General features: G+C 31.5%; 80 protein-coding genes and 1 pseudogene (2 of these 81 running past the window's edge). 32 read left to right on the forward strand and 49 right to left on the reverse strand.

Going from position 1 to position 115,343, the window contains the following annotated elements; translation table 11 throughout:
* The 3 genes from ACH5TX_RS09885 to pelA form a co-directional block, all read left to right on the forward strand.
* Positions 1-1,345 carry the 3' portion of a tagaturonate reductase gene (locus ACH5TX_RS09885; RefSeq protein WP_439339337.1) on the forward strand. The gene continues 101 nt to the left of window position 1, outside the view, so the window shows 1,345 of its 1,446 coding nt (coding positions 102-1,446); its start codon lies off the left edge, out of view; the stop codon is at positions 1,343-1,345.
* Between the two features lie 26 nt (positions 1,346-1,371).
* A complete protein-coding gene (locus ACH5TX_RS09890; protein ID WP_439339338.1) occupies positions 1,372-2,982 on the forward strand; it encodes a UxaA family hydrolase in 1,611 nt (536 codons plus the stop codon).
* 232 nt (positions 2,983-3,214) lie between these two features.
* The gene (gene pelA, locus ACH5TX_RS09895) at positions 3,215-4,828 is read left to right on the forward strand and encodes a pectate lyase (protein ID WP_439339339.1); all 1,614 of its coding nucleotides are present in this window, start codon (positions 3,215-3,217) and stop codon (positions 4,826-4,828) included.
* 84 nt (positions 4,829-4,912) lie between these two features.
* On the opposite strand, the gene ACH5TX_RS09900 is transcribed toward pelA, so the two are convergent.
* From ACH5TX_RS09900 to ACH5TX_RS09950, 11 genes are all read right to left on the reverse strand, one after another.
* The gene (locus ACH5TX_RS09900) at positions 4,913-5,878 is read right to left on the reverse strand and encodes an alpha/beta hydrolase fold domain-containing protein (RefSeq protein ID WP_439339340.1); all 966 of its coding nucleotides are present in this window, start codon (positions 5,876-5,878) and stop codon (positions 4,913-4,915) included.
* A gap of 2 nt (positions 5,879-5,880) precedes the next feature.
* Positions 5,881-7,572 (reverse strand): glycoside hydrolase family 28 protein, encoded by a 1,692-nt coding sequence (locus ACH5TX_RS09905; RefSeq protein ID WP_439339341.1) that lies wholly within the window; start codon positions 7,570-7,572, stop codon positions 5,881-5,883.
* Positions 7,573-7,578: 6 nt separating this feature from the next.
* Complete coding sequence (locus ACH5TX_RS09910) at positions 7,579-9,204, reverse strand: glycoside hydrolase family 43 protein (protein WP_439339342.1); 1,626 nt, start codon at positions 9,202-9,204, stop codon at positions 7,579-7,581.
* Between the two features lie 187 nt (positions 9,205-9,391).
* Entirely contained in the window at positions 9,392-10,618 is a 1,227-nt protein-coding gene (locus ACH5TX_RS09915) for a glycoside hydrolase family 88/105 protein (protein ID WP_439339343.1), read from the reverse strand.
* Positions 10,619-10,623: 5 nt separating this feature from the next.
* Positions 10,624-11,634, reverse strand: coding sequence for a DUF4861 family protein (locus ACH5TX_RS09920; RefSeq protein ID WP_439339344.1), 1,011 nt, complete (start codon positions 11,632-11,634; stop codon positions 10,624-10,626).
* Positions 11,635-11,654: 20 nt separating this feature from the next.
* Entirely contained in the window at positions 11,655-13,088 is a 1,434-nt protein-coding gene (locus tag ACH5TX_RS09925; RefSeq protein WP_439339345.1) for a glycoside hydrolase family 28 protein, read from the reverse strand.
* A gap of 116 nt (positions 13,089-13,204) precedes the next feature.
* On the reverse strand, positions 13,205-15,451 hold the full coding sequence (locus tag ACH5TX_RS09930) for a pectinesterase family protein (protein ID WP_439339346.1): 2,247 nt from the start codon (positions 15,449-15,451) through the stop codon (positions 13,205-13,207).
* A 131-nt stretch (positions 15,452-15,582) separates the two neighbouring features.
* Positions 15,583-17,271: a DUF4957 domain-containing protein gene (locus ACH5TX_RS09935; RefSeq protein WP_439339347.1), complete on the reverse strand. Its 1,689-nt coding sequence runs from the start codon at positions 17,269-17,271 to the stop codon at positions 15,583-15,585.
* 13 nt (positions 17,272-17,284) lie between these two features.
* Positions 17,285-19,078 (reverse strand): RagB/SusD family nutrient uptake outer membrane protein, encoded by a 1,794-nt coding sequence (locus tag ACH5TX_RS09940; RefSeq protein ID WP_439339348.1) that lies wholly within the window; start codon positions 19,076-19,078, stop codon positions 17,285-17,287.
* Positions 19,079-19,101: 23 nt separating this feature from the next.
* Entirely contained in the window at positions 19,102-22,629 is a 3,528-nt protein-coding gene (locus ACH5TX_RS09945; protein WP_439339349.1) for a SusC/RagA family TonB-linked outer membrane protein, read from the reverse strand.
* 163 nt (positions 22,630-22,792) lie between these two features.
* A complete protein-coding gene (locus ACH5TX_RS09950; RefSeq protein ID WP_439339350.1) occupies positions 22,793-23,968 on the reverse strand; it encodes a FecR family protein in 1,176 nt (391 codons plus the stop codon).
* A 123-nt stretch (positions 23,969-24,091) separates the two neighbouring features.
* Here ACH5TX_RS09950 and ACH5TX_RS09955 point away from each other — a divergent pair, with 123 nt between their 5' ends.
* The 5 genes from ACH5TX_RS09955 (at position 24,092) to ACH5TX_RS09975 (ending at position 32,834) form a co-directional block, all read left to right on the forward strand.
* Entirely contained in the window at positions 24,092-24,691 is a 600-nt protein-coding gene (locus ACH5TX_RS09955; RefSeq protein WP_439339351.1) for an RNA polymerase sigma factor, read from the forward strand.
* A 285-nt stretch (positions 24,692-24,976) separates the two neighbouring features.
* Positions 24,977-27,736, forward strand: a complete 2,760-nt coding sequence (locus ACH5TX_RS09960) for a T9SS type A sorting domain-containing protein (protein WP_439339352.1) — start codon at positions 24,977-24,979, stop codon at positions 27,734-27,736.
* A gap of 72 nt (positions 27,737-27,808) precedes the next feature.
* Entirely contained in the window at positions 27,809-30,292 is a 2,484-nt protein-coding gene (locus ACH5TX_RS09965) for a hypothetical protein (RefSeq protein ID WP_439339353.1), read from the forward strand.
* Positions 30,293-30,556: 264 nt separating this feature from the next.
* A complete protein-coding gene (locus ACH5TX_RS09970; RefSeq protein ID WP_439339354.1) occupies positions 30,557-31,585 on the forward strand; it encodes a pectinesterase family protein in 1,029 nt (342 codons plus the stop codon).
* On the forward strand, positions 31,575-32,834 hold the full coding sequence (locus tag ACH5TX_RS09975; protein ID WP_439339355.1) for a hypothetical protein: 1,260 nt from the start codon (positions 31,575-31,577) through the stop codon (positions 32,832-32,834). The genes ACH5TX_RS09970 and ACH5TX_RS09975 overlap by 11 nt, the downstream gene beginning before the upstream one ends.
* A gap of 69 nt (positions 32,835-32,903) precedes the next feature.
* Here the strand turns inward: ACH5TX_RS09975 and ACH5TX_RS09980 are convergent, their stop codons facing one another.
* From ACH5TX_RS09980 to ACH5TX_RS10085, 22 genes are all read right to left on the reverse strand, one after another.
* The gene (locus ACH5TX_RS09980) at positions 32,904-34,235 is read right to left on the reverse strand and encodes a sugar MFS transporter (RefSeq protein WP_439339356.1); all 1,332 of its coding nucleotides are present in this window, start codon (positions 34,233-34,235) and stop codon (positions 32,904-32,906) included.
* Between the two features lie 37 nt (positions 34,236-34,272).
* On the reverse strand, positions 34,273-34,995 hold the full coding sequence (locus tag ACH5TX_RS09985; RefSeq protein WP_439339357.1) for a copper homeostasis protein CutC: 723 nt from the start codon (positions 34,993-34,995) through the stop codon (positions 34,273-34,275).
* 49 nt (positions 34,996-35,044) lie between these two features.
* Positions 35,045-35,371 (reverse strand): hypothetical protein, encoded by a 327-nt coding sequence (locus tag ACH5TX_RS09990; RefSeq protein ID WP_439339358.1) that lies wholly within the window; start codon positions 35,369-35,371, stop codon positions 35,045-35,047.
* A 159-nt stretch (positions 35,372-35,530) separates the two neighbouring features.
* Positions 35,531-38,836 (reverse strand): VCBS repeat-containing protein, encoded by a 3,306-nt coding sequence (locus ACH5TX_RS09995; protein ID WP_439339359.1) that lies wholly within the window; start codon positions 38,834-38,836, stop codon positions 35,531-35,533.
* A gap of 171 nt (positions 38,837-39,007) precedes the next feature.
* Entirely contained in the window at positions 39,008-40,495 is a 1,488-nt protein-coding gene (locus ACH5TX_RS10000; protein ID WP_439339360.1) for a SusD/RagB family nutrient-binding outer membrane lipoprotein, read from the reverse strand.
* Between the two features lie 10 nt (positions 40,496-40,505).
* Entirely contained in the window at positions 40,506-43,613 is a 3,108-nt protein-coding gene (locus ACH5TX_RS10005; protein WP_439339361.1) for a SusC/RagA family TonB-linked outer membrane protein, read from the reverse strand.
* A gap of 259 nt (positions 43,614-43,872) precedes the next feature.
* Positions 43,873-45,429: an alpha-L-arabinofuranosidase family protein gene (locus ACH5TX_RS10010; RefSeq protein WP_439339362.1), complete on the reverse strand. Its 1,557-nt coding sequence runs from the start codon at positions 45,427-45,429 to the stop codon at positions 43,873-43,875.
* 32 nt (positions 45,430-45,461) lie between these two features.
* Positions 45,462-47,489 (reverse strand): glycoside hydrolase family 97 protein, encoded by a 2,028-nt coding sequence (locus ACH5TX_RS10015; protein ID WP_439339363.1) that lies wholly within the window; start codon positions 47,487-47,489, stop codon positions 45,462-45,464.
* Positions 47,486-50,128, reverse strand: a complete 2,643-nt coding sequence (locus ACH5TX_RS10020; protein WP_439339364.1) for a glycoside hydrolase family 3 N-terminal domain-containing protein — start codon at positions 50,126-50,128, stop codon at positions 47,486-47,488. Before ACH5TX_RS10020 ends, ACH5TX_RS10015 begins: the two co-directional genes overlap by 4 nt.
* Positions 50,129-50,137: 9 nt before the next feature.
* Complete coding sequence (locus ACH5TX_RS10025; RefSeq protein WP_439339365.1) at positions 50,138-52,387, reverse strand: GH92 family glycosyl hydrolase; 2,250 nt, start codon at positions 52,385-52,387, stop codon at positions 50,138-50,140.
* Between the two features lie 9 nt (positions 52,388-52,396).
* A complete protein-coding gene (locus tag ACH5TX_RS10030; RefSeq protein ID WP_439339366.1) occupies positions 52,397-53,881 on the reverse strand; it encodes an alpha-L-fucosidase in 1,485 nt (494 codons plus the stop codon).
* A 26-nt stretch (positions 53,882-53,907) separates the two neighbouring features.
* Positions 53,908-56,244 carry a GH92 family glycosyl hydrolase gene (locus ACH5TX_RS10035; RefSeq protein ID WP_439339367.1) on the reverse strand — a complete coding sequence of 779 codons (2,337 nt, stop codon included), beginning with the start codon at positions 56,242-56,244 and terminating at the stop codon, positions 53,908-53,910.
* The gene (locus ACH5TX_RS10040; protein WP_439339368.1) at positions 56,245-57,528 is read right to left on the reverse strand and encodes an alpha-L-fucosidase; all 1,284 of its coding nucleotides are present in this window, start codon (positions 57,526-57,528) and stop codon (positions 56,245-56,247) included.
* A 45-nt stretch (positions 57,529-57,573) separates the two neighbouring features.
* Positions 57,574-59,895: a glycoside hydrolase family 20 protein gene (locus ACH5TX_RS10045; protein WP_439339369.1), complete on the reverse strand. Its 2,322-nt coding sequence runs from the start codon at positions 59,893-59,895 to the stop codon at positions 57,574-57,576.
* Positions 59,896-59,900: 5 nt separating this feature from the next.
* Positions 59,901-63,032 carry a beta-galactosidase, LacZ type gene (gene lacZ / locus ACH5TX_RS10050; protein ID WP_439339370.1) on the reverse strand — a complete coding sequence of 1,044 codons (3,132 nt, stop codon included), beginning with the start codon at positions 63,030-63,032 and terminating at the stop codon, positions 59,901-59,903.
* A 3-nt stretch (positions 63,033-63,035) separates the two neighbouring features.
* Positions 63,036-64,052 carry a glycosylasparaginase gene (locus ACH5TX_RS10055; RefSeq protein ID WP_439339371.1) on the reverse strand — a complete coding sequence of 339 codons (1,017 nt, stop codon included), beginning with the start codon at positions 64,050-64,052 and terminating at the stop codon, positions 63,036-63,038.
* An 11-nt stretch (positions 64,053-64,063) separates the two neighbouring features.
* Positions 64,064-66,307, reverse strand: coding sequence for a GH92 family glycosyl hydrolase (locus ACH5TX_RS10060; protein WP_439339372.1), 2,244 nt, complete (start codon positions 66,305-66,307; stop codon positions 64,064-64,066).
* Positions 66,308-66,317: 10 nt separating this feature from the next.
* Complete coding sequence (locus ACH5TX_RS10065) at positions 66,318-67,436, reverse strand: putative glycoside hydrolase (RefSeq protein WP_439339373.1); 1,119 nt, start codon at positions 67,434-67,436, stop codon at positions 66,318-66,320.
* Between the two features lie 7 nt (positions 67,437-67,443).
* The gene (locus tag ACH5TX_RS10070) at positions 67,444-68,520 is read right to left on the reverse strand and encodes a carbohydrate-binding family 9-like protein (RefSeq protein WP_439339374.1); all 1,077 of its coding nucleotides are present in this window, start codon (positions 68,518-68,520) and stop codon (positions 67,444-67,446) included.
* Between the two features lie 3 nt (positions 68,521-68,523).
* Entirely contained in the window at positions 68,524-69,489 is a 966-nt protein-coding gene (locus tag ACH5TX_RS10075; protein ID WP_439339375.1) for a glycoside hydrolase family 130 protein, read from the reverse strand.
* A 63-nt stretch (positions 69,490-69,552) separates the two neighbouring features.
* On the reverse strand, positions 69,553-71,430 hold the full coding sequence (locus ACH5TX_RS10080) for a sodium:solute symporter family protein (RefSeq protein ID WP_439339376.1): 1,878 nt from the start codon (positions 71,428-71,430) through the stop codon (positions 69,553-69,555).
* Between the two features lies 1 nt (position 71,431).
* Positions 71,432-73,687 (reverse strand): GH92 family glycosyl hydrolase, encoded by a 2,256-nt coding sequence (locus ACH5TX_RS10085; RefSeq protein ID WP_439339377.1) that lies wholly within the window; start codon positions 73,685-73,687, stop codon positions 71,432-71,434.
* Between the two features lie 122 nt (positions 73,688-73,809).
* Here ACH5TX_RS10085 and ACH5TX_RS10090 point away from each other — a divergent pair, with 122 nt between their 5' ends.
* Positions 73,810-74,868 (forward strand): sensor histidine kinase, encoded by a 1,059-nt coding sequence (locus ACH5TX_RS10090; protein ID WP_439339378.1) that lies wholly within the window; start codon positions 73,810-73,812, stop codon positions 74,866-74,868.
* A gap of 512 nt (positions 74,869-75,380) precedes the next feature.
* Positions 75,381-76,094 (forward strand): LytR/AlgR family response regulator transcription factor, encoded by a 714-nt coding sequence (locus tag ACH5TX_RS10095; RefSeq protein ID WP_439339379.1) that lies wholly within the window; start codon positions 75,381-75,383, stop codon positions 76,092-76,094.
* A 114-nt stretch (positions 76,095-76,208) separates the two neighbouring features.
* On the opposite strand, the gene nagB is transcribed toward ACH5TX_RS10095, so the two are convergent.
* Complete coding sequence (gene nagB, locus ACH5TX_RS10100) at positions 76,209-78,122, reverse strand: glucosamine-6-phosphate deaminase (protein ID WP_439339380.1); 1,914 nt, start codon at positions 78,120-78,122, stop codon at positions 76,209-76,211.
* 122 nt (positions 78,123-78,244) lie between these two features.
* Positions 78,245-80,359, reverse strand: coding sequence for an alpha-L-fucosidase (locus ACH5TX_RS10105; protein ID WP_439339381.1), 2,115 nt, complete (start codon positions 80,357-80,359; stop codon positions 78,245-78,247).
* Between the two features lie 241 nt (positions 80,360-80,600).
* Here ACH5TX_RS10105 and ACH5TX_RS10110 point away from each other — a divergent pair, with 241 nt between their 5' ends.
* From ACH5TX_RS10110 to era, 5 genes are all read left to right on the forward strand, one after another.
* Entirely contained in the window at positions 80,601-81,344 is a 744-nt protein-coding gene (locus ACH5TX_RS10110; RefSeq protein ID WP_439339382.1) for a rhamnogalacturonan acetylesterase, read from the forward strand.
* A 167-nt stretch (positions 81,345-81,511) separates the two neighbouring features.
* Entirely contained in the window at positions 81,512-82,243 is a 732-nt protein-coding gene (bamJ, locus tag ACH5TX_RS10115) for a BamJ family beta-barrel-assembly machinery protein (RefSeq protein ID WP_439339383.1), read from the forward strand.
* A gap of 150 nt (positions 82,244-82,393) precedes the next feature.
* Positions 82,394-82,792: a hypothetical protein gene (locus tag ACH5TX_RS10120; protein ID WP_439339384.1), complete on the forward strand. Its 399-nt coding sequence runs from the start codon at positions 82,394-82,396 to the stop codon at positions 82,790-82,792.
* Positions 82,793-82,851: 59 nt separating this feature from the next.
* Positions 82,852-84,954, forward strand: coding sequence for a TonB-dependent receptor domain-containing protein (locus ACH5TX_RS10125; RefSeq protein WP_439339385.1), 2,103 nt, complete (start codon positions 82,852-82,854; stop codon positions 84,952-84,954).
* Positions 84,955-85,331: 377 nt separating this feature from the next.
* Positions 85,332-86,213 carry a GTPase Era gene (era, locus tag ACH5TX_RS10130; RefSeq protein WP_439335822.1) on the forward strand — a complete coding sequence of 294 codons (882 nt, stop codon included), beginning with the start codon at positions 85,332-85,334 and terminating at the stop codon, positions 86,211-86,213.
* A 123-nt stretch (positions 86,214-86,336) separates the two neighbouring features.
* Here era and ACH5TX_RS10135 read toward each other — a convergent pair whose 3' ends face one another.
* A complete protein-coding gene (locus tag ACH5TX_RS10135) occupies positions 86,337-86,843 on the reverse strand; it encodes a GTP-binding protein (protein WP_439339386.1) in 507 nt (168 codons plus the stop codon).
* Positions 86,844-87,008: 165 nt separating this feature from the next.
* On the opposite strand from ACH5TX_RS10135, the gene der reads away from it, so the two are divergent.
* Positions 87,009-88,322: a ribosome biogenesis GTPase Der gene (der, locus tag ACH5TX_RS10140; protein ID WP_439339387.1), complete on the forward strand. Its 1,314-nt coding sequence runs from the start codon at positions 87,009-87,011 to the stop codon at positions 88,320-88,322.
* 69 nt (positions 88,323-88,391) lie between these two features.
* Here der and ACH5TX_RS10145 read toward each other — a convergent pair whose 3' ends face one another.
* From ACH5TX_RS10145 to ACH5TX_RS10165, 5 genes are all read right to left on the reverse strand, one after another.
* Positions 88,392-89,204 carry a TPM domain-containing protein gene (locus tag ACH5TX_RS10145; RefSeq protein ID WP_439339388.1) on the reverse strand — a complete coding sequence of 271 codons (813 nt, stop codon included), beginning with the start codon at positions 89,202-89,204 and terminating at the stop codon, positions 88,392-88,394.
* Positions 89,204-89,641, reverse strand: coding sequence for a TPM domain-containing protein (locus ACH5TX_RS10150; RefSeq protein ID WP_439339389.1), 438 nt, complete (start codon positions 89,639-89,641; stop codon positions 89,204-89,206). Before ACH5TX_RS10150 ends, ACH5TX_RS10145 begins: the two co-directional genes overlap by 1 nt.
* 6 nt (positions 89,642-89,647) lie before the next feature.
* Entirely contained in the window at positions 89,648-90,241 is a 594-nt protein-coding gene (locus ACH5TX_RS10155; RefSeq protein ID WP_439339390.1) for a LemA family protein, read from the reverse strand.
* A gap of 97 nt (positions 90,242-90,338) precedes the next feature.
* Complete coding sequence (locus ACH5TX_RS10160; protein WP_439339391.1) at positions 90,339-90,668, reverse strand: MerR family transcriptional regulator; 330 nt, start codon at positions 90,666-90,668, stop codon at positions 90,339-90,341.
* Position 90,669: 1 nt separating this feature from the next.
* Entirely contained in the window at positions 90,670-91,641 is a 972-nt protein-coding gene (locus tag ACH5TX_RS10165) for a M23 family metallopeptidase (protein WP_439339392.1), read from the reverse strand.
* 206 nt (positions 91,642-91,847) lie between these two features.
* Between ACH5TX_RS10165 and alaS the strand changes: the two genes are divergently transcribed.
* The 8 genes from alaS (at position 91,848) to ACH5TX_RS10205 (ending at position 102,424) form a co-directional block, all read left to right on the forward strand.
* Positions 91,848-94,457 (forward strand): alanine--tRNA ligase, encoded by a 2,610-nt coding sequence (gene alaS, locus ACH5TX_RS10170; RefSeq protein WP_439339393.1) that lies wholly within the window; start codon positions 91,848-91,850, stop codon positions 94,455-94,457.
* Between the two features lie 16 nt (positions 94,458-94,473).
* Positions 94,474-94,953, forward strand: coding sequence for a hypothetical protein (locus ACH5TX_RS10175; protein ID WP_439339394.1), 480 nt, complete (start codon positions 94,474-94,476; stop codon positions 94,951-94,953).
* Between the two features lie 57 nt (positions 94,954-95,010).
* Positions 95,011-95,952: a GSCFA domain-containing protein gene (locus ACH5TX_RS10180; protein ID WP_439339395.1), complete on the forward strand. Its 942-nt coding sequence runs from the start codon at positions 95,011-95,013 to the stop codon at positions 95,950-95,952.
* Positions 95,953-96,032: 80 nt separating this feature from the next.
* Positions 96,033-96,575: a DUF6252 domain-containing protein gene (locus ACH5TX_RS10185; protein ID WP_439339396.1), complete on the forward strand. Its 543-nt coding sequence runs from the start codon at positions 96,033-96,035 to the stop codon at positions 96,573-96,575.
* A gap of 21 nt (positions 96,576-96,596) precedes the next feature.
* Positions 96,597-98,447 (forward strand): outer membrane protein assembly factor BamB family protein, encoded by a 1,851-nt coding sequence (locus ACH5TX_RS10190; protein ID WP_439339397.1) that lies wholly within the window; start codon positions 96,597-96,599, stop codon positions 98,445-98,447.
* 539 nt (positions 98,448-98,986) lie between these two features.
* Positions 98,987-100,936, forward strand: a complete 1,950-nt coding sequence (locus ACH5TX_RS10195; RefSeq protein WP_439339398.1) for a tetratricopeptide repeat-containing sensor histidine kinase — start codon at positions 98,987-98,989, stop codon at positions 100,934-100,936.
* An 11-nt stretch (positions 100,937-100,947) separates the two neighbouring features.
* The gene (locus ACH5TX_RS10200) at positions 100,948-101,598 is read left to right on the forward strand and encodes a response regulator (RefSeq protein WP_439339399.1); all 651 of its coding nucleotides are present in this window, start codon (positions 100,948-100,950) and stop codon (positions 101,596-101,598) included.
* A gap of 211 nt (positions 101,599-101,809) precedes the next feature.
* Positions 101,810-102,424 carry a DUF4230 domain-containing protein gene (locus ACH5TX_RS10205; RefSeq protein ID WP_439339400.1) on the forward strand — a complete coding sequence of 205 codons (615 nt, stop codon included), beginning with the start codon at positions 101,810-101,812 and terminating at the stop codon, positions 102,422-102,424.
* Here ACH5TX_RS10205 and ACH5TX_RS10210 read toward each other — a convergent pair.
* Positions 102,419-102,724, reverse strand: coding sequence for a rhodanese-like domain-containing protein (locus ACH5TX_RS10210; RefSeq protein WP_439339401.1), 306 nt, complete (start codon positions 102,722-102,724; stop codon positions 102,419-102,421). The genes ACH5TX_RS10205 and ACH5TX_RS10210 overlap by 6 nt on opposite strands.
* A gap of 71 nt (positions 102,725-102,795) precedes the next feature.
* Between ACH5TX_RS10210 and ACH5TX_RS10215 the strand changes: the two genes are divergently transcribed.
* On the forward strand, positions 102,796-103,578 hold the full coding sequence (locus ACH5TX_RS10215) for an enoyl-CoA hydratase/isomerase family protein (protein ID WP_439339402.1): 783 nt from the start codon (positions 102,796-102,798) through the stop codon (positions 103,576-103,578).
* 94 nt (positions 103,579-103,672) lie between these two features.
* Here ACH5TX_RS10215 and ACH5TX_RS10220 read toward each other — a convergent pair whose 3' ends face one another.
* The 4 genes from ACH5TX_RS10220 to ACH5TX_RS10235 form a co-directional block, all read right to left on the reverse strand.
* Entirely contained in the window at positions 103,673-104,452 is a 780-nt protein-coding gene (locus ACH5TX_RS10220; protein WP_439339403.1) for a hypothetical protein, read from the reverse strand.
* A gap of 13 nt (positions 104,453-104,465) precedes the next feature.
* The gene (locus ACH5TX_RS10225) at positions 104,466-104,666 is read right to left on the reverse strand and encodes a hypothetical protein (RefSeq protein WP_439339404.1); all 201 of its coding nucleotides are present in this window, start codon (positions 104,664-104,666) and stop codon (positions 104,466-104,468) included.
* Positions 104,667-104,790: 124 nt separating this feature from the next.
* The gene (locus tag ACH5TX_RS10230) at positions 104,791-105,348 is read right to left on the reverse strand and encodes a DUF4136 domain-containing protein (protein ID WP_439339405.1); all 558 of its coding nucleotides are present in this window, start codon (positions 105,346-105,348) and stop codon (positions 104,791-104,793) included.
* Positions 105,349-105,494: 146 nt separating this feature from the next.
* A complete protein-coding gene (locus ACH5TX_RS10235; protein ID WP_439335800.1) occupies positions 105,495-105,659 on the reverse strand; it encodes a C1orf53 family protein in 165 nt (54 codons plus the stop codon).
* Between the two features lie 50 nt (positions 105,660-105,709).
* Between ACH5TX_RS10235 and ACH5TX_RS10240 the strand changes: the two genes are divergently transcribed.
* From ACH5TX_RS10240 to hemL, 4 genes and pseudogenes are all read left to right on the forward strand, one after another.
* Complete coding sequence (locus ACH5TX_RS10240) at positions 105,710-106,048, forward strand: hypothetical protein (protein ID WP_439339406.1); 339 nt, start codon at positions 105,710-105,712, stop codon at positions 106,046-106,048.
* Positions 106,038-106,949: a 1-aminocyclopropane-1-carboxylate deaminase/D-cysteine desulfhydrase gene (locus ACH5TX_RS10245; protein ID WP_439339407.1), complete on the forward strand. Its 912-nt coding sequence runs from the start codon at positions 106,038-106,040 to the stop codon at positions 106,947-106,949. Before ACH5TX_RS10240 ends, ACH5TX_RS10245 begins: the two co-directional genes overlap by 11 nt.
* A gap of 4 nt (positions 106,950-106,953) precedes the next feature.
* Positions 106,954-107,763: pseudogene (locus ACH5TX_RS10250) on the forward strand (glucosaminidase domain-containing protein); the annotation flags it as partial.
* A gap of 189 nt (positions 107,764-107,952) precedes the next feature.
* Positions 107,953-109,239, forward strand: coding sequence for a glutamate-1-semialdehyde 2,1-aminomutase (gene hemL, locus ACH5TX_RS10255; RefSeq protein ID WP_439339408.1), 1,287 nt, complete (start codon positions 107,953-107,955; stop codon positions 109,237-109,239).
* A 76-nt stretch (positions 109,240-109,315) separates the two neighbouring features.
* Here the strand turns inward: hemL and ACH5TX_RS10260 are convergent, their stop codons facing one another.
* From ACH5TX_RS10260 to ACH5TX_RS10270, 3 genes are all read right to left on the reverse strand, one after another.
* On the reverse strand, positions 109,316-109,774 hold the full coding sequence (locus ACH5TX_RS10260; RefSeq protein WP_439339409.1) for a DUF4890 domain-containing protein: 459 nt from the start codon (positions 109,772-109,774) through the stop codon (positions 109,316-109,318).
* A 224-nt stretch (positions 109,775-109,998) separates the two neighbouring features.
* Complete coding sequence (locus tag ACH5TX_RS10265; RefSeq protein ID WP_439339410.1) at positions 109,999-111,213, reverse strand: hypothetical protein; 1,215 nt, start codon at positions 111,211-111,213, stop codon at positions 109,999-110,001.
* Between the two features lie 312 nt (positions 111,214-111,525).
* The gene (locus tag ACH5TX_RS10270; RefSeq protein WP_439339411.1) at positions 111,526-113,034 is read right to left on the reverse strand and encodes a hypothetical protein; all 1,509 of its coding nucleotides are present in this window, start codon (positions 113,032-113,034) and stop codon (positions 111,526-111,528) included.
* Positions 113,035-113,184: 150 nt separating this feature from the next.
* Here ACH5TX_RS10270 and yiaA point away from each other — a divergent pair, with 150 nt between their 5' ends.
* The 3 genes from yiaA to ACH5TX_RS10285 form a co-directional block, all read left to right on the forward strand.
* Positions 113,185-113,667: an inner membrane protein YiaA gene (yiaA, locus tag ACH5TX_RS10275; protein ID WP_439335793.1), complete on the forward strand. Its 483-nt coding sequence runs from the start codon at positions 113,185-113,187 to the stop codon at positions 113,665-113,667.
* Between the two features lie 129 nt (positions 113,668-113,796).
* Positions 113,797-114,525, forward strand: coding sequence for a ceramidase domain-containing protein (locus tag ACH5TX_RS10280; RefSeq protein ID WP_439339412.1), 729 nt, complete (start codon positions 113,797-113,799; stop codon positions 114,523-114,525).
* A protein-coding gene (locus ACH5TX_RS10285) for a DUF2157 domain-containing protein (protein WP_439339413.1) crosses the window boundary here: on the forward strand, positions 114,522-115,343 show its 5' portion. Its footprint extends 459 nt past the window's final position; only the first 822 of its 1,281 coding nucleotides appear in the window; it begins with the start codon at positions 114,522-114,524; the stop codon falls past the right edge of the window. The genes ACH5TX_RS10280 and ACH5TX_RS10285 overlap by 4 nt, the downstream gene beginning before the upstream one ends.

Consider the following 115,343-nt stretch of genomic DNA (forward strand, 5'->3'; position numbering starts at 1 on the left):
TGCGTTTCAAGAATTAAATAAAGCAGCAGATTTTAATGCGGGAATAGCTGTTGTACAACCAATTGATAGAGGTTTAGTGAAAATGCTAAACGATCAAGATGGATTGTATACACTTTTTATGAAAGGTGTTAAAAAAGGGGAAGAAATTCAAAATATTGAATTAATTTCTAATATAGTTAAGGGCGTAGATCCTTATGCTAATTTTAATGATTATTTAAGTTTAGCAAAAGAAGAATCTTTAGAGTTTATAATCTCTAATACTACTGAAGCAGGAATTGCTTATGTAAGTTCAGATACTCCAGAAATGCAACCACCAAGTTCATTTCCAGCTAAATTAACAGTGCTTTTAAATGAAAGATTTAAGCATTTTAATGGTGATGCTTCTAAAGGTTTAACTATCATTCCTTGTGAGTTAATTAATCATAATTCTGAAACTTTAAAAGAAATTATTTTAAAGTATGCTGCAGATTGGAATTTAGGCGAAGACTTTAAAACTTGGTTGTTAGAGAGCAATGCTTTCCATAGTACATTGGTAGATAGAATTGTTCCAGGATATCCAAAAGATGAAATTGAAGCTTATAATGCACAATTAGATTATTCAGATAATTTAATAGTAGCTGCCGAAGCTTTCTTATTATGGGTTATTGAAGGAGGCGATGAATTAAAAGCAAAATTACCATTTAATAAAACAAGTTTAGATGTTAAGATTGTAGATGATATGCAACCTTATAGAACTAGAAAAGTGCGTATCTTAAATGGTGCACATACAGCAATGGTACCTTTTTCTATTCTTTATGGAAATAAAACTGTAAAACAATCTGTAGATAATGAATTTACAGGAGAGTTTATTAATAAAGCAGTTTTCAGCGAAATCATTGATACCCTAGATATGGATAGAGATGAATTAAACAGTTTTGCTGATGAGATTTTTGATCGTTTTAGAAATCCATTTATTATTCATAACTTATCGAGTATCGCTTTAAATACAGTTTCTAAATTTAAAGTTAGAGTATTACCAAGTTTATTAGGTTATGTAGATGTTAATGGTAAAATACCAACAAACTTAACATTCGCTTTAGCTTCTTTAATTCGTTTTTATAAAGGAACTTGGAATGGTGAAACTTTACCTGTTCAAGATAGCGAAGAAATTGTAGCTAACTTTGCTAAAATATGGGAGTCTAACGATTATGCTGAAATTGCGAGTAAGGTATTAAGTACTGAAGCGTATTGGGGTGAAGATTTAACCAAAGTTGAGAATTTAACAAATGCTATTGCCTTAGCTCTAGAAGAGATTGATGCTAATGGTATTGAAGAAGGTTTTGCTAATTATAGCAAAAAATACTAAGTTTTAGAAAATAACAAATTATTACAATGCAGAAAAAGATCATTAAAGTAAATTCTCCAGACAACGTTGCCGTTGCTTTGGTAAATTTAAATGCAGGCGATATTGTTTCTTTTGAAGGAGAAGATATTAAGATACTTTCTTATACAAAATCAAAACATAAAATAGCTTTACAAAAGTTTGAATCTGGAGATAGAATTATCATGTACAGTGTGCTTGTAGGTACAGCTAATGGAGTTATTGAAAAAGGAGATGTATTAACTACTGAAAACGTGAAACATCAAAGTGAAAAGGTTTTTGGTAAAACAGAATCATTTACTTGGGAAGCTCCTAATGTTGAGAAGTGGAAAGGAAGAACCTTTAATGGTTATCACAGAGAAGATGGACAAGTAGGAACAGAAAATGTATGGTTGTTTTTTCCTTTGGTTTTTTGTGAAAACAGAAATATTGAAATTTTAAAAGATATTTTTGAAAAAGAGCTTTTAAAAGAAAAAGAAACATCACAACAATTATTACTTCGTTCATTAATAAGTGGAGATTCAAAAGAAGCTATTGTTGAGAAAGAATCAGACAAAGTATTTAATAATATTGATGTAAAGTTTATTACACATCCAGGTGGTTGTGGAGCTATCAGGCAAGATGCTGAAAGTTTAGCAAAATTATTGGCTGGATATGTGCATAATCCAAATGTTGCTGGAGTAACAGTATTGAGTTTAGGTTGTCAAAACCTTCAGATAAGCGTTTTTCAAGATGCTCTTAATGCTATTAATCCAAACTTGAAAAAGCCAGTTCTTATTTATGAACAACAACAAATGGGAACAGTTGATGAAATGTTAACTGTGGTTGTAAAAGAATCTTTTGAAGCTATTAAAGAAGCTAATAAAGCAGAGCGTAAACCTGCACCATTATCTAAACTTAAAGTAGGTTTAGAATGTGGTGGATCTGATGGCTTTTCTGGTATTTCTGCCAACCCAACTTTAGGAGCGGTTTCAGATTTATTAGTAGGCTTAGGAGGTACAGCTGTTTTAGCTGAGTTCCCTGAATTATGTGGTGTTGAGCAAGAATTAGTAAATAGATGTGTAGATGATGCTGATGGTGAAAAGTTTTTAGAGTTAATGAAAGCTTATGAGAAATCTGTTGTAGATGCTGGTTCTGGGTTTGATATGAACCCTTCTCCAGGTAACATTAAAGACGGTTTAATTACTGATGCTATGAAATCTGCCGGTGCAGCTAAAAAAGGAGGTACTTCTCCAGTTGAAGCTGTTTTAGATTATGGTGAGTATATTACTAAACCAGGTTTAAATTTACTATGTACACCAGGTAATGATGTAGAGAGTACAACTGGTTTGGTTGGTTCTGGAGCAAACGTTGTTTTATTTACAACAGGTTTAGGAACACCAACAGGAAATCCAATTGCACCAATTATTAAAGTATCTTCAAACACAGAAATGGCGATTAAAATGTCAGATATAATTGATATTGAAACAGGAGCTGTTATCCGAGGAGAGAAAACCATTGATGAAATGGCTGAAGATATGTTAGAATTTATAATTAAAGTTGCTAGTGGTGATATTCAAACCAAAGCAAAACTATTAAATCAAAATGATTTTATTCCTTGGAGACGAGGCGTATCATTATAATGATATTTATTTAAAATGATTTGAAAAACCAAGCCTTAGTGCTTGGTTTTTTTATGAAGTATTTTTAATATATTTTTTGTTTGAAAGAGATTTATATTTGTATAGTGAAGATGTGTACGTTGTAATAACAAGGGTTTTTGAAATTAGTTTTGTATTATATTTAGTCGATGATGAATCACCACATTAGTAAAGAGAGAATCGATTATATTTTAAACTAAATGATATAAAAGTTATGATGAATACACTTAAATGTTTAATAATATTTGTTAGTCTAGTTTTTTTAGCTGGTTGTAGTAGTGATAACCCTAGTGAAGAAACTTCTAATAAAATTCTAATTAAATCCATTATAATTAATGGAAGTGATATTGATGATGGTAAGGCAAAACAATTATCACTTGTAATATTACCAAACAATGCATCAAATAAAGCTGTTACTTGGAGTGTTTCAGATGAAACTATAGCTACAATTTCATCAACAGGTATTTTATCACCCATTGATAATGGAAATATAACAGTTACAGTAATAGCCAGTGACGACTCTTCAACTACGGTTGAAAGAGCTTTTAAAATTTCAGGTGTAACTGGGCCACCTGTTTTAGTAAACAATATAACGATTACTGGAAGTGATATTACTGATGGTAGTGAACAACAATTAATGGTTGAAGTCTTACCTACTGAAGCAACAAACAAAGCTGTTACTTGGATCGTATCCGATCCTCTTGTTGCTGAAATATCAAGTACAGGATTACTAACTCCAAAAGATAATGGGTTGGTTACAGTTACTGCAACCGCTGTCGATGGAAGTGGAATAAGTGGTCAAAAATTAATAAATATTTCAGGTATAACACCTGTATATGCTACCATTTTAAAAGCTGAAAATATGTTGCTATGGCAACGTAGTAATGGAGGCTGGCCAAAAGAACCTTATAATGATTTTTCAGGTTATGAGAGAGAACAAACTTCTATTGAAATTTCAACTGCTAATAATACTAAAGACTATACAGATACAACAATTGATAATAATCATACTGTTGGTGAACTGAAGTTTTTATTAAGCGCTTATAATTCTACAAATAATCCTAACTATTTGGATGCTGCAATTAGAGCTATTGATTACCTTTTTGAAGCACAATATGATAATGGCGGTTGGCCTCAATATTATCCTTTAAAAACAAACTATAGTCGTCATATAACTTATAATGACAATGCTATGGGTAATGTTATGAATTTAATGAAGGACATTATTAATGGAGATAGTAATACAGATGTACTTGATGCATCTTATGTTGCTAAAGCTCAAACAGCGTTTGATAAAGGAATTCAAGTTATTTTAGACACTCAAGTTAAAATTAATGGTGTAAAAACAGCTTGGTGTGCACAACACGATGCTGTTACTTTAGCTCCAGTAAAAGCAAGGTCTTATGAATTGGCTTCTAATAGCGGATCTGAATCTGTAGGTGTGACTAGATTATTAATGGCTATAGAAAGCCCTTCTGCAGAAGTTATTGATGCTGTTAATAGTGCTATAGCTTGGTTTGAGTCTGTTAAGATCGTTGGTTATGCGTTACAAGATACTGGTAGTGATAAGGTTTTAGTAGAATCGACAGGTAATGTAATGTGGGGAAGGTTTTATACTTTAGATGATTATACGGGTAATGAATATGAATCATTGTTTAATACCTTTGAGCCAAATGAACCATTTTTTTGTAGTAGGGAGGGTGGCCCAAGAAAAACGATTGCCGAAATATCACATGAAAGAAGAAATGGGTATTCTTGGTATGGTAATTGGCCTAAAAATTTAATTAGTTCAGAGTATACTTCTTGGAAAACCAAACACGGTATTTAATAATAACTCTAAGAAAATTTCTTAAAAATTTTACTTGATTAAAAAAGGCTCCAAGAATTTAATTCTTGGAGCCTTTTTTAAGTTTTATTTAAACACTGTATTCAAAAAACTAACAGTGTGATTTAGTGTTGTTTCAAACCAAGGATGCATGAGCCAGAAAGAATGTGGACTTTCTGCAATGGTATGAGTTTCATTATAAATATTGTGTTTATTTAGAATAGTCAGCATATCATCACGTCCCGCATGAAAACGTGCTTGTGCGCTATTAATAAAAAGCGTAGGAGGGGTGTTTTTATTTACATATTCTAATGGAGATGCTTCCTTCCAATTTTTAAAATTTTCTTCTTTTTCACCATTAAGCCAAATTCCAGCCATAGATTGTTTACCAGGTTTTGATTCTGCAGCAGCTTCAGGATGAATAAAAGATACAATGCCATCTATATTCACTATAGCTTGAACTTCATCAGTAATTGATGCATCATAGCCATAAACAGATGAATTTGGTGTAACTCCAATCAATGTTGCTAATTGTGCGCCTGCTGAAGCTCCTAATATGGCTATTTTATCGGGGTTTATCTTATATTTTCTAGCATGTTTTCGCATCCATCTCATGGCATCTTTTAAATCGATAACGCCTGCTGGATACACAGCTTCAAAACCAAGTCTATATGAGACTGAGATAGCTACAAAACCATTATCAGCTAAATATTGAGCCATGATACGCTCATTTTCTTTACTGCCAACGAGCCAACCACCTCCATGAATTAATAAAACTGCTGGATATCTTTTTGAGTTTTTGTTTTTAGGTATATAAACATCTAGCCTTAACTTAGTACCATCTACTTTTTTATAAACAACATCTTCTTTGTAACAAATAGCTTTTGAAACCAAAGGTTCAATAGGGGAAATAAAAGGGTAATTTTTTTTTAATTTCTCATAGGTGTTTTCAATAGTATATGGTTTGTAATCTTCTTTTTTTACTTGTGAAAAAGTATTGCTAGTAATAGCAAACAATACGGTTAAGTATACTATGTTTTTTAAGACTTTCATTATTAATTTAGTATGACTGTTTTCTCAGATAGCCCTTTTGCTATTATAATTTGTTCTTTTTCGTTTGAAAAATTACTTTTATCTAACTGAATATTTTCACTTTTTTCTCCTAATATTTTAATTGGTAATTTACTTTCTTCAAAAGTTAAATTTGAAACTTTTACATTTTTACCATTATAAATAGTAAGTGCATGATCATTAGAAGCAATGACTTCAATGTTAGAGAGTGTTAATCCATCTACATCTATAGCTGTTATACCTTTTTTAGTTTCGAATACAGCATTTTCAAGCGATACATTTTTTAAACTCATTTCTGGTAACCCCATAAAAAATGCCGCCTTTTCAGAATTTGAAACTCTGATGTTTTTCATGAAAATATTTCTAAAAGAAGGTGTTTCTTCATTGACTTCAACTAAAATTTGATCTCGTTTTTCTTCTATAGATTTATCTCCCTCATCTAGCATTGGTGATTCGCCACCGTAAAATAAATTAAAACGAATAGCTTCTGCAGGAATCTTTGTCATGTTAATGTTTGAGATGTAAATGTTTTCTACTAAACCACCTCTTCCTCTAGTGCTTTTAAAACGTAAACCAACGTCGGTTCCTATAAATGTACAATTTGAAACATGTACATTATTAACACCTCCAGACATTTCACTACCTATAATAAAACCTCCATGGGCATGGTATACTGTGTTATTTTTTACAATAACATTTTGTGTAGGCATACTTAGTTTTCTGCCATCTTCATCTTTTCCAGATTTAAAACAAATGGCGTCGTCACCAACATCAAAAGTGTTATTATAAATTAATACATTTTTACAAGAATCTAGATCTAAACCATCACCATTTTGTGAATACCAAGGGTTTCTAATATCAAGATTTCTAATAATAATATCTTCACTTTTTAAAGGATGAATATTCCAAGCAGGGGAGTTTTGAAAAGTTGGGCCATCTAAGAGTATTCTTTTACTAGTAGAAATACTTATCATTACCGGTCTTAGAAAATCTTTTACTGATTCTAACTCAGCATCATTAATTAAATCTGGTACATTAAAACTGGAGCTGCTTTCATAGCCTTTTTTTGAGCTTTCAGTAGGGAACCATCTGTTTCCATCGGCTGATAAAGTGCCACCAGAATTAAGAAGTTTTTGCCATTGTTTAGTTGTCATTTTTCCTTTTTTAACAGGTCGCCATGCATCACCATTACCATCTATGATGCCGCTTCCTGTAATAGCAATATTTTCAACTTTAAAAGCATTGATTGGAGATATGCATCTAACAGTATGTAAGCCTTCAAAGCTTGTTTTTATAAGTTTATAATCATCAAAGTCTTTGCTAAATAGGATTAACGAACCATCTTCTAAATGAAGATTTACATTGCTTTTTAAAGTAATAGGTCCAGTAAGCCAAATACCTCTAGGAATTATAACTTTACCGCCACCTTTAATGTTTACATCATTTATAGCTTTAGAAAAAGCATCTGTGTTTTTAAAAAGACCACCACTTTTTGCTCCAAAATCTCTAATACTAACGGTGTAATCTGGAAAGCTTGTCGTTTTTACCTTTGGCATTTCAAATTCAACACCTTCATAAATATCAAGGTTATTAATCTCAACAACTTTCTGAGTTTCTTGTTGTTTACATGAAATGATTATTAATGATAAACAAAAAATTACTGCTAATTTATTCATAATGTATTATTTAGTGATTCTGAAATAATCTACATCAGCATATCCATACCGTTTAGCTTCTTTTGTACTAATACTGAATAAGCCAACTTTAGCACCTATCCATTTTCCGTTTGTAGCTTTAAACGGTTTACCTATATTTTTATATTTTTTTCCGTTTTCAGAATAGCTAAATTGGCACATAGCATCTGGCCCAACAACATTAACTTTAAAATATGCAGAATTGGTTTTTATACGCTCTTCGGCATTAGTTACTTCTTTTGCACCTTTAATGGCACCTATAGCTTCTGTTTGTTTAATAAAATAACCATTTTCATCAAGACTAATACTTAAGGTGGCATAATTCATACCCATAACGAGAAGTCCTGTCGTTTTTCCGTTGGTAGCATCTTCAGGGTGTAATGTTATTTTTGTAGCTGCTGTAAAGTTTGGAGCCGGAAATTTTTGAAGTAATAAATTTGGAACCATCCATAAGTTAACGGCATCTTCTGGAGGAATGATAGAGAACAGTCTTAAATAATCCTTATTAGGAAATTTAACATGCCATAAAATATTTGAATTTGCATGCCATTGCCATTGAAGTCCAATATCTTGTCCGTCAAAATTATCAGTTTCAACAGGAGTTTCTATAGGGTAGGTTTTGCCAACGTTTGGTTTTTTATGCGAAGTAACAGGTTCGCCAATTCCATTGCCATCAAAATCTTTACCCATAACTGGCCAATCATTTTTCCAAGACATAGGTTGTAAATAAACTATACGTCCGTAAGCACCAACATCTTGAAAATGATAAAACCAAGATTCTCCATTTGGCGTATCGACCCAAGCACCTTGATGTGGACCGTTAATTGCTGTGCTTCCTTGTTCTAAAACTACTTTTTCTTCATAAGGACCGTAAACATTTTTTGAACGTAAAATGAGTTGCCACCCTGTTGAAACACCTCCTGCCGGAGCAAAAATGTAGTAGTATCCATTACGTTTGTAAAACTTAGTGCCTTCAACAGTGGTATGATTATCATGACCATCAAACACATGTACACCTTCATCTAAAACTTTAGTGCCTTCAGCATTCATTTTATTTACTGTTAGAATGCTTTTTACACCAGCTCTACTACCTGCATAAGCATGCGAAAGATAAACGTCTCCATTATCATCCCATAAAGGGCTAGGATCTATAAGTCCTTTACCTTCCATAACTAGCACTGGTTCGTCCCATCTTCCATAAGGGTCTTTAGTTTTTACCATGTAAATACCAAAATCTGGATCGCCCCAATAAATATAAAGTTCGTTATTATGGTATCGAATACTTGGTGCCCAAATACCGTTTCCGTGTTGTGGAACTTTGAAGGTGTCGTATGGTACTTGTTGTTTTACGGCATAGTTTATTAATTTCCAGTTTACCATATCTTTAGAATGTAAAACTGGTAATCCTGGAGCCGAATTAAAGCTAGAAGATGTCATGTAATAATCATCGCCAACTCTTACAACATCTGGGTCTGAATAATCAGAATATATTATAGGGTTTTTGTAAGTTCCGTCTCCATTATCGGCTACCCAAACTTCAGATACATAAGGTTTGTTTTGTGCAAATAATAGAGTCGTACTAATTAGGGTTAATAAAAATGAATATAGTTTCATCTGCTATGTTTTTATTTAGAGATTATTTATTTTATACCTACAGTAATAATGTAACCGAGAATATTTTGCATTTTTAACAACATACTAAATACTTTTGATAACAAACTATTACAATCTTCCTATATAAAACTTCACCTCTCTCGATAGCTATCGGGAGAGGTGAAGTCTAAATTAATATTGGTTAAATTTATCTATTTAACTCTAAAGCAGCCAAAATAAATGGACCTGTACCATGTAAATTGTTTACTCTTTTTGCTTCACCAATATAATACTCAAAAGAACCATCTCTATAAGGATTTCCACCTAAACCTGCTCCTTTACAAGTTTGAGTAAGATGAATTTCTCCATCTTCGTCTACTTTAACCAATTCTTTTATAAGTCCATCAAATGCTTTGTTAGCAGCTCCTTTAAAGCTTTCTGGTAGGTAACCCTTGTTAACACCTTTTGCAAATGCATAAGCGAACATTGCAGTTCCTGATGATTCTAAATAATTACCTTCTCTATCAGCTAGATCTGGAATTTGATACCAAATACCTGTTGAGTCTTGTACTTTTACTAAAGCTGTTGACAAATCGTTTAAATAACCTATTAAATTATCTCTTTTAGGGTGATCTTCAGGAAGGTAATCTAATACATCAACTAATGCCATAACATACCAACCTAATGAACGTGACCAAAAGTTTGGAGATTTACCAGTTACTTTATCTGCCCAACCCATTTTCTTGCTTTCATCCCAAGCATGATATAATAAGCCTGTTTTTTCGTCTAATGTTTGTTTGTAGCTTAGGTCAAATTGGTGCACTACATCATCAAAGTTTTTACCATCTTCATATTCTGAAATGTATCTCGCATAAAATGGTTGTCCCATATATAATCCATCTAACCACATTTGATTTGGATATATTTTCTTATGCCACAAACCTTTAGATTTAGTTCTTGGATGACTGTCTAATTGTTTTCTTAATGTTTTAATAGCTGTTAAATATCTTTCGTCTTTTGTTTTTTCATATAAGAAGAAAAGAATTTTACCTGCATTAATATTATCAATGTTATACTTTTCCATTTTATAACCATGAATAGTACCAGTGCTATCAATTAAATCGTCAGCATATCCTTTTTCATATTCAAAATATTTTTCATTCCCAGTTTTTTGATACAGTTTTTCAAAAGATAAGCCTAATAAGCCATGCTTGTAATTCCAGTTTATTCTAGCATGATTATCTACAGCACTTGCTTTAGGAAAGCGTTTCATAATAGATAATGCCATACGTTCCGACCACTTTAAGTTTTCTGGAACCGCTTTTTCTACTGTTGTAGTTTTTTCTGCGACTTCTTTTTTTGTTTCCTTGCAAGAGGTTAAAGATAAACCTACAGCGATTGTAAAAAGTGCGATGTATTTAGTTGTAGTTTTCATTTTTACTAATTTATTGTATTCGTTTTTTCTAGGGATTCTAATTTTTTGTTTAAGTCAGCAATAAAAGCTTCTTCGGTTTTTATTCCATTAGGTTCTTGTTCCCAAGCTCCTAAAAAGTAATATGTTAAAGCCTTAGTAGAAGGTTTAAAAACAACTAAGTTGTCATCAATACCTTCTTTTTGTTCTGCTACTTCATCAAGTTTATAAAACAATGCCATTCCTAAATTATCTGGAGGGCTTGTTACTGTCTGTATACCATAAGTTGCAATATATGCCCATTTTTCACCTTCCTTTTTTTGAAGCGCTAAACCGTGTTTTACAATACCGGTACATAATCCTGTAATTTCTTTAGAAGGTGTTAATTCTGCTTTGGTAAACCTGTCTTGCGGATAAATAGTAAGTTTTGATTTTAAATCGATGCTTTCATTACCAGATTCCCATCCTGTGTATTCTATATTTACAGAAGCACTACTTTCTGAGTTTTCAACACTAGCAAACGTGTTTTTTACTTTTTGAAAATGTACAACAGTATCGGCAACAATGCGTCCGTAACCACCAATTCCCATTGATTTTCCTGCTTTTAATATATCTTGTCCCCAAGGCGCATCTTCATGATACGAATCAAATCCATCTTGACCAACAAATGGTAGCACTAACGAATCTACTTTCTTTCCATATATATCAATAGCATTTCTCCAATCTAAATATAAACGATATCCTATTTTGCTATTTTCCCAACCTGGACCTTCGTAACGGATGTACCAAGAATGATCGGTGTGTTCAGCAGGTACTTGAAGTTCGTTTACATTTTTGAAGGTACCGTCAATATATTCTTTATGCCCTCTTGAACCATCAACCCATTTGCCTCCTTCTGCAATAGAAATTTCAGCATAACTTTTAGAAGTTATTTGTGTTTCTGCTACATTATTGGTTGTTTCTGAAGTAGCATCAGATTTTTTTTCTTTACAAGAAAAAAGACTTAAAAATACAATTGATATAATTGCTAAGTTTTTCATGATATAATTTTACTTATGGTTTAGTATTGTTTTCCGTTTATAGTGGTGTTTTTAAATACAATAGGTTCTGAGTTTTCAACAGATAAAGGTGTTTTAGCGCCTTTAATAGTAACGTTTGTTAATGTTACGTTTTTAACAAGGCTTTGTTCTCTTCCTTTTATTAAAATACCATATTTACCACTGTTCTCCACTTGAATATCTTCTAAATGAATATTTTTAATGGAAGGAATAAATTCACCTTCTTGATTGGCATAAATACCGTAATGTGTATTAATTCTTAAAAGCGCTTCTTTTACTTGTCCTACTTGAATATTTTTAACATAAACATTTTCAACAAAACCACCTCTTAGTGTATTTGTTTTTATACGAATGGCTCTATCTAGTTCTGGACTGTCCATTTTACAATTTCTTGCATATACATTTCTAACACCTGCCGAAATCTCACTTCCTAAAACAACACCTCCATGGCCATCTTTCATATCGCAATTCTCAATTACAATATTTTCACTAGGAATATTTACGCGTCTACCATCTTCATTTCTTCCTGCTTTAATTGCTATACAATCATCACCAGTATTAAAAACACAATTGGTTATGTGTACATTTTTACAATACTCAGGATCACAACCATCATTATTTGGTCCGTGACTATTTACGGTAACACCATCAATTCTAACATAATTACTTTTTAATGGATGTATTACCCAAAAAGGAGCGTTTGTAATAGTAACTCCTTGTAATAATACATTCTCACATTCAAAAGGCTCAAAAAATGTTGGACGTAGTTGATATCCATCTCCAAAAAGACGCTCAGAAATAGGAGTTCCTTGTTCGTTCATAACACGTAATCTAGGTAAATTAATAGAATCATGTTGTTTAACAGCACCTTCTACCCATCCGTAAGAATCTTTTCCACACCATGGCCACCAGTTTGTATTGCTAGCTTGTCCGTTTAAAGTTCCTTTTCCTGTTACGGCTATGTTATTTTGTTTATAAGCACGAATAAGCGGGGAGTAGTTCATTAACTCAACACCTTCATAAGATGTATGAACAATTGGTAAGTAATCTTTATGATTTGTTGAAAAAAGGACATTTGCTCCTTCTTCAAGATGAAGATTTACATTGCTTTTTAAAACGATAGGACCTGTTACAAAATTACCAGAAGGAATAATTACTTTTCCTCCACCAGCTTCATTACATGCTGTAATAGCTTTTGATATAGCTTCTGTATTACTTGTTTTTCCATCAGAAACAGCTCCAAAATCGGTGATGTTAAAAGTTTTGTCTGGAAATTCTAATTTTTTTATTTCGCTAATAATTTTATCAGCAGCAGCAAAGGCATCAATTTCTGTAACTTTTTCTTCTTTTACTTTTTGTTTACAAGAGTTTAAAGAGACTGCAAAAATTGCAAGACAGAATAATAAATTTAGTGTTTTTTTTGTGTTTAGTTTCATTGATTTTAGTTTGATTACAATCGATTGTACTAAGGTAAGAAAGTTGAAATACTTGGCATAACTTTCTTTTAAAATATTTGTAATTTCAATAAAAATTGACTGTTTTTTTAGCAAAACTATAATTTGGGCACCCAATTATCGTCTCCTTTTAAGACTTTGCCTAACGTATATTTTTTGCTTTTTCTTTCAGATAATTTTTTAGACCATTTTACACGTTTGTTTGAAGCACCAGGACCTGAAGAATTATATTCTGCATAAAAAGCACTTCTTTCTGCTTTAGGTTTGTTCCAATTATGCCAACCTTCTGGCTTTATTTGTTTGTCCATAAAACAGTTTATAAAAACAGTTTGTGCATAATCGCGCCATGGTCTGCCTAAATAAAATGTGTTTTCTAAAGCACTTCCTGTTAATTTACAGTTGTTAAAAACCATACCATAAGGCGTGTTTTTATTTGTTGAAGCTGCGGTAATATAGCCTTTGTTTTTACAGAAAATTTCACAGTTTTCAAAATAGCCTGTGGACCATCCGAAAATAAAATCGACAGTGCCTTCTATATAACAGTCTTTATAATATTGTCTGCTTTGGTTTCCGTGAAGGTAAAGTGTATCTTGATTTCCTAAGAATTTGCAGTTTTGAAATATAACTCTATCTCCATCAACACGTACTGCAACTGCTTGACCAATTGGCCCTGCACTGTTTTCAAAAGTGATGTTTTTAGCTTTGAAATCATTTCCAAATACATAGAAAGAAGTAGAACCCGTTGTACCTACTTCTTCTCCAAAGGTATTATGTTTCTGTGCGAAATCGTCATAGGTTAAAATAGTTTTATCTTTATCTTCTCCTACAAAAGTGACATTGGTTTTTGAAGTTGGTAAAATTAATTTTTCTTTATAAATACCATTTTTAATATAGATTTTAGTTTCATTTTTTCTAAAATCTGGAACACTATTTATAGCTTCCTGAACCTTTGTAAAGTCACCTGTTCCATTTGAAGCTACAACAAAGTCATAGTTAATGCCTTCAATTATTCTTTTTTTTTTAGCCGAACTATTAACTAAAGAATGGCTATAAATTTCAATATTTGTATAGTTTTTGTCTAAGGTGTTTAAATGAGAATCTTTAGCATTAGGGTTTAAGTTGTTGTCTAGCTCCCATTCATTAGGTATGCCATCTTTATCTGAATCTAATGAACTTTGTTCTGATTTTAAAATTGGCCATCCTCCAACATTTTCTTGAGAATCTATAATACCATTTTTATAATTTACACTTCCTTCTTTTGTGTTATGAACTATTCTAGCATCAACAGCATCTCTTTGTTTGCTAGCACCAGCTTCTTTTAAAACACTATCGTATGCTTCAATAGAACTTTGCGTTGTAATATTATCAGCAATATTAATTTCAGTATCTAATTTAGCTTCTAGCGGATTATCACATTGAACACCACCATTCCAATTATTTTTTGAAATATCTTCATAGCCATTAACAAAATTTCCATCTACATAAAACTGTCCGTAAGGTTCTGAAGGACTTACTATTCTATCTAGTTTCGATGATGTTGTTGCTGGTCCTGATTTAAAATAATTATTCACTAAATTGTATGTGCCTTTTTCGCCACCATAAATATTATTTGCTCCCCAGTTATAAATGACATTATTTCTGAAATCTACAAATTCGTTTTCAGAATTTTCAGTAGTAGATGATCCGCTAAATCTAGGGTTTCTACTATTATTACTAACAATTAAGTTATGATGAAAGGATGCTTGTATGCCTCCCCAAATGCCACCATAACCATGTGATCCTTTTTTATGAACGGAGTTGTTTAAAGCTTCTGAAATAATGCAATATTGTAGTGTGAAATCTTTGTTGTTGTAAAAAGAAGCATTTTCATCTGTTCCCCAACTTATGGAACAATGATCTATAATTACATTTTTTGTGTTATTACAACCTAAAGCATCACCTTCATATTTATTTAAATCTCCCATTCTAAACCTTAAATAGCGAACAATAACGTTATCTGCTTTTATAGTAAAAGAATAGCCTTTTAGTGTAATACCATCACCAGGAGCTGTTTGCCCTAGAATTGTTAAATTTCCCTTTCCTTTATTAACGTCTAATTTAGATTTTAAATCTATGGTTCCTGAAACAGCAAAAACAATGGTTCTAGCTCCTTTTTTTTGGATGCCCTTTCTAAAACTTCCTTCGCCTTCATCATTTAAATTGGTTACTGTATAAATAATGCCTCCGCGTCCACCAGTTGCATGTTGTCCAAAACCTTCAGCCCCTGGAAATGCTAGTTGTTGTGAGTAACTAGAACTAAATAGTAATATGTTTATTGTAATTATTATATGAAGTTTTTTGAACATAATGACAAGATGTTTATCGTTCGATTTGTATATTAATGAAAAGTGTGATTTATATATAATTAAAATGGATATCTAACAAAGTAATCACTTTTTAGATATCCATTTTAGTATATTCTAATTTATTAGTTTTTTTATTCTTCTACTCTCCATCTAGGATCTCCGTAATAAAATCTTCCAGAGAAGCTAGCGTCTTTAAAGTTGAAATCGTTGTTTTCTGCATCAACCCATAAGTCTGCTTGCGAAACATTTGCATTTCCAACTATAACACCAGGGATAGGATCTTTAGGTTCTCCTGTAACGGCGTCTGCATACCAATTAAAATCTGAAACAGTAAAAGTATTTGATACACTGATAAGTGTATTTTCAAGACCATCAAGACCTCTAATAGATGTTGTTCCATCTTCGGCTTTATCCCAGCCAAGACCTATAATTGTGTTCGTTATTGTTACACCATTTGTAATGTTATCTTGGTCTGTTTGTCTCCATCGTAACATTTGACGCCCTTTACTAGCCTCATTTATATTTGCAAGTGTACAATCTTCAATTATAAGTGATTCTGAATCATTTCTAGAAGCTAAGAAGTATATCGTATGATTAAATGTGCTTTTAGTTAATTTAATGTTGTTTAAAAAGCTACCACTTTTATCTTGTGTAAATACTCCATAAGAACCAATACTGTCTACAATTGAATTGTTAATAATGTAGTTGTTTAAAGTAACCCCATCTGTTTTAATTCTACCTACACCTCTAAAATTAGTGATATAACAATTATCAAAGCTTAACTCATTAAGAGTTCCTGGGTTACTAGCATTTATTACATATTTCCCATTCCAATCGGTTCCTCTACATTCTAAATCAATAAATCGTAAATGGTCTATGTTCGCATTAGGAGTTAAATCAAAGTTTCCAGCAAATAAAAGTCTAGCTTTTTGAGCTCCAAAACCATAGGCACTTCTAATAGTAATAGATTTGTCAATATCTCCACTAGGACCATCATAGAAAACACCTCTTTTTACAAGAATAATATCTCCGTCTGCAGCTGTTGCAACAGCATTAATTACTGCAGCAGGATCTTCATTATCAGTTAAGTCAATAACACCTGGAGTTGTTGGGTCAAGATCTGGAGTTTTTGTTGTATAGTCAACCCATCCTCTAATTTCAGAACCACTATATATGGCTATTTGATATTTTGTTTCAGGTTCTAAACCATAAACAAAAGATTCTCCTAATTCACGTTGTTCATCAGTAACTATTACTTCTTCAAGTAAAGGTGTTTCTAGTCTTAAGTCATTAGGAGCAAAAACTTTTACACTTGTAACAGGTTCACCAGAGCCTTCAGTTGCCCAAGAAACTCTTGCAGCAACATCAGTTACATCATATCCTAATTTACTAGGAATGTTTAATATACTTGGGAAAACTTCGGTTTTTACATTACCTAAATCAGAAACTTTACTATCGTATTGAGCATCTGCTGCTTGAGCACTAGCTCTTACTTGATATCTTATATTCCAAAATAATTCTTCACCAGCATTATTTTTATCAATTCTAACATAACTAGTGTCAGATTTTATAGTGTAGTCAATTGTTTTAAAAGTATCTCTACTTACTTCTAATGTGTAACCAATGGCGTCTTTAAAACTACCCATATTGGCAATAATTGCATTGCCTTCTACAAATAATTTTTCATTAAGTACCGGGCTAAACAAACGTGTTTTTTCAAATATTTGTTCGTCGTCATTATCGCAGGCGTTAAATAAAATAACGCTTAAACACAAAAATAAAAGTGTTTTTATACTTGAAGTATGATTTATGTTTTTCATCTGTTTTTTTATTTTATTGATTAAAGCCATAACCATCATTTTGTAAAGCACCTTGGCTTTCTATAATAACAGTATTAGGTATTGGGAAAATGTATCTTGCAACTCCTGGTTGTGGACCATCATAATAATTTTTCCAATCATTTAAAATCCATTCGTGATATGCACCGTCATCTAATAGTGCAGATGTAAAGTTAGCTTCATTCCATGTGTCATCTGGAGCAGCAAGTATTCTTGTGTCTGGGTTAGCAATAATAAAGTTACCACTATCATCTAATTTCCAATACATTTTAATTGGAGCTGTACCAGTATTAGCAATTGCGTCATCTGCTAATTGTTTTAAAGCTTCAACAGTTTCTTTCATCTTGTCAGAATAAATACCCCAACGAATTAATTCGTATTTACGTATCATTTCTCCACCGAACTCCCATGCACGTTCATCTACAATAGCATCAAAGAATGCTTCTTTAGAAGAAGAAACACTTGCTATATAGGTGTCTACAGGAGTGTCAAAAGCTCTTTGGCGAACTCTTTTAAGTTTTTCTTGCGCATCAGCTGTAGGACCGTTTAGTTCGTTTTCAGCTTCAGCATACATTAAAAGGATATCTGAATAACGCATCATAGGCCAGTTAATACCTGTTCCTTTAGAAGATTCTTTTCCTAGAGGTGTTGGTGTAAAATGTCTACTCCATTTACCTTGAGAAATACCGTTGTTATCGATAAACTGAGGATTCCCTTCTGTGTTTATTTCATATAGTCCACAAGTAACATCTCTTCTCTTATCTTCAGAGTCAAAAGATAAATAATAGGTTTCTGGCATATCCATATAGTTACCTCCACCACCATATTGGTGCGTTGCTCCTACTTCTTCTACGTCTATTCCTATATTCCAACCCACATCACCTTCACCTGAAGCGTAAGGAACTTCAAAAAGAATATCGCTATTGCTATAGTTTCCTACAATATATTTACATTGATTCATGAAAATTTGTCTAAAATCAGTAGGCAGTGTTCTGTCTTTTAAATCTATTAGTTTTTTAGTATACGTTTTAGCTATTTCGTAGTATTCTAAATAATCACTATCTCTAACCATAGTTAGATTTGGTTTTAAATAATAACCACCTCTTTGTAACGCTAAACGGGCTATCATACCTAAAGTATAATCGCGATTAATTTGTTCAATACCATAGTCAACCTCATCTGCCCAAAGCATGTTTGCTTCAACATTTATTAAAGCTTGAATTTCATTAGAAAGAATTTCATTTCTATTTGTTTTAGATAAAAAGAAATTAGATTCTGGTGTTGTAGGTTCAGTAGGATAAGGAACATCTCCAAAATAATAAATTAGCATACTGTACCAATAGGCTCTCATTGTATGCGCTTCTCCTAATAACTGATTGTAAACAGCAGCATTTTCTCCTTCTAAATTCCCACTATTAATTATTCCAGAAATAGCATTATTACTATTATTAATAGCTTGGTAAGCAGAAGTCCACATTTTAATTAAATCTGTATTATTTGCAGTAGCATCTAAATTCCAAATTGGACGTCTTCCTCCACTTTGACCTTCCCATCCATTTTGATGTTCAATATCTGTATTACCTGTAAAGTTATTAGAAAGCCTTGATCTAAATCCATCTCCATCTGAGAAAGACACATAAATAGCATTCACAGCTTTTCTAGCATCATCAATATTTGAGTAAATAGAGTTTCTATCTGTTGTTGATATTGATTCAGGTTGTAAAAAATCTTTACTACACGACACTATTAATGTCATGCTTATTATTCCTAATATATATTTTAATTTCATGTCAATTAATTTTATTGTTATAATTAAAATGTTGCATTTAACCCAAAAGTGAATGAACGAGATCTAGGATAAGCAGAAAAGTCTAAACCAGGAGTAAGTGCACTTTTTGCAGTACTTACTTCAGGATCAAAACCAGAATATTTTGTCCATATGTGTAAGTTTCTTCCAGAAGCATAAATTCTAAATTTAGATAAGCCTAATTTAGAGATTATATTTTCAGGTAAACTATAGCCTAGAGTTACATTGTTTAGTCTTAAAAAAGACCCATCTTCAATATTATTTGAATGTTGTACTATTCTAGTTGAAGAAAAACTTGTATGAGACCATGTGTTTTTTCCTTGATTTAATTCTGCCAATTGTGCTAAATCTGTAACCACACCTCCTGCAGTTCCAGTATAACTACCATCAATATCAATATAAGTAAATCTGTTATCAGAAGACATTGAAGTTAACATATTCCCATAACCACCTTTTATTCTATATAATTGGTTGTATTCTAATTTACCAACATTATAAACATCGTTACCAACTTGAAAGTTTAAAAAAGTTGATAAGTCAAAATTCTTATAACGTGCATTAAAACCAAAACCACCTTGAAAATCGGGTAAAGCATTACCAATTAGTTGTCTGTCATTTTCAGAATCAATTTCACCATCTCCATTAAGGTCTTTCACTTTAAGCAAGCCAGGTCTTACATCTTCAATAGAGGAAAGAGGCGTTGTTATTCCTTCTTTTAAAATGTATGTATTTGTTGCTTCGTCATAACTTTCAAAATCATCTGTGGTATAGTAACCATCTGTAACATATCCTATGATATCTCCAATTGGTCCTCCTAAATTAAAAGAGTAGTCTTGATTATTATCTAAAGTACTATCCCATCCAGAGCTTAAATTTAACCCAGGAACTCCTTCATTTAAACTTCTTATACTTAATTTGTTTACACCAATATTAAAATTAGCAGATAAGGTGAAGTCTTTTTTATCAACAATATATCCTGTTATTCCAAGATCAACACCTTCGTTTCTTGTGCTTCCTATATTGTCCCATTGACTATTAAATCCAGAGTTTTTAGGTAACTCAACCAAATAAAGTAAGTCTCTTGTAATACTATTGTAATAATCTACACTTCCATATATACGTTTATTAAACAAAGAGAAATCTAAACCAATATTACTTGTAGAAGTAGTTTCCCATTTTAAATCTGGATTATATAAAAGCCCTTCTTTTAACGTTCTATAGTAGATGTTTGAAGTGTTTCCAAAACCAGGACCATCATTAGCACTAGAAGTATAAAGGTCTTGACTTAATCCTTGAGGAATATTATCATTACCAGCTTCTCCATATGTGATTCTAAATTTTAATTCATTTATTATTTCAGAGTCTTTTAAAAAGCCTTCTTCATTCATTTTCCAAGCAAATGCTAATGCTGGAAAAATACCCAATTGGTTTTTTCCTTGGAATTTACTTGATTTATCACCTCTACCTGTTATAGTAAAAATATATTTGTTTAATAATTGAAAGTCGAATCTAGTAAACAGAGACGATCTATTAAAATCTATGGCTTCGTTGGTGTAAAAATTGTCTGAAGAAATTTGACCTAGTTGCATATTTGCAAATAATTCTTCGGGCGTAATACTTGTTCTGTATCTTGTTCCTTGTACAAAATCTTCATCTCCACCATTAGACGAAACTTCCTGACCTAAAAGTAAATCAATTTTATAATCATTAAACTCTTTTTTGTAGTTTAAAGTATTAACTAACCTGTAAGAATCTGTGTTTTTTGTTGTCTTTCTACCAAAAGGTAAACCACCTTCAAAACTTGCAGCACTAGTTTCTGGTCCATAATATCTTAAGGTCTTTTTGTTTTTACTGGAAGTGTTAAATGCCGTTTTAAAAACTAATCCTTCAACAATATCCCAGTTTAAGCCTACATTTAATACGTATTGATTTTGTGTTTCTTCACGCCAATCTTGATCAAGTAAGTCGTAAGGCGTTCTAAAATCGGAAAGAAAGTCTTCAAAATCTCCACCAGAGTTATTACCTGGGTCTATATCTAATTCATCAGAGATGCCATTTACCGGTCTTGTTTGTATAAGGTTTTTAATTCTAAGCGTAGAAGATTTATTGCCATCTGCACCAGAAGTACCAGCACCTCCTTTTGTAGAATTTGTGATTCTAGCTCCAGCTGTAAGATTAAGTTTGTCGGATATTTTTTGATTTAATTTAAAATTAACAGTTGTTCTCTCGTAAGTAGAACCTTCTATTAATCCTTCATCATCATTATGAGTAACACTTAAGTTTACTTTGGTTAAGTCTGTTCCTCCATTTATAGATATATTATGGAATTGTGACATTCTAGTATTACCAAGTATTTCATCTTGCCAATCGGTAGCTTGTTTTTGCTTGTAAATGTCTAAATCGTTATAATTTCCAAAATATTTTTCAAAATTTTCTATATCAGTACCTCCATCTTGCATAGCAGCAAACTCATAATTTGCTAATACAAATTCATAAGGGTCTAATACATCAAGTTTTCTATTTTTAGGAAATGTATTAATTTGAAAGTAGTTATTATAAGATACAGCTATTTTACCAGAAACAGGCGATTTAGTTGTTACAATAATAACACCGTTAGCACCTCTAGCTCCATAAACGGCAGTAGCAGATGCATCTTTTAAAACGGTTATGGAAGCAATATCTGTAGAAGGAACATCACTAAGTCCATCAACAATAAAGCCATCTACCACAATAAGGGGATCGTTTGATTGATTAATAGAACCACCACCTCTAATTCTAATAGATGCTTCAGCACCAGGTTCCCCATCAGAAGTGGTAATGTTTACACCCGATAATCTTCCTGATAAAGCTTCAGCTGCATTAGTAACAGGTATTTTAGCTAGTTCTTTACTGTTTATCCCAACAGTTGCACCAGTCATATCTGTTTTTTTAACCTTACCGTAACCGTAATCTATAATTACAATTTCATCTAGTTGGCTAACATCCGTTTCTAAAGTAATATTAATATTAGTTTGATTATTTACTGGAACTTCTTGTGTTTTATAGCCAATATAAGAAAATACCAAAGTAGCATTCGTGTCTACATTATTAAGCGTGAAGTTACCATCGAAATCTGTAGAAGCTCCATTGGATGTTCCTTTAACAATAACAGTTACACCAGGAAGCGGGCCTCCCAGCTCTCCTCCATCTGTTACCACACCTGTAATAGTACTTTGTTGCTTAGCCTTAACTTTAGTAATAACAATTTTGTTGTTTTCTGTTAAATCAAAATTGAAATTTCCATTAGAAAGGCTTTCTTTTATTAGTTTATTCGCATTAATTGTTCCTTTCTTAATTAAGACTTTGTCTGCGCCTTTAAAAAGGTCCTCTTGATAAATAAATGTGTAGTTTGTTTGACTTCTTAGTAAGTCGAAAATTTCATCTATAGTTACTGTCTTATCTTTTTCAATTAAAATGTTAGTGTTCTGAGAGAAAATATCTCCAGAAGAAAAACTAAAAACTGTTGTGCAAAATAAGAGTATAAAAATCCTCATAATAGTTTGTAGTATTTTTTTCTTAAAACGAAAAAAAGGGTTAATAAATTTAATTTCCATAAATTTGTTTGTTAATTGATTACGTATTTAGTTAGCTAATTAATTAATGATTATTAAAAAGGGGATATGCTCGTTACTGTCCAAGGTATTAGTTCTATTCCCTTTATTTTAGTATTATAGTTTTCTCTGTTATTTCATATGCCTGTATAAAGTTTGTGTTCTTAATTGTTTCTAATATTTCTTCTATATCATCATTTTTACTTAGTACGCCATTAAATTTTACGTTTTCAAGTTGCCTATTGGTAAATATAACATCTACATCATACCATCGAGACATAACTTTCATAATTTCTTTTAATGATTTGCTTTTAAAACTAAACAACCCTTTTTTCCATGAGGTTTCGCTATATGCATCTATTGCGCTAATAGTAATATCTTTATTTTTAAGACTTAATTTAGATTGTTGATTTGGTTTTAGGTTGTGTTTAAATGAAGCAGTACTTACACTTACTTTTCCTTCTACCAGAGTAGTATATATGTCTTCGCCTTTATAAGCTTTAATATTAAATTCTGTACCTAAGACTTCTATTTCTTGATTTTGGTTTAGTACTTTAAATTTTGAACCTTTATGATCTGTACTAGGAGAAACATCAAAATAGGCTTCGCCATAAATAAGTTCTACTTCTCGTGTGGCTCCATCAATAAATGCAACAGGGTATTTTAACTGAGATTCAGAATTTAACCAAACTTCTGTTCCGTCAGATAATTTAACATGAAACTGTCCGCCCCTAGGAATGGTTAAGTAATTGTATGTTATTTTAGTGTTAGCATTACTCTTGTCATTGTATACTAATTTCTTACCATTACTTTTTGCTTTGTCATTTATAAATATTTTGTCCTCATCTAATACGACTACATCACCATCTTCAAGAGTTAAAGTAGCTTTGTCTTTTCCTGTTTCAATATTATTTGTAACTATTGGTACAACTTTTTCTATTTGAATATTATTATTTGACTCATTGAATATTTTATCTCCTAAAAAACAGGTAGTTGTTATTGCTCCAATAACTATTGCAGCAGCATACTTAAATATCGTTTGCGTTTTTAATCTGTAAACTATTGATTTTTGTTTTTTAATTCTTAATAATAATTTTTCAATAGTTCTTTTTGTGTCAGGATTATTTATGCCGTAGTTTATTGCATAATGAGTTTGCACATAATCTTTAAATATTTTTTCATTTGCGGGCTTTTTAATCCATTCAGAAAGTGTGTCTAAATCGCTAGCAGTAGCAGACTTAGTTATATATTTTACTATAAGTTTTTCAATTCTTTGGTTCATAGTTTTGTGGAGTTCACATTAATCATAACAAAGCTAAATTAAAGAACCCTTGTTTTTTCAATGCTTTTTTTCCTTTTTGTTGTTTTTTTTTATAATATTTGAAGACAATAAAATTCTTCAATATTGTCTACCAAATATAAAGATAATACAATTCTTATTACGCATCTTAAAAAGGGAGATGAATGTGCCTATGCCTATTTAATAAATACTTATAATAGACCACTATTTGTTTATGTATTAAGTTTAACTAATGACCATGATCAATCTGAAGATATTGTTCAGAATGTTTTTTTTAAAGTATGGCTTTCTAGAAAAAAATTGAACATAAATTATTCTATAAAAAGTTTTTTATACAAGGCTGCTTATAACGAGTTTATCAACCAGTATCATAAAAACAGGGCTATTTCTAATTTAGAAAAAGTATATATGGATGCTCTTGAAGAAGCTGTTGATGATAAAAATTCAGAATTGCTTGAAAGAAAAATAGCAATAGTTAATAAAGGTATCAAGCAATTGCCTAAAAAATGTAAAGAAACCTTCTTGTTAAGCAAGAAAGAAGGTCTTACGAATATTGAAATTGCAGATCATTTAGGCGTTTCTATAAAAACGGTAGAAGGACACCTTACTAAAGCATACAATTTATTACGTAAAAAAGTAGGCGATCAGTTAAAAGAGATTCTATTTTTACTATTCGGAATGCCAAATAAAATAATACTTAATTAACATAAAAGCATTTTTATTTTGGTGATTATTTTCTATGTTAATTTTTATTATTGTAATCGATTACAATAATAAATTATTTACTTTTGACTGTTTTATAAAATTGACCATCGTTTAAAAAACAACATTGTCTTGTAATTAAAGTATTAATATTATCCGTTAAATTAAGACTACGACTGTTTAATAATAGAAAAAAGAGCTTAATTATTTAAATCTACAATTGTTATTTTTTATTAAAAACCTGAATGATTAAGCCACTAAAAATTTACTCTAAAAACAACTTTTAACATGTTATTTAAAAAATTAATTTTTGTAATACTGCTATCTATTACAAGTAGTTATGCTCAAAACCCAGTAGTGAAAATGGATTTTGATCAAGCTGGTAGAAAAGAATCTGAAGTTAATCAAATAGGATATATACCATGGGTTATTTCTGGAGCTTCAAGTAGTAGTAAAACTGAAAACGGAATTACTTTCACTGTAACTAAGGTTGGGCCTTTTGGAAATCAATTAAGTTCTAGCTGGTTCAAAACAGGAATTCAAGCTTCAGATGAAGGTAAATTAGTTAATGATGGTATTACTGTTAAAGATGGTACAGCAAACCAAGGTGGGCAAATTGAGTTTAGAATAAGTGGTTTAGACGCAGGAACACATTCTTTACTTGCCTATATAAATCAAACGTCTAGTGATACTTTTACTTATAGTCCAATAGATGTTTCTTTAGATGGAAACTTGATTGAAGATAATGTAGTGCCAACTGTTAGAGCTGCTAATTCAGCTGAAGCAAAATCGGTATATATAACTTTTCAAGCTATAGCTAATACAGACGTTGTTATTTTATTTGCAGCTGAAACTTCTGGGTCTGAAAATGTGAAAAATGTATTGATTAACGGATTTGAATTAAATACTCCTAATATTTTTGACCAAGCAACTAGCCCTATTCCGGAACATAATAACGAGCACGTAGAATTAGCTTCTGGTAATGTTTTGTTACAATGGACTCCTGCTGCTAATACAGTTACACAAAATATTTATTACGGTACAGATCAAGATGCTGTAGAGAATGCTGATACCTCTTCATTAGAATATAAAGCAAATCAAAATAATACTAATAATACTTATCAAGTAAATGGCTTATATACTGGAGAAACTTATTTTTGGCGAGTAGATCAAATAGCATCTGGTGGTAATATAACAAAAGGTAATGTATGGCGTTTTCGACCTGCAATACTTGCGTTTCCAGGAGCAGAAGGATATGGTCGTTTTGCCCGCGGTGGTAGAGGAGGAAAAGTAGTAGCTGTAACAAATTTGGATGATAGTGGTCCTGGAAGTTTACGTGAAGCTATAACTAATGATATAGGACCTAGAACTATTGTTTTTAATGTGTCTGGTATTATAAGGCTTTATTCTCGTTTGGTTTCAAGTCAACCATATGTAACTATTGCTGGTCAAACAGCACCAGGGAAAGGAATAACTATTAGAGCAGCTCCTTTAGGTATTACAGGTGATGATAATGTTGTTCAAAATATAAGAGTACGATTAGGAGGCGGTCAAACTTTTGATGGTATGGGATTAACTGGTGGAGATTATAGTATTATTGATCATTGTTCTATAAGTTGGACTATTGATGAGTCATTTAGTTCTCGTGGAGGTCATAATATAACACTACAACGCACCTTAATTTCTGAAGCATTAAATGCAGCAGGTCATCAAAATTATCCTGCAGGAGCAGAGCACGGGTATGCGGCTACAATTGGAGGCGATATAGGTAGTTTTCATCATAATTTATTAGCTCATAATTATGGGCGTAATTGGAGTTTAGGTGGAGGATTAGATGGAAGTGGTGCTTATGCGGGTAAAATGGATATAACTAACAATGTTGTATATAATTGGGGAGGAAGAACTACTGATGGCGGAGCAAAAGAAGTTAATTTTGTTAATAATTATTATAAGCCAGGAGCTGGGTCTAAAGTATTTTATGCTCTAAAAGCTCAGAATGAACATTTAGGGACAGGAGCGCAGCAATATTATTTTGAAGGTAATGTTATGCCTGGACATTTTGATGAAACTAATCAAGCAAATGGAAGAACATCAACTGGAGATGCCGAAGATAAAGATGGTGTTCCTTTTAGTAACTGGGTAAATACACCATTTTTCCCATCATATGTTACAACTCAGTCTGCAGAAGAGGCTTATAAAATTGTGTTATCAGATGTAGGTTGTATTCAACCAGTATTTGATGATCATGATAAAAGAATGATTGCAGAAACTTTAGGAGGAACGTTTACTTATAGAGGAAGTGTAACTAATAAACCAGGATTTCCTGATAACGAAGCAGATGTTGGAGGTTACGAAGATTATCCTTTTATAACAAGACCAGCTAGTTGGGATTCTGATAATGATGGATTACCTAATTGGTATGAGGAAATTATAGGAACTAACATTAACTCTGGAAATGGCGATTTTTCAGATTCGAATGCTGATAATGATTTAGATGGTTACACCAATCTAGATGATTATTTACAATGGATGGATAAACCTCATTATAGTACTTTAACAGGTAAAAAAATAAATATTAATATTCAAGAATTATCAAGGGGGTTTGAGAGCAGTCCTTCATATCAAATATCTAATGTGGTTAATGGAAACTTTAATTTAGTAGGCGATGTAGTTGAGTTTACACCAACAACAACAGGCTTAGCGTCTTTCGATTTTACTGTTACCGATTCAGCTGGACATAGTATGACGCGTTCTGTAAATATTCTTAATGGTTTTGATTTAACTTTATCAATTAAAAAAAGTGAAGTTTCAGAAGTAAAGGTTTGGCCTATTCCAAATAAAGGAACTTTTTCCATAAAAATGAAGGATAGTAGTGCTAATTCTGAATTTAAAATATTTGATATTTTAGGAAAGGAAATATTGAATGGTACTATTAAAAAAGGTGCAATTGAAAAGGTGAATTTAAATAAAAGTGGTATTTTTATTTTAAAAGTTATAGAATCTAGTTCTAAACAAGTTATACATACTCAAAAAATAATAGTGCAATAGTTTTTTTATGATGTGAAAATATCAATTAAGGTTTTAATTTTTTTAAGCTTCGGTTTTTTTTGTAACACCTATATGTTTTCTCAAAAACATAAGGGTAGTTTATATAAAGATCTAGAATTTTTTGGTAATCATATCATATATAAAGGACAAAAGATTGCTTTAGGTGAACACGCATTTTTTATTGACGGGGAACTTTCAAATGAAGAAGTTGCTAAATATAAGTATGTATACAATTCCATAAATGAAGCGGTAAAACATCTAATCGATGGAACTGAGGTTTCTCCTATGAGGCTTTATGTTGCTCCATGGGTATATTGGATTGATAATCCAGACGACCCTGAAATTCGCTTACCAAAAGAAGGTAGTAGGACTCCATTTGGACTTGAAATTAATTGTGAATGGTTAAGTTTTCAAGGTTTATCTGATAATCCTGAAAATGTTATTATTGCTTGTAATCGTGGACAAACTATGGGGGCGAAAGGCAATTTTACTATGCTAAATATTAAAGGGGACGGTATTTATGCTGAAAATATAACCTTTGGTAATTATTGTAATATAGATTTGGTTTATCCGCCTAACCCAAAATTAAATCGAAAAAAAAGAGGATCGGCTATAGTACAAGCTCAGCTTATATTTTCAAATGGCGATAAAGTAGTTGCTAGAAACACACATTTTATTAGTAGACTTAATCTTGGCCCTTTTTGGGGAAGTAAACGTACTTTGTTTGATAGATGCCATTTTGAATCAACAGACGATGCTTTAAATGGTCGAGCAATTTATCTTAATTGTACTTTAGAAGTGTATTCATCCAAACCATTTGGTCATACATCAGGAACTGGTGCTGTCTTTTTTAATAGCGATATTCAATCTTTTACTCGTGGGAAACAATATTTTGTTAAAGGGCGAGGGCCTGTTACAGCAATTGATACTCGGTTTTCTGCTAAAAATTTAGATTACCTAGGGTGGCGAGATATTCCAGATATTGAATCTCGTTATTATCAATATAATGTTAGTTTGAATGGTAATTCATTATCTATGAGTCCCGATTATGATTTTGCTACTGTAGATTTAACAAACAAAAGTTTATTAAATGCATACCGATTTGAGTATAAGAATAAAGTGATTTATAATACTTATAATTTATTACGTGGAGATGATGATTGGGATCCTATGGGTGTAAAAGGGTTGGTTGAAAAAGCAGAAAAAGAATCAACTAAAAATTATTCTAATATACCAACTCAATTAATTATTAAACCAACTCGTCAAACCATTGAAACAGGTAAAGATAGCTTGTTATTAAAATCTACTTTGTATCGTTTTGGTAATTATGAGTTTACTGGTAAAAAAATAAGTTGGTCAATAGACTCTCAATATCAATCTTTTGTAAAGTTGAAAATAAAGGAAGATGGTACCTGTTTAGTGATTCCAATAAATAATGAAAATGAAACTCAAGAAGTTGTTATTAATGCATCTACAGTTTCTGGACTAGAAGCTGCAAGTGTAATATATGTAAAACCTTCATTCGTAGTTCCACCAGAATTCAAAAAGCTTCCTAGAATAACTAAAGAAGCGGGAGCTTTAAAAGTAGATTACTCCTTAGATATGGATTTTGAAGATCAGTCATTAATTAGCTGGTATAGATGTAAAGATGCTAAAGGTAGTCATCCAATTGAAGTGTCGATTTCCAGATTTAATAAACCAATGAAATCTTATAAATTATCTTTAGGAGATGTGGGTTATTATATCATGGCTAGTGTTTCTCCAAAACATTTACGTTGTCATAAAGGAATTCCAAGAAAGATTGTTTTTAAACATAAAATATCAAAAAAGGAGATTAACAATAATCCTAAAGTTTTAATTCCCAATTTTGAAAATATGTCGGCAAAGTATCAACCTGAAATTCTTCAAGGATTTTGGACTCTTGATAGTTATGCTCCAACAGATACAAAAGATTTTAATTGGGAAGCTGATAATACTCAAGATCCTTGGTATTATGGAGAGGGTATTAATGGAGCAGCTAAAAATATTGGTTTTGTACAAAATACTAAAGGAGCTCGTATGCGTTACACTCCGGTTGGTGATACGTTTAGAGATATGAAAATTAATTTTACTGCTGTTCCCTCTAAAACTGCAGGTCAGGGTTTTAGTAGTGCAAGATCTCAATATATGGATGTTGGGATTAAAATGGATACTAAAAGCATGAATGGGTATGCGCTTCGCTTAATACGGACTACTAAATACAGTGATGCTATCGATTTTATTTTAATGAAATATGAAAATGGAAATGCAACACCAATTAGTGAGTCAATTTCAACTACATGTTACCGTCCAAATTGTGTAATTTCTGTTGAAGTAAAGAATAACAAATTAATTGTACATGCCGAAAATACTTTAGAATATTTTACTAAACATGATAGTGCTGAGGTTTCAAAAATGGTAGATTTACAAGTAGATATTACGCCTAATAATTTTGGAGGTGTAAGTTTTCAACATACAGGAACAGTTAGAAGTGGGGCAACTTTAATAAAAGATTTAAAAATAGAATGGTTTAATTAATAATGAAAATCAACTAAAATGAAAAAACAAGTAATAGTTTTAATTATGCTTTTTTTAGTTCTATAACTTTTAGTCAAGAAAAAGATTCTATTTCTAAGTTTGCTTTCAGAATTGGAATTATTTAGTTTTAAAAATTCTAGTTTTATTCCAAGTTGTTTTCAGATTTTAATTGTTTATTTATATCAAAGAAAACTTATGGAATAGATTGTTTATAGAGGTTGCATAAACCAATATTAATAACTTCTTCAATTAAAAAAAGCATCAATGACACATATTAGACAGATTATTACAGTTTTTTTATTTTTTTGCTCTGTTCAGGTTAATATACAAGCTCAAGTTCAGGATAAAAAACCTTTAAAAGTAGAAAAGAAAAAGTCTGCTAAAGATCCGTATAACATGACGGTAGCAAAAGATGGTAGTGGCGATTATACATCCATTCAAGATGCTATGTATGCTGCTAAAGCTTTTCCTTATCAGCGAGTTATTATTAATATAAAAAATGGGGTTTATAATGAAAAAGTGCATGTGTATTCTTGGAATACATATGTGTCTTTAATTGGAGAAAGTAAAGAACATACTATCATTACTTTTGATGATTATTTTAGTAAGCTTAATTTAGGCAGAAACAGCACATTTCATACGTCAACGGTTTTAGTTGAAGGAGATGATTTTATAGCTAAAAACTTGACTATTAAAAACACTTCTGGCCCTGTTGGTCAAGCAGTAGCATTATCGGTAAATGCAAATAGGTGTTACTTTGAAAACTGTGATTTTCTAGGATTTCAAGATACACTTTACACAGCAGGTGAGGGCTATAAACAATATTTTAAAGATTGTTATATCGAAGGTAGTGTCGATTTTATTTTTGGTGAAGCAACTGTGCTTTTTGAGTCTTGTACAATAAATAGTAAAACCAATTCATATATTACAGCTGCATCAACGCCTAAAGGAAAGAGGTTTGGTTATGTATTTAAAAATTGCAAACTAACTGCCGATGACAATGTAACAGATGTTTATTTAGGACGGCCATGGCGTTTGTATGCAAAAACGGTGTTTATTAATTGCGAAATAGGTAAACATATAAAAGCTGAAGGTTGGCATAACTGGAAAAAGAAGAAAGCAGAATCAACAACGCTCTATGCTGAATATAATTGTACAGGAGAAGGCTCTAAAACAGAAAGTAGAGTAGAGTGGTCGCACCAATTAAAAAAATCTCAAGCAAAGAAATACACCAAAGAGAATATTTTAAGTGATAAAACCATGAAATCAAAATGGTTCTCAAATGAGAAATAGAATAAAATATAAACTTGTTTTTATTTTATTCTTGGTAATCCAGTTAACTAGTTTAAATGCTCAAGAAAATAATAAGCTAAAGGTTTTTGTTGATGGTGAAATTCCTGATTTTGATTATGTAAAACGAACCCTATCGTTTGTTGATTTTGTTTCAGACCAGAATGTATGCGATGTTTATGTGTTAACAACTAAAAGGTCTACAGGAGGTAATGGTGATTTTTATTATTTTGTTTTTACAAATAAAACAACGACTTCTAATGATACCTTTAAATTAAATTGTGTTACCTATGCAAATGACACACCCGATGATGTAAGATCTAAATTTACAGAAACACTAAAAGCAGGTCTTGTGCCTTTTCTAAATAGAGGAGATGCAAAATATAATATTGTTGTTAGTCCATTGAAATCAGAAGATGAAAATAGTTTACCTATAGTTAATAAAAATAAGAATCCTTGGGATTTTTGGGTTTTTAATATAGGTTTAGCAGGAGAGTTTAATTTAGAAGAGCGTAAAAAAGAATATGCCTATGAATTAGAATTTAAAGCAAATAGAATAACAGATATTTGGAGAATACGTAATGATTATCGATTTAAAAAAGAAGAGGAGATAATAACAAGAATTAAAGATTCAGAATCTACAGATATTAGTGTGTTAAATCAACAAAAGCGAATTAGGTCAAGAATTGTTTATAGTTTATCAAATAATTGGTCTGCAGGACTATTTTTTTTAAATTCTCAAGACACTTATAAAAACATCAGGTATAACTCGAGTATAGCTCCAGCTATAGAGTTTAATATATTCCCTTGGTCTGAAGCATCCAGAAGAGTTTTTACTGTTTCATATTCTTTAGGTGTTTCATGGTTTGGTTATAACGAACCAACATTATTTAATAAAACATCTGAACAGCGTTGGAGGGAAAAATTTGAAACAGAATTAGAAGTTATTGAAAAATGGGGTGTTGTAGGTATTAAATTAGAAGGAACTCATTATTTTCCAGAGTTTAAAGATTATTCTATCGATTTAGAAGTTAACTTATCTTTTAGAATTGCGCGAGGTTTATTTTTAGAGTTTGGTTTGGAAGCAAACAAAATTAACGATCAATTTTATTTACCATTAAGTGAACTTAGTGATGAAGAGTTATTATTAAACGTTAGAAAACTACCAACGTCCTATGAGATTTCTGGTGATATTGGAATTAGATATCAATTTGGTTCTATTTTTAATAGCATTGTAAATCAAAGACTTTAATAATACACTAAATTAAATCAAAAAGCCTTTCAATATTTTGAAAGACTTTTTAACAGTGTTTTTATAATGTTATTCTTTTTTCAATCCTAATTTATGTCCAGCAATAGCATAATAAAGTATAATAATATAACAAGGTAATAAAATCCAGTAACCTTTAGTAGAAGCTGTAGCAGTAGCTAAAGCATCATTCATTCCTTCAGCTAAATAAGCTGCTTTATTTCCATCAACTAATCGTCCGTACAAAGGCGGTATAATAGCACCTCCAGAAATCGCCATTATTAGAAGGGCAGAGGCTGTTTTTGTGAATTTACCTAGCCCTTTTAACGTTAAAGGCCATACGGCTGGCCAAACTAAAGCATTTGCTATTCCTAATGCAGCTACAAGTAAAACAGAAGTAAATCCAGTAGTAAATACAATACAGAATGATAATATAATACCTAATAAAGCACTTAGTTTTAATGCTGTAGTCTGATTAATAAATTTAGGTATTAAAATGGCACCCAAAGCATAAGTAGCAACCATGGCCATTAATGTGAAAGTTGTGAAAAATTTAGCGTCTGTAGCTGGAATTCCTAAGGAAATGCCATAGGCAATAATAGTGTCTCCGGCTATTACTTCTACACCAACATACATGAATAAAGTTAACACCCCTAACCATAAATGCGGAAACTGAAAAATACTGGTTTTAGTTGTAACACCGTCTTTTGTCTCTTCAATAGGTTCTGCTTCAACATGTGGAAGTGGCGCTTTTCTAATTAATATAGCTAATACAAATAAAACAATCGCCATAACAATATAAGGCGTAACAACACTATCTGCCATAGTGTCTAGCAATTGAGCTTTTTCAGAAGATGAAACAGTTGTTAGTTTATCATTAATTTCATCAATACCAGATAATAAAAGCGCTCCAAAAATAAGAGACCCTAAGGCTCCTGCTACTTTGTTAGCAATTCCCATGATTGAAATACGCTTAGCAGCACTTTCAATAGGTCCTAAAATGGTTATATATGGGTTAGATGCTGTTTGTAGCAATGTCATTCCTGCACCTTGAATGAATATGCCTCCTAAAAACATCCAATAGGTTCTAGCTTCTGCAGCGGGTATAAAAACTAATGCTCCTAATCCCATTATAAATAACCCTAATGACATACCTTTTCTATATCCGATTTTTTCTAATATATAAGAAGCGGGTAGTGCCATAACAACAAAAGAAATATAAGAAGCAGACGCTACTAAAAGTGATTGTGCTGAGGTTAATTCACTTATAGTTTTCATAAAAGGAATTAATGCACCATTGATCCAAGTTACAAATCCGAAAATAAAAAATAGTCCAGCTATAATTAGAATAGGAATTAATGTCTTATTTTTTGTTTGTGAATTTACTTGACTGCTATTACTCATAATTATTGATTTAATTTATAAATTTATATTAAAACTCCTAATTTACAATATCTACAATAGATTTAATTTTATTATAATCTGAATGAACAAGAATACGCTCATCAAAAAATACTTTGCTATTCAAAGGAATATGTTCTAACTCATTGACATAATGTATTGTTGAAGCAGAACAATGCATTTCTTCAAACTTAGCATTTTTAAATAACAACACATTTTCTTTATTAATACCACTTCCTGGAAGTATAATAAGTTTATTAGTTGCTTGTTTTCTTAATGCTAAAAGATGTTTAAAACCACCTTCTGCTGAAGCTTCTTTTCCAGAAGTTAAAATTCTATCTACACCTATATTAATTAATTGTTCTAAAGCTTCAAAAGAATCTTTTACTTTATCAAATGCTCTATGAAATGTAAAAGGTAATGGTTTTGATAATTCTACTAATTCTTGGGTTCTTTCTACATCTATTGTATTATCGCTATTTAATACGCCAGATACGATACCGTTGCATCCGAGCTCTTTACATAGTTCAATATTAGTTTTCATAATATTAAACTCATTATCAGAATAATAAAAATTCCCACTTCTAGGTCGTATTAAAATAAAAGCAGGGATAGATAAATTTTGTTTTACCTTTTTTATAAACCCATAAGACGGTGTTATACCTCCTAATGCTAACTCAGAACATAATTCAACACGATCTGCTCCTGCTTTTTCTGCATTTATAACAGATAGATAAGATGATGCACAAATTTCTAATAGCATGTTTATATGTTGAATTTAAATCTATATTAAAACGTTTCCTTAATTCTAATTAGTCGTCGATTATACTATAGTTTTTATATATATGATTATAAATAGAATCCAACTTAGTGTTTGTTTTTTCGCAGACTACTTTAGATTTATTTACTATAGTAATTTGAAGGTTCATTTCTGTTTTTAATTTAATATCGCTTTTAATACTAAGCCATCCGTTAGGATAATAAACTTTTAATCCTTCAGATTCATCTTGAAGAAATAAATCAAATTCTCCTGCAACCCAATTAATAAATTTCAAATAAATATCAATAGTCTCTATGTATTTTATCTTAATTAATTTGTAGTATGGTTTTGAATATATTATTCCTTCTTTAAAATCCATATTCTATGATAGCTGATTTTTTTACGGGTATTAATTAAATAGAAAATAGGAATAAACCTTTTTGAATTTCTATTGACTATAAAAAAAGTAAGATTATAAGTAGAAATGAAACTATTTCGACAGACAACATTTGGATAAAGACCAAGGATAGTTTTATATTTATTCTATTTTAATAATTTGAAGTATGTCATTATTATTCGCAACTAATAAAAATTCATCTTCTCCACTTTTTAGCAATCTTATTTTTTTAGAGTCATTATTAATAAAAAGTCCGCTTTCGTTAATGCTTTTTGGAGAAAAATTTCCTTTCCCATCACCTAACATTAATAAACCAGTACCAGCATCATTTCTAGGTGTTTCAATTTCAAAAGCAAATAAATTATTTATTGTTAAAATATCTAAATGTCCGTCATTATTAAAATCTTTAACTAAAAGATCATTAATATTAGAAAATTGAGCTTGTATTGGAAGTGTTGATAATTTAAAATTTCCATTACCTGAATTTTCAATATATGCTGATGCAAACGTATCTGTTTTGTAATGCAATGCCTCTTTTAGATTGTTTTTTCCATACACATCATCTATTTCTAATGAAGCAAATACATCATACTTTTTAAATTCCTTTTTTAGCTTCGGTATTTGTTGAGAAGAACATGAAAAGCCTCTTAGAGGATAATGTTTTTCATTATTATAATAGCCAAGTACTATATCACTACTTCCATTATTATCAAAATCAGAATAATAAATATCAAAAGGTGTTTCTTTGGTTGTTTTGTATTTATTATTCAACCCTAAATTCCCAACAATAAAGTCTATATCTCCATCATTATCAAAATCTCCTTTTTCAATACTAAACCACCAACCTGAAGTGTCTTCTAAATCTTTTAAAGCTGTTTTTGATAGTTTACCATTTTCATTTTTAAAAACTGTTATTGGCATCCATTCGCCTACAATTATTAAATCTGAATCTCCATCATTATCATAATCAGCCCAAATAGCATCAGTAACCATTCCTATATCTTTTAACTCAGGGGCTATATCATCTGTTCTGTTTATTAATTTGCCGTTTTCATTTTTAAAAAACATGCTAGATACAGGTAATGGGTATTGATGAGGTATATGTCTACCTCCTACAAAAATATCGACATCACCATCATTATCATAATCGGTAGCTTTAACAACGGATCCGCTAGTAGCATCATTATTAAATGTTTCATCTTTATTAAAATGTCCTGTACCATCATTCATGTACAAACGATCTATGTAATGAGAATCTTTGTTGTTATATTTATTTCCACCACTTACAACATATAAATCTTGATAACTATCTCCATTAATATCGACAAATAAGGCATCTACATCTTCAAACCCTTTTTCTTTTTCCCAAAGGTTTTTTGAAGTTTTAGAGAAAGTTTCATCTTTATTTTGTTGATATAAAACGGCAGAATAATCAAAAGCACCACCAACAAATACATCCTCTAAACCATCATTGTTTACATCAGCTATTGCTAATGCAGGTCCAAATTCAGACATTTTATGAGGTAATAGTACTTGGTAATTATAATCATCAAAAATATTTTCGGTGTGGGTGAATTTTATAGAAGAAGTTTTAGTAATATCTGAGAAGCTAATATTCTTTTTTGTTTTAATTTGTTTAGTTACTGTTGTATTGTCATTAGATAATTTAAAAATCTGATTTATTGAAGGGTTATAAAGTGTTGATTGCTTTAAATTTGGCCAAACAACAACGACACTGTCTATTTTCTTTGTGTTTCCAAGCCCAAAATGAATGTATGGCTCGCTTGTAGAAAACATCCCTCTAGCACTTGTTGTTTCTACCAATTGACTTTTCCCAGCCGCATAATAGACACTTGCTTTAGTTCCTAAAATAGATGCGTTTTTTTTATCTTCTAATATGATTCTTAAAAAATTGTTTTTTGAATTATTTCTAAGAATATGGGCTACTTCATTAACATTATTTATTACAAGATCGAGGTCACCATCATTGTCTAAGTCACCGTATGCTGCACCACTTGAAAATGTTTCTTTATTAATACCCCAATCTTTTGAGACATCCTGTAATTGATAACCATCAATATTTTTATATGATTTATTTTGAATTTTAGTAGAAGGGTATATGTTAGACATTTCTTTATAATCGACTACATCCCATATTTTTGAATACTCAATGTTACCATGAGCTTTTAAATAATCTTGTATTTTTTTATTTATATATAATTTTATTTTAAAATCAGAATCTGTATTTCTTATATCTCTTAAAATACCATTAGTAACAAAAAGATCTTTTAAACCATCATTATCAAAATCTGCAATTAAGGGTGACCAACTCCAATCTGTACTAGATACTCCAGACAATTGTCCTATTTCACTAAACGTGCCATTACCATTATTAAGTTGTAATGCATTATACATATATTGGTAATGCCAACCTTTGTCAACAATATTCCAAAATTGCTTAGGATTCATACCACTCATGTTAGATTTTAATCTAAAATTATCGTTGGCAACCATGTCGACAGTGAAAATATCTAAAAGTAAATCATTATTCAAATCAGCAACATCTACTCCCATGCTAAAATATGAAGTATGTTTATATGCTGAGTTAGCAGTGTTTTTAAAAGTTTTATTTCCTTGATTTATATATATGGCATCAGGTGCGTCAAAATCGTTAGCAACAACAATATCTGGGTATCCATCTTTATTAAAATCACCAACATTAACTGCATTGGCATATGATGGATTTATTACATTGGCTGTTACTGAAACGTCATAAAATATTCCCTCTTTATTTTCATATAATCGTGGTGCATATTTTTCAGAGGTTAAATCTCCGTTTTCAGATAACGATTTATATTTGGAGTACATACCAGGGTTTGGAGGTTGACGTAGTAAAAAAACATCGAGATCACCGTCTAAATCATAATCTAAAAATGCTGCTCCTCGTGTTCTAGTCGTATCACCAAGTCCAACTTTTTCGGCTACTTCACTAAATTTGTTTTTGCCTTTATTAATATATAGTTTATTTCTTCTCCATTCAGGTTTGTCATCGTATAGTTCTTTGGTAATATAAATATCTAACAATCCATCGTTGTTAATATCTATAATTGAAACTGATGATGACCACCCTTTATCAACACTTTCTATTCCAGACTTTTTAGTGATGTCTTCAAAAATAAAATTACCTTTGTTTATATATAATTTATCCTTTACTTGATTGCCACAGAAATAAATATCTAGCAATCCATCATTATTAATGTCTCCTAGACCTACTCCTGCTCCTTGGTAAAAATTGTCATAAATAAAAAAGTTCTCCGTTTCGTTTGCTCTTAATTTATTTTCAAAATTGACCTTAGATCGATTTGAAGAGATGTATTCAAAGAGTGGAGACGTTTGCCCTATTGATTTTAAAAAGACTAAAAAAAAGAGACTCAATATTTTTTTCATATCCTTAATTTTAAAAAGTAAATTAATATATGCTGATGATATTTAAATTGAATGTATTAATATTCTTAAAATATAATATATGTTAAAAAAGAAAAGGAGAAATTAATTCTCCTTTTCTTTGACTAACTCTAAGTTAATTAATTTTTTTTATTATTAAAATTTAACAAATAATTATTCAGCATCCCACCAAACTCTTGTTGTTAATAAATCTGGCCCTTGTGCAGAAATAGCTGCATTATAATTTTCAGCATTTGTTACAGCTTCAGAAGTATAATATACTAATCTTCTTGGGATTGTTCCGTTTGTTACATTTCCTGGATAATTTACAGGTGTCAATACAGGGAAACCTGTTCTTCTCCAGTTAGCAAAAGCTTCATATTCATTTAAGAATACCGCCGCCCAATACTGAGTATTTATTTGCTCTAAGGCATCAGTAGCATTATAAGGGTTAGCAGTTAAATAATCAGTTATATCAGTATCACTTATAGTAGCATCTGCAGAATACATTTCAAGATATTTCATAGCAGCAGTAACACCCGCATTATAATGACTTTCAGCATCACCTCCAGCAAGCCCCCAACGTACAGCTGCTTCGGCTAGCATAAATTCAACTTCAGCATATGTTTGGAAGAACATTGGGGCATCTTCTCCTTGTAGAATATTTGAATTTACCTCAGAATAAGTATCCATGTCAGAACCACCAACGTAGTCATCTAATGTTGTTGAATCATATCCATTAGGTAATCCTTTTTGTACTCCAGGATCACTATCACCGTCAGGTAAAGCAGCATAAATACTCAATCTAGGATCTCCTTGCAAGAAGTCAATGAATGTTTTGCTTATTCTTGAAGAACGATCTGCAGAGAAAACTTCTCCATTAGCATTTTGAACAATACCGTTTCCTTCTTCATGTTGAACAAAAGCTATATCATCATTAGATTCCATTACACCTCCAGCTATTGCTGTAGTAACCCATTGTTGAGATAAAGCTACATCAGCTTTAACAATTCTTAAACCTAAACGTAGCATTAAAGAATATGCCCATTTTTTCCATTTAGATTGATCTCCACCGTAAAGAATGTCTGCGTCACCTATATCGGCTATTCCACTTCCAAGTGAAGTTGCAGCCTCATTAAGTTCGTTTAGCATATCGCCATAAATGAATTCTTGACTATCATAGGCAGGTCTTAAAATACCATCGACATATGCTTTTCCAGCTTCGCTGTATGGAATATCTCCGTAAAGATCTGTTAATTTACTATAAGCATATACTCTAAGTATTCTTGTCATTGCATATTCTGGAGAAGCTGTTAGTTCATTAGCTTCTAATTGAGCCATTATATCTTCAATAGATTTTATAGTTTGTGGGTATTGTGCTTCCCAAAATGCTCCTGAATAACCTTCACTTAATGTGTATTTATCACCGTTCCAATACCCTTGAGTACTTGCTAGGTGTTGCATCATAACTGAACAATAAATAAAATTCCCTCTCCACGTTTCGTATCGTTGTCCTGCAGTATATAAAACAGCTTTTGGAAATTTGTATTTTATATCTATTTGTGTTGCAGCAGTTGGGTCTATGTTGATGTTTTCAAATCCATTGTCACAAGAAGTGAACATAAACATGGAAAATATCGCTAAATAAAATATATTTTTCATAGTGTTTTTTTTAAAATTTAATATTTAAACTTAATCCATAACTTCTTGTAGAAGGAAGACCAAAACGCTCTAGTCCTGCTCCAAAACTAGCATTAAAAGCAGACTCTGGGTCAATATTTTCTGTATGCTTCACAATGTAAAACAAGTTTCTAGCTATAAAAGAAATATTAGCACTAGAAATAAATGTCTTTGATAAAATGCTTGAAGGGAAGTTATACCCTAAACTGATTTCTCTAAATTTAATAAAATCTGCATTTTGCATATTTGCTTCAGCAATACCATAAAGTTTTTGATAATAAATGTTTACATTTTCTGGAGCTATAGTTGTTGTAAAATCTGCTCCAGAAGCATCAACACCACTAACTGTTAAGCCAGACTCTCTACCAACCAATGTATTTTTACTTGCTCCATAATAATTAGCAAATGCACTTGTTCCAGAAAAGATATCTGCTCCAAATTTAGCATCAATTAAGAAATTAAGATTAAAGTTTTTGTAACGGAAATTGTTTGTGATTCCCATAGAGTAAGGTGCTACACCTTTTCCTAATATAGCGTTAGGTCCTTGCGTTGGAGTTCCATCACTATCATATTGTATTTTACCTTCGTCATTTCTCACAAATGTCGATCCGTAAATAGCTCCAACAGGTTGTCCTACAATAGCTCCTGATTGAGAATTTACACCTACGGCTTGATCTCCAGAAAAGAATGGATTACCATCAGCATCAGTTTTAACAACTTCATTTTTGTTATAACCAAGGTTATACGTTACATCCCAACTAAAATTATCGGTTTCTATAGGAGTTCCTCTTAGTAAGAATTCAACCCCCTTATTTGTTACTTCTCCAATGTTTACTACAGCTGACTCATAACCTGTTGATCTTGAAATTGTAATAGGAACAATGTCATCAGTTGTTTTATTACTATAATAAGCAAAATCTAGACTTAACCTGTTTTTTAAGAATTTCAGGTTTAGACCTATTTCATATTCTGATTTAGAGAAAGGCTTAAGGTTTATATTTGGTAATCTACTTGATGAAATACTTCCTAACGATATACTAGAACCTGTTCCTGTATAGGTGTCGGTAATACCATATGTAAGAGCAAGTGCATAAGGATCACGAGCACCACCACCAATGTCAGAATATCCAGCACGTAATTTACCATAAGTTAACCATTCAGGCATTTCAAAAGCATCAGAAAAAAGGAAACTAGTACTTACAGAAGGGTAAAAATATGAATTAGGAGCTGTTTTACCAGCAAGAGATAAAGTTGAAAACCAGTCATTTCTACCTGTTACAGTTAAGAATAGATAGTTGTCATATGATAATTCTGTAGAAAAATATAAAGAACCTTTTTTTGTTTTATTAAGTTCATAGTCGTAGTTTTTAGTGTCAACATTAGATATATCTTCTAAATCGGGTATAACGAAATTTTGACCATTCAATTCTGTTTTTTCACTAGTGTATGTGTTACTGTTAGCACCCAATATCGTTTTTGTAGAAAATTTGTCTCCAAAATCCTTATCAATACCTAACATAATGTCAGCATCTATAGTTTTTACATTATAGGTTGTGTTAGACATTCCTCCTAATGGTTTATAAGCTGTGCCGAAAGGCTCAATATTTATTATGCCAGCAGTAAATTGATCAATCCCAGCTCTACCTAGAACATATAACCAGTCAGTAACATCATATTTTAATGTCCCCGATCCAATAAATCTGTTCTTTTTTGTTTCATTACTAAATTTATAAGCAGCAAAATATGGGTTTTGATGGTAAATACTAGAGGATATTCTAAGTTCTGTTCCATCCTCATTATAACCAGGTCTGTAATTATTTACATCAATATTTGCTGGAGATAAGGCTACAGTAAAATTACTGTTACCTGGAGAATCTGATAATCTAGGTCTATTATGTACATTTTCTAAAATGTATTTACTACTAATGTCCAAAGTTAGTTTTTCAGACATGCTTACACCTGCATTTAAAGAGAATGACTTTCTGTTAATCCCAGAATTAGGAGTTATATCCTCATTAGTTAAATCTGTTGCAGAAAATCTGAAATTATAATCTTCACCACCTTTGCTTATTGCAACAGTATTTGTTAATGTACTTGCAGTTCTGTAGAATTTTTCAATATTATTTCCTGTATAGATATAAGGTCTACTAACACCATCAAATTGTACTGAATTTTCAACACTACCTAATTTAGAACCCCAAGATTGCATTCCAGCACCTGTAGCGTCATCTTGACTTGTTGCAGCAAGTTGATTAGTTCCTTGGCCATAATCAGTTTGAAAATCGTAAAGGTCTGTATTAACAGTTTCCATAAGAGCAGAACTTGAAATTTCTACCCCAAAACCACTTTGAGATTTACCAGATTTTGTAGTAATTAAAATTACACCATCAGAAGCCGCAGACCCATATAATGCAGCAGCAGCACCACCTTTTAACACACTAATACTTGCAATATCATCTGGATTAATACTTGAAATTCCATCACCAAAATCAGAGCCTCCCCATCTACTAGCAGATCCAAGGTTTTGGTTGTTAATAGGAATACCATCAACTACATATAGAGGTTGATTTGTTCCACTTACAGAAGATGCACCACGAATAACAACTTTACTAGTACCAGATGGTCCTGTAGCCGAACCTGTAATATTTACACCAGCCACTTTACCTTGTAATGAATTAATAGCACTTACTTGTTTCACTGTAGCTAATTCTTCTCCACTAACTTGAGTTAAAGAATACCCTAAAGCTTTTTGTTCTCTTTTAATACCTAAAGCCGTTACAACAACTTCATCTAATTGTGCAGTATCCTCAGATAGAGATACATTTAAAGTTGTTGTACCCGTATAAGTAATTTCTTTTGTAGCATAACCTATATAGGAAACTACAAATGTTGCTGAATTACTAGAAACAGTTATGCTGTATTTTCCATCAAAATCTGATGATACACCATTTGTTGTTCCTTTAACAACAATACTTGCTCCTGGTAGTGGAATACCACTGGAAGCATCAGTAATTGTCCCTGTTACTGTAGTTTGTGCCATAGCTGTTTGAAAGCTAAATAAGCAAAATACAAACAGTAGTTTTAGTACTTTTAGATTCATAAATTTAGTTTTTGAGTTAATAAATTTAATTTTTAATAAAATTTTTAGTGAGTTAACAATATGTTAAATCTATAAATCTATAGTGTTATTATTTATATTATTTCGACCAATAACAAATTTGAAAAGGCGTTGGGAGTAATTTGGTGTTAATAATAATAAAATATTTAATTTTTCTTAAAAAAACAGTTAAAAGAATATACGAAAATCACTACTCTAGGGAATGATTTTTTAATAATACAAAAATAATGTTATTATAAAATTACTTTATATGGATATTAATAAAGAACAAGTTAATTGAGGCTGGTTTTAAAATACACTTAAACTCATTGGTTATTTTGTTTGTCATATTAATTTTTGTTTCTGTTACTACGTTTTTATCGAATGTATTTACAGAATCCAAAGTTGGTGCTGTGTATGTAATTTGCTTTTTTATTTGTGTATTCTTTTCAGAATTATTAAAATCCATAGTTACGGTAATTGCATTTTTTTCAGAAAGGTTTAAAACTGAAATTACAACTTCTTTTCCATTATCAGAAATACTTGCAGAAGCATCAATCCATTTTATGTTATTTTCCATTTCAGGAGTATTCACAGTAATAGGCAAATTATTTGTTTGACTGTATTTACGATACGCTTGAAGTGGTGTATATATAGTTTGTTTATAAGATCCTTTTTTAGTAGTCATTATAGGAGCTAAAACATTAACAGTTTGTGCCCAAGTAGCAAGACCTATAATATCAGCATTTCTTTGAAACAAATTTAAAAATTTCCCAATAGCCAGTGCATGAGACCAATTATATGGATATTCCATTTTATAGTCTCCAGAACCTTTGCCAGAATTGATATCCCAAATTCCCCATTCATCAATAGCAATTTTTAAAGGTGCCTTTCGAGGAGGGAAACGATACCATGATGAAAAATCCTTAACGATACCTGAGCCTTCTTTAATAATTGCTCGCATATCATTTAACTGATTATCAAACGTATCAATATTTTTAAGTAATGTGCTGTATTTTGAATTGGATGGTATGGCATATAAATGAATGGCTAGATAATCACAAACAGGATGCATTTGTGAAACTACTTTACGACTCCACTCTAAATCCTCTGAATTTCCTACAAGTGTTATTTTTATAGAAGGATCTTGAAGTTTCATGAGTTTTGTAAACTGCCAACTGTCTTCAATATAATCTTTAACATTTTGGTGTTTTCCCGCATCTGTTACAGCATACTCTTCATTTCCTATTCCCCAATATTTCACATTAAAAGGTTCTTTATATCCATGAGATCTACGCAAATTAGCCCAATACGTATCTTCCGTTCCATTACAATATTCCACCCAATCTGAAGCGTCAGTTGGAGAATCTGTAGACATATTAACCACTAAAAAAGGTTCAGCTCCAATGGCTTTACAATATTGAATAAACTCTGCAGTACCAAAATGATTATCCATAGTACCACCCCAAATTAAGTTTTTACGTTTTGGTCGAGTTTCTTTCTTTCCAATTCCATCTTTCCAATGGTAAATTTTAACTACTGTACCTCCAGGAAATCTAAGAAGTGAGGGATTTAATCCTTGTACTTTTTTTAAAACATCTTTACTAAAACCTTGTGCATTAGATAAAGGAGAATTTTCATCATAAATACCTCCATCAATGCAACGTCCTAGAAACTCAATAAATTGACCATATATTAAAGGAGAAATCTTTTCTGTTTTTTCATTCAGATTGATTACAATTTCTACATCCTTATTTTCTTGAGCATTTATATTCAAAAGTATAAAATGAATACAAAAAAGTAATAGATATTTCTTCATCTAAATATTTTCTTAAAAAGCTAAACAAATAATTATTTAATTGGTGTAAATCGAATCGCTTGCCCGCCTCCTGCAGCTAATTTTAAATCCAACACCGTTTTAAAATTTACTGTTTGTTGCGTTATAGCAATGTCTTGAGGGTTTGTTTTCCAATCGGCATTGGTTCCGTCTGCATAAATTTCGGCACGGTAAGTTTTGTCTTTGTCTAAAAATGATAACTCGATTTTTAAATCACGTTTATTTTCATCTGTAATACTTCCTAAAAACCAATCATCGCTAAATTTATCTTTTCTTGCAATAGTAATGTAATCTCCTATTTTACCATTGATTACTTTTGATGTTTCCCAATCTTCACCTAAATCTGAAATAAATTTAAATGCTGGTTGATTATCATAATTATCAATACAATCAGAAGCCATTTGCAATGGACTATACAAAACCACAAACAAAGCCAATTGTTTTGCTAAAGTGGTATTTACTCTTGAAGTTCCATCATCCAAATCATTCCATTTTACTCTATTTTTAGCATTCTTATATAAAATATCAAAAGTACCTGGCGTATAATCTATAGGACCACCTAATCCTCTGGTAAAAGGTAATATAGTATGATGTTCTGGTGGATTTCCAGAACTCCATCCATTCCATTCCATACCACGTGTGCCTTCTCGCGTCATCATATTTGGATAGGTTCTTCTAATTCCTGTTGGCTTTATAGGTTCATGCGCATCAATCATAATATGATATTTTGCTGCCGTTTCTACAACGGCTCTATAATGGTTTACCATAAATTGCCCATGGTGATATTGCCCTGCTGTTTGTATGCCACCCGCATAACCTGTTTTTACAGTTTTAACTCCGTAACTCTGATACATTGAAAATATGTTATCAAAATTATCTTGAAAAGATTGTGCGCTACCTCCTGTTTCAACATGCCCGATAAACTCTATATTTTTAGATGCTGCATATTGGGTAACTTCTTTTATATTAAAATCTTCATAAGGGGTTACAAAATCAAAAGCACCCTTTTTACCCCAATTTTCCCAACCTGTGTTCCAGCCTTCTACCAAAACACCTTGAATATTATGATCGTGTGCAAAATCTATATAACGTTTTGTATCCTTTGTATTTGCTCCATGTCTTTCGCCTAAAGTCCAAGTGCTAGTACCTAAATGCATCCCCCACCAAATACCTATATATTTCATAGGTTCTATCCATGAGGTATCTTCAATTTTATTAGATTCATTCAAATTCAAAATAGTATTTGAAGCTACTAAATCTTCTGCTTTATCCGTGATTAAGATAGTTCGCCAAGGTGTTTCCATAGGTGTTTTTGTTTTCACCTTAACACTATCTGGCCATGGCACTAAATTACATTCAAAGGCATACTGATTGCTTTTAGACTTCAACAAAGTCATATCGGCATAATTTGTCAAATTTGCTTCATGAATACTTGCAAAAAAACCATCGGTAGTTTCAAACGTTATTGGTGTATTTGCTGAAGGAACTTCTGAAATATCTGCCTTTTTATATAGCGTTTCATACGATTCAAAATTTGCTGGAATATACCAAGCTGTATGATTTTTTCTAAAATTAAATTCGGTTAACTCTTTTGTAATACGTATGCTGTCAATATTTTTTTGCTCAGGTATTTCATAACGAAACCCTATTCCATCATCATAAACTTTAAAGATTAGGTTCATTTTTCGTTGTAATCCTTCTTTTTCTTGTAAGTGGATTTTCAACTGATTATAATTGTCAACGATTTTTTTATTCTCTCCCCAAACTTGTGTCCAAGTACTTTTTGATTGACTGTTTTCAAAACTTAATACTTTAAAGTTTTTATCTAATGATGGTGCATCTTTTAAATCGAAACCAAGTGCAGAAGATTTAATAAAAAGTGAATCTTTATACTTAACAGAATAATTAAAAGATTCATTTTTTATTTCAATAATAGCTTCAATTTTCTGATTGGGCGATGTTACTTTTAAAGGCTTATTATTAGCACAACTTGTTACCAATAATAAGCTCAAAAAATATAATAGATGCTTTAGAATTTTCATTTAGTCACTTTAAACATTGCTTTCAATAATTCAACAGAGTTTCCCCCAACCATCACTTCAAAATCACCAGATTCAACCACATTTTTCATCTCACGATTCCAAATAGACAATTCGTTTGATGTTAATTTAAATGAGATGTTTTTAGTTTCTCCTTTTTTAATAAACACACGCTCAAAACCTTTTAATGTTTTTCTAGGTGTTGTCACGCTACTGTAGACATCATTAATGTATAATTGTACCACCTCATCACCATCATAATCTCCAGTGTTTTTCACATCAACAGTAACAGTTAAACTGCCATCTGTTTTGATTTTATCTGCACTTAATTTTATGTTTGAATATTCAAAAGTAGTATAGCTTAATCCGTAACCAAAAGTGTATAATGGATTTTCGCTTTCACTCACATATCTATGAATTGCAGATGGTTTTTGATTGTAATAAATAGGTAGTTGTCCAACAGATTTCGGAAAAGTAATCGGATTTTTTCCTCCTGGATTATAATCACCAAATAACACATCGGCAACAGCTTTTCCACCAGCTTCCCCAGGGAACCAACCCTCTAAAATAGCAGGAATATTTTCATTAATCCAATTAACAGCTAATGGACGACCGTTTAACAAGACACAAACCACAGGTGTTCCTGTTGCCTGAATTGCTTGAATTAATTCTTGTTGCATTCCGTGTAATTTTAAAGTAGCAACATCTCTATTTTCTTCTACCAATTCTCTAGACTCTCCTAAAACAACAACGGCTACGTCTGCTTTTTTAGCAATAGCAATAGCAGGTTGTAAGTCGATTTTTTTCAAATTCCAACGCAAGTGTGCTCTGGCACCCCAACCGCCTTCCCACATTTCTATGCGGACTTTATATTTTTTGCCAGCTTCAATTTTCTTTGGTGCAGTTACAATACTAGTTGCGCCTTTTTTCCAATTATCAATCACTAATTGGTCATCAATCCACATTCTAATACCATCATCAGAACTCAATCCAATCCAACCATCAAATGACGTATCAGATTTGATAAAACCTGTCCAACGAATTGAAAAATTATCATCGTTAACACCTGCTCCAGGATTCCAAGGCCAATCAAATTGTAAATCTTTATCAATACGAGTTAAGGCTGGTTTTCCTTCTATTTTTTTATTATTAAAATATTCGCCTTTTAATCCGTTTTGAGATTCATCTGGTGTAAATAAATATTTTGATGGAATAATTTGCCCTTTTACAATTAAAGGTACACCTTCTTCATACAATACTTCTGTGTTTTCACCTGCAACTTCTTTGATGCCTTCTAATACCGTAGTTGCTACTTTATTTTTTACCGAATAGCCTCCTAAACGTGATGCATTGGCATTTGGTCCAATAACCGCAATGGTTTTGATATCTTTGCTTAAAGGCAATAATTTGTTTTTATTTTTTAATAAAGTGATGGATTTACGTCCCGCTTCTAAAACAATATCTTGATTTTCTTTTGAATGAAAACGCTCTTTGATTAAGTTTTTAGCGGTATAAGGATTTTCAAACAAACCTAATAAAAACTTCAATCGTAACACACCTCCAGCAGCTCTATCAATATCAGCCATCGATAATTCACCTTCATTTACAAGTTCAATAAGTGTTTTTTGCCAAAACTCATTTGAAAAGTCATAAAACTGCATATCAACACCTGCTGAAACTGCTTGACGGATACTTTCTTTAGGAGAATCAGCGGCATAATGTGTGGTTTGAATGTATTTAATAGCTCCTAAATCTGAGACCACAATACCTTTGAATCCCCATTCTTTTCGCAATACATCAGTTAATAACCAATGATTAGCTGCACACGGAATTCCATCTAATTCAGAATACGCACACATCGTTCCTAAAGCACCTCCTTTGGTAAATACTTTTTCAAAAGAAGGTAAAAAATCTTCACGAGCTGTACGTTCTCCAACAATTACGGGTGATGAGTTTCCACCTGCTTGTGGATAACTATGCACCGCAAAATGTTTTGGTTCTGCAATAATAGATCGGTCTGATGCCAAAGTATCACCTTGCATTCCATTGACCATAGCTAAACCGAGTTCACCAGCCAAATACACATCTTCTCCAAAAGTTTCGGCAACACGTCCCCAACGAGGTTCACGACCAACACCTAAAACAGGACCTAAGCCAAAATGAACACCGTGTGCTCTGGCTTCTGCTCCTATAACGCCACCTACTTTTTTCATCAATTCAGTATCCCAAGTCGCACCTAAACCAATATTGATTGGAAAAGCCGTACTTCCTTCATCTAAATATCCGTGCAGCATTTCACACATAATCAATGCAGGAATGCCCCATCTATTATTTTTGATAACATCTTTTTGAAGTTCATTAATCATTTTCGCTGAACGTGGATAAATATCATGTATCGCACCAACGCCTAAATCACCAATCTTATTTTTGGTTTTACTTTTTGAAAAGTCTTCTCCTTCTTTAAAAAACTCGCCTTTGTACATATCCATTTGGCGGACTTTTTCTTCTAAACTCATTCGGCTCAACAAATCTGTCAAGCGTTCCTCTACAGGTAATTTTTCATTTTGATAAGGATATTTTTGCGAAAATCCTTGAAGGACACATCCAAATATAAAGACGACTATTATTGCTGTTTTTCTCATTTTTTGATATTAATTTTGAATCACTTTTAAAGTTTTACCATTTACAAGATCATCGTGTGATATAAAATAACTATTGTAATTTTTACCGTTTAATTTAATTTGCTTGATGTTTCCGTTGTTATTCACTTCTCTTTCAATAACAATCGTTTTGTTTTTATAATATTTTGGATCTAATTGAATCGTAATTTTATCAAACATAGGTGTGGTAATCGTATATTTTGGGTCACTTGGAACGACAGGGTAAATTCCCATCATAGCAGATACCAACCAAGCAGACATCGTTCCCGTATCATCATTTCCTGGTAAACCTGCAGGTTTATTTTGAAAATATTGATGCACTAGTTTTTTTACCATTTTTTGACTTCTCCATTCTTGACCTTTTACATAGTTGAACAAAAACGGATAAGCAATATCGGGTTCATTTGCCATATCAAATTGGTCTTTATCAAAAACCTCTTGTAGTTTTTTAGCAAACGCTATTTTGCCACCCATTAACTTGATTAACCCTTTGGTATCGTGCGTAACCATAAAGCTATATTGCCACGCATTTCCTTCAATAAAACCTAAGTTTTTCTGAAAATTAGCTCCAACTTCTGGATTGTAAGGCGTTAACCAAGAACCATCATCATTTTTAGGACGCAATAAATTGAATTTTTTATCAAATAATTTACGATAAGAGATTGCTCTTTTCGAAAACACTTTGGCATCTTCGTTTTTACCCAAAGCCTTTGCTAATTGTGCAATGGAAAAATCGGTAATATTGTATTCTTGCGTAGTAGAAACCGAACCGCTGTGTGTTGTTTTTGTCGTTAAATATCCTTTTTCGATATAATCTTTTAAACCTGGTCGCAATGGATTCTCTTCAATTTGTGTAGCAGATTTTTTCATAGCAGTATATGCTTTGTTAACATCAAAATCTCTGATGCCTTTTAAATACGTATCTGCAATAATAATTCCAGCAGGATCTCCCACCATTGTGGTTGTTTCCGTAGCATTTAATTCCCATTTTGGCAACCAACCCGATTCGTCATAAATCTGCAACATACTTTTTACCATATTGGATTGTTGCTTCGGATAAACCAAACTCATCAACTGATGTAAATTTCGATACGTATCCCATAATGAAAACGTGGTGTAACGTGTGCCATCCGTTTTTAATGTTTCTCTGGTTTTCATTTTAGGATAATCACCATTAAAATCATTCAGAGTGTTTGGATGAATTAAGGTATGATACAACGCTGTATAAAAAACAGTCTTGTCATCATCACTTCCGCCTTCTACTTTAATTCTTGATAAATACGAATTCCATTCTTTTTTTGAATCGGCTAAAATTTGATCAAAAGTTTTGTTAGCAGTTTCTTTTTCTAAGTTTTCTCTAGCGTTTTCTATACTTACGTATGATACACCAATTTTCATTTCAACTGTGGTTGGCTTATCAAAATGATAACGCATATACGCACCAATACTATCACCAACTACTTCTTTAGTAAAACCTTTTTTGATTCGTGTTTTGCCGTTGTATCCCATCCATTGACCTTCAATACCTTTGTTTTTTGCGGTTTTTTTCCAAGCCCCAAATGTTTTGGCTGGTGTAGAAAAACGCGCTACAAAATATACAGGATAAGCTTCCTCAGGTTTGTAATAACAAAAAGAACCTACGGAACGAATCCCCTCAATTTCTGTAGGAGACACTACTTTTGTCATCGCACCTTCTTCATTAGTTAATCCTAAACCTAAGTTGATTAAAATATTGGCATCGCCTTTAGGAAAATGATATTTGCTAACCCCTACACGCGTAGTTGCCGTGGCTTCTACTTTAATCTTATATTTTTCTATAGTATTTGTGTAATAGCCAACAGAAGCATGTTCGTTTTTGTAGGTTGAACCGTATTTTAAATAATCGGTTTCTAAAGAACCTGTGGTTGGCATTGCTAAAATAACACCCAATTCTGGACAGCCAACACCGCTAATATTTACGTGACTAAAACCTGTTAAATATTTATTTTCATTAGCATACGGCGTGGACCACCAACGACTGTCTTTGTCAAAAGGTGAATTTTGAGGTCCAGCCACATTAAAAGGCGACACATTTGCCATTCCTCTAACCGCAATGGGGCCAGGATTGGTTGTTCCAAAATTTGAAGAACCAATAAACGGATTGACAAAATCAGCAGGTTCTTGTGCATGAATGTGAAAACAACTCCAAAAAGCCATTATATATATGGCTTTTAAAAATTGATTTTTTGAATTTAAAAACATAGGCTGCTTTTATCTATTTACTTTATTTATTTTTAAAGTCCATACTTCTTTACATGGTAAATTATTTCTTAATTTCTCTGGAATTATTACTTTAAATCCTTTCTCTAATTTTTGCCATTTCAACTTTGTTTTTGAACCTAACATTGTAATTTTAGCTCCTTTTTTAGGACTAATTGATTTCACAATAACTTCGGAAGGAATTTTAGTTTCACCTTCTTTTGCCATATAAAATAAGAATACATTTTCCTTTTGGTTTTGCGTCATACAAATGTTGTTCTCTTTGAAAGGAGCAATAGGTTTGGTGTTATAAATCGCACTGCTATTTATTTTCATCCAAGCGCCATATGCAGCTAATAAATCATATGCACCTTGTTGCCATTGTCCGTCAGGTCCTGGCGCAACATTTAACAATAAATTTCCACCTTTTGCAACAACATCAACCAACATCTGAATTCCCTCTCTACCTGTCATATACTTAGCATCTGGTGTATAAGACCATCCGCCTCCAGAAGTAATACAAGATTCCCAAGGATATGGCAATGTTTTTTCTGGAACACGGTTTTCTGGTGTTAAATAGTTTTGATTTTTACCGTGTACAGCTCTATCAACTACAATTAAACCTGGTTGTTTTTTGCGCGCTTTTACTACCAATTCGTCCATTTTCACATCCTGCTCAACAACGCGATGTTTTATAAATCCGTTACCTGATTTATTTTCTTCAAATTTTTCATCATAATTTTGATGAACATTTATTGAATCTCTTTTTCTTACCCAGCCACCATCAAGCCATAAAATATCTACTTTACCATAATCTGTCAATAATTCTAAGATTTGATTATGCGTAAAATCTACATACTTTTGCCATTTTTCTGGATACAACTTAGGATCGTAATTTACATTTCTATCAAATGGAGGAAAGTATGGATCCCAATAAGACTCTGTATGCCAATCTGGTTTTGAGAAATATGCGCCAATCCACATATTTTCTGTTCTAAACGCATTGAAAACTTCTTTTGTAACATTTGCTCTAGGATTTGTACTAAATGCACATTCTGGATCAGTTACTTTGTAATCTGTATATTTAGAATCGAACATCGAAAATCCATCGTGATGTTTGGTGGTAAAGACCATATATTTCATTCCAGCATCTTTAGCTGCTTTTGCCCATTTTTCTGGATTGAATTTTTTAGGATTAAATGTTTTCTTTAAAGCTTCATAATCTTTTACATATTGATAGTAATTTTGAGGGTTACTACCTTTTGTACGTTCACACCAACCGTAATCTTCAGGACATAAAGACCAAGATTCTACAATTCCCCATTGCGAATAAGTTCCCCAATGCATTAATAATCCGAATTTTTTCCCTTGCCATTCTTCTAGGTTTTCTAAAACTAATGGATCTGTTTCTGGTACATACCTTTCGTCTTCATAAATGGCTTGAGAAAATATCTTTGCTGAAACTAATAGAGCTAAAATTGCGATTCTTTTTTTCATTGTCCTTGATTATCGTGTTTGTTCGTTTATTTCTTTGTATTACTATATGAATACGGTACATCTTCCGATGTACTTCCCCAATTTTTATTAGGTGTATCACTTAATTTAAAATCTATTATGCCACCATTTTGAATGGTTTCATAATTTATATATGTCTTAGAATATGCTTTATTATTTAGACTTGCCGACTGAATATACACATTGTTTTTAGAATTATTTGACGCTTTAATTTCAAAGGTATTCCCATTTTGTAAGTGCAGGGTTGTCTTTTTAAATAAAGGGCTTCCAATGGCATATTGGTCAACACCAGGTGTTACAGGATAGAAGCCTAAAGCGCTAAACACGTACCACGCCGATGTTTGCCCGTTATCTTCATCTCCACAATACCCATCTGGCGTTGCAGTATATAATTTGGTAAGCACATTTCTTACTTTTTCTTGAGCCTTATAAGCTTCGCCTGCATAATCATACAAGTAAATCATGTGTTGGATGGGCTGATTTCCATGCGCATAATTTCCCATATTCATCACTTGCATTTCTCTAATCTCATGAATGGTTTGTCCGTAATAAGAATTGTCAAATTTTGGAGGCATTTCAAAGACTTCGTCTAGTTTGGCGGCAAAATTTTCTTTTCCTCCCATTAAAGTGATTAAGCCTTCAATATCATGAAATACAGACCATGTGTAGTGTAAACTATTCCCTTCGGTAAACGCATCTCCCCATTTTAGAGGGTTAAAAGGTTTTTGAAAATCACCTTCCTTATTTTTGCCTCGCATTAAATTGGTTGATGCATCAAATACGTTTTTATAATTCATAGATTGTTTAAAAAATCGCTTTGCAATATCTTTTTTTTCTAATTTTTTAGCCATTTCTGCAATGGTAAAATCGTCATAAGCGTATTCTAAAGTTCTAGCAACATTCTCGTTGATGCCTACATTGTAAGGCACATACCCTAATTTATTATAATAACTCAAACCCGCTCTACCCACAGAGTTTACAGGACGACCTTCTTCAATGTTTGCGTTTTTTAAAATAGCTTCAAAAAGCACAGCCACATCTTTCTCTTTTACATTTCCTTTTAAAAAGGCATCCGAAATAATGGAGGCAGAATTTGAGCCCACCATACAATCTCTATGTCCTGGGCTTGCCCATTCTGGTAACCAACCTGATTCTTTATACGTATTTGCTAAACCTTCCATAATGTGGCTGTTCAATTCAGGATACATCATGTTAAAAAATGGAAAAACTGCTCTAAAGGTATCCCAAAAGCCATTATCTGTAAACATATAACCGGATTCGACTTTGCCATTATACGGACTGTAATGCACAATATTATTGTCTTTATCAAACTCATAAAATTTTCTTGGAAATAACAATACGCGATACAAACATGAATAAAATGTTCTTAAATTGTCTATATTATTATCTTCAATTTGAATTCTATTCAATTCGGTTTCCCAAGCTTGTTTGGCTTTTTCTTTGGTTTGTTCAAACGTATCTGTTCCTATTTCTTTAGAAAGGTTTAAAGCTGCCTGCTCTGGACTTATAAATGATGAGGCTACTTTAACATGAACAACTTCTCCTTTTTTAGTTTTGAAACCAACAACTGCCCCCACGTGATCACCTTCACTAGATGTTGTGTTTTCTAATAGTCTCCAACCATCTGTCCAAGTATCGTTTGTTTCAAAATCTTTATCAAATTTTGCCACAAAATAATTATGAAAATTCTCTGGAACACCACCACTATTATTTCTACAATAGCCAATGATTTTACGTTCTTCAGGAATAATTTTTACCATCGACCCTTTAAAAAAAGCATCAAGCATAATATATGATGTTTCGGCTTCTGGAAATGTAAATTTAAAATGAGAAGCGCGTTCTGTAGGAGTAACTTCTGCCACCACATCGTAATCAGCTAAATACACCGAATAATGATAGGGTTTTACTATTTCGGCTTTGTGTGAAAACCACGATTCACGCTCATCTTCTTGAAATTTTAAATCGCCCGTTACTGCCATTAAAGAAAACGCCGCATAATCATTAATCCATGGACTTGGTTGATGGGTTTGTTTGATTCCTCTTATTTTTTTTGCATCATAAGCGTATGTCCATCCATCTCCCATCTTAGCCGTCATTGGGGTCCAAAAATTCATAGCCCATGGTGTTGCAATTACAGGATACGTATTTCCGTTTGACAAGTTATAATCTGAATCTGTTCCCATTAATGGGTTTACAAAATCTACAAGATTCGTATTCCCTTCTTTCTCTTTAGATGTGACTTGACTTTGATTACACGACATCAAACCGAACGCTATAAATAAAAACACTAATTTGATTATCTTCATACTATTACATATTTTCATTTAATTGCTTTCTATAACTTGTCCTTTTTCTTTATACAAATCGACTTCACCATCTAATTGAATAGCTATTACAGTTACGTCTTTATCTTGAACAGCTTCAGGTACATCAATATATAATAACCCTGGCACAGCGCTCCAATATTGTTTTCCTACAACAGTTGTTTTTAATTTAGTGCCATTGCCCACAACCCATGCTCTGTTCATTTTATTTTTTAAGCCTTTAATAAGTAATGGTCCGTTAGGTTTATTGTCAACATACAAATACAAGATAGTTTTATCTTTTGACAACGCTGTATACCCATTAAAATGTCCAGAAGGAATGCCAGTTCGCGTACCATAAATAGCTGTTTTATGTTTACTTGTCCATCTTCCAATACCTTTTAAAATATCTATTTGTTCTTGAGGAATCGTGCCGTCTGGTTTTGGGCCAATATCTAACAATAAATTCCCTCCCATACTGATACAATCGACCAAAATTCGGATTAATTGATTTACCGATTTATAATTTGTATCGTTTGGCTGATAACCCCATGAATTGTTCATGGTTATACACAACTCCCAATACGTATTTGAAGGTTTTGTAATAGGAACACCTTGTTCTGGAGTTTCATAATCGCCGTAGCCTTGCAATCTTGAGTTGATAATAGTTGTTGGTGTTTTTTCTAATAATAACTGACGAATTTCTTTGGCCTTCCACTTTTCAGCAGATTGCTCCCAATCGCCATCAAACCAATATAAATCTGGATTAAATTTTGTTAATTCTTCTATTTGACCAAAATTGAATTTGGTAAAATTATTCCATCGTTTCTCATCTTTGGTATACCGTTTTTTATCTCTTAAAAAATTAGGATAATCTGGATACGACCAATCTAACAACGAATAATACAGACCTACTTTTAAATTTTCGTTTTGGGTAGCTTTTACAAATGGCGTAATGACATCTTTTTTTGCAGGCGTTTTATCAACCACATTTAAATCACTTTGCTTCGTATTCCAAAGTGCGACTCCGTCATGATGTTTTGTTGTAATCACGGTGTATTTTGCACCACTTTCTTTAATTAGTTTTGCCCAATATTTGGGATTATAATTTTTAGCGGTAAACCCATTTAATTGTTTCATATAATCGTCATACGAAATATAATTATTATAAAACGACCACGATTCATCAATACCATTTACAGCATAAATACCCCAGTGAATAAAGATTCCTAATTTAGCATCTTTAAACCAGGCTAATCGCTCTTCTTTAGGCAATTCGTTCTCCTGTCCAACAACAAAATTCATTGTTAGAAACGATACTATTAATAAGAATTTTAAACACTTCATTTTCTAATTTACTAAAATTTCATCGGCGAAAATAAAAACACTATCGCCTTTAGGATTTTTCTTTAAATTTCTTGCTATAACTTTTATATAACGGGCTGTTTGTTCTTTAAAATTAATTTTAAAGTCTTTTAGATGTGTTTTATAATTAAGAACATAAGGTATTTCTATATCACCAACTTTTTTATAGGATTCACCATCATTTGAAACAAACACATCTATTGCTACAGGATAATATATTCCTGAGAGTTGGCTTTCTAATAATCCAACGATAACTTGTTTTATTGTTTGATTAGTTTCTAAATCGATAACCACTTCCATATCGTTCATTAACCACCCTTGCCATTGCCCGTCATGGAAATTTTTCGAGCCTCTAATGGCATTTACTAAGGTGAAATTATCACCTAAATAACTTTTATTTATGTTGGTTTTATAATTTACTTTATTTGCCACTGCTTTGTGAAAATGAATGGTATCAATATATACTTTTCCAAAAGGTTTTTCATTTTCAAAAAGCGATGCTTTTATAATGGTTGTTTCTTTTAATTTTATAGTGTCTGTATACTTTAATGCTTGTTTTTCTATTTTTTTGTCACCGAAAACATATCGAATATCGGCATTAGGAAATTCTGTGTTTAACGCTAAATCAACTTCTTTCATGGCAATATTTGCTGTTGAATTGAAAGTTATTTGATAGGCGCTTTTTGAATAATTAATACCTAAAAGATCATAACGTTTAAAGATGGTTTTAATTCTAGATGAAAAGTTATCCCAATTACGTGATTCTTTTGGGCTCCACAATGTTTCTGATAAGGCTGCAAGTCGAGGAAAAATCATGTATTCTGATTGTTTTGTAGTAGGAATATATTCTGCCCATAAATTAGCTTGCCCACCTAGTACATGTTTTTTTTGTGCAACTGTCATTGAATCTACAATAGGATCGAATTGATACACTTTACTTAATGGAGTATAGCCTCCAAAAGCTCTAGGTTCTTCACTTTGAATACCTTGGTAATGATCGAAATAACAATGTGTTCCTGGTGTCATAATAACATCATGACCTTGTTCTGATGCTTCAAGACCTCCTTTTACACCTCTCCAGCTCATAACTGTTGCATCTGGCGCAAGGCCACCTTCTAAAATCTCATCCCAACCAATTAGTTTTTTGCCTTTTGAATTGATATATTTTTCTATACGTTTTACAAAATAGCTTTGCAATTCGTGAGTGTTTTTTAGATGTTCTTGTTGCATTCGCTTTTTGCAATGCAGACATGTTTTCCAATTTGTTTTTGTGGCTTCATCACCGCCAATATGTATGTATTTTGATGGGAAAACGGTCATCACTTCATCCAAAACATCTTCTAAAAACTTAAACGTACTGTCTTTACCAGCACAATAAATATCAGTAATGGGCCATACGCCTCCCGATGGTACAGAAATACGTTCGTTTAAACATGATAACTCCGGATAAGCAGCTATCGCACAACTTACGTGTGCTGGCATTTCTATTTCAGGAATAATTTCAATATTTTTAGTTTGAGCATATTTTACAATGTCTTTTAATTCATCTTGAGTTAAAAAACCACCATAGGTGCCTTTCTCATCGGGGTTAGCTCTAGATCTACCATTCCATGCAGGAATATGTTCTTGGTCCACACGCCATGCACCAACTTCGGTTAGTTTTGGATATTTTTTAATTTCAATACGCCAACCTTGATCATCTACTAAATGCAAATGCAAAGTGTTCATTTTATGCATTGCCAAACGATCAATCGTTTTTTTTATGTATTCTTTTCCGAAAAAATGACGTGATAAATCAAGCATTAATCCACGATATTGAAAACGAGGTTTATCATTAATACTTATATTTGGAATTATCCATGCTATATTAGAAACTATTTTTTGACTTTCTATTTTTAAAGACAATAATTGTCTGATGGTTTCTAATCCGTATAAAAAACCTGAATTATTTTTAGCTGAAATAACAATGTGATTATCATTAACGTTTAATATATAAGCTTCATTTTCAAGACTCGCATCAATATCAAATTTCACATAATTACTTTTTGGAATTTCATTAACTATTTTTGGTTTCCAACCTGCTGATTTTTCAAATTTGTTAATTAATATATTGTAAATTTCTTTTTGAGCATCATTGGCAATCACAAATTGTGTAGCTTCTGAAAATTCAAATGTACCTTTATGAAGTTTGACTTCTAATGGTTTTGGAATAATTTGAATGTCGGCTTCTGTAAATACTTTTGGCTCTTGACAAGCATTAAAAACCAGTAATAATGTTAGCCCAAAAAATAGATGTAAAGTCTTCATGTTTTTTATTTTAAAATTGGTGTTACTTTAAACTGATATTGATAAGTTTTATCTTTTAGCAAGTATTTCTCCATAGGCCACGCTCCCCAACTGTCAATACTGCCTATCCCCATTTGTTTATTATCTATTTTTAAATTGGTTAGATCTCGTTCTTTTAAATCGGCAGCATTTCTTTGGTTTTTTTCTAGACCATCATCTAAATCTTCTGTAAGATAATGTAAGGCTGTCATATTGAATAATGCATCCGATTCAATATGTAATGTTATGGTGTTATTCGATATATCGCTCCATCGTACATCTGTTTTATTCCCGGTTTCTTGCGGACGGATATATGGATAATATTGTTCTGAAACCGTTTGATTATAAAGCCCAATATGCGCACTATACTTTCTATCGCTATAGTTTTCATAAGGTCCTCTACCGTAGTATGAAATTTCACTAAAAGCTTTAGGTAATATCATTTCCATACCAAAACGAGGTAACAAAGGTGTCTTTTTATTGATATTCAATTTTTGTTGCACTTCTAAAACACTTTCACTATTAAATGAATAAATAATAATCAAATCCGAAAACACATCAGGTAACTTATAAACCGCTGTTGCTGTAATCGTATTATTTTTAGCCTTTTTATAATCAAATCGTATTAAAGTAGGATTTTCTACAGCTTTTTTCCAAGGCAATAATTTTTTCTGAAATTGTGCACCCATATCATTATCGGTTGGTGCTCTCCAAAAATTAGGTTTTAAAGCATAGCCTGCTTTTAAAATAGACTCATTATTAAATACGTACTTATTAATAAAACCTGTGTTTTTATCAAAAGACAATTCAGCTTTATCACTTTTAAAAACAACATCTTGGTTCCTTTTTGTAATAGTCATTTTAGCTCCATTCTCTAGAGTCATTTTGTTTTGCCAAACACCTTTTAAATGAAGTTGTTCTGTTGCAATTTCAAATCCTTTAAGTAAAAATGGTTCTTTTTCTTTTAAGGTATAACTGATGTTTACAAAGGCTTCTTGATAGGTTTTACCTTTTAAATGAACAGGTAAAGTATATGTCTTATCTTGCTGCGGATTGATGTCTAAATCATTAATTGTTCCGCTTTCAGCTTCAATACCATCTAAAAGTAGTGTCCAATGTAAGCTCACATTGCTTAAATCTTTAAAGAAAAATTCATTAAAAATAGTGATGCTTATTTCGTCTTTGTTTTTCCAAGAGGTATGAATATTTTGAAGTACATTTTTAACTTCGAACGCATGTGGATTGGGTTCTCGTTCTGGGTTAAAAACCCCATTGTTTAAAAAGTTGTTATCGCTTGGTGTGTCTTTTGGTCCAAAATCGCCACCATAAGCAAAAACTTTAGAACCATCGTTTCTTGTTTTATAAATAGACTGGTCTATCATATCCCAAATAAAACCACCTTGAAAATTTTTATGCTTTCGCATCACATCCCAATAGTCTTTAAAATTCCCCATAGAATTTCCCATAGCATGAGCATATTCACATTGAATAAATGGGCGATTCGGTTTTGGATTGACTGCGATGTATTCCTCCATGCCTTTTGGCGAACTATACATAGGGTTTACAATATCAGAATCCCAATCAAATTTTAAGGTTTTACCTTCCCAACCATCAGCAGTGGCGCGTTCATATTGTATGGGTCTTGAAGGGTCGCGATCTTTTATCCAAAGGTAGCCACGGTAAAAATTATAACCATTTCCAGCTTCGTTACCCATACTCCAAATAATAACCGATGGATGATTTTTATCGCGTTCAACCATGCGCTTCATACGCTGTAAATGGGCTAATTCCCAATCGGGTTTATTGCCTAATGTTTTGGTGATATTATACCCCATACCGTGAGATTCGATATTGGCTTCATCTACTAAATAGATGCCATAAGTATCACATAAATCATAAAAATAGGGGTCATTTGGATAGTGCGACATTCTAACGGCATTGAAATTAAACTGCTTTAGCATCTTAATATCTTGCTCCATACGTGCTCTTGAAATGGTTTGCCCTGTGGTTGGATCGGTTTCATGACGATTAACGCCTTTTATATAAATTGCTTTACCGTTAACAAGTAATTGTCCGCCTTTAATTTCTACATTTCTAAAACCTACATTTTGTGGAATAACCTCAACAACAGTTCCTTTTTTGTTTTTTAAAATGAAAAGAACTTGATATAAATTGGGCGTTTCAGCAGTCCATTTTTTAGGTTGTTTTACATTAAAGATAAAACTTGATTGAGGTTCATTAACTTGAATTGTTTTTGAAGTAATTATAGATTCATTGTTTTTTAACTGAACCTCTAAAACATAGTTTTCTTTTTTGTTGACACCTGAAAATTTTGTTGAAACGTTTAAAGTACCATCTATAAAAGCATCATCTAAATTTGGCGTGATTTCAAAATCGACTAGATGGGTTTTATTTCGAGCATATAAATAAGTGTCTCTTGTAATACCACTCATTCGCCAAAAATCTTGACATTCTAAATAGGAGCCATCACTCCATTTCATCACTTTTAAAACGATGGTATTTTTACCTGATTTTAAAAACGTTTTCAACTTAAATTCTTGTGGTAATTTGCCATCTTCACCATAGCCTACATATGTGCCATTTACCCAAACCGTAAGATTCGATTTTGCAGCACCTACATGAAGAAAAACATCTTTACCATCCCAAGTATCATTAACCGTAATTGTTTTTCTATAGACGCCAGTAGGATTATATTTTGTTGGTACTATAGGCGGATTTACAGTAATCCAATGCGCAAACTCATAGGTTGTATTGGTGTATATGGGATATCCATAGCCGTTAACATCCCAATTGGCTGGAATTTTAAAATCATCCCAATGGGTATCATTAAACGTTGTTTTTTCAAATTCTTTTGGTAAATCATTAGGAGCATCTACGTATTTAAACTTCCAATCTCCATTTAAATTCAGATAGTTTTCAGAATGTTTCCAATCGCCTTTTGCTGCCGAAGCTTCATTTTCATATACATAATAAGAAGCGCGCATCGGCATACGATGCTCTTCATTTATTTTTTCGTTTAACCAGAAAGGCGCTTTTTTTTGTGCATTTACGGTTATTGACGCTATTAAAAATAGTATTATGTATAGCCTGTTTTTCATTTACTAATTATCCCAAGTCATTTTAAATTGTGCATCTTCCATTCTGTTTCCTTTTTCTTCATCGCAAACAGCATAGTTAAATCCTGATCGTAAACTATAGCCGCCATGTTCGCCGTTTTTATTTATTGCTATAAAGCCTACTTGTAAATATTCCATGTCCTTATGGTTTTTATGCTTGTTGTAAATACGCTCCACAATTTCTTTACAAGCTTCATTAGGACTTTTACCTTGACGCATTAATTCAACCACCATAGCACTTCCTGCGGTTCTAATAACTGCCTCACCTAAACCTGTTGCTGCTGCGGCACCAACGTCATTATCTAAAAATAATCCTGCACCAATTATTGGAGAATCACCAACGCGACCATGCATTTTCCAAGCAGCACCACTTGTTGTACAACCGCCTGAAATATTGCCGTCTTCATCAATAACCAACATACTGATGGTGTCGTGGTTTTCTATATTGATAACGGGTTTGTATTTAGACGCTTCTAACCATTTTTTCCAATCTTTTTCAGCTTCGGCTGTTAGTAAATTTTCTTTTTTAAACCCTTCTTCTAAAGCAAATTGGAGAGCTCCTTCACCAGATAACATTACGTGAGGTGTGTTTTGTAAAACTCTTTTGGCTACCGAAATAGGATGCATAATTCCTTCTAAAAAACTAACCGAACCACAATCACTATTATGATCCATTATACAGGCGTCTAACGTTACTTTTCCTTCACGATCTGGATAACCACCATAACCTACACTTCTAACATTAGGGTCGGCTTCGGGTATTTTCATTCCTGCTTCAATAGCATCTATGGTTGTCTTTTTTGCTTTTAATTGTTTCCAAGTTTCTTCGTTAGCTGGTAAACCATGATTCCATGTTGAAATGATTAATGGTCTTTTTTGAGGTATGTCATTTTCTAAAGTAACAGTTTCTTCATTTTTAGCAGTTTCTTTACAACTTAAAATAGTACTCACACCTATGGTTCCTAAAGCTGCTGTTTTTATGAAATTTCTTCTGTTTGACATTTCTTTTTATTTTAGTTAAACATTTTAGAGGACAATGCGGTTTCGTATTTAACATTTTTATTTGGTAAACTTCCCATGTTAAAAATCAAAATGCCTCCTTGTTGTATTTCTTGATGAGTGATATAATCTCTATGTATTTCTTTACCATTTAATACGATAGATTCGATATACATATTTGCATCACTATTGTTTTTTGCTTTAATAGTAAATGTTTTTCCGTTTTCTAAATTGATTGTGGCTTTATCAAATAACGGCGATCCAAAAGCATAAATTCCTTGTGCTGGATTGACAGAATAAAACCCTAAAGCACTTAATATATACCATGAAGACATTTGTCCGCAATCTTCATTACCACAATGCCCGTTAGGCTTATTTTTATATTGGGTATTTAAAATCTGTCTAACCAATTTTTGAGTTTTCCATGGTTTACCAACGTAATCGTACAAATATGCTACATGATGACTTGGTTCATTTCCATGTGCATATTGCCCAATCATTCCCGTACTAAAAATAGGTAATGTGTCTTCAGGAAGAGGCTTTAAAGTAAACATACTGTCTAATTTTTTTTCAAAAGCATCTTTACCGCCAACAGCTTGTATTAATCCTTCGATGTTTTGAGGTACAGACCAGAAATATTGCCACGCATTGCTTTCGCAAAAATAATTGGTGTACTCTTTTGGTATAAATGATTTTATGAATTTTCCATCTTCATCTTTAGGACGCATAAATGAAGATTGCGAATCATACATATTTCTCCAGTTTTCAGAACGTTTTAAAAAATAGTTGTAATCATCTGTTTTATTTAAGGCTTTTGCAAATTGCGCAAGACACCAATCATCAAATGCGTATTCTAGTGTTTTTGAAACCGACCAATTTTCGCCCTCATCATCAACTGGAATATAACCCAAAGCTTTGTAATCGTCCAAACCTCTTTTATTTACCATGGAGCTTTTTTTGCAAGCTTTATAGGCTAATTCAATATCAAAATTTTTAAAGCCTTTAGAATATGCATCTACAATAACTGGAATGGCATGATTTGCAATCATCATATTGGTTTCATTACCTTGCATAGACCAAACAGGTAATAGCCCTGTTTCTTTATAATGCGCTAATAATGAATTTATCATATCCGACGTTCTATTTGGATGAATAATGGTGTATAACGGATGTGCCGCTCTATAGGTATCCCATAACGAAAAGGTATCGTATCTATCAAAACCTTTTGCTATCATTATACTATCATTTGCTCCTTTATATTCATTGTTATGGTCACTCAATAGAGTAGGAGCGAGCATAGACTGATACATCATGGTATAAAAGATTGTTTTCTTATTCTCGTCGGATGTAGTAATCTTTATTTTTTGGAGTTCCTTTTCCCAAATAGCATTTGCTTTTTCTTTGTAAGCTTCAAAATTAAAATTGGGAGCTTCAATATCTAATGATTTATATGCTCCTTTTCTTGACGCTGTTGAAAGCCCTGTTTTTAAAATAATAACTTCATTTTCTTCTGTCTTATAATTTAAAATGATTTTTGACTTTTTTGCAGTAACAGGATTTTCTGAAAGCAAATCGTTTTTAAAAATTTTAAATGATTCGAAAGGTTTTGAAAGTTTTATAACGAAATAAAGGCGTTGATCTTTTGCCCATCCTGTAGATTTTCTGTAGCCTTCAATAGTTGAATTGTTTACTACATTTATATGAGTATCAACAGGTTTATCCCAGTTTAAGGCGTAGCCTAAATCGATGTAGATTTGTGTTAAACTGTCCTTAGGAAATGTGTATTTATGGATGCCTGTTCTGGCTGTTGTTGTTAGTTCAGCTTTTATGCCATAGTCTAATAAATCGACTTCATAATATCCTGGAGAAGCTTTTTCTTTATCGTGAGAAAATTTAGAAAATGGTTTAAAGTTATTTTCTTTAATTCTCTTAGAAAATCTACTATTGGTTGGCGTGACTAAAATATCATACAAATCGCCTGCACCAGTTCCTGTTAAATGTGTATGTGAAAATCCTGAAATAATAGAATCTTGATAGTAATAACCTGCAATTCTATCCCAACCTGGAATACCAATATCGGGACTTAATTGCACCATTCCGAAAGGTACTGTTGCTCCAGGGTAGGTGTTTCCTGGACCATCTGTACCTATAAATGGGTTTACATAATGCGTTAAAGACAATGTGTTAATTGGCTTAGTATACTCGCAATTAAATAATAGCGGCACACATACTAAAAATATAAGACCGAATTTACGCATTCCAATTCCTTTATTTTAAATTTGCTTTCATTTCTTTAATAGCTTTTAGCTGTGCTTCTGTTAAAGCAGGTCCGTCAAAAAATGTAATGCCTTTAGCACCATTGTCTTTTGCTAATTGAATAGCTTTTATTAATTCGCTTTCAGTTTTAAATGCTGGTAAATAAACGCCTGTATTTATTTTTGTTTTCTTGCCTTCTAAATCTGCTATCCCTTGTTTTGTGGCATAACCAACCCAGTCTACTTCTTCGTTATAAAACCCATGATAAATCATTGGATATACCTCATCAATATTCCATTTATCCCATCGTTGACGTACCATGTGATCTGCCATTTCTGGATAAGGAAATACGGCTGCTGTTAAGTTTTTATTATATTTATGTACAATTTCATAGGCGTCATCTACAACTGCTTTTATGGCATTAAGCCTGAAGTTTTTCCATTCCATATCAATTGCTGTATTATGACTCTCTTTTGGGTTTTTATGATGTATTTTTTCGAATGCACTTACACAAGCATCACAATAGCAAAAATCGTATTCTGGTAATTCTGTGTCTTGAACCAAGTTGTATTTAGGAAGTAACCCAATTGGCAAGAAAATATCACAAAAACGTATGTAGTCTAAATGTACACTTTCAATACCGTCAACTTTTGCTAAACCTTCAACTAAACTTAGTACATGATTTCTAGACGCTTCTTTTGTTGGGCATAACCATTGATAGTAACCTACGTAAGGACGCGTATCATAACATGATTTCCCTTCTTTACTTACTGCATACCATTCTGGGTGTTTTAGTGCTATTGAATCTCCTGGACGGTTCATTGCCATAATCCACGCATGTACTTTTAAACCATTTTTTGAAGCAATGGGTACTAAGCGTTTTAAAAGTGCTGGATCTGTATTAGTGTTTATTAAAACTTCATCAATACCTGCACTTTTGTATTTTATAAATTCTTGAGTATAATCGTCATTTTTTCTTTTGGCATCTGCTGTAATCCAAACGGCAAAATCAAAAGTAGTTGTTTCTATATCTGCTTCAGAGGTATTTGTATTTGTCTTTTTTGATTCAGTATTTGCACATGAAAACATGCTAAATAAAAATACAAGAAGGAAGATTTTTGTGAATTTCATTTTATATTTATTTTGATATGATTGTACCATCTTCTTTAATAATGAATGTTTTATTTGTAAAAGGACTTTTTAGTGAAATATTATACCCGGTTGTATGATTCTCTAATAGCGGATTTAACGTTTTATCATTAATACGAATATCTTTTTTAGAAATACTATCTATTTTTTTAGCCCAAGTTTTATGGGTTTTATAATAGTCTTTTTGAGCTCTATATAAATCATATAATTTCCATTTTACAATTTCGTCTTGAGGTATTGAGAATGTGTCTTTAGTTCCAATTTTATTAGAAGAAAAATATACATATCCCCATTTTTCTGGTTCGTGCATATTAATTACACCTGTGGGCGACCAAACCCAATTGTATTCTGGAAGGAATTTTTCGTTAGCATCTTTTTTTCGTCCATATTTCCCATTAGTTACAGAATGTTGCCAATTGACTCTTGAAAAATTAACTCTCCAAAAATCATCTTTAGGAATATTATTTTGAAAGTATGATGTTTTATATGCGGCCCATGGAATTGCCATTTCTAAAATCCAGCCTGTATCGGTGTCATTAGGGTTGTTTATGGTGCCATTTATTTTTACAGCCGATTTTAAGCCTGTTAATGTCCAATCATTTAAAACAACATTACCTTCTTCTCTGTAAGGTTTATTAATAAATAAATCCCAAACGGTGTTTAAAGCATTAATTTCGAGTTCGTAATAGGTTTTAGCATCTCCTTCAGGGTCAATAAATACTTCAAAATCATTATTATAAAAAATAATAGTATCTCGTTGTTTTAAGTTAGCCCATACATGTGGTTCTTCAATTTTTGCTAAAATATAATAGTAAGTATCATCCCAAAGCATTTTAACTTGCGTGTTATATTTGGGCTTAATAACACCTTCTATATCAATAAAAGGATCAGACCATGCTGCATTTTTCCAAGAAGAGTCAGATGCATCACCATCAACTACAATTTTTTCTAAAGTTTTGTAGGCAATAAATGTTTTAGGTGTGATTTCTTTATCTGATTGTGCACAACTTAAAATAGAAAAACAACTAATTATGAGTAACAATAATGATCTAAACTTACTTCTCATACTTTATAAACTGTTATTTTTAGTAAATTCAATAACTTCACTCAGTTTTCCAAAAGCCATAGCTACAACCGTATCGGCAGCTCCATAATAAACGGCTAATTTATCCTCTTCTGTGTCATGTAAAGCAGCACACGGGAATACCACATTAGGTACATCTCCATTCTGCTCATATGAAACTGCTGGACCTAATAAATAAGGCTGCGTTCTATACTTTACTACGTCAGGTTTGTTTTCATCTAAAAGAGCGGCTCCCATAGCATAACGAAACCCATTACAAGTATTTATGACGCCATGATATAGCATTAACCATCCGTCTTCTGTAAGAATAGGTATAGGGCCTGCGCCTACTTTAGCACATTGCCATGCACTGTCTTCAAAAGCAGAAGGTTTCATTACACAACGGTGTTCTCCCCAATATTTCATATCTGGACTGTAGCTAATCCAAATATCGCCAAATGGTGTATGACCATTATCACTAGGGCGACTTAACATGGCATATTTTCCATTTATTTTCTGTGGAAATAATACCCCGTTTCTATTGAATGGTAAATAGGCATTTTCACATTGAAAAAATTCTTTAAAGTCGAATGTATACCCAATGCCAATTGTTGGTCCGTTATAGCCATTACACCAAGTAATCCAATAGCGATCTTCAATAAATACAACACGCGGATCGTATTTATAATCAGATTCTATCATCTCTGTATTACCCGCTTGCATTTCAATAGGCTCATGATTAATATCCCAATTAATACCATCTTTACTAAAACCTGCAAAAATATTCATTTGCACCGCTTTGTTATCACATCTAAAAACACCTGCAAAACCATCGCCAAAAGTCACGACAGCGGAATTAAAAATACTGTTAGATGATGGAATCGCATAACGATCTATAATAGGGTTTTCAGAATAACGCCACATCACGTCGTTGCTATTTTCTGGTTTATCTTGCCAAGGAATGTTACTCACTTTATTTAATTATTTATTGTTGAACTTGATTTGACGTTTGTTTTAATAAAATTTTGTCCTCATTTAATCTGGTAATTTTCGAACAACATCTAGCCATGTATATTTTAATATAGCTGAAGTTATTAAAAATACAATTAAAGAGATGATAGTTTTTGGATAATCTCTAACTAAAAGAAATATAGGGATAACAATCATACTAGATTGCCAAACAATACCTATAACACAGTTAAGCATATCCTTTCCAAAATCTTTATTTTCAGTAAACGATGTATCTTCATTTTTTAATGCTTTATAAACAGGTTTCCAAAAGCCCCAAGGCCTTACATTTTTATAAAAATCTTTTAAAACAGAAATATCTGTAGGACAGGTAAAGAATGTGCCTAAGAGACTCCCTAATACTGAAACACCAAATATTATTGGAAATAGGTATATGGCTGGTAATCTTGCTAAATCATATAACCATGTATCCACAGTTAGATTCCCTTTATTTTGATCTAAGACAAATTGTAATGATGCCACTATAAGTCCAGCGAACATTCCCCAGAAATATCCCCAGCCATTAAAACGCCACCAAACCCATTTTAAAAAGTTTGCCGCTACATAACCGCCAAAAAGAGCACTTGTAATCCACAATGTTAACGAATTAAGTGAGTCTGCAAAAAAGCCCATAAATACACCTAGACCTACAACAACGAACGAAGCAATGTGACTGGCTTTAATATAGTGTTTACTTGTAGCTTTTGGTTTAAAATATTTTTTATAAATATCATTTACAATATAAGCTGGTCCTGCATTTACATAGGCAGAAAATGTAGACATAAAAGCTGCTAGCAAACCTGCTAACAACAAGCCTTTTATTCCTACAGGCACATGAAAATTAATAACCGTAGGCAGTAATGTTTCTAAATCATTTCCTGATAGAGATGGATCAAGACTCATTTGAGGCGCTAAAGAGACTAAAGCAATAACCACAATACCTCCAATTAACAAATATCTTGGAATGAATAAAATTAGATTGGTAAACCCACTCATATAAGCTGCTTCCTTAACTGTTTTGGTTGAAAGTATACGTTGCATATCAAAGCCAGGTGTAGGTCCTGCAATACTTGCAAAAAAACCTTTAAATAAAGACATCCCCACTAAAGCACCAAACATTTTGTAGCCTTCAGAATCAATAAGATCATCAAAAGCTTTGTATTTTTCACTCCAATGCGAACCTAATTCCTGTCCGAAAAATATATTTTTCCATTCTTCCGAAATTACAGATGTTATTTGAATATCTGTAAAATAAATAAATGTATAGCCTGCAACAAGTAATCCTGCTATAACCATAATACCGTATTGTAAAACTTCGGTAGCTACTACAGAAAGCATACCACCTTTAACCGTATAAATGGTGGTTAAAAATATAATAATTAAGGCATAGGATTGTTCGGAATTAAGTAAGATACTACTTCCCATACTTAAGGTTAAATCCCAAGGTAAAATAACGGTCATAAATTTACCAATACCTTCAAAAAAATAAGCGATAAACCCTATGGAAGAAACAACAGCAAAAAGAGCCACTATAATATGAGATGCTTTTCCTGATTTATCGTTACCAAAACGTGTTAAAATCCATTCAGACCCTGTCATTACTTTTGACCTACGAATCCAAACGGCTAAGAACATCATGACAAAAATTTGATTCCAAATAGGCCAAAGCCACATAAACATAAAACTCTTAGCTCCATATAGAAAAAGCCATCCAACCATTAATGCTGTACCAGATATATCAAACATACCTGAACCATTACTTAACCCTAAATAATACCATTTAATAGTTTTTCCTCCTAGGAAATAATCATCTAACCCTTTTGATGCTTTTTTAGAAACCCAAATTCCAACTCCTACGGTTAATAGGATATAAAATATAATAATGCTTAAATCGATAATATCCATATTAGTCCATATTACTTTTAGTTAAACCCCATTTTTTATTTGGTACAGATCCCATAACAAAATGTAAAATGCCTCCTTTTAATATTTGTTGATGTGAAATAGATGTTTGGTTGAATTCCTTTCCGTCTAAGGTGGCAGATTGGATATAAAAATTTGTGTTTGAAACATTTTCAGCCTCAATAACAAAAGTTTTGCCTTCTGAAAGTTTGATGGTTGATTTCTCAAAAAGAGGACTTCCTATTTCATACTCTCCAGAAGCAGGATTCATAGGGTAAAATCCTATTGAGCTAAACACATACCACGCCGACATTTGTCCGCAATCTTCATTACCGCTTAATCCATTAGGAGTTACATTATATTGTGTGTTTAAAATATGTCGTACCCAATATTGTGTTCGCCAAGGCTTATTCGCCTTATTAAACATATAAGCGATATGGTGACTCGGTTCATTTCCGTGTGCATATTGACCAATTAACCCTGAAATATCAGCAGAAATATTGTCACCAGTAATTTCAGAACTTTCTGTAAATAGCTGCTCTAATCGATTTGTAAAAATATCATTACTTCCGTGTAATGAAATAAAATCTTCAACATCTTGAGGTACAAACCAACTGTGTTGCCATGCATTTCCTTCGGTATAATCTGTTTGTTCTCTATGATTTGAGTGTTTCGGATCAAAAGGTTCATTCCAAGATTTTCCATCTTCAGATTTTCCTCTCATAAATCCTGTTTTTGAATCAAATAAATATTGATACCCTTTAGATCTGTTTAAGAAATATTTATAATCATCTTCTTTCCCTAAATCTTTTGCTATTTGAGCTACACACCAATCATCAAAAGCATATTCTAAGGTAATTGTAACCGATTCATCTAATAAATTATATGGAATATAGCCGTATTCTTTATAGAAATTCAAGCCACGTTCGTCTTGCATCATTGTTTGTTTCATTGCTTCATAAGCCTTTTCTGCATCAAAACCTTTTATGCCTTTTTTGTAAGCATCTATAATTACAGGAATCGAGTGATAGCCTGTCATTGTATTAGTTTCATTGGCATATAACGTCCAAACTGGTAATATTTTTTTGGTTTCGTAATAGGCTAACATAGAATTAACCATATCTGAAACTTTCTCTGGAGCTAAAAAAGTTAGTAAAGGGTTTTCTGCTCTAAATGTATCCCAAAGTGATAGTGTTGAATATGCTGTATAATTTTTAGCCGTTACAATGCTATCGTTTTCCTTTCTAAATTGGCCATTTTTATCGCTATAGGTTACAGGTGCAATTTGAGAATGATATAATGCCGTATAAAAAATGGTTTTTAATGAATCTACGGGTGTTTCAACTTCTATTTTAGATGAAGCAGTATTCCAAAGAGTATTCGCAGCTGTTTTTACTTTTTCAAAATTAAAATCGCCTGCGTCTAAATTTTCTTTTGCGTTTTTAATACTTACTGATGAAACGGCAACTTTTACTAGCAATTCATTACTGTTTTTTCTATCAAAAAATAATTGGGATGCTACCTTTTCAGCTTCTGTTGAATTTCCTTCAACTTGTTTTCCATCAGCAATTAATAGATGTTCTGAAATTGGTTTAGAAAATTTAGCCACAAAAAACACTTTTTGATTTTTTGCCCACCCTTTACTAAAGCGATACCCACTTATGGTATATTCGTCATCAATAGTAATGGCTGTTTTTTGAGGCATATCCCAATTGATAGCAAACCCTAAATCGACAACTACAGATTGTTTGTCATTTTCTGAAAATGTATATTTATGATATGCGGTACGTAATGAAGATGTTAACTCAACGTTTATTTTAGGCGTTTCAAGAAAAACTTGGTAGTATCCTGGACTCGCATTTTCGTTAGTATGGCTGTAAGTCGATTTATATGCTAGTGAATCTCTATTTTTTGTGTTAATAGTTAAATCTACTTGTTTGTTTGTTGGCATAAATAAAATATCTGCCAAATCACCAATACCAGTTCCACTTAAATGTAAATGACTAAAACCAGCTACAATAGAATCTGTATAATGGTAGCCAGAACACCAATCCCAACTCGAAATTCCGTTGTCTGGACTCACCTGTAACATTCCAAAGGGTACTGTTGCTCCAGGGTATGTATGTCCGTGTCCGCCAGTTCCAATAAACGGATTTACATAACTTGTTGTATCTTGTTTATACTGTTGTTTTTTAGCAGTATTTTCTTTGCAACTAGAAATTAAAACTATAAATAAAATAAGCAGCGTAAAGTTTTTCATAAAGAGTCATCATAATTTAATTTTAAATTTTCATTAATTTTACTATTTATAAAAGTAATTTAGACGGATAACACATAAACAAGCCTAAACACCAAAAAAACGCTATCAATATTTTTTAAATAATGAATTTTAAAAGCAATAAGTTTTATTTAATATCATGGAAATACCATGTTGTTTTCTGGATAGTATATTTTTTGTTCAATACTTTTCGTTGGGGGAGTTATTTTAATGATTATGTCTATTCTTTAAAATCGAACTTACTAGGGTTTCCTATACATATGGCATCATGTTACCTTAATATTTTTGTTTTAATGCCTTTTTTAGTATATCGAAAAAGATATACCCTTTACTTACTTTCAATTTTAGCTACCATATTTATTATGGTTTTGATTAAATTTAATTTAACTTATTTTTTAATCAGTCATAATGTTTGGCCAGAAGGACCTGAACCTATTACTAGTTTAACACTGAATTATACTATTGAAATGATGATTGGTGAATTATACGTAGTTGCATTTGTTGCTGCAATAAAAATTACCTTAGATTTTATAAAAGAGCATAAACGTGTTGCCGATCTTGAAAAGACACAATTAGAAACTGAGCTTCTTTTTTTAAAAAATCAAATATCACCTCATTTTTTCTTTAATACACTTAATAATATTTATTCATTATCAGTAGAAAAATCTAATAAAACACCAAGGATAATTTTAAAATTATCAGAACTAATGCGTTATATGCTTTATGAAACTAAAGCAAAACGGCAAAGTTTGCAGAATGAAATACTTTGTATTCAAAATTATTTAGATTTAGAGCGTGTTAGGTATAGTGACTCCTTAGAGGCTAATATGTACATATCTGGAGATATAGAAGATAAAGAAATAGCACCTATGTTGTTGTTAACATTTATAGAAAATGCTTTTAAACATGGCGCTAATAAAAATATAGGAAACGTAAAAATTGATATTAACTTTAAGATTAAAGGCGATTTTCTTTACTTTTCTATAAGTAACCCAATGCCTAAAATTACAAATCATAAAGACAATTTAAAACAATCTAGTGGTATAGGTTTAGATAATGTGAAAAAGAGATTAGACTTAGGATATGATAAAAATGATTATTATCTATCTATTAAGAATAAAAAAAAGAAATTTGTTGTAAAACTAAAAATAAGAGTAAGTTAAATTGGAAATTATTATTGATTAATTCCAATTACTCATGTCTGGGTTTTTTAAATATTTGAGTTAAATCTATTTGCAAAAACATCAATAAAGAAGTCTTTGATCTAGCACAAATCTGATAAATACTTAAACATTTCTATTTCTTCTTTCAAGAAGTAATTCTTTAGCTCTATGCAACCTTACCGAAGAAATTAATTTTATAGGAGACTTATTAGAAATTGCTTTTAGTTTACGTTGCGGCTGTCGTTCGCTTGTGGCTATTTCTTTACATAACTTTCTGCTCCAAAAGAATTCTTTACTTAAATTAAGATACTCTTAAAATCACAAACTATAGAAAGAATCTAATGGTATTGGTTTAGGTAAAGTAAAAAAAAGGTTAAATTTAGGGTGATAAAAGTCATTATTATTTATCTATTAAGAATAAAAGAAATAAGTTTGTTGTAAAACTTAAGATAAGAATCTACTAAATATAAAAAATAATCATAGTTAAAAGGCTATAAATTATACAAGTAAATATGAAAATAAAGTGTTTGATTATTGATGATGAACCATTAGCTATTAATGTTATTAAAAATTATTTGAATCAAATTGAAGATTTTGAAATAGTAAATACGTTTAGTAATGCTATTGATGGTTTAAATTTTTTAAAAAACAATATCGTTGATGTTATTTTTTTAGATATAAATATGCCTGTTTTAGATGGTATTAATTTTATTAAAAGTATAGAAAAACCACCTTTATTTATTATTACTAGTGCTTATGATGAGTTTGCAATTGAAACTTATGAATTAGATGTTTTAGATTATTTAGTGAAGCCTATTGAGTTTCCTAGATTTATGAAAGCAATAAATAAAGTTAATAAAAGACTTAAGTCAAGTACAAATATATCTTCAGAAAAGGTAAAAGAACGTTCCTTTATTTTTGTTAAAATTGATAAAAAGAAAATGAAGAAAATTTTTCTTGATGAAATTCTAGTCATTGAAAGTTTAAAAGATTATTTAAAAATAAACACCCTATCAGGTAGATATATTGTTCATAGTACATTAACAGCATTTACTAATTTATTACCTTCTAGAGATTTTATTAGAATACATAGGTCGTATACGATTGCTATTGATAAAATTGATGCGGTTGAAGGAAATAGTATTGAAATTGAAGGACTTCGATATGTTATAGGAAGATCTTATTTAGAGGATGTTAAACAGAAAATTTTAAACTCTTCTATTTAAAAATAAGCAAAAAAAATTGATGGCTATCATCTATTTAAAGAGATAACCATCAATAACCAAAAAACAACTAAACTATTTTTAATGCTATTAATAAATTCTTCTTATTGGTTTTATTTAAAAATGGTAACGTTTAAAAGCTTCAATAGCAGCATATTCTGCTAAACCTAAATCGTTGTATTTTTTTGCTGTTAATCTATTTCTATCTTCTACACGCACCCAAAATTCTCTAGAATCGTCGCCTTGAAACATAACACCATCTTTTTGAGATTGATGATAAAAAATAGCATGACGTTTTTTTAGTACTTGGTCTGGGCTCATAGGAACAGCCATTTCTATTTGGTAAGAATCCCATTCATGCCATGCGCCACGGTATAACCATACCCAACAATCGTTCATGTAAGGTTTAGGTTTTAATATTTTTAAAGCTTCAAATAAGCTATCTAAACAAACTTTATGTGTGCCATGTGGATCTGCTAAATCTCCAGCTGCATAAATTTGATGCGGTTTTATTTCTTCAATAAGTTGGCACATAATTGCTATATCAGCTTCAGAAAGATTACTTTTCTTAACAGTGCCTGTTTCGTAAAATGGAAGATCTAAAAAGTGAACGTTTTCATCAGGAAGTCCTATGTATCTTGTAGCTGCTAAAGATTCACTTCTTCTAATCAATCCTTTTAGTTTTCTAACTTCAATAGAATCAATATCATTTTTAGATTTATGCTTTAAAAATTTTATAATATCTTCTGACTCTTTAGATTTTGAATTTAAAGTCATAGATATTTCTGCAAACTTTAAAGCTTCTTCATTAGAAACGGCTATGTTTCCTGAAGTTTGATAAGCAACATGTACATCATGACCTTGCTCTACCAATCTATCAAATGTACCACCCATAGAAATTACATCATCATCAGGGTGTGGACTAAAAATAATAACTCTTTTTTTTGCAGGTAAAGACCGTTCTGGTCTATAAGTGTCATCAGCATTTGGTTTTCCTCCAGGCCAACCTGTAATGGTATGCTGTAATTTATTAAACATTTTTATATTCAAATCGTAAGCAGTACCTTCTTCTGTTAAAAGGCTCGCCATACCATTATCATTATAATCTTTATCGGTAAGTTTAAGAAATGGTTTGTTTGTTAATTCACTTAACCAAACAACAGCTTTTAGTTTTAACTCACCTGTCCATACACAAGATTTTACAAGCCATGGTGTTTTTACTCTAGTAAGTTCTGATGATGCATCACTGTCTAAAACAAATGTTGTATTGTTATGTTCTTGTAAGTAAGTGGCAGGAACTTGAGAAGAAATATCTCCTTCTATAGTTTCTTTTAATATTTCTGCTTTACTAATTCCCCATCCAAGTAAAACAATTCTTTTTGCATGTCTTACAGTACCAATACCCATTGTTATGGCTTTTCTAGGAACATTATCTATGCCTAAAAAAGAAGGTGCTGCATCAATACGGGTAATATGATCTAGTGTAATACTTCTGGTTCCTGAATTAATATGTGATCCGGGTTCGTTAAAACCAATATGACCTGTTCTTCCAATACCTAATAATTGAAAATCTAATCCGCCATAAGATTTAATTTTCATTTCATAATCTATACAATATTGGCGAAGCTCTTCAGTGCTTACTTTTCCATCAGGAATATTAATGTTTTCGGGTACTATATCTACATGATTAAAAAGATGATCATGCATGAAATAAAAATAACTTTGAATGTTATCCTTGTCCATAGGATAATATTCATCTAAATTGAAAGTTACTACATTATTAAAACTTAAACCATCTTCTTTATGCATTCTCACAAGTTCTTCATAAACTTTTATAGGAGAAGAACCAGTAGCTAAGCCTAAAACACAAGTTTCATTTAGTTCTTGTTTTCTTTGAATTAAGTTTGCGATCTCTTGAGCTACTAAAATTGAAGCTTCAAGAGACGAGTCGAAGATAACATTATGGATTTTCTCAAAACGGGTGTCTTCAAATTTCCCTGCTTCTTTATAGCTTATACTATCTTTTATCATTGAGTTGTTCATTTTGTTATTGTGATAAAATTACTTATTAAGACTTGTTTGAAATATAAAAATTCGACTAATAACCTTTGTGCTTCGGTAAAGGAGTTTTTTTATAAATTCAATATTATTAATTATTCAATAATACCAATCTCTCCAATAGAAACATTATTACCTTTTCCTATTTTAGATTTGGCTACAAACCGTATATATCTAGCATTTGTTGCATTAAATATTTGTATTTGTTCTATAGGGTTGTTTTTTATGTTTGAAAATTCACCTTCTGATTGTTTTTTCCAATTTTCATTATCAATACTTGTGTAAAAGGTATAGTTTGAAATTAAATTTAAGTTGCCGCCAACTTGTTGAGGGAAATATGAGAATCCTTTTATTTTTAATGTATTTCCCATATCTATAATTATTTCTTGTGGAAGTTTTTTTGTGTCATTTCCATAGTTCCAAGTGGTAACAGGATTGCCATCAATAAGTCTATTTGCCGTTTTTATATCGCCACTTGTAACAGAAATAATGCGCCATTTTTCTTTAGACATTCCATAATATGTAGTTTTTACAGCACTACTTATGTTTTCATTAGTATTGTTTGCAATGGCTTTTATGGTAACTGCATTATTAGCTATAAATGGCGTTTTGTATAAAGTGCTATTTGCTGTTGGCTGGGAGCCATCAAGCGTATAGTATATTTTGTTTTCAGTTTCTGTTTTTAATGTTACAAGTCCTTTTTTATTACGTTCTATTATAGGTGTTTTAACTAAAGTTGGAGCGTTAAATGCAGCAATATTTGAAATAACAATGCAGGCCTTTGAGTCCGTAATATTTATTCTAAGCGCTGTCGCTATGACTCTTTTTGTTCGTAAAATTCTTTTATAGCCTATGGTTGTTTCATTAGCAATGGTTTGCCAATTTTTATCAACTTTTACTTCCACATTAAATGCTTTAATACGCTGTCCTAATGCTATATGTTCTTGAAGCAAAATTCTATTTATAGCTGTAGGTTTTTTAAATTGAAATTCTATTGAAGCAGTCTTTTGATTATCATTAGTAGCCCAATAGGTGTCTTTATTACCATCAATTACATTTTTAGCTTCATAAACTGGACTATTACCACGTACATAATTTGCTGATGCTTTAGTGTTTTTAAGCAATTCTGTTTTAAAATCAGCATTTATAACTGCTCTAAATTCTTTTAATTGTACTTCATCATGTTTATTAATTAAACCTCTTTTGTCTGGAGGAATATTTAAAATAAGATTAGCGTTACGACCTACAGATTTATAATAGATATCTACCAGTTCTTCTACTGACTTTACTTTATCGTCTTCAACACTATGGTAAAACCAACCTGGTCTTGTAGAAACATCGGCTTCTCCTGGCACCCATTTTTCTCCGTCTTCATGCCCAGACATAAATTCTGTATAATGCACTTTTCCTCCTAATTCGTCTTTTTGACGCAAAAGGCTCCAATTTGTTTTATTAGCATATCCTTCTTCATTACCAATCCATCTTGCTTCGGAGGGGCCAACACCCCAAATAATCGTTTTTGGCGCAATTTTACTTATCATTTTGTCGGTTTCATCCCAGTTGTAATATGCAAGTGTATTGATTTTTCTGGTTTCATTTGCGCCTCCATAATAGCCATCACCACCATTGGCACCATCAAACCATATTTCAAACACATCACCATAATTGGTTAACAATTCTTTTAACTGATTTCTAAAATATGTTACATATTCTGGTTTACCGTATTGTGGATGATTTCTATCCCAAGGAGACAAATAAATCCCTAGTTTTAATTCGTATTCTTTACAAGATTCTGCTAATTCTTTAACAAGGTCTCCTTTGCCATTTTTCCAAGGTGAGTTTTTTACAGAGCGTTCTGTGTACGCTGATGGCCATAAACAAAATCCGTCGTGGTGTTTAGCTGTTAGAATGATACCCTTCATACCAGCTTCTTTTGCAATACGTGCCCATTGCCGTGTGTCTAATGCCGTTGGATTAAACAGTTTTGGAGATTCATCTCCGTAACCCCATTCTTTATTTGTAAAGGTATTTAATGAAAAATGTACAAAGGCATAAAACTCCATTTCATGCCAATCTAATTGTTTTTGTGAGGGTGTTGGTTCCTCTGGCATTGGCGGAGATATAGGTTCTTTACAGCTGTAAAGAAGCATAAAAGAAAAAATAAAAAGCATTGCGAATTTATAATTTTTCATAATGTTGTTATCATTCATAAGTAATCAATTTATAATATTAACATAATTAATATTTTTATTAATACTTTTTCGACAAGGGTTTAATTAGGGCATGTGTTGGTTGTAAATAATTACTTATTATTAGGATTGGCAAGTTATAATTTATGAGGTTTGTTTTAAGGGGTTATTAATTCATATGGATGCTTTTTTGACATAAAATGCTTTGAGTTTTTATATGCCTTGGAATTTGTTTACTTTCCCTTTTTTAAATATTATAAAAATGAAATTTTATCTAAAAATCAACTTGATTGTTTTATTACTAATTTCAACAAGTTGTATGGCACAACAAACAACAATTTATACCATTGGAGATTCAACCATGGCGAATAAAAAAAATCCTGAAACAAACCCAGAACATGGTTGGGCACAAGTTTTACCACAGTTTTTTAATAAAAATGCAGTTATTGATAACAGGGCTAAAAACGGAAGAAGTAGTAGAAGTTTTATTGGAGAAGGTCGTTGGGATTCTATACTTAAAACATTAAAAAAAGATGATTATGTTTTTATACAATTTGGACATAACGATCAGAAATTTAAAAGTCCTGATCGTTATACCAATCCACATACAGGGTATCGTCATAATTTAATTAAGTTTATTGAAGAAACTAGAGCAAAAGGGGCGACTCCAATTTTGTTTTCTTCGATAGTTAGAAGAAATTTTAATGAGCACGGAACTTTAATTGATACCCACGGCGAATACCCATTAGAAGTAAGACTCGTGGCATTAGAATATAATGTGCCTTTTGTAGACCTTCAATATTTAACAGAGGTTTTAGAAATGTCTTATGGTGTTGAGGGATCGGAAAAATTACATTTACATTTTGAGCCAGGAGAAAACCCTTATTATAAAAAGGGAAAACATGATGATACACATTTATCAAAATTAGGTGCCACTGAAATCGCAAAACTTGCAGTAAGTGAATTGAAAAAGAAAGTGCCTAGTTTATCTAAATTGATGAAGTAGCAAATAAACTTGTCTAAGTTTAGATTTCAATTATCAGGAGAATATTTAAAGGTTTTAAGAAATTAAAATATGGCGTTTTTTGGCTAACAAAAATAGAGTCTCTATCTATTTTTATACTGTGGTTTAATTTGCTACTTTTGGATTCGAAATTAATTTAAATTAAAGAAATGAAAACAATTAAAATTTTAAGTATTCTTTTAGTAGTTGCTTTTTTAAGCTCATGTAATAATAATGGGGTGACTCATAAAACTTTAAAAACAGAAATAGATTCTGTAAGTTATGCTATAGGAATGTTTTCTGCAAATAATGTTAAAGCAAGTGATTTTAAAGAAATTGATAGAGATCTTTTTAATCAAGGGTTTATAAATGCTTTAGATTCTACAGATATATTAATAGAAGAAGCTAAAGTACAACAGTTATTACAATCTTATTTTCAGAAGAAGCAAATAGAAGCTCAGGCTAAAAAACGAGAAGAAGCTGCTGCAAAAGCAGAAAAAGAATATGCAGGTGTTAAGGCTGAAGGTGAGAAGTTTTTAGAAGAAAATATGACTAAAGATGGTGTTGAAATTACAGAAAGTGGTTTGCAATACATTGTTTTAAAACAAGGAACAGGAGAAAAGCCAACAGCAACGTCTAAAGTAAAAGTACATTACCATGGTACATTAACTGATGGAACCGTATTTGATAGCTCTGTAGATAGAGGAAATCCTGCACAATTTGGTGTAGGTCAGGTAATAAAAGGATGGACAGAAGGCTTGCAATTAATGCCTGTAGGTTCTAAATATAAATTTTATATTCCTCAAGATTTAGCATATGGAGCAACACCGCGTCCAGGAGGAAAAATTAAACCATTTATGCCATTAATTTTTGAAGTAGAATTGTTAGAAATAATTAAGTAATTTTTTAAGTTACTTAACTTAAATATAAAGGCAGGAAGTTTAAATCTCCTGCCTTTTCTTTGTTTAAAAAAGTTCTTCTTCTTCTAGAACTAGTAATTTTGAGTGACAAATATCACATTAATATAGATTAGAAGTATTATTTTTGAACCCGTGAAAATAGTTTCTTCCATATTATCTTTATTCTTAATTGCAATTATTTTGTTTAATAGTTTGCGGGTGTCTTTTACTTACGCATACTATCTTGTTGATACCGCTGATTTTATTGAAAGACTTTGCGAAAACAAAGACAAGCCAATAATGCAATGTAATGGTAAATGTCATTTAAAAAAGGTTGCTCAAAACAACAGTACAAATGATGATAAAGTACCTTTAAAAGAAATAGATTTTAAGGAAGTTATCTTATATATTGTTGCGGAAACAGCATTCAATTTTACCTACACCACGGCTAGCGAAAATGAAATAAGTAATTACAATAATTTATACACTTATTCTTTAATTTCTACTTTAGATCATCCACCACAATCTTTGTTCTCACATAATAAAATTTAAAACACAGAAGTTTAAGTAAACTTCTGAAAATCTATTTATTTCAATTTTAAACAAAAAAAATGAGAACATTTTACAGTGTGCTATGTTGCATGCTTATTTCTGCTATGTCTTTTTCACAAGAAAAAAAAGATAAAGCAACAGATTCTATTACTTCAAAAACAGTAAAGCTTGATGAGGTTTTAGTAAAAGGAAACTCTGTTACAGACCCTGTTTTAACTAAAGTTTCTAACGATTATCAAAAAAATATTGTTCAACCTAAAAATGTAGCCGGTTTATTTGATAATATCAATGGGTTTTCGGTTATAAAACGAGGGAATTATGCTATCGATCCTTCATTTAGAGCCTCGCAATACGAGCAATTAAATATTCAATATGATGGAGGTACTAAAGCGATGCATGCGTGTCCAAATAGGATGGATCCTATAACAACGCATATTATTCCAGAAGAAATTTCAAAAATAGAAATTATCAAAGGGCCTTACACGGTGCGTTATGGTGCTACCTTTGGAGGTGTTATTAATATTGTAACCGATAAACCAAATTCAGAAAACACAGGTTTCCATGGTAAAATTTCTGGTGGTTATGAGTCTAATGGAGATTCGTACGTAACCATGTTGCAACTACAGCAAGTAACAAAGAATTATGATATTGTAGGTAATATGGGCTATAGAGATTTTGGTAATTATGAAGATGGTGATCAAACAGAAATCCCATCGTCATTCCGAAGTACAGATTACGGAATTAAAATGGGTTATAATTTTACTGATAACCAACGTTTGCAAGCGCATTGGAGACAGTCTTTTGGTAGAGATGTTTTGCATGCAGGTTTGCCAATGGATACTAATTATGATAATAGTAGTGTGCTATCATTAGATTACAAATGGTCTATGAAGGGTGATGTTTTTAAATCTATAACAGCAAAAGCTTATTATAGCTATGTAGATCATTTAATGACTAATAAGAACAGACCTTCGTTTATGATGGTTGAGGCAGAATCTGCGGTTGAAGCCACTACCTCAGGAGGTAAGTTAGAGTTAAATTGGAAACCATTAAAAAAGCTTAACCTGTTTTCTGGTATAGATGTGATGCGTATTGCTAGAGACGGTGATAGAGATAGGTTGGTGAAAATTATGAATGGTAACATGTTACCAACACCAAGACTGTTTAATGATAAAGTATGGCAAGATTCATATATAGATGATATTGGTGTGTTTACAGAAGCTAAGTGGGCTTTAAATAAATCAACTGTTGTAACAGCAGGAATTCGTGCAGATTTTGTAACATCTGATATTAAAGATCCAGAAGCAGATTTTGAAGCCATGTATGATTTGAAAAAACGTACTGAAGAAAATATAAGCACAACAGTTTCTGTTAAAAAGATGGTGTCAGATAATTTTACGCTTGAAGCTGCTTATGGTAGAGGTGTGCGCTCTGCAAATATGATAGAACGTTATATTAATCACTTTACTGTTGGTCAAGATTCATATGAATATATAGGGAATCCTAATTTAAAAGCAGAAGTTAATAATCAATTCGAAATTGGTTTTAAAGGACATGAAGATTTACAGGGTAGTTTCAATACCTTTAAATATGAAACGTCCTTTTATTATTCTTTTTTCGATAATTATATTGTTGCAGTTGAAGACGCTAGTTTAACTAGAAAATATATGCCTACACAGCAACCTGTAAATCCAAAAGTGTTTCAAAATATAGATAAAGCTTATAAAACGGGTTTTGAGGTTATGGCACAATTAGATTTTTTAAAGGATTATTATTTTAAAACAGAAGCGTCTTATGTGTATGCTAAAAATAAAGATTTTAATGAATCATTACCACTTATACCTCCATTTAAAGTAATACTGTCAGCGGGTTTTGAAAAAACAAAGCTTTGGGCTAATGCACGCTATAATGTTACAAGCAAGCAGGATAATATTTCTAATACATTTGGCGAAACAAAAACAAATGGATATCAAACTTTAGATATTCGTTTAGGTGTTAAGCCTTTTAAAAATCTGTCTTTAGGAGTAGCTGTTTTAAATGTATTTGATGAAACGTATCACGATCATTTAAACTTCTCATTTAATAACCAATCAAATTTTAGGAGACTTCCAATTAATGAAGCAGGAAGAAATATAACAGTATTTCTACAAAAGAAGTTTTAGTATAAAAAGAGACTGTTTGAGGTATAGTTGTCAAGTTGGAGTAAATTTTCAGACAGTCTCTTTTATTAAAAAAACTAAAAATTATTCATCAGGGTTTTCTTTTTTCTTTCCACCTATCATAAATTTAATAAGGAAACCTATTAATGTTAGGCATACAATGCCAAATACAGCAATCATAATGGCACCATTAGTCCAACTATAAAGTGATATGTTTTGAATTAACATAGTTTTAAAATTTTAGTAAATGTAAAAATCAAAAACGGTAATAAATATGACTTTTGTTAGATAATAGAAAATGGTTTTTGTTTAAAACTTTAGCATAGTGCAAATAACAAATCAAGGTTGTAACTTTGCAGTCTTAATTAATTTGAAAAAATATGAGCCATAAAGCTGGTTTTGTAAATATTATAGGAAATCCTAATGTGGGTAAATCTACATTAATGAATGCGTTTATTGGAGAGAAATTATCAATTATAACGTCTAAAGCACAAACAACTCGACATAGAATATTAGGTATTGTAAACGGAGATGATTTTCAAGTGCTTTTTAGTGATACGCCAGGTATTATTAAGCCAGCATACGAGTTACAAGAATCTATGATGGGGTTTGTAAAGTCGGCTTTTGAAGATGCAGATATTTTACTTTACATGGTTGAAATTGGTGAGCAAGCATTGAAAGATGAAGCCTTTTTTAAGAAGATAACCAGTTCTAAAATACCAGTTATACTACTTTTAAATAAGATTGATAAGTCTGATCAAGGTCAGCTTGAAGAGCAGGTGCAACTTTGGGCAGAGAAAGTGCCAAATGCCGAAATTATACCTATTTCAGCTTTAGAAGGCTTTCAAGTAAAAGAAGTGTTTGATAGAATTATTGAGTTGTTACCAGAATCGCCAGCATTTTATCCTAAAGATCAATTAACAGATAAGCCAGAACGTTTTTTTATAAATGAAACCATTCGTGAAAAAATCCTTCTTCATTATAAAAAAGAAATTCCTTATGCTGTAGAAATAGAAACTGAAGAGTTTTTTGAAGAAGAAAATATTATTAGAATGCGTTCGGTAATTATGGTAGAACGAGAAACACAAAAAGGTATTATTATTGGGCATAAAGGTAGTGCTTTAAAGCGTGTAGGCGTTGAAGCTAGAAAAGATTTAGAAAAATTCTTCGGAAAACAAATTCACTTAGAGTTATATGTTAAAGTGAATAAAAACTGGAGAAGTAATCAAAACCAACTAAAACGTTTTGGTTATAATAACTAATAAAAAGGTAATACTAGTTTAATTATTAACTAACATTGAAGTAGCCATAATGCTTCATCTTTGTATCGAGTTATTTAGTTAGTATTGAGTTAGTTTAGTTTTAGAAGCTTTGGTTGAGTCTTTTCAATCAGAGCTTTTTTGTTTTAATACCCGAAGCATAAAATCATTAAGTTCGTGCATTTCTGTCTTGCTAGACGCTTTCCCAATTCTGCCACCAAAATACAATACAAACCAAATAATTACCATAAGTAGCATGAGGCCAACTTGTATGGCATAGCTACTTTTTAAAGATGCATTGGTATAAGCCCAAACACCAAAGGCAATAAATAAGCCTGCTACCATAAAATGCAGAAACATAAAAAGTGTCCAAACTGTTGGGTTAGGACCAAATAAGCCATGAAGCATACTAGTATTATTATCAACTTCATTAATTTCTAAATGTAATTGAGGCGACCAAAAATGTTGTTTATGTTTTGGGAATTTAATAAAAACATGGTCATCTATTCTATTTACAATAAAATCAGATTGCTCATTTTTTTTCAACTCAAAGTACTTTAAAACAGTCTCGTTATTCTGGTTTAATTCAAGTTTAAATCGTGGTCGTAAAACAATGTTGTTAGTTGTTGGCATTAAAGAGTTTAATTGGTATTGTAAAGTACTATTTTTTATTTAAAACTAAAAGCGCTTCAATCTTTAGGAAAAAACAGCAATACGTCGCTTATATTTTCTATTTTTGCAAAATATTTCAAAAGAAATATAAATTAATCAGTTTTAAGCTGTTAGATAAATTAGAGTATGAGTAATATAGTAGCAATTGTAGGGAGGCCGAATGTAGGTAAGTCAACGTTTTTTAATCGTTTAATTCAACGAAGAGAAGCCATTGTTGATGCTGTTAGTGGAGTTACTAGAGACCGTCATTATGGTAAAAGTGATTGGAACGGTAAAGAGTTTTCGCTTATAGATACTGGAGGCTATGTGTTAGGTAGTGATGATGTTTTTGAAGCTGAAATAGATAAACAAGTAGAGTTAGCTATTGATGAAGCCGATGCTATTATCTTTATGGTTGATGTTGAAGACGGTATAACAGGAATGGACGAAGACGTTGCTAAATTGTTACGAAAAGTTAATAAGCCAGTTTTTTTAGTTGTTAATAAAGTTGATAATGGGAAACGAGCAAAAGATGCTGTTGAATTTTATTCGTTAGGATTAGGCGATTATTATACCATTGCAAGTATAAATGGTAGTGGAACGGGTGAATTGTTAGACGCGCTTGTTGAAGCATTGCCAGAGAATGCTGAAGAAGAGGAAGAAGAAGTAGAAGCTTTACCTCGTTTTGCTGTTGTTGGTAGACCAAATGCAGGAAAGTCATCGTTTATAAATGCTTTAATTGGTGAAGATAGATACATTGTTACAGATGTTGCAGGAACTACTAGAGATTCTATTGATACAAAATATAATCGTTTCGGATTTGAATTTAATTTAGTAGATACTGCCGGAATTCGTCGTAAAGCAAAAGTAAAGGAAGATTTAGAGTTTTACTCAGTTATGCGAAGTGTACGTGCTATTGAGCATAGTGATGTTTGTTTAATAGTTTTAGATGCTACTCGTGGTTTTGACGGACAAGTGCAAAATATTTTTTGGCTGGCAGAACGTAACAGAAAAGGTATTGTTGTTTTAGTAAACAAATGGGATTTAGTAGAGAAAGACCATAAGTCTATGAAAGAATATGAAAAAGCTATTAAAAAACAAATGGAACCATTTACAGATGTTCCTGTTGTTTTTATTTCGGTTCTTACTAAGCAACGTATTTTTAAAGCTATTGAAACAGCTGTTGAGGTTTATAAAAACAGAACAAAAAAGATTAAAACAAGTAAGCTTAACGAAATATTTTTACCAATAATAGAAAATTATCCGCCACCAGCATATAAGGCAAAATACGTGAAGATTAAATATGTTATGCAGTTGCCAACACCGCAACCACAATTTGCTTTTTTCTGTAATCTTCCTCAATATGTAAAAGAACCTTATAAACGCTTTTTAGAAAATAAACTACGTGAGCATTTCGATTTTAAAGGGGTTCCTATAAGTGTTTATATGCGTAAGAAGTAAAATTTAAAATATTTTTATAAAATTAAAAAAGGTCTATACTTTTATTAAAATCTATCCCTCTTTTTTATATTACCAACTTCCACCAGCGCCACCACCAGAGAAACCGCCACCACCACCAAAACCACCAAATCCTCCACTGCTGCCAGATGACCATCCGCCACCAGAACTACCGCCAAATCCTCCAGAAGAGCCATTTCGGTAATTACCACGCCCCATATTGCTTAAAATAATGGCTTCTAAAATATCGATGCCACCAGATTTGTTTCCTCTATTACCACCGCCACCGCGTTTGTTTTTAGAAATAGAAATAAGAATGATTATAAATATAAAAACGAGAATAAATATAAGTTCAATTGGGAATTCATTTTTTGCTTCTTTTTTTGTGCTTTTGTATTCGCCACTTAGAACTTGAAAAATAGCATCAGTACCATTATTTAGTCCTGTAAAATAATCATTGCGTTTAAATTCAGGAATGATAAAGTCTCTAATAAGTTGTCCGTTAATACCAGCTGTTAATTTATGTTCTACTCCATAACCAGGAGAGATCCATATCTTACGATCATCTTTAGCTAATAATATAAAAACACCATTATCTTCTTTTGCCTGACCAATTCCCCATTTATGTCCCCACCTAGGAGCTAATAATCCAATGTTTTCTCCTTTAGTAGTAGGGATTATTACAATAATAACTTCTGTAGAAGTGGTGTCATTGTAGTTTTTTAGTTTATCGTATAAAAATTGATATTCTTGTTTGTTTAATGTTTTTGTGCTATCTATTACTGGAGGAATGAAGTCTGGTTTTTTAGGAATATCATACTGAGCAATTCCTAAAAAACTTGAGAAGAATAGGAATAAAGCTATTATGTTTTTTAATTTCAACATTAGCCTTTAGAAATTTCGTTAGATAGTTCGTCAATATCTCCATGTTCCCATGGAAAATATTTTTCTAATTGTTCCCCAGCTTTTAAAATAGCATCTACTAAACCTTGTTTAAAGTTACCTGCTTTAAAATGAGATTGCATGATGTTTTTTGTGCTATCCCAAAAGTTTTTTTCAACAACATTATTAATGCCTTCGTCTCCATAAATAGCAAAGGTTTTGTCTTCTACAGCCACATAGATTAAAACGCCATTTTGTTCTTTTGTGTTGTCCATTTTTAAATAGTGAAATACTTCCATAGAGCGATTGAAAACATCAGTGTTTGATGTTTTTTCAATATGAACTCTAATTTCTCCAGAAGTGCTTTGTTCAGCTATTCTAATAGCTTCAACGATTTCCTGTTCTTCTTCAGTAGAAAGAAAATCCTCTATTTTAGACATATTAATTTAATTAGAAAAATCAACATTTACAGGTTTTTCAGCACCTGCTTCAGCATCAAAATAAGGTTTTTCATCAAAATTTAAAAATCCAGCTATTATTGAATTCGGAAATGTATTGACATGTACATTATAAGGTTTTATTTGTTCGTTATATCTAGTTCGTGCAGTTTGAATCGTGTTTTCTGTACTCGTTAATTCATCTTGTAATTTTAAGAAATTTTCGTTGGCTTTTAAATCCGGATATTTTTCTACAGTTACTAATAATCTAGAAAGTGCACTACTTAAGCCTCCTTGAGCTTGGTTGAATTGCTTAAGTTGGTCTGGTGTAATATTAGAAGGGTCTATGGTTGTTTTTGTTGCTTCACTTCTGGCTTTAATAACAGCTTCTAAAGTGCTTTTTTCAAAATCGGCAGCACCTTTAACAGTATTAACAAGGTTTCCTATAAGATCGTTTCTACGTTGGTAAGATGTTTGTACGTTTCCCCAAGCTTCTTTTACATTTTCATTTAATGTAACCGCAGTGTTATTAATACCTTTACCCCAAGAGTAAAGACCAAATGCTAGTATAGCTATAATAATTAATGGTAAAAATTTCTTCATAATAAAATAAGTTTAAAAGATGTTTTTATTTGTTAGTATGTAAGACACAAAACTTGTGAAAAAGTTACATGGTTAGTAGTTTTTAAAGAGATAAAACTTAAAGGTGTTCTTTTATTTTAATAAGTTGGTTTTTTATATCTTCCAATTTACTTACTATTTCAAAATTGTTAAGGGTGTCTTTTTTGCCTTCTTTTAAATGTGTTTTGGCGCCTTCAAGTGTAAAACCACGTTCTTTAACAAGATGATAAATAAATTTAAGATTTTTAATGTCTTCTGGTGTGAATTTTCGGTTGCCTTTAGCGTTTTTTTTTGGTTTTAAAACATCAAATTCTTTTTCCCAAAAACGAATTAACGAAGTGTTTACGCCAAAAGCTTTTGCAACTTCTCCTATAGCATAATAACGCTTTTCAGGTAAATCTATATACATATTAATCTAGAGATTGGTTTTCTAATGAAGCATGCTCCAATAGTTTGCTAAATTCTTCAGCAGTTAAACTTCCATAATAAAAGTTTATAGGGTTTATTCTTTGTTTGTCTTTAAAAACTTCATAATGGCAGTGTGGTGCTTCAGAACGACCTGTACTTCCAACAAAACCAATGAGGTCGCCTCGTCTTACTTTTTGGTTTTTTCTAACATTGTATTTGTACAAGTGTGCGTAAAGACTAACGTATCCAAAACCATGATCGATTCTAATATGTTTACCATAGCCACTAGAACCAGAATCTGCACGAATAATAACACCATCGCCAGTTGCATAAACAGGAGTGCCTCTTGGAGCCGTAAAATCCATGCCCCAGTGCATTTTTCTAGTTTTGTTAAATGGGTCTGTTCTCATGCCATAACCAGATGCCATTCGGGTTAAATCTTCGTTACTTACAGGTTGAATGGCAGGAATAGCAGCTAATAATTTTTCTTTTTCTTCAGCAAGTTTTGTTATTTCATCTAAAGATTTAGATTGTACAACAATTTCTTTTTCAAGAATATCTAATCGCTTATTACTCTCTTTTATGAGTTTAGAATTATCAAAACCTTCAAATTTTTTATATCTATTTACACCACCAAAACCTGCTTTTCTTTGTGCTTCTGGAATAGGGTTTGCTTCAAAATATACACGATAAATATTATTGTCTCTATCTGCAATATTAGCTAACACAGCCTCAGCTTCATCCATTTTCTTATTCAATAACTCAAATTGTAATTGTGCATTTTGCAGTTCTCTTTTTAAGGCGCGTTCTTTAGGAGATTCTACATATTGACTCGCAATAAAAACGAATAAAAAACCAAAAAGTGCAGATGCTAATAGAAACACTGAAGCATACTTAAAAGTTGTACGCTTTTTGCGTTCTATTTTTTTATATGAAAGCGATTCGGAATCGTAATAATATTTTACCTTACTCATTACTTAAAATATACTATTTTTGCAATTCATGAAATTCAACTTAATGGTTGTATTTTATATGCAAACGACCAAACCTACAAAAAATTATTAGAATACTACTCATAGTAGTGTAATTGTAGATTTGCTCGCTTAAGCATTTAAAATGGAAAGTAAAGATAAAAATTGTTTTGCAATTAATATAATTTAATAGAAAAGAGAATATATAAATGAAGTCTCAAGATATTCGATCTAAGTTTTTAAGTTTTTTTGAAGAAAAGCAACATGCTATTGTTCCATCTGCGCCTATGGTGTTAAAAGATGATCCAACTTTAATGTTTGTAAATTCTGGGATGGCTCCTTTTAAAGAATATTTTTTAGGAAATGCACAGCCTAAAAGCAATCGTATTGCAGATACCCAAAAATGTTTGCGTGTATCTGGAAAGCATAACGATTTAGAAGAGGTTGGGTATGATACGTATCACCATACTTTATTTGAAATGTTAGGTAACTGGAGTTTTGGCGATTACTTTAAAAAAGAAGCCATTGCTTGGGCTTGGGAACTTTTAGTAGATGTTTATGGTATAGATAAAGATATTCTTTACGTTACTGTTTTTGAAGGTTGTGAAGAAGATGGAATTGGAATGGATACCGAAGCTTATGATTTTTGGAAAGAACTTATTTCTGAAGACCGTATTTTAAAAGGTAATAAGAAAGATAACTTTTGGGAAATGGGAGATCAAGGTCCTTGTGGTCCTTGTAGTGAGATTCATGTAGATATCCGTTCTGCAGAAGAAAAAGCTAAAATTTCTGGGAAAGATTTAGTGAATATGGATCATCCACAGGTGGTAGAAATTTGGAATTTGGTATTTATGCAATACAATCGTAAAGCAGATGGTTCTTTAGAATCTTTACCAAATAAGCATATCGATACAGGTATGGGATTTGAGCGTTTATGTATGGTGTTACAAGGTGTACAGTCTAATTACGACACCGATGTATTTACACCTATAATTCGTGAAATAGAGACTATTACCAATAAGAATTATGGAAAAGACGAAAAAGTAGATATTGCTATTCGTGTAATATCTGATCATGTTCGTGCCGTAGCATTCTCTATTGCCGATGGGCAGTTGCCAAGTAATACAGGTGCAGGATATGTTATTAGAAGAATTTTGCGTCGTGCCGTACGTTACGGTTTTACGTTTTTAGATAAAAAAGAACCTTTTATATATAGATTGGTTGATGTATTGAGTAAAAAAATGGGAACAGCTTTTCCTGAATTAAAAGCTCAAAAACAACTTATAGAGAATGTTATTAAAGAAGAAGAACAGTCTTTTTTAAGAACGTTAGATCAAGGGCTTGTATTATTAAATAGAATAGTAGAAGAAACTAAAGGCGATACTGTTTCTGGTGAAAAAGCATTCGAACTGTATGATACTTATGGTTTTCCAATAGATTTAACTGCTTTAATTCTTTCTGAAAAAGGATTGAATTTAGATGAAAAAGGCTTTAATGAAGAGCTTCAAAAACAAAAAGACCGTTCAAGAGCAGCGAGCGAAATGTCTACAGATGATTGGACTATTTTAGTTGATGATATTGAGGAAGAATTTGTAGGATATGATACACTTGAAGCTCAAGTAAAATTAACACGATACAGAAAAGTTGTTTCTAAAAAAGACGGTGAAATGTATCAGTTGGTGTTTAATATAACGCCGTTTTATGCTGAAGGTGGCGGACAAGTAGGAGATAAAGGATATCTGGAAGATGCTCATGGAGATGTGGTTTATATTTTAGATACTAAAAAGGAAAGTAATGTTATTATCCATTTTACAAAAAACTTACCAAACCATATAAATGAAACGTTTAAAGCTGTTGTTGATGAAAAACAACGTTACAGAACCGAATGTAATCATACAGCAACACATTTATTACACCAAGCTTTAAGAGAAGTTTTAGGAACACATGTAGAGCAAAAAGGTTCTGCTGTGCATTCAAAACATTTACGTTTCGACTTTTCACACTTTTCAAAATTAACTATTGAAGAATTACGTGATATTGAAAATTTTGTAAATGCTAGAATAGAAGGGAAATTACCGCTTATAGAAAAACGAAATGTTGCAAAAGAAGAAGCTATTGCAGATGGCGCTATGAGTTTGTTTGGTGAAAAATATGGAGATACCGTTCGTGCTATTCGTTTCGGACAATCTATAGAGCTTTGTGGAGGAACACATGTTAAAAACACAGCTGATATATGGCATTTTAAAATAGTGTCTGAAGGCGCTGTTGCAGCAGGAATTCGTCGTATTGAAGCCATTACAAATGATGCCGTTAAGGATTTTTATTTTGAAAATAACCGCGCTTATTTCGAAATGAAAGATTTACTTAACAATGCAAAAGAGCCAGTTAAAGCATTACAGAATTTACAAGACGAAAACACGAGTCTTAAAAAGCAAATTGAAGCATTATTAAAAGATAAGGCTAAAAACATAAAAGGAGAACTTAAGGCTGAGTTACAAGAAATAAATGGTATTCAGTTTTTAGCTAAGAAATTAGATCTAGATGCTTCTGGAATTAAAGATGTGGCTTTCGAGTTAGGAAGTCAATTTGAAAACTTGTTCTTATTATTTGGAGCAGAACTAAAAGGAAAAGCATTGTTGTCTTGTTATATTTCAAAAGAATTGGTAGCAAGCAAAGGACTTAATGCAGGACAAGTAGTTCGTGAACTTGGAAAATATATTCAAGGAGGTGGTGGCGGACAACCATTTTTTGCAACTGCAGGAGGTAAGAATCCAGGAGGGATTGATGAGGCTTTAGATAAAGTAAAACAATTTATTTAATTAGATATAGAAAGTTATGAAAGCAAAGATTATAATTTTTTTAATGTTAGTTTTTCCAACTATTTTTTTAGCTCAACAATTTCCTAGTCCTCCATCTATGAGTGCAATAAATAATCAAATGATGCAACAGCACCAAATGATGCAGCAACACCAAATGATGATGAGAATGTTGCAAAATAATATTCAAACGGATGAGCAAAAATTGAGTAAAGAACAGAATAAAAAAATAAAGCTTCAAAAGAAGATCAATAGCTTGAATGATGAGTTGTCAAAAATAAAAAACACAAAAGAACAATCTGAAAAAGGGTATCAAAACCAGAAAAATAATTTAAAGAAAAAGATTGATAAAAATACCGAAAAGTTAGAAGTCTCAAATATAAAAATTGAAAATCTTAAAAGTAGTATTAAAAAAGCTAAAATAGATTTAGAAGAGAAAAAGAAAGAAAAAGAATTAAGAAAACTAAAGAAAGAAGAAAAGAGGAAAAAGAAAGAATGATATTTTTATAATTCGATATAAATCTCTTTATATGTTTAAAATTGACTAATTCGTAAAATGAACTTAATCACCAAAATTCCAATTTCAAAAACCAATTTTCCGATTGATTATTCTTCTAAAATTTTATTATTGGGTTCTTGTTTTTCAGAGAATATTGGCAATAAGTTTGATTATTTTAAGTTCCAGTCTGTAGTTAATCCGTTTGGAATTTTATTTCAGCCTAAAGCTGTAGAAACTTTAGTACTTAATGCTGTAGAAGAAAAAAAGTATTCAGAAAGCGATATTTTTTTTCATAACGAACAATGGCATTGTTTTGATGCGCATTCAAAATTAAGTCATTCTTCAAGTGAAAAACTTCTGAATAATTTAAATGAGCAAATCGCAACTACAAATAAACAAATCCAACAATCAACACATGTCATTATTACTTTAGGCACTTCATGGGTATATCGTTCTGTTGAAACTAATGCTGTCGTTGCCAATTGCCATAAAGTACCTCAAAAACAATTTAAAAAAGAGCTGTTATCTGTTGAAGAAGTGTCAGATTCTTTACAAAGCATATTAAATTTGATAAGAAGTGTTAATTATGATGCTACTGTAATTTTTACAGTTTCTCCAATCCGTCATACAAAAGATGGATTTGTCGAGAATACGCAAAGTAAATCACATTTATTAACTGCAATCCATCAAGTTGTAGGTAATCAATCATATTATTTTCCTTCCTATGAAATTATGATGGATGAACTTCGAGATTATCGTTTTTATGCCGAAGATATGATTCATCCGAACCAAACAGCAATTGATTATATCTGGGAAAAGGTTAAGCAGGTTTGGGTTTCTACTGAAGCTTTAAAAACAATGGAAGAAGTTGATGCTATTCAAAAAGGACTTCTGCATAAACCATTTAATCCAACATCTGAAGCACATAAAAAGTTTCTTCAAAAATTAGAGACTAAAAAAGAGACTCTTCAAACACAATTTTCTCATATCGTATTCTAAATATACGTAATTCATCGTATTGATTTCATTTTATTAAAGTTGCAGTTTTGTGATGCTATTAATCATAAAACAATTCTAAAATGAGAAAATTAAAACAATGCATGTTACTTCTAACAGTAATTTCAGTAATAACATTTTCATCTTGTTCTACAAGTGACGATGGGGGGAGTGGAGGAGATGCACCTTCAGGAACATTAACAGCGAAAGTTGATGCGACATCATATAAATCTATGGAGATTTCATCATCTGCTACCGTTGCAACAGCTGGCCCTGGTAAAAATTTAATAATTATAGCTACAAATAGTGATGGTAATGCTTTTGCAATGACTGTTTTTGGATATACTGGAGCTGGTACTTATGAATTTACAGGAGCAAATCTAGCAGTTACAAATTCAGCATCTTATACCGAAACAGATGTTAATTTAAGTAACCCTACTGCTTCAACTACAGAAATTTGGCAAGCACCCTATGATGACACTTTGGTGGGTTCTATTTCAGTTTCGGAAGAAACAGATACTAAGGTTATTGGAACATTTAGCTTTAAATGTAAAAATGTATTAGGAAATGATTCTATAAAGAATATTACTGATGGATCTTTTAATCTAAATAAGAAAACCATATAAACTATTTAAACAAAATCAACAATGAGAAAATTTAGTCAATTAATGTCATTCTTAATAGCGATGCTATTAGTGACAACAGTAAACGCTCAAAAGGCAGAAGTACCAAATTTTAATTATGATTTGGGAGGTAAGGTGGAAAAAATGACTCTTACTAGTTCGGGAGTATTGTTAATTACACACGGAAAAGGATTGGCAGGTATTAAACCTGGACAAGAAGGCTTGCTTTTTAACTTTGACGATTATGGAAAAGTAAAAGAAGAAGAAATAAATATAATACCTAATACGCCTTACGTTATGGTTGGGCAAGCAGGGTTTGCAGGTATTTCTGCAAAGCAAAGTGTAATAGATGTTGTTTCTGGTAAAAGATTATTTGATACAAAAGCAAATGGATGGAAAGCAGCAGGACAACCAACCTTATTGTTGCCAGAAAATAAACTTATTGTTTCTGGTCAGCGTACAGCTAAAGAAAAGTATGCACAGGCCATTGGGATTTATGATATGGGAACAGGAAAAGAAGAAAAACTTTTAACTTTAAAAGGTTCTGAAATTATGACTGGAACTCCTAAAATAATTCATGGTGGCTTAATTGTTTCTTCGCAAAAACGTTTGTATAGAATTGATTTAGCAACGGGTAATGAAACTTGGACAGCCGATTTAAAAAATGTTGCTTTTGTTGAACCTGCTGAAGATGGAAAATCTTTATATGCTTTCGTTAATAAAGGAAAAAATCATGAAGTACACAAAGTAGATGGTAATGGATCAGAATTGTGGCCTGATGGGAAAAAATTAAAAGGTTTTGTTTCAAATTTCGAGATTACACCTAAAGGTTTAGCTATTGTTAGCGATGTAGCTAGTTCGGGTAAAGGAGGATTAGCAAAATTAGCAGCTGCAAAAGCGCAAAGTAATATTTCTTTTTTATCGGCAAGTACAGGTGAAGACCTTTGGGAAAAAGCTCCAAAAACTAAAGGATATGTTCAACACTTCTATATTATGGATGACGGGATTTTATTTGGTATTGGAGAAGGTGGAATTAATAAAATATCGTTTGAAGGACAGCCTTTGTTTAAAAAGCCACTAAAAACAGGTGAAAATATTCATACCATGGCATTAACTAAACAGGGTATGATTTACATAACCGATAGTGATGCAGATATTATTAATTTAGAAACAGGAGAATCTATTTGGAGTAAGCCCATAAAATATAAGCGCGCCAAAGCAGTAACAAGTGTATATGATGCAACCCATAGTCGTTATTTAATTAGTACAGGAGAAGAAATGATTGCTATAGACGAAAACTCTGGTGATGTAAGTACTTTGGCATCTTATAGTTTTGATGAAAAGGAGGATCCAACAAGTTTAGAGATTAGAGATAAAGGGTTGTTGTTGTCTTCAGATCAGAATATGATGATGCTTGGTTTTGATGGTTCAGAAAAGTTTCATGAATATTTTCGTTCTCCAGGTAAAAGTGCTTTTGCTATAGTGGCCTTAAGTGCATTGGCTTTAGCTTCTACGGCAGCAATGGCTGATGCAAGTTTTCAGGCAGGAGCTAATAAAAATTATTTAGGACAGTATAATCAATACGGTGCTCAAAAACAGCGAGAAGCCGATGCTTTTGCTGCTATTGCTACCGCATCGTTTAACGAAATGGCTAAACGTTTTAGAGCAACAGCTGCAACTAAAGATGCTCAATTTATTTTAACAAAACTTGATGATGGTGTAGGTTTGGTGAAAGTTAATAAAGATTCTGGAGTGGTAGAGAAAGAAATTATTTTAAAAGACAAAAAACCAACATATGAAGTTGATGAGATTGGGGGCTATTTGTATTATTTAGCTAATGGAAGTACAATATATTCTTACGACCTTAAAGAATAAATCTTGTTGTTGAGATTTGTTTGATTAGGCGTGGTAAATTACATTATTGCGCTTAATCTTTTTTTTATAACATTTAATCTGAAAAATTATCTGATTTTCAATATATTAGGTTAAATTTAAAATGCTATTAATCAGTTCGTATTAAAAAACATCAGCTATATAAATCTATAATAAAGATTTGTGGTTGGTGTTTTTTTTGTAGTCATTTTAACTTAATATTAGTCTAATATTAAATTTTTGTAGCGATGGGTTTTAATATGTTTTTCAGTATATCAATTTATGCTTTGGTTTGTGTTATTATAGGTTTTAATATTAAGGTTTTTAGCAATACAATTATGTTAAACAAAAATTTTATTAAACGGTATTTGAAGTTAAAAGAAGTATTTAAGTTAGAACAAAGTAAATACGATGTGATTTCACAAAAAGTTTTGTTAATAGATAATTCGCATAATTCTCTTTTTAATAGACTATTTATAATAGCTAAAGAATTACTCTTGGCTCAAAATCTAATGTTTAAAACAGATGAATAACTACTTTTTATGAATAAAAGAAGTCTATATATCATTTCCTTGGTTTTTTTCTTTTTAGGAATTTCTATTAATTCCCAAAATTTAGATAGTTTATTGGTAGTAGCTAAGAATACTAATAATGATTCATTAAAAGTTAGTTTGTATAATAAAATAGGGTTTAGTTATATTTTTAGTGATTCAAAGAAAGCGCTTCAAGCTATTAATAAGGGGAAGCAAATTGCAAAAACTAAAAACCTATACGTTGGTTTGTCAGAACTTATTAATACACATGGTATTTATATGGATGTAACTGGTCAATCTGATTCTGCTCAATATTATTTTAAAAAGGCTTTAAATTTTAGTAAAGAACATAACATACAAACTACCGAGGTTAGAAGCCTAAATAATTTAGGAATGTTTAACTGGAATATTGGTAATATGAAAGAAGCACAACGCTTCTTTTTTCAGGCTCTTAAAATGTATGAAGATTTAAATGATGAAAAATCGACAGCCATTCCGTTAAGCAATATAGGGCTTATATATCAAGAAGTTTATATGGTTGAAGAGGCTTTAAAATATCATCTAAAAAGTCTTAAAATAAGGAAGGCATATAATTTAAAACATGAGCAAACTAATTCGTTTAATAATATAGGTATTTGTTTAAAAGAGTTAAAACGATATGATGAAGCCTTAAAAGCTTATAAAGACGGTCTTAAGGTAGCTTTAGAGTCAAATAATTTAATAAATTATTATAAGATTATAGAAAATATAGGGAGTTTATATGAAGAACAAAAAAACTATATTAAAGCATTAGAATATTATGAAAAAGCTTATGAAGTTCCAGATAATCTGTCTTCTAATGATAATACTAAACTTATAGTTTTAGGAAAGTTAGTAGGCGTGTGTAATAAATTAAACAAACCTAAAAAAGCATTACAATTTTCGGAAAAGGCAGAAGAGATCTTTTTAAAATCTCCTCAGTATAAAAGTTTTTCTGACGATTTCCTTATTAATTCCGCTGAGAGTTTTTTTAGGAATGGTAACACAAAAAAAGCAAGGCAATTTATAGAAGAATATAGCAAAATAAAAGATTCTTTGTTTTCTGCAAATAACGCAAAGGCATTAGCCGATCTAAAAGTTAAATATCAAACCGAAAAAAAAGAAAAAGAGATACTATTACATAAAGCAGACTTAGCCGAAAAGGAGCTTCATATAAATCAAAAAAACACACAAATAATTGGATTAGGTATTTTAGCTATTGTTATATCTGTATTAGGGTATCTAGTTTACAAACAGCAAAAGTTAAAGAATGAACAACTCAAAAAAGAAGGCGAATTAAAAGAAGCATTAGTTAAAATTGAAACTCAAAACAAACTAAACGAGCAACGATTAAAAATATCACGGGATTTACATGATAATATAGGGGCACAACTCACTTTTGTTATTTCATCTATTGATAATTTGCAATATGGTTTTAAAATAAAAAACAAAAAATTAAGCGATAAATTAAATAGTATAAGTGCTTTTACAAAAGATACTATTTACGAATTGCGCGATACTATATGGGCAATGAATAAAAATGCCATTTCTTTAGAAGATTTACAAGGACGTATTTCTAATTTTATTGATAATGCTGATGCTTCATCAAATTCAGTAAGTTTTAATTTTACTATTGACAAATCACTTTCAAAAGAATTAGAGTTTAAGTCTGTTATGGGTATGAATATTTATAGAATCATCCAAGAAGCCATAAACAATGCAATTAAATATTCCGAAGCTTCAAATGTTATTGTTAATATAGAAAACTTAAAAGATAGCATAAAATTCGTTGTTCAAGATAATGGTAAAGGCTTTGATGAAAATAAGGTGGTTTTAGGTAATGGACTTAATAATATGAAAAAAAGAGCCCGAGATATAAATGCTACTTTAAAAATTGAAAGTGAATTAAATAAAGGAACTTCAATAATATTAGAACTTTAATCTGTTAAGCCATGAATATTAAAATAGCTATAGTAGACGATAACTCTTTCTTAATAAAAATGGTTGCCGAAAAACTGTCGTTTTTTGAAAATTTAAAGATTAGTTTTTCTGTATTAAATGGTTCTGATTTGTTAAATAAACTGGAAGAAAATCATAATATTGATTTAATTTTAATGGATATTGAAATGCCCATTTTAAATGGAATTGAAACTACCGAAATAGTAAAACAAAAGTATCCGCACATAAAAATTATTATGCTCACAGTTTTTGATAATGATGAAAACATTTTTAACGCAATAAAAGCTGGGGCCGATGGATATTTACTTAAAGAAGTTAATGCAAAAGATTTATATGAAGGCATAAAAGAAACTTTAAATGGAGGAGCAGCAATGAATCCATCAATAGCTATGAAAACCTTAAAGTTATTAAGGAATCCTTTCAATATTGAAAACATTCAAGAACAAGAAGATATTAAGCTGACCCCTAGAGAGGTTGATGTGCTAGAACACTTAAGTAAAGGGTTGAGTTATAATTTAATTGCCGATAATCTCATTTTGTCTACAGGAACAGTAAGAAAACATATTGAAAATATTTACAAAAAGTTACAGGTGCATAATAAATTAGAAGCCGTTCAAAAGGCGAAAAAAAACAACTTAATATAATGTTTGCTTAACTTTCTCTTAATAAGAAAAACGAGGAACTACTATATCTTTGTATTGCTATTACAATGTAGAGTTAATGACATTAGTTAGACTTCATATGTCGAAGATAAACTGATGTTTTTTGCTTTATAATAAGTTCTTCAATTAAATAATATTTTAATTTTCGTTTGTTATAAAGAGTGTTAGTTCTAAAATATTTCTAAATTAGGGCATGCGAAAAATTCTATTTGGTGTTGTTTTAACTTTAATTATACTTTTCACTTTTAAATATTGTGAAGATAAAAAGGGTGATGAAATTCTACTTCGCGAGAACTCTATACTTATACAGGAACAAATTAAAAATGTTGGGAAGTTAGTTGTTACCGAAGGGCATTTTAGCGAAGTTTTCAATTATAAAAATTCAAAAGAAATTTTAGGCGATTATTTTACCTCAGAAAAAAAAGCCCTTGTTGTTGTTAATGCCGATGTTACGATAGCTTATGATTTAAGTAAAATTGAATTTGAAGTTAATGAAGCTGATAAAACACTTACTATATTAAGTATTCCTGAAGAAGAAATAAAAATAAATCCAGATTTTGAATATTATGATATTCAAGCAGATTTTTTAAATCCGTTTGAAGCCAAAGATTATAACAATATTAAAAATATTGTAAAGCAATCATTAAATAAAAAATTAGAAGCATCTGATTTAAAAAAGAATGCTAAAAATAGATTGATTAGCGAACTTTCAAAATTCTATATTCTAACAAACTCTTTAGGTTGGACGTTAAAGTATAACGAAAACCAGATGCAATCTATTAATGATTTTCAGGAGTTGAAATTATAGTTTGCTATTTAAACTACTCCAGCCACCACCATTCATACACTCAATACCATTGCTTTTTAAAATAGATGCAGCACTTCCAGAACGCATGCCACTAGCACAACAAGTAATTACAGGTTTGTTTAGTTTTTTTATGTCTTTAATTTTAGAGCTAATATTCTGTAACGGAATATTCTTAGAACCTGAAATGGCTCCTTGACTGTATTCTTCTTTAGTGCGAACATCAATAATAATAGCTCCTCTTTTTTGAAAATCGTTAATCATATCTTTTTTGTTTCCAAATAGCATATCTAATAAACCCATAGTCATAATTTGTTTGTGCAAATATCATTAACTTATAATAAAAGAATGTAACATCTGTTACTAAAAATTTTATGTATATTTCAACCAGTAAATTTATTAGTAGAATGGAAGCATACGTTAACTTAAATATAGAAAACAAAGTCGGGTATATTGAGTTTTATCACCCAAATAGAAACTCAATGCCTAGTGATATACTCACCCAATTAGAACAAACAATTATTGGTGCAGGGAAAAATGATGCTATTAAAGTTATTGTTTTAAAAAGTGGAGGCGATAGAACTTTTTGTGCAGGTGCTAGTTTTAATGAAGTTGTAGAGATTGAAGATGAAGAGGCTGGATTACAGTTTTTCTCTGGATTTGCAAAAGTAATTAATGCGATGCGTAAATGTCCTAAATTAATTATTGGTCGTGTACAAGGAAAAGCAGTAGGTGGCGGTGTTGGTTTAGCTGCTGCAACCGATTATTGTTTAGCAAACATATATGCATCTATACGATTAAGTGAATTAAGTATTGGTATTGGTCCCTTTGTTATAGAGCCTGCTGTATCAAGAAAAATAGGGAAAACAGCTATGGCTGAAATGACTATTGATGCTGAATCTCTTTTTTCTTCAGAATTTGCAAAAAGCAAAGGTTTGTATGCTGAGGTTTTACCAACTACAGAAGCACTAGATATAGCTGTTGAAACGTTAGTGAATAAATTAGCGAGCTATAACCCTGAAGCATTAACAAATATGAAAGAAGTACTTTGGGAAGGTACAGATCATTGGGATGATTTATTGTTAGAGCGAGCTAAAATTAGCGGAAAGTTAGTGTTAAGTGAATTCACTAAGAAAACTTTAAAGCGTTTTAGATAGTTTTTTTAATTACTTAAGAACGATATATAAACAAATAAAGGTTAGCATTTTAAATGCTAACCTTTATTTATATAAATTTTTTAAAGAGATTTTCTTAATCTTCGTTAGGAAAAGATACTTTTTCTAGTGCTTCTTTTTCTTTTTTAATTTTCTCTTTTTGATTTTTAATTTTTTCATCCAATTCATTTAATTTTTCATTGGCTTTTTTAATTTTCTCTCTTTTTTCATTAGCTTCTTCTTCAGAGATTTCTTTATTACGCTCTTTTTTTTCTAAACGTTCTTTAGCTTCTTTTACTCTTCTATGGCCATCATTTAAAGTGCGTTCACCTTCTGTTATTTTTTCTTCTTTGTCTTTTATTTTATTACGAGCTTCTTCTGCTCTAGCTTTTCCAAATTCTCTTCCGCTTAAGCCGTTTTTGTTTTTTCCGTAAGCATTACCATTGTTATTTGCTTCTTTTTTTATTTTCTTTTCGGCTTTATCTTTTTCACTCGTTTTGTGTTCATGTTGCTTTTCATCATCATCATCATCATTTGTTTTGGTGCCTTTTTGTTTAGCCTTTTCAGCTTTCTCTTTTCCTTTATTTTTTAGTTCATGATGTTTTTTATTAGCATCTTCAGCTTCATCTTGTATGTCTTTTTTTGCTTTAGTACCTTTTTGTTTAATGTCTTCGGCTTTATCTTTTCCGTTTTTTCTAGCTTCAGAACCTTTTTGCTTAGCTTTTTCAGCTTTGTCTTTCCCTTTCTTTTTTAACTCTTGAACGTGTTCCTTAGCTTCTTTAGATGTGTTGTTTCCTTTTCCTTGAGCTACTGTTTGTTGGGTTCCAAGAAACATGAATAGAATAGTAGCTGTGAATATTATTTTTAATGTTTTCATAATCTGTTTTAGTTTAAATGTTGTCTAATTCTTTTAAGTCGTCTTGTACATCATTAGTAATTTCCTCAAGACTTTTTATGTCTTTTTCTACTGCTTGCTCAATAGAGTCTATTTTTTGTATAGATTGTTCAATCTTTATTTCATTTTCTTTTTTCTTATCTGCGCAAGAGACTAATAAAAGAAGTATTAAACCACATGATAAAAGTGTTTTCATAATTTAAGTATTAAAGTTAATCTATGTTTGGACACTAAAATAGTAAAATAGTCACTTGTTTTATATTAGTGCATAAAAAAAGCAACTCTTTCAAGTTGCTTCATTTTTCTTAATCAAATATATTTTATTGTTGTGCTCCTGGAGGATACTTCTCCATAATTTTAGCAACAAACTCTTTTATACGTGCTTCTTTTTTCTCCATGTTTCGGCTTAAATAGCCAGTACCCATACCTTGCCAAACTAATTCTTTTTTGTTAGCATCAATAAGATCTACATATAAAACACCTTGTGTAGAAACAGAAGTACTAGGTTGATTCCAACCCCAGCCCCAACCAGGTCCGAAGCCACCAAATCCTCCCCATCCCCAAGCGCCATTGCCCCAAGAATTATTGTAAACATCTACACGTTGTTGAGACTTTGTGAACAGGCTTATTAATAAATCAGGTTTTTCAGATTTTGTAAAACCTTTAGCTAAAAGTTCTGCTTCAATAGAACGAAGTATTCGGCGTTTGTCTAAATCGCTAATTTCTGCTTTGTCTATGCCAGATTTAAAGAAAGCAAAGGTTTTGTATTCGCCAAATTTTGCATTTTTATCATAATCGGCTGCTACTTTAACCGAGCTACAAGATGTTGCTACTATTAGCAATACTAAAAGAGGTAGTGTTTTTAATAAATTTTTCATAATGCATTTTTTTTTATGGTTAATGTGTTTGTAAAACGAATACTAACAGCATTTTATCTGATAAATATCTTCATAAACAAACGTATTTATATGCATCAATAATCATACCAAGGCTTTGCTTTAATAAAAGTACGAAGCATGGGATGTTATTTTTTTATAGCGTTTGTTTTTTTATCATACCCGTAGGGGCAATGTCTACATCCACTTTCACAACAATACCCGCGTTTTAAGTGATATTGTTCTGTAAAACAGCGATATCCTTCTGGTGTTAGGTAATAATCGCCTTCTTCAACTGGGATCAATTTCTTCATATTACAACAAAGGTAATGCATTTTGGTTTGATTTTTGAAAGTAAAAAAGTATGATTTTTATTTCGAAATATATAGTACCTAAAGGGTATACTGGTCTTGCTGTTTTTCCGTTTGTGTTTTTAAAATCAAAAGATTTAAAGGAAGATAAAACATTATTGAATCATGAGAATATTCATTTAAGACAACAATTAGAAATGTTGGTTATTCCTTTTTATTTGTTTTATGTTGTTGAGTTTTTAATTCGGTTATTACAATATAAAAATTGGTATGAAGCTTATAGAAATATTTCTTTTGAACGTGAAGCATACTGTAATGAATCTAATCTAGATTATTTAAAGCAACGCACATTTTGGTGTTTTTTGAAGTATCTTCGCAGTCATGACTTTTAAGCTTCAAAATAGCATTAATCAACAAGTAAAACTGCCTAAAGAAAAGGGTGTTGAATTGTTTGTAAAGAGAGAAGATGAAATACATCCTTTTGTGTCTGGAAATAAATACAGAAAGCTTAAATATAATATAATTGAAGCTCAGAAATCAGGCTTTAAAACTTTGCTTACTTTTGGAGGTGCCTACTCAAATCATATAGCTGCAGTAGCTTCTGCAGGACAAATTTCTGGGTTTAAAACGATAGGAGTAATAAGAGGCGATGAGCTCGAAAGTAAAATAGATAGTAACCCAACCTTGCGTTTTGCTAAGCAATGCGGTATGGAGTTTAAGTTTATTTCTAGATCACTTTATAGAGAAAAAACATCAGAAGATTTTTTAAATAATTTGAAAGATGAATTTGAAGAATTTTATCTTGTTCCAGAAGGCGGTACAAATCATTTAGCTGTTAAAGGGTGTGAAGAAATTTTAACTGATATTGATGCTTCTTTCGATTATATATGTTGTGCAGTTGGCACAGGAGGCACTATTTCTGGACTCATAAATTGTTTAAAACCTAGTCAACAAGTTTTAGGGTTTCCAGCCTTAAAAGGCGACTTTTTACAACAAGATATTAGTAAATTTGCAACTAAGAGTCATTGGAAATTAATAACCGATTATCATTTTGGTGGTTATGCCAAAATAAATGAAGATTTGGTAACGTTCATTAATCAGTTTAAAAAAGACTATAAGATTCCTCTAGATCCAGTTTATACAGGGAAAATGATGTTTGGAATTTTCGATTTAATAGAGCAAAATTATTTCCCTAAAGGCTCCAGAATTTTAGTAATTCATACAGGAGGTTTACAAGGTATTGATGGAATGAACGATGTTTTAAAAAAGAAAAGTTTACCAATAATAGAATAATTTAATGAATAGAGTTTTATTAATAATATGTTTAGGTGTTGTGCTTTTTAGTTGTAAGGCTAAAAAAACAGTAGTTACAAAACATCCTAAAACAACAACAACGACGACAACTTCAACTAAAGAAGAGCCTCGTAAGGATGTTGTAACACCTAAAGTGTATGCTAATAAAACAGAAAAATATATAGATACTTATAAAGATATTGCTAAAAATGAAATGAGCCTGTATGGTATTCCTGCTAGTATTACATTAGCTCAAGGTGTTTTAGAATCTGGTTCAGGTTACGGAACACTTTCTGTAAAAGCAAATAATCATTTCGGAATTAAATGTCATGATTGGACAGGTGCCAGAGTATATCATGATGATGATAAAGCGCAAGAGTGTTTTAGAAAGTATAAAGATGCTAAATACTCGTTTAGAGATCATTCCTTATTTTTATCAAAACGAAAGCGTTATGCGAAGCTTTTTAAATTAAAGAAGGAAGATTATAAAGGTTGGGCTAGAGGATTAAAAGCTGCAGGTTATGCTACCGATAAAAAATATCCAAACAAATTAATAAGCCTTATTGAAAGGTACGAATTATATGAATTTGATAAGGAGGTGTTAGGGAAAAACTATACGAAGTATGTAGAACCTATAATCGTTAGAAAAGAAGATAAAGATATTAAACGAAGTAATAATTCCACTCATATTGTTTCAAAAGGAGACACTATGTACTCTATTGCTAGAAAATATAATATTACGGTTGATGCGCTTAAAGAAATAAATGGATTAAGCGATACAACACTTAGTATTGGGCAAGAGTTGCAAGTTAAGGAAGGTGTGTTAAATGCCGTTACCAAAATGGCAAGACATGTTGTTGTAAAAGGAGATACTTTATATTCTATTTCTAAGACATACAATATGACTGTACAGGAACTTCAAAATATTAATGGTTTAAGTGATTTGGTGCTTAGTATAGGGCAGGAGTTACGAGTAAAGCCAACATCAAAAAATTAAATAGTAATGAATTATCAAAGAAGTAGTGCTTTGTTTGCTGAAGCAGAAAAAGTTATTCCAGGAGGTGTAAATTCACCAGTTAGAGCCTTTAAAGCAGTTGGGGGAACTCCCATTTTTGTAAAAGAAGCTAAAGGCGCTTATTTATATGATGAAGATGGGAATAGGTTAATTGATTATATCAATTCATGGGGTCCAATGATTTTGGGTCATGCACATAAACCGGTTGTTGATGCGGTTGTTGAAAAAGCCAAAAAAGGAACATCGTTTGGAATGCCAACAGAAATTGAAACACAAATTGCTGAATTAGCAGTTTCTATGGTTCCAAATATTGATAAAATACGATTTGTAAATTCAGGTACCGAAGCTTGTATGAGTGCCGTACGTTTAGCGCGTGGTTTTACAGGTAAAGATAAAATTATAAAATTTGCAGGTTGTTACCATGGGCATAGCGATTCGTTTTTAATACAAGCGGGTAGCGGTGCTGTTACTTTTGGTTCGCCAAATAGTCCTGGAGTTACAGAAGGTACGGCAAAAGACACTTTGTTAGCACGTTATAATGATATTGAAAATGTACAAGAATTAATTGAAGCTAATAAAAATGAAATAGCTTGTATTATTATAGAACCTGTAGCTGGTAATATGGGGTGCATTCCTCCAAAAGAAGGTTTTTTAGAAGCCTTGAGAAGTTTGTGTGATGCCAATAATATATTGTTGATTTTTGATGAGGTTATGACGGGGTTTCGTCTGTCAAAAGGAGGCGCTCAAGAGTTGTTTAATATAGCTGCAGATATTGTTTGCTTTGGGAAAGTTATTGGTGGCGGATTGCCAGTTGGTGCTTTTGCTGCAAGAAATGAAATAATGAATTATTTAGCGCCACTTGGGCCTGTTTATCAGGCAGGAACTTTAAGTGGAAATCCGTTGGCTATGGCTGCAGGTTTAGCCATGTTAACAGAATTGAATGGTGATGCTGAAATTTTTAAGAGTTTAGCTGAAAAGACCGCGTATTTGCATAAAGGCATAACAAAGGTCTTACATGATAATAAAATAGTGCATACTATAAACAGAGTGGGATCTATGATTTCGGTGCATTTTGATGAAGCGCCAGTAATAGATTTTGAAACGGCAGCTAAAGGTAATAATGAAACTTTTAAAACCTTTTTTCATGGTATGTTAAATGAAGGTGTTTATATTGCTCCGAGTGCTTTTGAAACATGGTTTATTACAGATGCTTTAACTTTTGACGATTTAGATTTTACTATTAATGCAGTAAATAAAGTAGCAAAAACATTATAAAGTAAAAAGCGCATTTCTAATTTCAGGAAATGCGCTTTTATTAACAAACTATAATCAATAAACTAACCAAACTAAATCATCTTTGTTTTTTGTTTCCTCTCATGCCATCTTTTTTGTTATGAGCCATTCTAGCTTGCGCTTTTTCCCATTTGGCATATTGTTCTTCATTTAAAATATTTTTCATTTTTGCTTTAACTGCAATTTTGTGGTCAAGCATGGTATTCATCATTTCAAAACGCTCTTCTTTTGATGGTTTTTGAGCATTACCAGCTTCTTTTCTAGCTTTTCGTTCTGCCATTTTAGTTTTACGTAGCGTAGCATTTTCTAGATTTATTTTATAAACATCATCTTGTTGCGATTTGTTTAAATCTAAATGAAGTGTCATTTTTTTTGTTTGTAGTGTTGCCATTTCTTCAGCAGAAAGATTCATCATTTTTTGACGGTTTTCGTTTCTGTTAGGACGTTCTTTTCTTTCTCCTTGTGCAAAGCCTTGAATAGATATTAAAGCGATTGCAATGATTATTAATTTTTTCATAATGTAAATGTCTTTTAAATGTTTATTTGTTGCTTTGACGTTTATATTTTTAAAAGGTTTAAACTAGGTTTAAATTTTAACTTGATGTTAACGTTTTGATTGTTTTGTACTTAGTGTTTGTTGTACTGTTTTTGCGCTAGGGATTGAACGGTGTGTTTGAGCTCGCCGACGTTAGGAGGAAGCGAGTAGTGAAAGCCCGACCCTTTTGGGGAGCGCCCAATAATTTATTTAAAAATAGGAATTTGTAAACTCAATCCTGTTTGAAAATCTGGAGCATTATTTACACGAAAATCTTCTTTAAAATATACAGATACTTTGTAGTTAGGATGCCCGTAAGTATAAATGAGAGACCAAATAGATAGTGATGTGTATAAAGTGCTAAACCCATGTTGCCAGCCTCCTTTTATAGCGCTCCAGTTTCCTTTTAGCGTATAATAATCGGATTCATTTACTTTGTTGTATCGTGATTGAATTTGGTAGTTGATACCTAAAGCATGGTAATTGTTTTTTTTAGTGTATTTTGTGTATTCTATATTGCCTTCTGCTGTTGCTAAAAACGGATTGTTTCCTAAATCTATAACAGTATCGAAATTAACAACGTTTTTGCGTAAAAAATTTATTCCAATTCCTAAATTGAGTTCTCTTTTATTTTTTAGTTGAAACATTTTTACGGCATTTGCTGAAATTCCAATATCTATAGATGGGTTGAATTTGGTGGTGTTAATTCCTAAATGACTTCCAAAGTTTAGAAAGATATGTTTTGTTTTATTTATAGATAATTCTGGATAATAGTAGTGGTTAAACTCAAATCCACCTATGAAAAAATCATTATTATTTAGTTCAAGTGTGTTGTTGTTTCTATCGGTATATTTAAAATTTACTTGATTTAAACCGTAGTATCGGCGACCATAAGGATCTTCACCGCCATTAATATTACTATGAAACCATTCAATAGTTTCATCGCCTGTAAAAAATGAAAAAGGATGTTTTCCTTTGGTAATTAAATAAGAGCGCATTGAAATGCTTAATTCATGTTTTTTTGATAAAGGAATAGTGGTCGTTAATTTAAACTCTTTAATAACGGCATCAATTACAATATTCATGTAATCGGCAGGTGTGGTTTCTTGATCTACAAAATAAAAGTTTCGTTTATACCTATGGAGTCTGCTTTGTTCTTCTCTAACAACAGGGTCTTTTGGTAAATAAGCTTCTACGTATGGGTGGAAATTATTGCCACTTACAGAGCTTATATTAAATGTAGCAGTTTTTGGAGGTGTAAATTTAAAATTGGTGTTAATGCGAGCGCTAAAAATTCCGAAATGATGCGTTGTTAAAAGGGTAGGGTTGTCCGTGCCATTTTTAAATGATAAACTATCTTGTTGTGCTATTAAAACAGAACAAAAGCAATATAAATTTAATAGCGCAATTTTTTTTAGCATCGAAGGTAAAAATAAGTAAAATTTTAAATTCTTTCAATATTAAAAATGAAGGGCTTGTTTTCTTAAAAAATTAACATATCAAGTTTTTTGTCTTAAAGAAAATATAAAACTTTAATAGGGCGGTGTTAAAGCTTTCTAAATTGTTTTAACAACTAGTGGTAAATGCGTCTATTTGTATAAGTTTAGTTTAAAAAGATAATATTCAACATAAAAATTCATTCTTTTTAAGATTGAAAATTATTGGTTAGTTAGTTTAGTTGGTTAGTTTGTAAAAACCCAGGAACTTTTAAAAAAGTTGCTGGGTTTTTTACGTTAATACTTTTTTATATCATTAATGAGGTTTAAAGTCGTATTGTATAATTTTTCGTTGTCCATTTTGCTTTTTAACCAAGCATAAAAACTCATTACAAAAATATCTTCACGTTGTTTTTCTATCCATTCAAATGAGTTTTCAACCGTTTCTTTAAATTTTACAGATGATATTATTGTTGGGTTTTTATAATAGCTTTCAACAAAACTTAGATATGTTAATACACGTTCTTGTTTTATGTCTTTTAGGTAGCTAGTGTAGGTTCTTTTAAAACTTAATAGTCTAGACTCTACTAAGTCTAAATTTTCGAGTTCTATGTTGAGTAGTATTTCTATTAAATTCTTTTTTATAACCCATTCTTTTCCAGATTTCTCAATATACCAATGGTCAGTATGATAAAATTTAGATAGTATAGCAGATGCTTGTTTGTAGTTTTCTTTTTGAAAATAGAACATAACTAAACCTAAATGAATATCTAATACCGTTTCGGTATCTTCATGTTTAATATTAATAAATGGTGTTAAGTTGCTTATTGCTTCATTTGGTTTATTAGAGTAATTTAAATTAAGCGCTAATAATAAATGGTACTTTAGTTTGAATGTGCTGTAATACTTTTTTTTAAGATGTAGCATTTCTTGATGCATTAAACTTAAATAGTGTTGAGAATCTTTAAAACTTTTATTTCTGAATAAAGTGTTGGCAATTAAGTAAAGAATTTGGATGTGATAATAAACAGATTTGTCTTTATTTTTATGATTAACTATAGATTTGTAGGTGTTAATTAAAAAGGGTTCTGTTTTTAAATAATCGTTAGTAGCAAAAGCTGAAAGTCCGAAAATGGACATTAACTGGTACAGCGATTTAAAAGACATAGAGTCGTGAATACTAATATTGTGTTCTTTAAGAATGTTGTTTAAAATGGTTTGAAAGTCTATAACAGCGCCTTCATAAGTTATGCTGTTTAAGGTTTTTCTAACCTTTGCATATATCATATTAAGTTCGTCTTCTAAAAAGTGTTTTTTTTGATTTTCTTTGAATTTGAAAATAAGATTCTCTAAAGAGGTGGAAGGATTTGCATAAGCATATTGAATTTTTGTGTGATATATTTCATTTAAATATGGAAACAAATGATTTTCTACAGCTAGTAATTCTGCTTTATCTAAAATTTTAAAAGCCACTTTGTATTGCTTGTGTGTTAAACATTTTCTTGAGGCAAGTATGTATTTTATGATTTGCATGTTTGATGAGTTTTCTTCTTGTAAACTCACATTTGCAATAAAATCTATAATAGACTGGTATAAGCGTTTGCGTAATGCATGGTAAGCATTTACTTTTTCGTTTCCGTATAGCTTATGGCAAATGACTTTAGAAGTGTATTCGTTTTTTAATAAATACTTGAATAATTGAATGTTTTTTGTGTCTGTACGTTTGTTCTTTTTCTCTAGATATGATATGAAACTTAGAGCCTCGTCAGTGGATAATGTAGAAATTATAGCGTTTAAGTTATTCATTTAATCGTCATTATTTTTATTTAAATGTACTTAAAAATATGAATTAATTATTTAAAATTATATTTTATATCGTCAGTATTTTGTAAAAGTAGTGTTTTTATTGATTCTAATATGTTGCAGTTTTGTCCTGTAATCATTAAAACAAAAATTATGAATTATCAAACAACGGTTTCAGTTGATGAAAAATCAAAAGAACCAAAAATTAAGAAAGACAAAAAGATTTACGATCAAAAACCAACAGCTGCTTTTATAGGAGCATCTTGGTCTGCTTTATTAGTAGGAATGGTATCATTTTGTATTGGTTTATGGAATGCCGATATGATGCTTAATGAAAAAGGCTACTATTTTACTGTTTTACTTTTTGGTTTATTCTCTGTAATATCTGTTCAAAAAGCAGTGCGAGATAAAATGGAGGATATTCCAGTTACCGATATTTACTATAGTATTAGTTGGTTTACAACCATAGCGTCTATTGTATTGTTGGTTGTTGGTTTGTGGAATGCCGATTTACTTTTAAGCGAAAAAGGATTCTACGGTATGGCGTTTCTGTTGAGTTTGTTTTCGGCTATTGCAGTACAAAAAAATACTAGAGATGTGCAGTATATAGAAAGAAATGAAAAAATAGATGAATAATAAGTTGGAGTATTGTTGTCAAAACAAAAAAATAAAAGGGTTGTTTTGATGATTGGTTAGTAACCCTAAACCTCGTGACTTTTTAGTTGCGGGGTTTTAAAAAGACTATTCAAATTTTAAATAAGTAATATGGAACGTATAGGGTATAAGGTGCTTATTGTAATTGGAGTTTTATCACTAATAATGATTAGTTTAATTCCTCCTATACAGCAAAGTCAAACATATCATCATTTTAGTGATAATAACGCTTTTTTTTATATTCCTAATTTTTGGAATGTTATATCAAACATCCCATTTGTAATTATTGGATTTTTAGGGTTGTATAAGTTGAAAGGAATTAAAAAAGAGAACTTGCAGTATGCTTCTTTTTTTATAGGAGTTATACTTGTTGGTTTTGGGTCGGGTTATTATCATTTAAATCCTAATGATACTAGTTTAGTTTGGGATAGATTACCTATGACAATTGTATTTATGTCTTTAGTCTCAATTATAATTAGTGAGTTTATTAGTTATAAAAAGGGGCGTTATTTGCTGTTTCCAATGCTAGTGTTAGGTATATTATCAATTGTTTATTGGATTGTTTTTAACGATTTAAGACCTTATGTCATTATTCAGTTTTACCCCATGCTTGCTATCCCAATTATCTTGATTTTCTTTAAATCTATGTATAATAAGACTTTTGGGTATTGGTTATTATTGTTTACTTATATAATTGCAAAATTTTTTGAGTATTTTGATAGTGAAATATTTACTTTTTTAGGGGTTGTTAGCAGGCATTCATTAAAGCACATCATATCTGCATTTGGCATATTTGTATTACATTACATGTATATTAAAAGACAAAAATTAATAGAATGAATTCAAAAATTCAAAATGATATAAAAGAACTTGTTGAAGCGCAAGTTATATCTCAAGACACAGCTTTTAAAATAACGTCTTATTATCAATCAAAGCAAGTTGATTCTCCAAACAGATTATTTACAGTTTTTGCTGTTTTAGGATCTACTTTAGTCGGTTTAGGCATTATTTTAATATTGGCTCATAATTGGGATGATTTTTCAAGAACAATAAAAACGGTGTTTGCTTTTTTGCCATTAATTATTGGGCAACTATGTGTTGGGTATTCTATTCTAAAAAAGAAAAGTGTCACTTGGAAAGAAGCTTCAGGCGTATTTTTATTTTTTGCTGTTGGTTCTAGTATGGCATTGGTGAGTCAGATTTATAATATTCCAGGTAACTTAAGTAGTTATTTGTTAACCTGGACCATACTTGGTTTACCACTCGTATATTTGTTACGATCTAACGCATTGGGTATTTTGCATATTGTATTTGCTACTTATTATGCCGTAGAACATGGTTACTTATATAATTCTAGCGGTACACCTTGGTTGTATATTCTATTAATAGTAGCCATATTGCCTTATTATAGTACGCTTTTAAAACAAAAAGCGACTGCCAATATAACCTCCGTATTTAACTGGCTAGTACCATTAAGTATTATTATTGTTTTAGGGACTTTTATTGAAAGCAATGGTGTTTTTGGGTATTTAATGTATGTGTCACTTTTTGGATTATTATACAATTTAGGAAAGCTTCCGTATTTTAATAATCAGAAATTAAGAAAAAACGGCTATTTAGTTTTAGGGTCTTTAGGAACTGTTTATATGTTACTATTA

It is taken from the genome of Thalassobellus citreus, from assembly GCF_044385915.1.
Lineage (GTDB): Bacteria > Bacteroidota > Bacteroidia > Flavobacteriales > Flavobacteriaceae > Thalassobellus > Thalassobellus citreus.

Bases quoted from the DNA above. Each gene is read 5' to 3' on its own strand.
- ACH5TX_RS09890 (WP_439339338.1), top strand. From the start codon at position 1,372: ATGCAGAAAAAGATCATTAAAGTAAATTCTCCAGACAACGTTGCCGTT.
- pelA (WP_439339339.1), top strand. From the start codon at position 3,215: ATGATGAATACACTTAAATGTTTAATAATATTTGTTAGTCTAGTTTTT.
- ACH5TX_RS09900 (WP_439339340.1), bottom strand. From the start codon at position 5,878: ATGAAAGTCTTAAAAAACATAGTATACTTAACCGTATTGTTTGCTATT.
- ACH5TX_RS09905 (WP_439339341.1), bottom strand. From the start codon at position 7,572: ATGAATAAATTAGCAGTAATTTTTTGTTTATCATTAATAATCATTTCA.
- ACH5TX_RS09910 (WP_439339342.1), bottom strand. From the start codon at position 9,204: ATGAAACTATATTCATTTTTATTAACCCTAATTAGTACGACTCTATTA.
- ACH5TX_RS09915 (WP_439339343.1), bottom strand. From the start codon at position 10,618: ATGAAAACTACAACTAAATACATCGCACTTTTTACAATCGCTGTAGGT.
- ACH5TX_RS09920 (WP_439339344.1), bottom strand. From the start codon at position 11,634: ATGAAAAACTTAGCAATTATATCAATTGTATTTTTAAGTCTTTTTTCT.
- ACH5TX_RS09925 (WP_439339345.1), bottom strand. From the start codon at position 13,088: ATGAAACTAAACACAAAAAAAACACTAAATTTATTATTCTGTCTTGCA.
- ACH5TX_RS09930 (WP_439339346.1), bottom strand. From the start codon at position 15,451: ATGTTCAAAAAACTTCATATAATAATTACAATAAACATATTACTATTT.
- ACH5TX_RS09935 (WP_439339347.1), bottom strand. From the start codon at position 17,271: ATGAAAAACATAAATCATACTTCAAGTATAAAAACACTTTTATTTTTG.
- ACH5TX_RS09940 (WP_439339348.1), bottom strand. From the start codon at position 19,078: ATGAAATTAAAATATATATTAGGAATAATAAGCATGACATTAATAGTG.
- ACH5TX_RS09945 (WP_439339349.1), bottom strand. From the start codon at position 22,629: ATGAGGATTTTTATACTCTTATTTTGCACAACAGTTTTTAGTTTTTCT.
- ACH5TX_RS09950 (WP_439339350.1), bottom strand. From the start codon at position 23,968: ATGAACCAAAGAATTGAAAAACTTATAGTAAAATATATAACTAAGTCT.
- ACH5TX_RS09960 (WP_439339352.1), top strand. From the start codon at position 24,977: ATGTTATTTAAAAAATTAATTTTTGTAATACTGCTATCTATTACAAGT.
- ACH5TX_RS09965 (WP_439339353.1), top strand. From the start codon at position 27,809: ATGTTTTCTCAAAAACATAAGGGTAGTTTATATAAAGATCTAGAATTT.
- ACH5TX_RS09970 (WP_439339354.1), top strand. From the start codon at position 30,557: ATGACACATATTAGACAGATTATTACAGTTTTTTTATTTTTTTGCTCT.
- ACH5TX_RS09975 (WP_439339355.1), top strand. From the start codon at position 31,575: ATGAGAAATAGAATAAAATATAAACTTGTTTTTATTTTATTCTTGGTA.
- ACH5TX_RS09980 (WP_439339356.1), bottom strand. From the start codon at position 34,235: ATGAGTAATAGCAGTCAAGTAAATTCACAAACAAAAAATAAGACATTA.
- ACH5TX_RS09985 (WP_439339357.1), bottom strand. From the start codon at position 34,995: ATGCTATTAGAAATTTGTGCATCATCTTATCTATCTGTTATAAATGCA.
- ACH5TX_RS09990 (WP_439339358.1), bottom strand. From the start codon at position 35,371: ATGGATTTTAAAGAAGGAATAATATATTCAAAACCATACTACAAATTA.
- ACH5TX_RS09995 (WP_439339359.1), bottom strand. From the start codon at position 38,836: ATGAAAAAAATATTGAGTCTCTTTTTTTTAGTCTTTTTAAAATCAATA.
- ACH5TX_RS10000 (WP_439339360.1), bottom strand. From the start codon at position 40,495: ATGAAAAATATATTTTATTTAGCGATATTTTCCATGTTTATGTTCACT.
- ACH5TX_RS10005 (WP_439339361.1), bottom strand. From the start codon at position 43,613: ATGAATCTAAAAGTACTAAAACTACTGTTTGTATTTTGCTTATTTAGC.
- ACH5TX_RS10010 (WP_439339362.1), bottom strand. From the start codon at position 45,429: ATGAAGAAATATCTATTACTTTTTTGTATTCATTTTATACTTTTGAAT.
- ACH5TX_RS10015 (WP_439339363.1), bottom strand. From the start codon at position 47,489: ATGAAAATTCTAAAGCATCTATTATATTTTTTGAGCTTATTATTGGTA.
- ACH5TX_RS10020 (WP_439339364.1), bottom strand. From the start codon at position 50,128: ATGAGAAAAACAGCAATAATAGTCGTCTTTATATTTGGATGTGTCCTT.
- ACH5TX_RS10025 (WP_439339365.1), bottom strand. From the start codon at position 52,387: ATGTTTTTAAATTCAAAAAATCAATTTTTAAAAGCCATATATATAATG.
- ACH5TX_RS10030 (WP_439339366.1), bottom strand. From the start codon at position 53,881: ATGAAAAAAAGAATCGCAATTTTAGCTCTATTAGTTTCAGCAAAGATA.
- ACH5TX_RS10035 (WP_439339367.1), bottom strand. From the start codon at position 56,244: ATGAAAATATGTAATAGTATGAAGATAATCAAATTAGTGTTTTTATTT.
- ACH5TX_RS10040 (WP_439339368.1), bottom strand. From the start codon at position 57,528: ATGAATTTTGTTGTTGGACAGGAGAACGAATTGCCTAAAGAAGAGCGA.
- ACH5TX_RS10045 (WP_439339369.1), bottom strand. From the start codon at position 59,895: ATGAAGACTTTACATCTATTTTTTGGGCTAACATTATTACTGGTTTTT.
- lacZ (WP_439339370.1), bottom strand. From the start codon at position 63,032: ATGAAAAACAGGCTATACATAATACTATTTTTAATAGCGTCAATAACC.
- ACH5TX_RS10055 (WP_439339371.1), bottom strand. From the start codon at position 64,052: ATGTCAAACAGAAGAAATTTCATAAAAACAGCAGCTTTAGGAACCATA.
- ACH5TX_RS10060 (WP_439339372.1), bottom strand. From the start codon at position 66,307: ATGCGTAAATTCGGTCTTATATTTTTAGTATGTGTGCCGCTATTATTT.
- ACH5TX_RS10065 (WP_439339373.1), bottom strand. From the start codon at position 67,436: ATGAAATTCACAAAAATCTTCCTTCTTGTATTTTTATTTAGCATGTTT.
- ACH5TX_RS10070 (WP_439339374.1), bottom strand. From the start codon at position 68,520: ATGAGAAGTAAGTTTAGATCATTATTGTTACTCATAATTAGTTGTTTT.
- ACH5TX_RS10080 (WP_439339376.1), bottom strand. From the start codon at position 71,430: ATGGATATTATCGATTTAAGCATTATTATATTTTATATCCTATTAACC.
- ACH5TX_RS10085 (WP_439339377.1), bottom strand. From the start codon at position 73,687: ATGAAAAACTTTACGCTGCTTATTTTATTTATAGTTTTAATTTCTAGT.
- ACH5TX_RS10090 (WP_439339378.1), top strand. From the start codon at position 73,810: ATGAATTTTAAAAGCAATAAGTTTTATTTAATATCATGGAAATACCAT.
- ACH5TX_RS10095 (WP_439339379.1), top strand. From the start codon at position 75,381: ATGAAAATAAAGTGTTTGATTATTGATGATGAACCATTAGCTATTAAT.
- nagB (WP_439339380.1), bottom strand. From the start codon at position 78,122: ATGATAAAAGATAGTATAAGCTATAAAGAAGCAGGGAAATTTGAAGAC.
- ACH5TX_RS10105 (WP_439339381.1), bottom strand. From the start codon at position 80,359: ATGAATGATAACAACATTATGAAAAATTATAAATTCGCAATGCTTTTT.
- ACH5TX_RS10110 (WP_439339382.1), top strand. From the start codon at position 80,601: ATGAAATTTTATCTAAAAATCAACTTGATTGTTTTATTACTAATTTCA.
- bamJ (WP_439339383.1), top strand. From the start codon at position 81,512: ATGAAAACAATTAAAATTTTAAGTATTCTTTTAGTAGTTGCTTTTTTA.
- ACH5TX_RS10125 (WP_439339385.1), top strand. From the start codon at position 82,852: ATGAGAACATTTTACAGTGTGCTATGTTGCATGCTTATTTCTGCTATG.
- era (WP_439335822.1), top strand. From the start codon at position 85,332: ATGAGCCATAAAGCTGGTTTTGTAAATATTATAGGAAATCCTAATGTG.
- ACH5TX_RS10135 (WP_439339386.1), bottom strand. From the start codon at position 86,843: ATGCCAACAACTAACAACATTGTTTTACGACCACGATTTAAACTTGAA.
- der (WP_439339387.1), top strand. From the start codon at position 87,009: ATGAGTAATATAGTAGCAATTGTAGGGAGGCCGAATGTAGGTAAGTCA.
- ACH5TX_RS10145 (WP_439339388.1), bottom strand. From the start codon at position 89,204: ATGTTGAAATTAAAAAACATAATAGCTTTATTCCTATTCTTCTCAAGT.
- ACH5TX_RS10150 (WP_439339389.1), bottom strand. From the start codon at position 89,641: ATGTCTAAAATAGAGGATTTTCTTTCTACTGAAGAAGAACAGGAAATC.
- ACH5TX_RS10155 (WP_439339390.1), bottom strand. From the start codon at position 90,241: ATGAAGAAATTTTTACCATTAATTATTATAGCTATACTAGCATTTGGT.
- ACH5TX_RS10160 (WP_439339391.1), bottom strand. From the start codon at position 90,668: ATGTATATAGATTTACCTGAAAAGCGTTATTATGCTATAGGAGAAGTT.
- ACH5TX_RS10165 (WP_439339392.1), bottom strand. From the start codon at position 91,641: ATGAGTAAGGTAAAATATTATTACGATTCCGAATCGCTTTCATATAAA.
- alaS (WP_439339393.1), top strand. From the start codon at position 91,848: ATGAAGTCTCAAGATATTCGATCTAAGTTTTTAAGTTTTTTTGAAGAA.
- ACH5TX_RS10175 (WP_439339394.1), top strand. From the start codon at position 94,474: ATGAAAGCAAAGATTATAATTTTTTTAATGTTAGTTTTTCCAACTATT.
- ACH5TX_RS10180 (WP_439339395.1), top strand. From the start codon at position 95,011: ATGAACTTAATCACCAAAATTCCAATTTCAAAAACCAATTTTCCGATT.
- ACH5TX_RS10185 (WP_439339396.1), top strand. From the start codon at position 96,033: ATGAGAAAATTAAAACAATGCATGTTACTTCTAACAGTAATTTCAGTA.
- ACH5TX_RS10190 (WP_439339397.1), top strand. From the start codon at position 96,597: ATGAGAAAATTTAGTCAATTAATGTCATTCTTAATAGCGATGCTATTA.
- ACH5TX_RS10195 (WP_439339398.1), top strand. From the start codon at position 98,987: ATGAATAAAAGAAGTCTATATATCATTTCCTTGGTTTTTTTCTTTTTA.
- ACH5TX_RS10200 (WP_439339399.1), top strand. From the start codon at position 100,948: ATGAATATTAAAATAGCTATAGTAGACGATAACTCTTTCTTAATAAAA.
- ACH5TX_RS10205 (WP_439339400.1), top strand. From the start codon at position 101,810: ATGCGAAAAATTCTATTTGGTGTTGTTTTAACTTTAATTATACTTTTC.
- ACH5TX_RS10210 (WP_439339401.1), bottom strand. From the start codon at position 102,724: ATGGGTTTATTAGATATGCTATTTGGAAACAAAAAAGATATGATTAAC.
- ACH5TX_RS10215 (WP_439339402.1), top strand. From the start codon at position 102,796: ATGTATATTTCAACCAGTAAATTTATTAGTAGAATGGAAGCATACGTT.
- ACH5TX_RS10220 (WP_439339403.1), bottom strand. From the start codon at position 104,452: ATGAAAACATTAAAAATAATATTCACAGCTACTATTCTATTCATGTTT.
- ACH5TX_RS10225 (WP_439339404.1), bottom strand. From the start codon at position 104,666: ATGAAAACACTTTTATCATGTGGTTTAATACTTCTTTTATTAGTCTCT.
- ACH5TX_RS10230 (WP_439339405.1), bottom strand. From the start codon at position 105,348: ATGAAAAATTTATTAAAAACACTACCTCTTTTAGTATTGCTAATAGTA.
- ACH5TX_RS10235 (WP_439335800.1), bottom strand. From the start codon at position 105,659: ATGAAGAAATTGATCCCAGTTGAAGAAGGCGATTATTACCTAACACCA.
- ACH5TX_RS10240 (WP_439339406.1), top strand. From the start codon at position 105,710: ATGATTTTTATTTCGAAATATATAGTACCTAAAGGGTATACTGGTCTT.
- ACH5TX_RS10245 (WP_439339407.1), top strand. From the start codon at position 106,038: ATGACTTTTAAGCTTCAAAATAGCATTAATCAACAAGTAAAACTGCCT.
- hemL (WP_439339408.1), top strand. From the start codon at position 107,953: ATGAATTATCAAAGAAGTAGTGCTTTGTTTGCTGAAGCAGAAAAAGTT.
- ACH5TX_RS10260 (WP_439339409.1), bottom strand. From the start codon at position 109,774: ATGAAAAAATTAATAATCATTGCAATCGCTTTAATATCTATTCAAGGC.
- ACH5TX_RS10265 (WP_439339410.1), bottom strand. From the start codon at position 111,213: ATGCTAAAAAAAATTGCGCTATTAAATTTATATTGCTTTTGTTCTGTT.
- ACH5TX_RS10270 (WP_439339411.1), bottom strand. From the start codon at position 113,034: ATGAATAACTTAAACGCTATAATTTCTACATTATCCACTGACGAGGCT.
- yiaA (WP_439335793.1), top strand. From the start codon at position 113,185: ATGAATTATCAAACAACGGTTTCAGTTGATGAAAAATCAAAAGAACCA.
- ACH5TX_RS10280 (WP_439339412.1), top strand. From the start codon at position 113,797: ATGGAACGTATAGGGTATAAGGTGCTTATTGTAATTGGAGTTTTATCA.